The organism is Pseudomonas sp. Irchel 3F3 (assembly GCF_900187545.1).
GTDB classification, from domain to species: domain Bacteria; phylum Pseudomonadota; class Gammaproteobacteria; order Pseudomonadales; family Pseudomonadaceae; genus Aquipseudomonas; species Aquipseudomonas fortuita.
The window spans coordinates 112975-228009 of record NZ_FYDS01000004.1; the positions used below are offsets into that span (position 1 = coordinate 112975).

General features: G+C 62.7%; 107 protein-coding genes (2 of these 107 cut by a window edge). 51 read left to right on the plus strand and 56 right to left on the minus strand.

The features are described from left to right. The 3 genes in view from tatA to tatC are tightly spaced (each overlapping or abutting the next) and all read left to right on the plus strand, a layout consistent with a single transcriptional unit that may run on beyond the window. On the plus strand, positions 1-12 hold the end of the coding sequence (gene tatA / locus CKW35_RS09280) for a twin-arginine translocase TatA/TatE family subunit (protein ID WP_016485117.1). Its footprint begins 222 nt before the window's first position; 12 of the gene's 234 nt are visible here — the last part of the coding sequence; its start codon lies beyond the left edge, outside the window; it ends in the stop codon at positions 10-12. Then, positions 12-302 carry a Sec-independent protein translocase protein TatB gene (tatB, locus tag CKW35_RS09285; RefSeq protein WP_095115767.1) on the plus strand — a complete coding sequence of 97 codons (291 nt, stop codon included), beginning with the start codon at positions 12-14 and terminating at the stop codon, positions 300-302. The genes tatA and tatB overlap by 1 nt, the downstream gene beginning before the upstream one ends. After that, positions 299-1060 (plus strand): twin-arginine translocase subunit TatC, encoded by a 762-nt coding sequence (gene tatC / locus CKW35_RS09290; protein WP_070086994.1) that lies wholly within the window; start codon positions 299-301, stop codon positions 1058-1060. The genes tatB and tatC overlap by 4 nt, the downstream gene beginning before the upstream one ends. A gap of 103 nt (positions 1061-1163) precedes the next feature. Here tatC and CKW35_RS09295 read toward each other — a convergent pair whose 3' ends face one another. Both CKW35_RS09295 and purL read right to left on the minus strand, forming a co-directional pair. Further along, entirely contained in the window at positions 1164-1475 is a 312-nt protein-coding gene (locus tag CKW35_RS09295) for an NIF3 1 (RefSeq protein WP_016485114.1), read from the minus strand. A 3-nt stretch (positions 1476-1478) separates the two neighbouring features. Continuing rightward, complete coding sequence (purL, locus tag CKW35_RS09300; RefSeq protein WP_016485113.1) at positions 1479-5378, minus strand: phosphoribosylformylglycinamidine synthase; 3900 nt, start codon at positions 5376-5378, stop codon at positions 1479-1481. A 557-nt stretch (positions 5379-5935) separates the two neighbouring features. Here purL and mltF point away from each other — a divergent pair. Next, on the plus strand, positions 5936-7393 hold the full coding sequence (gene mltF, locus CKW35_RS09305; RefSeq protein ID WP_016485112.1) for a membrane-bound lytic murein transglycosylase MltF: 1458 nt from the start codon (positions 5936-5938) through the stop codon (positions 7391-7393). 107 nt (positions 7394-7500) lie between these two features. Here mltF and tadA read toward each other — a convergent pair whose 3' ends face one another. From tadA to CKW35_RS09335, 6 genes are all read right to left on the minus strand, one after another. Next, positions 7501-7980, minus strand: coding sequence for a tRNA adenosine(34) deaminase TadA (gene tadA, locus CKW35_RS09310; RefSeq protein ID WP_023047716.1), 480 nt, complete (start codon positions 7978-7980; stop codon positions 7501-7503). Next, the gene (locus CKW35_RS09315; protein ID WP_016485110.1) at positions 7980-9362 is read right to left on the minus strand and encodes a multicopper oxidase family protein; all 1383 of its coding nucleotides are present in this window, start codon (positions 9360-9362) and stop codon (positions 7980-7982) included. The genes tadA and CKW35_RS09315 overlap by 1 nt, the downstream gene beginning before the upstream one ends. A gap of 264 nt (positions 9363-9626) precedes the next feature. Then, complete coding sequence (guaA, locus tag CKW35_RS09320; protein ID WP_016485109.1) at positions 9627-11204, minus strand: glutamine-hydrolyzing GMP synthase; 1578 nt, start codon at positions 11202-11204, stop codon at positions 9627-9629. A gap of 78 nt (positions 11205-11282) precedes the next feature. Beyond that, entirely contained in the window at positions 11283-12752 is a 1470-nt protein-coding gene (gene guaB, locus CKW35_RS09325; RefSeq protein ID WP_012270723.1) for an IMP dehydrogenase, read from the minus strand. 86 nt (positions 12753-12838) lie between these two features. After that, positions 12839-13396, minus strand: a complete 558-nt coding sequence (locus CKW35_RS09330) for a hypothetical protein (RefSeq protein WP_016485108.1) — start codon at positions 13394-13396, stop codon at positions 12839-12841. Positions 13397-13443: 47 nt separating this feature from the next. Further along, a complete protein-coding gene (locus tag CKW35_RS09335; RefSeq protein WP_023047717.1) occupies positions 13444-14199 on the minus strand; it encodes a sulfite exporter TauE/SafE family protein in 756 nt (251 codons plus the stop codon). A gap of 97 nt (positions 14200-14296) precedes the next feature. Between CKW35_RS09335 and CKW35_RS09340 the strand changes: the two genes are divergently transcribed. From CKW35_RS09340 to leuA, 4 genes are all read left to right on the plus strand, one after another. After that, positions 14297-15175: a LysR family transcriptional regulator gene (locus tag CKW35_RS09340; protein ID WP_016485106.1), complete on the plus strand. Its 879-nt coding sequence runs from the start codon at positions 14297-14299 to the stop codon at positions 15173-15175. A gap of 205 nt (positions 15176-15380) precedes the next feature. Further along, positions 15381-16760, plus strand: coding sequence for an exodeoxyribonuclease VII large subunit (gene xseA / locus CKW35_RS09345; RefSeq protein WP_024717654.1), 1380 nt, complete (start codon positions 15381-15383; stop codon positions 16758-16760). 3 nt (positions 16761-16763) lie between these two features. Then, positions 16764-17591: a M23 family metallopeptidase gene (locus CKW35_RS09350; protein WP_016485104.1), complete on the plus strand. Its 828-nt coding sequence runs from the start codon at positions 16764-16766 to the stop codon at positions 17589-17591. A gap of 442 nt (positions 17592-18033) precedes the next feature. Beyond that, a complete protein-coding gene (leuA, locus tag CKW35_RS09355) occupies positions 18034-19707 on the plus strand; it encodes a 2-isopropylmalate synthase (protein WP_023048427.1) in 1674 nt (557 codons plus the stop codon). Positions 19708-19821: 114 nt separating this feature from the next. On the opposite strand, the gene CKW35_RS09360 is transcribed toward leuA, so the two are convergent. From CKW35_RS09360 to zwf, 3 genes are read right to left on the minus strand one after another with little or no spacing between them, the layout of a single operon-like run. Continuing rightward, entirely contained in the window at positions 19822-20502 is a 681-nt protein-coding gene (locus tag CKW35_RS09360; protein ID WP_095115769.1) for a bifunctional 4-hydroxy-2-oxoglutarate aldolase/2-dehydro-3-deoxy-phosphogluconate aldolase, read from the minus strand. Between the two features lie 17 nt (positions 20503-20519). After that, positions 20520-21233: a 6-phosphogluconolactonase gene (gene pgl, locus CKW35_RS09365; protein ID WP_023048429.1), complete on the minus strand. Its 714-nt coding sequence runs from the start codon at positions 21231-21233 to the stop codon at positions 20520-20522. Further along, positions 21220-22689 carry a glucose-6-phosphate dehydrogenase gene (gene zwf, locus CKW35_RS09370; protein ID WP_016485100.1) on the minus strand — a complete coding sequence of 490 codons (1470 nt, stop codon included), beginning with the start codon at positions 22687-22689 and terminating at the stop codon, positions 21220-21222. Before zwf ends, pgl begins: the two co-directional genes overlap by 14 nt. A 211-nt stretch (positions 22690-22900) precedes the next feature. Between zwf and hexR the strand changes: the two genes are divergently transcribed. After that, entirely contained in the window at positions 22901-23764 is an 864-nt protein-coding gene (hexR, locus tag CKW35_RS09375) for a DNA-binding transcriptional regulator HexR (protein ID WP_172455959.1), read from the plus strand. Here the strand turns inward: hexR and CKW35_RS09380 are convergent. The 11 genes from CKW35_RS09380 to edd all read right to left on the minus strand — a co-directional run bounded on the left by CKW35_RS09380 (position 23757) and on the right by edd (position 37146). Then, complete coding sequence (locus CKW35_RS09380) at positions 23757-24611, minus strand: D-hexose-6-phosphate mutarotase (RefSeq protein WP_016485098.1); 855 nt, start codon at positions 24609-24611, stop codon at positions 23757-23759. The two genes, hexR and CKW35_RS09380, sit on opposite strands and share 8 nt — an antisense overlap. A gap of 117 nt (positions 24612-24728) precedes the next feature. Beyond that, positions 24729-26072 carry a carbohydrate porin gene (locus CKW35_RS09385; protein WP_095115771.1) on the minus strand — a complete coding sequence of 448 codons (1344 nt, stop codon included), beginning with the start codon at positions 26070-26072 and terminating at the stop codon, positions 24729-24731. 41 nt (positions 26073-26113) lie between these two features. Then, positions 26114-27268 (minus strand): ABC transporter ATP-binding protein, encoded by a 1155-nt coding sequence (locus CKW35_RS09390; protein WP_095115777.1) that lies wholly within the window; start codon positions 27266-27268, stop codon positions 26114-26116. Between the two features lie 3 nt (positions 27269-27271). After that, complete coding sequence (locus CKW35_RS09395; RefSeq protein ID WP_016485095.1) at positions 27272-28117, minus strand: carbohydrate ABC transporter permease; 846 nt, start codon at positions 28115-28117, stop codon at positions 27272-27274. Beyond that, entirely contained in the window at positions 28110-29018 is a 909-nt protein-coding gene (locus tag CKW35_RS09400; RefSeq protein WP_095115779.1) for a carbohydrate ABC transporter permease, read from the minus strand. The genes CKW35_RS09395 and CKW35_RS09400 overlap by 8 nt, the downstream gene beginning before the upstream one ends. A 181-nt stretch (positions 29019-29199) precedes the next feature. After that, positions 29200-30486 (minus strand): ABC transporter substrate-binding protein, encoded by a 1287-nt coding sequence (locus CKW35_RS09405; protein WP_024717653.1) that lies wholly within the window; start codon positions 30484-30486, stop codon positions 29200-29202. A 104-nt stretch (positions 30487-30590) separates the two neighbouring features. Further along, positions 30591-31841, minus strand: coding sequence for an AGE family epimerase/isomerase (locus CKW35_RS09410; RefSeq protein ID WP_070086494.1), 1251 nt, complete (start codon positions 31839-31841; stop codon positions 30591-30593). Between the two features lie 229 nt (positions 31842-32070). Further along, a complete protein-coding gene (locus CKW35_RS09415) occupies positions 32071-33525 on the minus strand; it encodes an ATP-binding protein (protein WP_016485091.1) in 1455 nt (484 codons plus the stop codon). Further along, entirely contained in the window at positions 33506-34231 is a 726-nt protein-coding gene (gene gltR, locus CKW35_RS09420) for a two-component system response regulator GltR (protein WP_016485090.1), read from the minus strand. Before gltR ends, CKW35_RS09415 begins: the two co-directional genes overlap by 20 nt. A gap of 129 nt (positions 34232-34360) precedes the next feature. Next, on the minus strand, positions 34361-35323 hold the full coding sequence (locus tag CKW35_RS09425; RefSeq protein WP_060517591.1) for a glucokinase: 963 nt from the start codon (positions 35321-35323) through the stop codon (positions 34361-34363). After that, complete coding sequence (gene edd / locus CKW35_RS09430; protein ID WP_016485088.1) at positions 35320-37146, minus strand: phosphogluconate dehydratase; 1827 nt, start codon at positions 37144-37146, stop codon at positions 35320-35322. The genes CKW35_RS09425 and edd overlap by 4 nt, the downstream gene beginning before the upstream one ends. Before the next feature lie 264 nt (positions 37147-37410). Between edd and gap the strand changes: the two genes are divergently transcribed. From gap to CKW35_RS09460, 6 genes are all read left to right on the plus strand, one after another. Next, positions 37411-38412, plus strand: a complete 1002-nt coding sequence (gene gap, locus CKW35_RS09435) for a type I glyceraldehyde-3-phosphate dehydrogenase (protein WP_016485087.1) — start codon at positions 37411-37413, stop codon at positions 38410-38412. A 381-nt stretch (positions 38413-38793) separates the two neighbouring features. Further along, complete coding sequence (locus CKW35_RS09440) at positions 38794-39306, plus strand: RNA polymerase sigma factor (RefSeq protein WP_003255059.1); 513 nt, start codon at positions 38794-38796, stop codon at positions 39304-39306. A gap of 88 nt (positions 39307-39394) precedes the next feature. Beyond that, positions 39395-40357, plus strand: a complete 963-nt coding sequence (locus tag CKW35_RS09445) for a FecR domain-containing protein (RefSeq protein WP_016485086.1) — start codon at positions 39395-39397, stop codon at positions 40355-40357. Positions 40358-40483: 126 nt separating this feature from the next. Next, positions 40484-43072 carry a TonB-dependent receptor gene (locus tag CKW35_RS09450; RefSeq protein WP_024717626.1) on the plus strand — a complete coding sequence of 863 codons (2589 nt, stop codon included), beginning with the start codon at positions 40484-40486 and terminating at the stop codon, positions 43070-43072. A gap of 203 nt (positions 43073-43275) precedes the next feature. Continuing rightward, positions 43276-43869: a biliverdin-producing heme oxygenase gene (locus tag CKW35_RS09455; RefSeq protein ID WP_095115781.1), complete on the plus strand. Its 594-nt coding sequence runs from the start codon at positions 43276-43278 to the stop codon at positions 43867-43869. Positions 43870-43923: 54 nt separating this feature from the next. Further along, positions 43924-44337 (plus strand): YbaN family protein, encoded by a 414-nt coding sequence (locus tag CKW35_RS09460; protein ID WP_016485083.1) that lies wholly within the window; start codon positions 43924-43926, stop codon positions 44335-44337. On the opposite strand, the gene arcD (CKW35_RS09465) is transcribed toward CKW35_RS09460, so the two are convergent. After that, positions 44317-45744, minus strand: a complete 1428-nt coding sequence (gene arcD, locus CKW35_RS09465) for an arginine-ornithine antiporter (protein WP_016485082.1) — start codon at positions 45742-45744, stop codon at positions 44317-44319. The genes CKW35_RS09460 and arcD (CKW35_RS09465) overlap by 21 nt on opposite strands. Before the next feature lie 71 nt (positions 45745-45815). On the opposite strand from arcD (CKW35_RS09465), the gene CKW35_RS27820 reads away from it, so the two are divergent. From CKW35_RS27820 to gltS, 8 genes are all read left to right on the plus strand, one after another. Further along, the gene (locus tag CKW35_RS27820; RefSeq protein WP_134792734.1) at positions 45816-46106 is read left to right on the plus strand and encodes a hypothetical protein; all 291 of its coding nucleotides are present in this window, start codon (positions 45816-45818) and stop codon (positions 46104-46106) included. 70 nt (positions 46107-46176) lie between these two features. Further along, a complete protein-coding gene (gene arcD, locus CKW35_RS09470) occupies positions 46177-47604 on the plus strand; it encodes an arginine-ornithine antiporter (RefSeq protein WP_016485081.1) in 1428 nt (475 codons plus the stop codon). Between the two features lie 33 nt (positions 47605-47637). Beyond that, positions 47638-48900: an arginine deiminase gene (gene arcA, locus CKW35_RS09475; protein WP_016485080.1), complete on the plus strand. Its 1263-nt coding sequence runs from the start codon at positions 47638-47640 to the stop codon at positions 48898-48900. 69 nt (positions 48901-48969) lie between these two features. Continuing rightward, positions 48970-49980 carry an ornithine carbamoyltransferase gene (locus CKW35_RS09480; protein ID WP_016485079.1) on the plus strand — a complete coding sequence of 337 codons (1011 nt, stop codon included), beginning with the start codon at positions 48970-48972 and terminating at the stop codon, positions 49978-49980. Positions 49981-50083: 103 nt separating this feature from the next. Next, positions 50084-51013: a carbamate kinase gene (gene arcC / locus CKW35_RS09485; RefSeq protein WP_016485078.1), complete on the plus strand. Its 930-nt coding sequence runs from the start codon at positions 50084-50086 to the stop codon at positions 51011-51013. Positions 51014-51069: 56 nt separating this feature from the next. Continuing rightward, positions 51070-51438, plus strand: coding sequence for a DUF5064 family protein (locus CKW35_RS09490; protein WP_016485077.1), 369 nt, complete (start codon positions 51070-51072; stop codon positions 51436-51438). An 85-nt stretch (positions 51439-51523) separates the two neighbouring features. Further along, positions 51524-53032, plus strand: coding sequence for a sigma-54-dependent transcriptional regulator (locus tag CKW35_RS09495; protein ID WP_023046961.1), 1509 nt, complete (start codon positions 51524-51526; stop codon positions 53030-53032). Between the two features lie 127 nt (positions 53033-53159). After that, positions 53160-54365 carry a sodium/glutamate symporter gene (gene gltS / locus CKW35_RS09500; protein ID WP_016485075.1) on the plus strand — a complete coding sequence of 402 codons (1206 nt, stop codon included), beginning with the start codon at positions 53160-53162 and terminating at the stop codon, positions 54363-54365. A gap of 58 nt (positions 54366-54423) precedes the next feature. Here gltS and CKW35_RS09505 read toward each other — a convergent pair whose 3' ends face one another. Together CKW35_RS09505 and CKW35_RS09510 are read right to left on the minus strand one after the other, a co-directional pair. Continuing rightward, complete coding sequence (locus tag CKW35_RS09505; RefSeq protein ID WP_016485074.1) at positions 54424-54915, minus strand: RidA family protein; 492 nt, start codon at positions 54913-54915, stop codon at positions 54424-54426. 78 nt (positions 54916-54993) lie between these two features. Next, positions 54994-56385: an FAD-binding oxidoreductase gene (locus CKW35_RS09510; protein ID WP_200867648.1), complete on the minus strand. Its 1392-nt coding sequence runs from the start codon at positions 56383-56385 to the stop codon at positions 54994-54996. A 700-nt stretch (positions 56386-57085) separates the two neighbouring features. Between CKW35_RS09510 and gcvH the strand changes: the two genes are divergently transcribed. The 6 genes from gcvH to CKW35_RS09540 all read left to right on the plus strand — a co-directional run bounded on the left by gcvH (position 57086) and on the right by CKW35_RS09540 (position 64123). Then, complete coding sequence (gene gcvH / locus CKW35_RS09515) at positions 57086-57469, plus strand: glycine cleavage system protein GcvH (protein ID WP_016485072.1); 384 nt, start codon at positions 57086-57088, stop codon at positions 57467-57469. Positions 57470-57480: 11 nt separating this feature from the next. Then, entirely contained in the window at positions 57481-60336 is a 2856-nt protein-coding gene (gcvP, locus tag CKW35_RS09520) for an aminomethyl-transferring glycine dehydrogenase (protein WP_016485071.1), read from the plus strand. 108 nt (positions 60337-60444) lie between these two features. Next, positions 60445-61821 (plus strand): L-serine ammonia-lyase, encoded by a 1377-nt coding sequence (locus CKW35_RS09525; RefSeq protein WP_016485070.1) that lies wholly within the window; start codon positions 60445-60447, stop codon positions 61819-61821. 27 nt (positions 61822-61848) lie between these two features. Then, a complete protein-coding gene (gene gcvT / locus CKW35_RS09530) occupies positions 61849-62970 on the plus strand; it encodes a glycine cleavage system aminomethyltransferase GcvT (protein WP_060517597.1) in 1122 nt (373 codons plus the stop codon). A gap of 356 nt (positions 62971-63326) precedes the next feature. Next, positions 63327-63539, plus strand: a complete 213-nt coding sequence (locus CKW35_RS09535; RefSeq protein ID WP_016485068.1) for a cold-shock protein — start codon at positions 63327-63329, stop codon at positions 63537-63539. A gap of 95 nt (positions 63540-63634) precedes the next feature. Next, positions 63635-64123, plus strand: a complete 489-nt coding sequence (locus CKW35_RS09540; RefSeq protein ID WP_023046957.1) for an RDD family protein — start codon at positions 63635-63637, stop codon at positions 64121-64123. 90 nt (positions 64124-64213) lie between these two features. On the opposite strand, the gene lptG is transcribed toward CKW35_RS09540, so the two are convergent. Both lptG and lptF read right to left on the minus strand, forming a co-directional pair. Then, complete coding sequence (lptG, locus tag CKW35_RS09545) at positions 64214-65275, minus strand: LPS export ABC transporter permease LptG (protein WP_016485066.1); 1062 nt, start codon at positions 65273-65275, stop codon at positions 64214-64216. After that, complete coding sequence (lptF, locus tag CKW35_RS09550) at positions 65268-66383, minus strand: LPS export ABC transporter permease LptF (RefSeq protein WP_016485065.1); 1116 nt, start codon at positions 66381-66383, stop codon at positions 65268-65270. The genes lptG and lptF overlap by 8 nt, the downstream gene beginning before the upstream one ends. 301 nt (positions 66384-66684) lie before the next feature. On the opposite strand from lptF, the gene CKW35_RS09560 reads away from it, so the two are divergent. The 5 genes from CKW35_RS09560 to rlmF all read left to right on the plus strand — a co-directional run bounded on the left by CKW35_RS09560 (position 66685) and on the right by rlmF (position 73186). After that, positions 66685-68178 (plus strand): leucyl aminopeptidase, encoded by a 1494-nt coding sequence (locus CKW35_RS09560; RefSeq protein WP_016485063.1) that lies wholly within the window; start codon positions 66685-66687, stop codon positions 68176-68178. 50 nt (positions 68179-68228) lie between these two features. After that, on the plus strand, positions 68229-68657 hold the full coding sequence (locus CKW35_RS09565) for a DNA polymerase III subunit chi (protein WP_024717624.1): 429 nt from the start codon (positions 68229-68231) through the stop codon (positions 68655-68657). Positions 68658-68662: 5 nt separating this feature from the next. Further along, positions 68663-69028 (plus strand): hypothetical protein, encoded by a 366-nt coding sequence (locus CKW35_RS09570; protein ID WP_016485061.1) that lies wholly within the window; start codon positions 68663-68665, stop codon positions 69026-69028. Between the two features lie 185 nt (positions 69029-69213). Then, positions 69214-72060 carry a valine--tRNA ligase gene (locus CKW35_RS09575; protein WP_016485060.1) on the plus strand — a complete coding sequence of 949 codons (2847 nt, stop codon included), beginning with the start codon at positions 69214-69216 and terminating at the stop codon, positions 72058-72060. 172 nt (positions 72061-72232) lie between these two features. Beyond that, entirely contained in the window at positions 72233-73186 is a 954-nt protein-coding gene (gene rlmF, locus CKW35_RS09580) for a 23S rRNA (adenine(1618)-N(6))-methyltransferase RlmF (RefSeq protein ID WP_016485059.1), read from the plus strand. 51 nt (positions 73187-73237) lie between these two features. Here the strand turns inward: rlmF and CKW35_RS09585 are convergent, their stop codons facing one another. Further along, complete coding sequence (locus CKW35_RS09585; RefSeq protein ID WP_023046954.1) at positions 73238-73519, minus strand: HU family DNA-binding protein; 282 nt, start codon at positions 73517-73519, stop codon at positions 73238-73240. Positions 73520-73889: 370 nt separating this feature from the next. Here CKW35_RS09585 and yejK point away from each other — a divergent pair, with 370 nt between their 5' ends. After that, positions 73890-74897: a nucleoid-associated protein YejK gene (gene yejK / locus CKW35_RS09590; RefSeq protein ID WP_016485058.1), complete on the plus strand. Its 1008-nt coding sequence runs from the start codon at positions 73890-73892 to the stop codon at positions 74895-74897. On the opposite strand, the gene CKW35_RS09595 is transcribed toward yejK, so the two are convergent. Next, the gene (locus tag CKW35_RS09595) at positions 74898-75182 is read right to left on the minus strand and encodes a GIY-YIG nuclease family protein (protein WP_016485057.1); all 285 of its coding nucleotides are present in this window, start codon (positions 75180-75182) and stop codon (positions 74898-74900) included. 28 nt (positions 75183-75210) lie between these two features. Here CKW35_RS09595 and CKW35_RS09600 point away from each other — a divergent pair, with 28 nt between their 5' ends. Further along, positions 75211-76110 (plus strand): hypothetical protein, encoded by a 900-nt coding sequence (locus CKW35_RS09600; protein ID WP_143499763.1) that lies wholly within the window; start codon positions 75211-75213, stop codon positions 76108-76110. On the opposite strand, the gene CKW35_RS09605 is transcribed toward CKW35_RS09600, so the two are convergent. The 13 genes from CKW35_RS09605 to CKW35_RS09665 form a co-directional block, all read right to left on the minus strand. Next, positions 76089-76574, minus strand: coding sequence for a nuclear transport factor 2 family protein (locus CKW35_RS09605; RefSeq protein ID WP_016485055.1), 486 nt, complete (start codon positions 76572-76574; stop codon positions 76089-76091). The two genes, CKW35_RS09600 and CKW35_RS09605, sit on opposite strands and share 22 nt — an antisense overlap. Positions 76575-76731: 157 nt before the next feature. Continuing rightward, positions 76732-78012 carry an MFS transporter gene (locus CKW35_RS09610; RefSeq protein ID WP_095115783.1) on the minus strand — a complete coding sequence of 427 codons (1281 nt, stop codon included), beginning with the start codon at positions 78010-78012 and terminating at the stop codon, positions 76732-76734. 13 nt (positions 78013-78025) lie between these two features. Further along, positions 78026-78676, minus strand: coding sequence for a FadR/GntR family transcriptional regulator (locus CKW35_RS09615; RefSeq protein WP_023046951.1), 651 nt, complete (start codon positions 78674-78676; stop codon positions 78026-78028). A 257-nt stretch (positions 78677-78933) separates the two neighbouring features. Next, the gene (hisC, locus tag CKW35_RS09620; protein ID WP_095115785.1) at positions 78934-79980 is read right to left on the minus strand and encodes a histidinol-phosphate transaminase; all 1047 of its coding nucleotides are present in this window, start codon (positions 79978-79980) and stop codon (positions 78934-78936) included. 2 nt (positions 79981-79982) lie between these two features. Further along, positions 79983-81308 carry a histidinol dehydrogenase gene (hisD, locus tag CKW35_RS09625; RefSeq protein WP_095115787.1) on the minus strand — a complete coding sequence of 442 codons (1326 nt, stop codon included), beginning with the start codon at positions 81306-81308 and terminating at the stop codon, positions 79983-79985. A gap of 134 nt (positions 81309-81442) precedes the next feature. Then, a complete protein-coding gene (hisG, locus tag CKW35_RS09630) occupies positions 81443-82078 on the minus strand; it encodes an ATP phosphoribosyltransferase (protein WP_016485050.1) in 636 nt (211 codons plus the stop codon). 91 nt (positions 82079-82169) lie between these two features. Next, the gene (gene murA / locus CKW35_RS09635) at positions 82170-83435 is read right to left on the minus strand and encodes a UDP-N-acetylglucosamine 1-carboxyvinyltransferase (protein ID WP_016485049.1); all 1266 of its coding nucleotides are present in this window, start codon (positions 83433-83435) and stop codon (positions 82170-82172) included. A gap of 23 nt (positions 83436-83458) precedes the next feature. Then, positions 83459-83698, minus strand: a complete 240-nt coding sequence (locus CKW35_RS09640; protein WP_003255121.1) for a BolA family protein — start codon at positions 83696-83698, stop codon at positions 83459-83461. 117 nt (positions 83699-83815) lie between these two features. Beyond that, positions 83816-84118: a lipid asymmetry maintenance protein MlaB gene (locus CKW35_RS09645; protein ID WP_016485047.1), complete on the minus strand. Its 303-nt coding sequence runs from the start codon at positions 84116-84118 to the stop codon at positions 83816-83818. After that, positions 84115-84762, minus strand: a complete 648-nt coding sequence (locus tag CKW35_RS09650) for a phospholipid-binding protein MlaC (protein WP_016485046.1) — start codon at positions 84760-84762, stop codon at positions 84115-84117. Before CKW35_RS09650 ends, CKW35_RS09645 begins: the two co-directional genes overlap by 4 nt. A 9-nt stretch (positions 84763-84771) precedes the next feature. Continuing rightward, positions 84772-85257, minus strand: a complete 486-nt coding sequence (mlaD, locus tag CKW35_RS09655; protein WP_016485045.1) for an outer membrane lipid asymmetry maintenance protein MlaD — start codon at positions 85255-85257, stop codon at positions 84772-84774. Next, positions 85257-86054, minus strand: coding sequence for a lipid asymmetry maintenance ABC transporter permease subunit MlaE (gene mlaE / locus CKW35_RS09660; protein WP_016485044.1), 798 nt, complete (start codon positions 86052-86054; stop codon positions 85257-85259). The genes mlaD and mlaE overlap by 1 nt, the downstream gene beginning before the upstream one ends. After that, positions 86054-86863 carry an ATP-binding cassette domain-containing protein gene (locus CKW35_RS09665; protein ID WP_016485043.1) on the minus strand — a complete coding sequence of 270 codons (810 nt, stop codon included), beginning with the start codon at positions 86861-86863 and terminating at the stop codon, positions 86054-86056. The genes mlaE and CKW35_RS09665 overlap by 1 nt, the downstream gene beginning before the upstream one ends. 248 nt (positions 86864-87111) lie before the next feature. Between CKW35_RS09665 and CKW35_RS09670 the strand changes: the two genes are divergently transcribed. The 10 genes from CKW35_RS09670 to CKW35_RS09715 all read left to right on the plus strand — a co-directional run bounded on the left by CKW35_RS09670 (position 87112) and on the right by CKW35_RS09715 (position 94125). Beyond that, positions 87112-88086 carry an SIS domain-containing protein gene (locus CKW35_RS09670; protein WP_016485042.1) on the plus strand — a complete coding sequence of 325 codons (975 nt, stop codon included), beginning with the start codon at positions 87112-87114 and terminating at the stop codon, positions 88084-88086. 11 nt (positions 88087-88097) lie between these two features. Continuing rightward, the gene (locus CKW35_RS09675; protein ID WP_023046949.1) at positions 88098-88622 is read left to right on the plus strand and encodes an HAD family hydrolase; all 525 of its coding nucleotides are present in this window, start codon (positions 88098-88100) and stop codon (positions 88620-88622) included. Between the two features lie 8 nt (positions 88623-88630). Next, complete coding sequence (lptC, locus tag CKW35_RS09680) at positions 88631-89203, plus strand: LPS export ABC transporter periplasmic protein LptC (RefSeq protein WP_016485040.1); 573 nt, start codon at positions 88631-88633, stop codon at positions 89201-89203. Beyond that, positions 89190-89714, plus strand: coding sequence for a lipopolysaccharide transport periplasmic protein LptA (gene lptA, locus CKW35_RS09685; RefSeq protein ID WP_016485039.1), 525 nt, complete (start codon positions 89190-89192; stop codon positions 89712-89714). The genes lptC and lptA overlap by 14 nt, the downstream gene beginning before the upstream one ends. Next, positions 89715-90440, plus strand: coding sequence for an LPS export ABC transporter ATP-binding protein (gene lptB, locus CKW35_RS09690; RefSeq protein WP_003255132.1), 726 nt, complete (start codon positions 89715-89717; stop codon positions 90438-90440). Positions 90441-90617: 177 nt separating this feature from the next. After that, positions 90618-92111 (plus strand): RNA polymerase factor sigma-54, encoded by a 1494-nt coding sequence (locus CKW35_RS09695; RefSeq protein WP_024717623.1) that lies wholly within the window; start codon positions 90618-90620, stop codon positions 92109-92111. Between the two features lie 79 nt (positions 92112-92190). Then, positions 92191-92499, plus strand: coding sequence for a ribosome hibernation-promoting factor, HPF/YfiA family (hpf, locus tag CKW35_RS09700; RefSeq protein ID WP_016485037.1), 309 nt, complete (start codon positions 92191-92193; stop codon positions 92497-92499). A 12-nt stretch (positions 92500-92511) separates the two neighbouring features. Further along, the gene (gene ptsN / locus CKW35_RS09705) at positions 92512-92976 is read left to right on the plus strand and encodes a PTS IIA-like nitrogen regulatory protein PtsN (protein ID WP_016485036.1); all 465 of its coding nucleotides are present in this window, start codon (positions 92512-92514) and stop codon (positions 92974-92976) included. Between the two features lie 2 nt (positions 92977-92978). Then, on the plus strand, positions 92979-93833 hold the full coding sequence (gene rapZ, locus CKW35_RS09710; protein ID WP_016485035.1) for an RNase adapter RapZ: 855 nt from the start codon (positions 92979-92981) through the stop codon (positions 93831-93833). 19 nt (positions 93834-93852) lie between these two features. Then, complete coding sequence (locus CKW35_RS09715) at positions 93853-94125, plus strand: HPr family phosphocarrier protein (protein ID WP_016485034.1); 273 nt, start codon at positions 93853-93855, stop codon at positions 94123-94125. 44 nt (positions 94126-94169) lie between these two features. Here CKW35_RS09715 and CKW35_RS09720 read toward each other — a convergent pair whose 3' ends face one another. From CKW35_RS09720 to pmbA, 6 genes are all read right to left on the minus strand, one after another. Beyond that, positions 94170-95063 (minus strand): ZIP family metal transporter, encoded by an 894-nt coding sequence (locus tag CKW35_RS09720; RefSeq protein WP_016485033.1) that lies wholly within the window; start codon positions 95061-95063, stop codon positions 94170-94172. 11 nt (positions 95064-95074) lie between these two features. Continuing rightward, on the minus strand, positions 95075-95686 hold the full coding sequence (locus CKW35_RS09725; RefSeq protein ID WP_023046948.1) for a superoxide dismutase: 612 nt from the start codon (positions 95684-95686) through the stop codon (positions 95075-95077). Position 95687: 1 nt separating this feature from the next. Beyond that, complete coding sequence (locus tag CKW35_RS09730; protein WP_023046947.1) at positions 95688-96149, minus strand: hypothetical protein; 462 nt, start codon at positions 96147-96149, stop codon at positions 95688-95690. A 45-nt stretch (positions 96150-96194) separates the two neighbouring features. Next, on the minus strand, positions 96195-97571 hold the full coding sequence (locus CKW35_RS09735; RefSeq protein ID WP_024717622.1) for a lyase family protein: 1377 nt from the start codon (positions 97569-97571) through the stop codon (positions 96195-96197). Next, positions 97564-97965 (minus strand): hypothetical protein, encoded by a 402-nt coding sequence (locus tag CKW35_RS09740; protein WP_016485029.1) that lies wholly within the window; start codon positions 97963-97965, stop codon positions 97564-97566. The genes CKW35_RS09735 and CKW35_RS09740 overlap by 8 nt, the downstream gene beginning before the upstream one ends. A 126-nt stretch (positions 97966-98091) precedes the next feature. Next, a complete protein-coding gene (gene pmbA / locus CKW35_RS09745) occupies positions 98092-99438 on the minus strand; it encodes a metalloprotease PmbA (RefSeq protein ID WP_095115789.1) in 1347 nt (448 codons plus the stop codon). 109 nt (positions 99439-99547) lie between these two features. On the opposite strand from pmbA, the gene yjgA reads away from it, so the two are divergent. Continuing rightward, a complete protein-coding gene (gene yjgA, locus CKW35_RS09750; RefSeq protein WP_016485027.1) occupies positions 99548-100069 on the plus strand; it encodes a ribosome biogenesis factor YjgA in 522 nt (173 codons plus the stop codon). A gap of 124 nt (positions 100070-100193) precedes the next feature. Here the strand turns inward: yjgA and tldD are convergent, their stop codons facing one another. The 8 genes from tldD to mreB all read right to left on the minus strand — a co-directional run bounded on the left by tldD (position 100194) and on the right by mreB (position 111304). After that, a complete protein-coding gene (gene tldD, locus CKW35_RS09755) occupies positions 100194-101633 on the minus strand; it encodes a metalloprotease TldD (RefSeq protein ID WP_016485026.1) in 1440 nt (479 codons plus the stop codon). A gap of 2 nt (positions 101634-101635) precedes the next feature. After that, a complete protein-coding gene (locus CKW35_RS09760) occupies positions 101636-102487 on the minus strand; it encodes a carbon-nitrogen hydrolase family protein (RefSeq protein WP_095115791.1) in 852 nt (283 codons plus the stop codon). An 8-nt stretch (positions 102488-102495) separates the two neighbouring features. Next, positions 102496-106317: a YhdP family protein gene (locus CKW35_RS09765; protein ID WP_016485024.1), complete on the minus strand. Its 3822-nt coding sequence runs from the start codon at positions 106315-106317 to the stop codon at positions 102496-102498. Positions 106318-106399: 82 nt separating this feature from the next. Further along, a complete protein-coding gene (rng, locus tag CKW35_RS09770; RefSeq protein WP_016485023.1) occupies positions 106400-107857 on the minus strand; it encodes a ribonuclease G in 1458 nt (485 codons plus the stop codon). Between the two features lie 54 nt (positions 107858-107911). Next, the gene (locus CKW35_RS09775) at positions 107912-108523 is read right to left on the minus strand and encodes a nucleoside triphosphate pyrophosphatase (RefSeq protein ID WP_016485022.1); all 612 of its coding nucleotides are present in this window, start codon (positions 108521-108523) and stop codon (positions 107912-107914) included. Positions 108524-108556: 33 nt separating this feature from the next. Then, a complete protein-coding gene (gene mreD, locus CKW35_RS09780) occupies positions 108557-109045 on the minus strand; it encodes a rod shape-determining protein MreD (protein WP_016485021.1) in 489 nt (162 codons plus the stop codon). After that, positions 109045-110040 carry a rod shape-determining protein MreC gene (mreC, locus tag CKW35_RS09785; protein ID WP_060517615.1) on the minus strand — a complete coding sequence of 332 codons (996 nt, stop codon included), beginning with the start codon at positions 110038-110040 and terminating at the stop codon, positions 109045-109047. Before mreC ends, mreD begins: the two co-directional genes overlap by 1 nt. Positions 110041-110266: 226 nt before the next feature. After that, positions 110267-111304: a rod shape-determining protein MreB gene (gene mreB / locus CKW35_RS09790; RefSeq protein ID WP_003255163.1), complete on the minus strand. Its 1038-nt coding sequence runs from the start codon at positions 111302-111304 to the stop codon at positions 110267-110269. 205 nt (positions 111305-111509) lie between these two features. Between mreB and gatC the strand changes: the two genes are divergently transcribed. From gatC to CKW35_RS09810, 4 genes are all read left to right on the plus strand, one after another. After that, entirely contained in the window at positions 111510-111797 is a 288-nt protein-coding gene (gene gatC / locus CKW35_RS09795) for an Asp-tRNA(Asn)/Glu-tRNA(Gln) amidotransferase subunit GatC (protein ID WP_016485019.1), read from the plus strand. Between the two features lie 15 nt (positions 111798-111812). After that, complete coding sequence (gene gatA, locus CKW35_RS09800) at positions 111813-113264, plus strand: Asp-tRNA(Asn)/Glu-tRNA(Gln) amidotransferase subunit GatA (protein WP_016485018.1); 1452 nt, start codon at positions 111813-111815, stop codon at positions 113262-113264. Positions 113265-113275: 11 nt separating this feature from the next. Beyond that, on the plus strand, positions 113276-114721 hold the full coding sequence (gene gatB, locus CKW35_RS09805; RefSeq protein ID WP_095115793.1) for an Asp-tRNA(Asn)/Glu-tRNA(Gln) amidotransferase subunit GatB: 1446 nt from the start codon (positions 113276-113278) through the stop codon (positions 114719-114721). Between the two features lie 137 nt (positions 114722-114858). Further along, positions 114859-115035, plus strand: the beginning of a protein-coding gene (locus tag CKW35_RS09810; protein WP_095115795.1) for a septal ring lytic transglycosylase RlpA family protein. 198 nt of this gene lie beyond the right edge of the window; 177 of the gene's 375 nt are visible here — the first part of the coding sequence; its start codon is at positions 114859-114861; the stop codon falls past the right edge of the window.

The following is a 115035-nucleotide window of genomic DNA, read 5'->3' on the forward strand; positions in this document are numbered from 1 at the left end:
CGTCAGGCCTGATGTTCGAGGTAGGCTTCAGCGAGCTGCTGCTGGTGGGCGTCGTCGCGCTGCTGGTGCTGGGCCCGGAGCGCCTGCCGGTTGCAGCGCGCACCCTCGGGCGCGGCCTGGGTCAGGCACGCCGGGCCATGTACGCCTTGCGCACGCAGGTAGAACGCGAAATCGAGTTGCCCAACCTCGACAGCGCACCGCTGCAGCGCCTGGAACAGGAAATACGCCAGGGCATCAGCCTGAACACGGTGCCGGCCAATGATGCCACCACGCTCGCCGCCCCCAAGGAAAACGCCTCATGAGTATTGCCATGGACCCGACAGCCAGCATGCCGCTGACCGAACACCTGCGGGACCTGCGCAAACGCCTGGTGCGTTGCCTGGCACTGGTGGCCTTGGTATTCGCCGGCCTGTTCCCCTTCGCCCAGACGTTGTACACGCTCATCTCCGAACCGCTGCGGCGCTTTTTGCCGGAAGGCGCCAGCATGATCGCCACCAGCGTCACCTCGCCGTTTCTGACGCCGTTCAAGCTGACCGCAATGTGCGCACTGTTCATCGCCATGCCGCTGCTACTGCACCAGGCATGGGGCTTTCTGGCACCGGGGCTGTACCGCCGTGAGCGGCGCATTGCCCTGCCACTGCTGGTGTCGAGCATCGTGCTGTTCTATGCCGGCATGGCGTTCGCGTTCTTCCTGGTATTCCCGATGATGTTCGGTTTCTTTGCCAGCGTGACGCCGGACGGTGTGGCGATGATGACCGATATCAGCCAGTACCTGGACTTTATCCTGGCGCTGTTCCTGGCATTCGGGCTGGCGTTCGAGATACCGGTGGCAACGTTCATCGTTGTCTGGGTGGGGTTGGCGGATGTGGCCACATTGCGGCGCAGCAGGCCCTACGTGATCGTCGGGTGCTTTGTGGTGGGGATGATTTTGACGCCACCGGATGTGTTTTCGCAGACGATGTTGGCGGTGCCGATGTGGGTGCTGTTCGAGGTGGGGTTGCTGGCTTGTGCCGGGTTGAAACGGCCTGAGCCAGGCAAGGAGATTGTGGCTGAACTGTAGGGCCTGTTCGCGGGCACGCCCGCTCCCACAGGGATCGCACAATACTCGAGGGTTGTGCGATCCCTGTGGGAGCGGGCGTGCCCGCGAACAGCCGTGATGCGGTCTAGAACTCGGCGAGCCGCCAGACCTCATAGGCTGGCGTCTCGTACGGGTGGCTTTGCTTCAGCGCTGCGACAGCCTGGGCAATCAGCTCGTCAGCCACCACCAGCTCTACCTTCCACTCCTCCACCACCTCGACCTGACCGGCTTGCCCGAGGAACGGCTGGCTGCCGTCCAACGGGCGGAACTGGCCCTGGCCCAAGGTTTGCCAGGCGCAGTGGTCATAGTCGCCGATGCGCCCGCCACCAGCAGCGAACACAGCGGCCTTGACCACCTCGACATGGCTGGCGGGGACAAAGAAGGCGAGCTTGTACACGCCTTAGTTCACCCACACCCGCGCGTTGCGGAACATACGCATCAGCGCGGCATCTTCCTGCCACTCATCCGGGCGCCAGGAGTTCTGCACGGCGCGGAACACGCGCTCCGGGTGCGGCATCATGATGGTCACACGGCCGTCGCGGCTGGTCAGGCCGGTGATACCACGCGGCGAGCCGTTCGGGTTGGCCGGGTAGGCTTCGGTGACCTTGCCGTGGTTGTCGACGTAGCGCAGGGCCACACAACCGGACAGGTCGGCTTCCAGCAGTGCCGCTTCATTGGCGAACTCGGCATGGCCTTCACCGTGAGCGATGGCGATCGGCATGCGCGAACCGGCCATGCCCTGCAGGAAGATCGAGTTGGACTTCTGCACCTCGACCATGGCAACGCGAGCCTCGAACTGCTCCGAGCGGTTACGCACGAAGTGCGGCCAGTACTCGGTGCCCGGGATCAGCTCGTGCAGGTTGGACATCATCTGGCAACCGTTGCACACGCCCAGGGCGAAGCTGTCAGTACGCTCGAAGAAGGCCTGGAACGCATCACGGGCACGGGCGTTGAACAGCGCCGACTTGGCCCAGCCTTCACCGGCACCCAGCACGTCACCGTAAGAGAAGCCACCGCAGGCGACCAGGCCCTTGAAGGCCTCGAAGTCGACACGGCCCGCCAGGATGTCGCTCATGTGCACGTCGATGGCGGCAAAACCGGCACGGTCGAAGGCAGCGGCCATCTCGACCTGGCCGTTGACGCCCTGCTCACGCAGGATGGCCACTTGCGGGCGCACGCCCTTCTTGATGTACGGCGCAGCGATGTCGTCGTTGACGTCGAAGCCCAGCTTGACCGACAGGCCTGGGTTGTCTTCCTCGAGCAGCAGGTCGAATTCCTGGTCGGCGCAGTCAGCGTTGTCGCGCAGGCGCTGGATCTGGTAGCTGGTCTCGGCCCACTGACGCTGCAGCATGCGACGGTCGTCGTCGAACAGCACTTCGCCGTTCAGGCTGATGGACACTTCGGCGTTGTTGACCGGCTTGCCGATCACCGCGACGCACTCCTCGCCCAGGCCAGCCGCGCTGAACTGCGCCAGCACGTCCGGGGTGGCATCCTGGCGAACCTGGATAACCGCACCCAGCTCTTCGTTGAAGAGGATGGCCGGTACGTCTTTACGGTTGTCAGTCAGTGGGTCGAGTTGCAGGTCCAGGCCGCAGTGGCCGGCGAAGGCCATTTCCAGCACGGTGGTGATCAGGCCGCCGTCGGAGCGGTCGTGGTAGGCCAGCAGGTGGCCGTCGGCGTTCAGCCCCTGGATCACGGCAAAGAAGGCCTTGAGGTCTTCGGCGTCGTCCACGTCCGGTGCCTGGGCAGCAATCTTGCCGTAGGTCTGCGCCAGGATCGAGGCGCCCATGCGGTTCTTGCCACGGCCCAGGTCGATCAGGATCAGGTCGGTCTCGCCCTTGTCCATGCGCAGTTCAGGGGTCAGGGTCTTGCGAATGTCGGTGACCGGGGCGAAGCCGGTGATGATCAGCGACATTGGCGAGGTGACGCTCTTCTCGCCACCCTCATCGCTCCACTTGGTCTTCATCGACATCGAGTCTTTGCCGACCGGAATGGTAATGCCCAGCTCCGGGCACAGCTCCATGCCGACAGCCTTGACGGTGTCGTACAGGCGGGCATCTTCACCCGGGTGACCGGCGGCGGACATCCAGTTGGCCGACAGTTTGATGTCGGACAGTTTCTCGATGCGCGAAGCCGCCAGGTTGGTCAGGGTTTCACCGATGGCCATGCGCCCGGACGCCGGGGCATCCAGCAGCGCCAGCGGGGTGCGCTCGCCCATGGCCATGGCTTCACCGGTGTAGACGTCGAAGCTGGTGGCGGTGACGGCGCAGTCAGCGACCGGTACCTGCCACGGGCCGACCATCTGGTCGCGGGCAACCAGGCCGGTGATGGTACGGTCGCCAATGGTGATCAGGAAGCTCTTGCTGGCCACGGCCGGGTGGTTCAACACGCGCTGCACGGCGTTGTCCAGGTCCAGCTCGCTCGGGTCGAAGTCATCGCCCAGCTCGGCCTCGCGGGTAACCGAGCGGTGCATGCGCGGCGGCTTGCCCAGCAGCACGTCCAGCGGCATGTCCACAGGCGTGTTGCCGAAGTGGCTGTCGCTTACGGTCAGGTGCGGCTCTTCGGTTGCTTCACCGACCACGGCAAACGGGCAACGCTCACGCTCGCAGATGGCCTGGAAACGCTCGAAGTCGACCGCGCTGACGGCCAGCACGTAACGCTCTTGCGATTCGTTGCTCCAGATTTCGTGCGGGGCCATGCCCGGCTCGTCATTTGGCACGTTACGCAGCTCGAAGCGGCCACCACGGCCACCGTCGTTGACCAGCTCGGGGAAAGCGTTGGAGATACCGCCCGCGCCCACGTCGTGGATGAAGGCGATCGGGTTGTTGTCACCCAGCTGCCAGCAGCGGTCGATGACCTCTTGGCAACGGCGCTCCATTTCCGGGTTTTCGCGCTGTACCGAGGCAAAGTCCAGGTCAGCCGAGCTGGCACCGGTAGCCACCGACGAAGCGGCGCCGCCACCCAGGCCGATCAGCATGGCCGGGCCGCCGAGCACGATCAGCTTGGCGCCGACGGTGATCTCGCCCTTCTGCACGTGGTCTTCACGGATGTTGCCCATACCACCGGCCAGCATGATCGGCTTGTGGTAGCCGCGCACTTCTTCACCGTGCGGGGTATTGATGGCCTGCTCGAAGGTACGGAAGTAACCGGTCAGAGCCGGGCGACCGAATTCGTTGTTGAACGCGGCGCCACCCAGCGGGCCTTCGATCATGATGTCGAGGGCGTCGACGATACGCTCAGGCTTCCCGTAGGCCTGCTCCCAAGGCTGTTCGAAGCCCGGAATGCGCAGGTTGGACACGGTGAAGCCGGTCAGGCCCGCCTTGGGCTTGGCGCCGCGGCCGGTAGCACCTTCATCGCGGATTTCGCCACCGGAGCCGGTGGAGGCGCCGGAGAACGGGGCGATGGCAGTCGGGTGGTTGTGGGTTTCCACCTTCATCAGGATGTGCACAGGCTCCTGCACCGCGCCGTACTGGCGGGTTTCAGGGTTCGGGAAGAAGCGGCCGGCCACGTTACCGACGATGACCGAGGCGTTGTCCTTGTACGCAGACAGCACGCCTTCGCTGTGCATCTGGTAGGTGTTCTTGATCATGCCGAACAGGCTTTTTTCCTGAGCCTGGCCGTCGATGTCCCAACTGGCGTTGAAGATCTTGTGGCGGCAGTGCTCGGAGTTGGCCTGGGCGAACATCATCAGTTCGATGTCGTTCGGGTTGCGCTTGAGCCCCTGGAAGGCAGCGACCAGGTAGTCGATCTCGTCTTCGGCAAGGGCCAGGCCCAGGTCGATGTTGGCCTGGGCCAGGGCGTCACGGCCACCGGCCAGGATGTCCACCGAGGTCATCGGCTTGGGCTGGGCGTGGCTGAACAGGTCGGACGCCTGCTCCAGCTGGCCGAGCACGCGCTGGGTCATGCGGTCGTGCAGTTCGGCAGCAATCAACGCGGCATCAGCGTCGCTCAGGGTGCCGGCAACGTAGTAGGCGATGCCGCGCTCCAGGCGCTGGATCGACTGCAGGCCGCAGTTGTGGGCGATGTCGCTGGCCTTGCTGGCCCACGGCGAAATGGTGCCCAGGCGCGGCACGACCAGGAACAGGCGGCCAGTCGGCTCCTGTACCGGCACGCTCGGGCCGTACTTGAGCAGACGGCCCAGCACCTGCTGCTGGTCGGCGGTCAGCTCGCCATCGACATCGGCGAAGTGGGCAAATTCGGCATACAAACCAGTAACAGCGGGGACTTTCTGGCTCAGTTGCTCGAGTAATTTACCGTGGCGAAAGGCAGAAAGGGCAGGAGCGCCGCGCAGGATCAACATCGTCGGGACAGCCTCAGGAAGGGGTGTGCTTAGAGGCCGTGCATTCTAGCCTACTTCGATGGTTTTCGGCACCCGCTCTAAGCCACGGCTGCCGGGCGGCGTAACCGGACTTTCGGGTCAGAATTTGAAGTGCTCGCCTTGAGAGGTTTGTCGCGTGGAAGATCGAGCGCCGCCCGCGCGGCGCTTCGCGGGGCAAGCCCGCTCCCACATTTGTTTCGGGCCAGTTTCTCCTGCCTCCATTGGCGCGCGCACCCGGGGTGCATGACTGGAAAGTGATGCAAAGCATCAGCGCAACACGCGATATCGAATGGAGCAAACAAGGGCCCGCGCGCCAATGGTTCAGGAATGATTGGCCCGAAACAAATGTGGGAGCGGGCTTGCCCCGCGAAGCGCCGCGCGGGCGGCGCTCGATCTCACAGGCGCAACACCTCCCAAGGCCAGCACCTGGTGGCCCCAACGCAACCCTCCGCCACGCCCCACAACACATAAACCGCTACCAGACAAGCTAACCGTTGTCGAGATATGGCTGAACCGGTCCTTTGCGTATACTGCAACCTATGTTCGCCCACACTGCTTTGCGCCAGCGTTGCGCCAAATGGCTTCTCGCAACCGGACTCTTTCTGCTGCTCGGTGCCTGCGTTGAAAAACCCAGCACCCTCGAGCGCGTGAAGGAGGATGGCGTGCTGCGCGTGATCACCCGCAACAGCCCGGCCACCTACTTCCAGGATCGCAACGGCGAAACCGGTTTCGAATACGAGCTGGTCAAGCATTTCGCCGACGATCTCGGTGTGAAACTGGAGATCGAGACTGCCGACAACCTCGATGAGCTGTTCGACGACCTCGGCAAACCCTCCGGCCCGGTGCTGGCTGCAGCCGGCCTGGTCAGCAGCGAACGGCGCACCGCCCAGGCGAAATTCTCGCACCCTTATCTGGAAGTGACCCCACAGGTCATCTACCGCAACGGCCGGCCCCGCCCAACCAACGCCAAGGGCCTGGTCGGCAAGAAGATCATGGTGCTCAAAGGCAGCAGCCATGCCGACCTGCTGGCCGAGCTGAAAAAGCAGAACCCCGGCCTTGAATATGAAGAGTCGGATGCGGTGGAGGTGGTCGACCTGCTGCGCATGGTCGACGAAGGGCAGATCGACCTGACCCTGGTCGACTCCAACGAGCTGGCGATGAACCAGGTGTACTTCCCCAACGTGCGCGTGGCCTTCGACGTGGGCGACACCCGCGACCAGCGCTGGGCAGTGGCAGCGGGCGAAGACAACAGCCTGCTCAACGAGATCAACGAATTTCTCGACAAGGCACAGAAGAACGGCACCCTGCAACGCCTGAAAGACCGTTATTACGGCCATGTCGACGTATTAGGTTATGTGGGTGCCTACACCTTCGCCCAGCACCTGCAACAGCGCCTGCCCAAGTACGAAAAGCACTTCAAGAGCTACGCCAAGGTCGAGCAGGTGGACTGGCGTCTGCTGGCCGCCATCGGCTATCAGGAATCGATGTGGCAGCCGGAGGTCACCTCCAAGACCGGTGTTCGCGGCCTGATGATGCTGACCCAGCGCACCGCCCAGGCCATGGGTGTGTCCAACCGGCTGGACCCGAAACAGAGCATCCAGGGTGGTGCCAAGTATTTCATGAAGATCAAGGCCGAGCTGGACGACAGTATCCAGGAGCCGGACCGCACCTGGTTCGCCCTGGCTGCCTATAACGTCGGCAGTGGCCACCTGGAAGACGCCCGTACCCTGGCCAAGCGCGAGAAGCTCAACCCGAACAAGTGGCTGGACGTGAAGAAGATGCTGCCGCGCCTGTCGCAGAAGCAGTGGTATCGGCAGACCAAATACGGTTATGCCCGTGGCGGCGAGCCGGTGCACTTCGTGGCCAACATCCGCCGCTACTACGACATCCTTACCTGGGTGACCCAGCCGCAACTGGAAGGCCAGGTGGCCGAAGGCAACCTGCATGTGCCCGGGGTCAACAAGACCAAGCCGGCAGAACAGTCGCCGCCGATGTAGGCACCATCGCCCTCAGGCCAATAGATTTCCTGCAGGAGCAGCCTTGCGCTGCGAAGAGGCCGGTATAGCCACAAAGAATCTATTGCCATGCGGGCCTTTCTGGAACGCTAGGTCTTGGCCCGGCGGGCCTTGAAGAAATCGCTGAGGATCTGCCCACACTCCTGCGCCAGCACCCCGCCCTCCACCATCACCCGATGGTTGAGGAAGCCTTGGCCGAAGAACTGCCCCTGGCTCTGCACAATGCCTGCCTTGGGCTCCAGCGCGCCAAATACTACCCGCATCACCCGCGAATGCACGATCAGCCCTGCACACATGCTGCACGGTTCCAGGGTCACATACAGGGTGCTGCCGGGCAGCCGGTAATTACTGGCCGTTTTCGCCGCTGCGCGGATGGCCACCATCTCGGCATGCGCGCTGGGGTCGCTGTCGATGATCGGCCGGTTGAACCCCTGGCCGATCACCTGCCCATGCTGCACCAGCACCGCGCCCACCGGCACCTCGCCGAGGGCCGCGCCCTCGGCCGCCAGGGCCAGGGCCAGTTGCATGAACTCCTGATCACGGCTGCGATCGATGATCTGCGGGCGCATCAGACCACCGCAATCGCGGCCATCAGGCCGGTTTCCATGTGGTCGATGACGTGGCAGTGGAACATCCAGGTACCCGGGTTATCCGCCACCAGCGCTACCTGGGCGCGCTCGTTCTTGCCCAGCAGGTAGGTGTCGGTGAACCACGGCTCTTTGATGTCGTGACGGTTGGAGGCGATCACCTTGAAGCTCATGCCGTGCAGGTGGATCGGGTGCTGGTACTGGGTCATGTTCTTGAGCTCGAAGATGTAGCTCTTGCCCTTTTTCAACGTAGCGATGGGGCGGTCGGCGCAGGTCTTGTCGGTGATATCCCAGGCCTGGCCGTTGATCTGCCACATGCTCGACGGTTTGTCCGGGTCGGGGGTGACAGAGACGCTGGCCGCCCACTCGAAATTGAAGTTGAGCTTTTCGGCATTCTCCAGGTCCGGCTCGGCGATCGGGTTGGGCGGCAGCGCTGGCGGCCAGCCACCCACGGCGTCGTTACTGGGCACTGAACGCAGTGTACCCAGGCGCACGAAACCGTCGCGCAGGGAGATTTCTTCACCCGCTTCGGGAATACGTATGGCCAGACAGATGCGCATGCCGGGGCCGAGCCAGTACTCATCCTCCAGCGGCCGCGGGGTCACCGGGTTGCCGTCGAGCGCGTAGATTTTCGCCTCGCAGTTGCCCTTGAGGTTGAGCCGGTAGGTCCAGGTGTTGTCCAGGTTCAGCAGGCGCACCCGCACCACCTGGCCGGCCGGCAGCTCGGTGACCGAGTCGGCCTGGCCGTTGATGGTGATCAGCCGCCCAGCCGTACCGTTACGCGCCGCCTCGCGAGGGATGCTGAAAGGCAGCCAGGCACCCTGCTCGTCCACATGCCAGTTCTTCAGGCTCAACGTGCGCTCATGCTGGAACCCTGTAGGTTCGCGCTCCTCGACGATCAACGGGCCGACCAGGCCGCGGCCCAGCTCTTCGGAGCTGCTGACATGCGGGTGGTACCAGTAGCTGCCTGCGTCCGGCACGCGGAACTTGTAGTCGAAGTACTCGCCTGGCTTGACCGGCAGTTGCGACACGTAGGGCACGCCGTCCATTTCCAGCGGCAGGCGAATGCCATGCCAGTGGATGGTGGTTTCCACCGGCAGGTGGTTGATAAAGCGTACCCGCAGCCAGGTACCCTGGCGCACACGCAGCTCGGTGCCCGGTGCCGACGGGCCGAAGGCCCAGGCCTCGGTCTTGAAGCCCGGCACCAGTTCGACGTCCAGCGGCGCCGCGATCAGCTCGTAATCATGCCCGGCGTTGTCATCTTCGACCTTGCCCAGCCAGTAACGCACCGCGCCACCGGCGCCCAGGCCAACCACAACCAGGCCGGTCAGGCCTTTGAGCATTTGTCGACGGGTGAAGGACATCGGTGCGGGTACCTCGTGTTCGGCGCAATCAAGCTGCCAGCAGTGGCTGGCAATGAAGGGCGAATACGATACACCTGCAAATGCGAAAGATTAAGTGAAGTCTTGTTTTGGCTGGGCTGGCCTCTTCGCGGGTAAACCCGCTGCCACAGGGACCGCACAGTGATTGAGGCTTGTGCAGCACTTTGTGGGGCGGTTTTACCGCGAAGGGGCCGGGACAGGCGACAGATACAACAAGGGCGCCTTGCGGCGCCCTTGTGGCTCAACTTATTCCCACTCGATGGTGGCCGGCGGCTTGCTCGACACGTCGTAGGTAACGCGCGAGATACCGTCGATTTCGTTGATGATACGGCCGCTGACAGTTTCCAGCAGCTCGTATGGCAGGTGTGCCCAACGCGCGGTCATGAAGTCCACGGTTTCGACGGCACGCAGGGCCACGACCCAGGCGTAGCGACGGCCGTCGCCAACAACACCCACCGATTTGACCGGCTGGAACACCACGAATGCCTGGCTGGTCTTGTGGTACCAGTCGGCCTTGCGCAGTTCTTCGATGAAGATGTGGTCGGCGCGACGCAGGATGTCGGCGTATTCCTTCTTCACTTCACCAAGGATACGCACGCCCAGGCCCGGGCCCGGGAACGGGTGGCGATAGACCATGTCGTACGGCAGGCCCAGTTCCAGGCCAATCTTGCGCACTTCGTCCTTGAACAGCTCACGCAGCGGCTCGACCAGCTTGAGGTTCATTTCCTCCGGCAGGCCACCCACGTTGTGGTGCGACTTGATCACGTGGGCCTTGCCGCTCTTGGCGCCAGCCGACTCGATCACGTCCGGGTAGATGGTGCCTTGGGCGAGGAACTGGATGTTATCCAGCTTGCTGGCTTCGGCGTCGAAGACGTCGATGAAGGTGCGGCCGATGATCTTGCGCTTCTTCTCCGGGTCGGCTTCGCCTTCCAGGTTGTCGAGGAACTGCTTTTCAGCGTCGGCGCGGATCACCTTGACGCCCATGTTCTCTTTGAACATGGCCATCACCTGGTCGCCTTCGTGCAGGCGCAGCAGGCCGTTGTCGACGAATACGCAAGTCAGCTGGTCGCCGATGGCGCGGTGCAGCAGTGCAGCAACCACCGAGCTGTCAACGCCGCCGGACAGGCCCAGCAGGACGTTGGCCGAACCGACTTGCGCACGCACCTGGGCGATGGCGTCTTCAACGATGTTGGAGGCGGTCCACAGGGCTTCACAGCCGCAAATGTCCTGCACGAAACGGGACAGGATGCGACCGCCCTGCTTGGTGTGGGTCACTTCCGGGTGGAACTGCACGCCGTAGTAGCCGCGAGAATCGTCGAACATGCCGGCGATCGGGCAGCTCGGGGTGCTGGCCAGTACATGGAAGTTGCCGGGCATCTGGGTGACCTTGTCACCGTGGCTCATCCATACATCAAGGCCCAGCACGCCATCGGCGTCAACGTGGTCTTCGATGCCGTCGAGCAGGCGGCTCTTGCCGACCACGTCCACGCGGGCATAACCGAACTCACGCAGGTCGGAACCTTCAACCTTGCCGCCCATCTGCTCGGCCATGGTCTGCATGCCGTAGCAGATGCCCAGCACGGGTACGTTCAGGTCGAACACGGCCTGCGGCGCGCGCGGGCTGTTGGCTTCGTGGACCGACTCGGGGCCGCCGGCGAGGATGATGCCGCGCGGGTTGAATTCGCGGATCGCTTCATCGTCCATGTCGAACGGGTGCAGTTCGCAGTACACGCCGATTTCGCGCACGCGGCGGGCGATCAGCTGGGTGTACTGGGAACCGAAATCGAGGATCAGGATGCGGTGAGCGTGAATGTCGAGGGCCATGACTCAATCTCGTCAGTGGAAATCGGAAACGACGCGGGGCTGTCGTGACAGCCCCGCATGCTTGTATTGCTGGAAGCCTCAGCCTACGCGGTAGTTAGGGGCTTCTTTGGTGATCTGCACGTCATGCACGTGGGACTCGGCCATGCCGGCACCGGTGATGCGTACAAATTCCGGCTTGGTGCGCATCTCTTCGATGGTGGCGCTGCCGGTGTAGCCCATGGACGAACGCAGGCCGCCCATCAGCTGGTGGATGATCGCAGCCAGGGCGCCCTTGTAAGGCACACGGCCTTCGATCCCCTCAGGAACAAGCTTCTCGGCGCCGGCCGAGGAGTCCTGGAAGTAACGGTCCGACGAGCCTTGCGCCTGTGCCATGGCACCCAGCGAGCCCATGCCGCGGTAGGCCTTGTAGGAACGGCCCTGGAACAGTTCGACTTCGCCTGGGGCCTCTTCGGTACCGGCAAACATCGAACCCATCATCACGCAGGAAGCACCGGCAACAATGGCCTTGGACAGGTCACCGGAGAAGCGGATACCGCCGTCGGCGATCAGTGGCACGCCAGTGCCTTCCAGTGCGGCAGCAACGTTGGCGATGGCGCTGATTTGCGGCACGCCGACACCGGCAACGATACGGGTGGTGCAGATGGAGCCTGGGCCGATGCCGACCTTGACGGCGTCAGCGCCAGCTTCGGCCAGGGCCTTGGCTGCGGCGCCGGTGGCGATGTTGCCGCCGATCACCTGCACTTGCGGGTAGGTTTCCTTCACCCAGCGAACGCGGTCGATCACGCCTTTGGAGTGACCGTGTGCGGTGTCGACTACCACCACATCAACGCCAGCGGCAACCAGCGCGGCAACACGCTCGCCGGTGTCCTTGCCGGTGCCGACCGCAGCGCCAACGCGCAGGCGACCCTGGTCGTCCTTGCTGGCCAGCGGGTAAGCCTTGGCTTTTTCGATGTCCTTGACGGTCATCATGCCCTTGAGGTTGAACTTGTCGTCAACGATCAGGACCTTTTCCAGGCGGTGCTTGTGCAGCAGCTCGCGGACTTCGTTCTTGTCGGCGCCTTCGCGGACGGTGACCAGACGCTCTTTGGGGGTCATCACGTCGCGGACCTTGGCGTCCAGGCGGGTTTCGAAGCGTACGTCACGGGAGGTGACGATACCGACCAGGTCACCATTCGCCAGCACTGGAACACCGGAGATGTTGTTCAGGCGGGTCAGGTCGAACAGGTCACGCACGGTGGCGTCGGCTTCGATGGTGATCGGGTCCTTGACCACGCCAGCCTCGAACTTCTTGACCTTGCGTACTTCGCCGGCCTGCTGCTCGATGGTCATGTTCTTGTGGATGATGCCGATGCCGCCTTCCTGGGCCATGGCAATGGCCAGACGCGCTTCGGTCACGGTATCCATGGCGGCGGAAACCAGCGGAATGTTCAGCTCGATGCCACGGGTCAAACGGGTCTTGAGGCTGACTTCATTAGGCAGTACCTCGGAATAGCCAGGTACAAGGAGGATATCGTCGAAGGTCAGGGCTTCTTGGCTGATACGCAGCATCGCGGGGGCTCCCGGGCGGGAAAAATGGAAGCGCGCCATTATACTCATCCACGGCGCGCCGCTCAATGCAAAATAAGGGCCTTCGGTCAGCCTTGTGGCAGTTTTACCTGCACCACGGTCACCGGCTGGTCGAGCCAGTCGGCAAAGCTGTCGAGAAAGGCCTGGGTAAACCCGGCCTCGCCCCAGTTGTTGAAGATGAACCCCAGGTTGGAAAAGGCACATGGCTGCAGGTAAATGAAGCCATTGATGTCATCTTCAAAGCCGCACAGCGGGCAGGTGAAGTTGTCGGTCACCGCCGGCGTCCACTCCTCCAGGCTTTCGAACAGCGGCTCGCCCACCTCGCGCCGGCACTCCGGGCAACCGGCCTCTTCGAGAAACCCTTCGGTGGGGGTGTAGATGCAGCGCTTGAGCACCACCTCCATGCCGTTGACCGGCTGGTCGAAGGGCAGTTTTTCCGGATGAAGGGCCACCTTGCGCGCCCCTGCGGCCAGGGCATGGCCCATGCGGTTGCCGGTGCGGCCACAGGTGGTCAGCTGCTCTTCGACGACTTTTTCGCGCACCAGCCAGCGCACGATGGCGCGCGCGCGGGCTTCATGCACCGGGACGGTGGACAGCTTGGGAACGATGATGCTCTGGGTGTTCATGAACGGGACAAGCCTGAAAAACGCCGGTAATGGCGCAATTCTACCGCTCAGGCGCTCAGGTAGCGACCGATCAACGCCAGGCCACTGGCCAGCACCAGCCAGGTGACCAGGCGAACGAAAGCCTCACGCGACAACCGGTTGGTCAGCCGGCGCCCCACCCAGAGGCCGACGAACATGACTGGCAGCAAGCAGGCGGCGAGCAGCAGCAGGCTTTGGTCGGCATAGACACCGGCGATCAGGAACAGCGAAAGGCGCACTACGGTACTGCAACTGATCAGCGCACTCTGGGTGGCGCGAACCTGTTCCTTTACCTCCAGCCGTGCGCTCAGGTAAAGCGCATAAAGAAACCCGCCACTGCCGAACAGCGCCCCGAACAATCCGCCTGCCGTACCCATCGGCACCGCCCACAAGCCTGACAGGGTGGCCGGCCGGGCCTTCACTGCCAGCCCGTATAACGCATAGGCGGTCACGAACACGCCCATCAACAGCAGCAAAAGGTCGGATTTCAGTTGCAGCAGGAACACCACGCCCAACGTGCAGCCCAGGGCCATGAACGGTAACAGCCGCAACAACTCGCTGCGCACCACATCCCGGCGCGACGGCAGCAGGTTGCCGAACGCGGCAACGAAGTCCAGCAGCACCAGTAGCGGGATGATGCGCGACAACGGCATGAAATGGATCAATATCGGCCCGGCCACCAGCGCGGTACCGAAACCGGCAATGCCGAATACGACATAAGCAACGCCGACACCCAGCAGGATGGGTAGCCAATCGAGGCCGGAAAACGACAGTTGGGCGAGCATGGCAGCAGTTCCTGGGAAGACAGGCAAAGATTAGCCAGACACGAGCCATGCCGACTAATATGCCTTTACTGTCAAACCCATCTCAAAAAGGCATGGCATGACCTCGATCCGCCAGTTGCGTTACTTCGTTGAAATCGCCGAGTGCGGCAGTTTCAGCGCTGCCGCCGAACGGCTGTACATCGCCCAGTCGGCGCTTAGCCGGCAGATCAAGGAGCTGGAGCAGCAACTGGGCACGCCGCTGTTCGAACGCACCGCGCGCCTGCCACGCCTGACACTGGCCGGCGAAGCATTGCTTGAACGGGCGCGGCGCTTGCTGGCCGACCTTGCACAAGCCGAGCGGGTAACCCGCGACATTGGCGAGGGGTTGCAAGGCAGTCTGCGCCTGAACCATTCCAGTACCGTGCCGCTGACCGGCACGCTGCTGGCTCGCCTGGCCGACTACCTGAAAGACAACCCGGGGGTTTCGCTGGAGATTGCGCAGCAGTCTTCGGAGGCACAGCTGGAAGATATTGCTGCCGGGCGGCTGGATATCGGCCTGCTGCGGTTGCCGGTGCTGCGTCAGCACGAAGGTGTGGTGCTGCATGAACTGTTCAGCGAACCCTTGTTGCTGGCGGTCGCTGCCGGGCACCCGTTGGCCAGCGCGCCACGGGTGAAACTGGAGCAGCTGAGGGAAGAGCGCTTCATTTCCATCCCGCACCGGGACCGTGGCGGGCTGAGTTACCTGTCGGCTTCGCTGTGCATGGAGGCAGGCTTCTTCCCGCAAGCGGCGCAGGTGCTGTCGCGCAAGACCACGCAGTTGCAGCTGATTCAGGCGGGGTTCGGGGTGGCGCTGTTGCCGCAGTGCATGCGTGAGATTGCGCCGGCTTCAGTCAGCTTCGTGGCGCTGGACGGTGATTGCCAGAGCACAGTGGCACTGGCCTGTCGTCGCGATGCAGGGCAGATGGTGCGGCAGTTCGTGGCGACGATGCAGGGCTGAAGGCACCGGCTGCGATCTTGTGGGAGCGGCCTTGCGTGGCGAAAGGGCTGCGAAGCGGCCCCAGGTTTTCAGCTTCGCCGCATGAAGTGCCGGGGCCGCGTTGCGGCCCTTTCGCGACGTAAGGCCGCCTCCACAAGGATTGGGTCAAGGCTGGCAGTAGGGGCAAGACAGACAACCGGGGCCGATGTCCTTTATGATGCCTGCCATGATCAAAGACCCCTTCGAACGACTCGGCCTGGACCGTGAGGTCCTTACCGTCAGCCAACTCAACGGCCGCGCCCGCGTGCTGCTGGAAGACGTGTTCCGCAGCGTCTGGGTGGAAGGCGAAATCTCCAACCTTGCCCGCCCGGCATCCGGCCACATGTACTTCACCCTCAAGGACAGCGGCGCTCAGGTGCGTTGCGCGCTGTTCCGGCAGAACGCCACGCGGGTGCGCCAGGCGCTGCGCGACGGCCTGGCGGTGCGGGTACGCGGCAAGGTTTCGCTGTTTGAAGGGCGTGGCGACTACCAGCTGATCCTCGACACCGTCGAGCCGGCCGGCGACGGCGCACTGCGCCTGGCCTTCGAGGCGCTGAAGGAAAAGCTCAGTGCCGAGGGGCTGTTCAGCGCCGAACGCAAAAAACCGCTACCGGCCCACCCTCAACGTATCGGCATCATCAGCTCGCCTACCGGCGCCGTGATCCGCGACATCATCAGCGTGTTCGGCCGCCGCGCTCCACAAGTGGAGCTGAACCTGATTCCCACGGCGGTGCAGGGCCGTGAAGCCATCGCGCAGATCGTGCGCGCCATTCGCCTGGCCGACAGCCTTGGTTTCGACGCGCTGATACTGGCCCGCGGTGGTGGTTCGCTGGAAGACCTGTGGTGCTTCAACGAAGAAGCCGTGGCGCGTGCCGTAGCCGCCTGCGTCACCCCTATCGTCAGCGCCGTGGGCCATGAAACCGATGTGTCGATCAGCGACTTCGTTGCCGACGTACGGGCACCCACGCCGTCTGCCGCCGCGGAGTTGCTGGCCCCCGACAACAGTGGCTTGCAGCAACGGTTGGACGGCCTGCAGCGGCGCCTGCTGCTGCGCATGCAGAACCGCCTGACCCATGACCGGCTGCGCCTGGAATCACTGACCCGGCGCCTGCGCCACCCGGGCGAACGCCTGCGCCAGCAGGCCCAGCGCCTGGACGACCTGGACATGCGCCTGCGCCGCGCTTTCATGCTCAGCCTCAATCAGCGCCGCGAGCGCGTGGCACGCATGGACACGCGCCTGGCCGCGCAGCACCCGGGGCGCAACCTGAAATTGCTGAGCCAGCGCCTGGACAGCCTGGCCGAGCGCCTGCCACGGGCCATGCGCGAGGTGCTGAAAGACCGCCGCCAACGCTTCCAGGCCCAACTGCAAACCCTGCAAGTGGTGAGCCCGCTGGCCACCCTCGCCCGCGGCTACAGCATCCTGCTGGACGACCAGGGCCAGGCCATTCGCAGTGCCGAACAGACCCGCAATGGCCAGCGCCTGACCGCCCGCCTGAACGAAGGCGAACTGCAGGTGCGGGTCGAAGACAACCACCTGACCCCGGTCACCCTCTCATTACTGGACTGACACATGCCCCGCCTGCTCGCGCCCCTGCTCGCCCTCTCCCTCGTGCTGCTCGCCGGCGGCGCCCAGGCCAGCTATATCACCCGCACACTGAACAAGCCGGTGCCGGGTGGCGTGGCGGTGGTTGACCTGGGCCCCGCCACAAGCGCGCCCAGCGCCCGTTTCGACGGCAAGCCGGTGCTGGTGGTGAAGGAGCAGGACAACTGGCTGGCCATCGTCGGCATCCCGCTGACCCAGAAGCCCGGCACTGCCGTGCTGAGCCAGGACGGCCGCACCCTGCCCTTCAGCGTAGGGAGCAAGAAATACCCGGAACAGCGCATCACCCTGAAGAACACTCGCCAGGTCAACCCGAACCCGGCCGACCTCAAGCGCATCGACCGCGAGCTGGCCGAACAGATCAAGGCCTACCGCAGCTTCAGCCCGACCCTGCCAAGCAACCTGGTCCTCGACAAGCCGGTCAACGGCCCGCTGTCGAGCAAATTCGGCGTGCGCCGCTTCTTCAACGGTGAAGAGCGCAACCCGCATGCCGGGCTGGACTTTGCAGTGCCAGCGGGAACACCGATCAAGACACCGGCCAATGGCAAGGTGATCCTGGTGGGGGATTACTTCTTCAATGGCCGCACGGTGTTCGTCGACCATGGGCAGGGCTTTATCAGCATGTTCTGCCACATGTCGAAGATCGATGTGCAGGTGGGGCAATCACTGCGCCGTGGCGAGGTGGTCGGTCGCGTGGGCTCGACCGGGCGGGCAACCGGGCCGCACATGCACTGGAACGTCAGCCTGAATGATGCGCGGGTGGACCCGGCTATTTTCATCGGCGCGTTCCAACCCTGAGACCTGCGCTGCCTATGCTGGCCTCTTCGCGGGTAAACCCGCTCCCATAGGTACGACGTAGCTTTCAAATGCGGCGCGATCCCTGTTGGAGCGGGTTTACCCGCGAAGAGGCCAGCACAGGCAGCCCCCTTACCACTGGGTTGCGCCATCGAAATATACCGCGCAAAAATCACGAAACACTCAACAAATTACAGCCATAAAATCTCGCCTAATCGCTTTTTTTAAGCATTCCTCTCAATTTTTTCTGGACACTTGCCATCCCTGACCTCTCTGGTTAGGGTTGAGGGCATGAAAACCTTCAGCACCCTCATCCTGCTCCGACAACATCGCAGCCTCTGCCTGGTCAGCGCCCGACTACCAGGCTGAATCGCGTCGCCTCGCCTCTTCATCTCGTTATCGCTCGGCAGGCCCGATCTCGGCCGCACACAAAAGGATTGCTTCCATGACCATGCTCAAAGACCCTTCGAAGAAATACCGCGCCTTTCCGACCATCGACCTGCCTGACCGTACCTGGCCGTCGAAGACCATCACCGCCGCGCCGATCTGGTGCAGCTCCGACCTGCGTGATGGCAACCAGTCGCTGATCGAGCCGATGGATTCGGAGAAGAAACTGCGCTTCTGGAAGACCCTGGTGCAGGTGGGCGTGAAGGAAATCGAAGCGTCGTTCCCGTCTGCCTCGCAGACCGATTTCGACTTCGTTCGCACCCTGATCGAGGACGGCCACATCCCGGACGACACCACCATCCAGGTGCTCACCCAGGCCCGTGAAGACCTGATCGCACGCACCTTCGAATCGCTGCGCGGTGCGAAGAAGGCCATCGTTCACCTGTACAACGCCACCAGCCCGTCGTTCCGCCGCATTGTCTTCAACCAGGACAAGCAAGGCGTAAAAGACATCGCGGTGAACGCCGCCAAGCTGTTCGTCAAGTACGCTGCCCAGCAGCCGGAAACCCAGTGGACCTTCCAGTACTCGCCAGAAACCTTCAGCGCCACTGAAATGGAGTTCGCCAAGGAAGTCTGCGATGCAGTCATCGAGGTGTGGAACCCGACGCCTGAGCACAAGATCATCCTCAACCTGCCGGCCACGGTGGAAGTGTCCACGCCAAACATCTACGCCGACCAGATCGAGTGGTTCTGCCGCAATGTCAGCCGCCGCGACAGCGTGATCATCAGCCTGCACTGCCACAACGACCGTGGCACCGGTATTGCTGCCACCGAGCTGGGCCTGATGGCCGGCGCCGACCGCGCCGAAGGCTGCCTGTTCGGCAATGGCGAGCGTACCGGTAACGTCGACCTGGTGACCTTGGCCCTGAACCTCTACACCCAAGGCATCGACCCGTTGCTGGACTTCTCCGACATCGACGGCGTGCGCAAGGTGGTCGAAGAGTGCAACCAGCTGCCGGTGCACCCACGCCACCCGTACGTGGGCGACCTGGTCCATACTGCCTTCTCCGGCTCGCACCAGGATGCCATCCGCAAGGGTTTCGCCAAGCAGCAGGAAGGCGAACTGTGGGAGGTACCGTACCTGCCAATCGACCCGGCCGACATCGGCCGCAGCTACGAGGCGGTTATCCGCGTCAACAGCCAGTCGGGTAAAGGCGGCATCACCTACCTGCTCGAACAGGAATATGGCATCAGCCTGCCACGCCGCATGCAGATCGAGTTCAGCCAGGTGGTTCAGGGTGAAACCGACCGCCTCGGCCTGGAAATGACCGCCCAGCAGATCTACAGCCTGCTGCACAAGGAATACCTCCAGGCCAACGCGCCATACGCGCTGGTCAGCCACCGCCTGCAGGAAGAAAACGGCCACAGCGCCGTGGAAGTGGAAGTTGCCGGTGAAGGCGAAACCACCCTGCACTGGCGCGGCAAGGGCAACGGTGCCCTCGAAGCCCTGGTAGCCGGCCTGCCGATTGCCGTGGAGATCATGGACTACAACGAGCACGCCATTGGCGCAGGCACCAATGCCAAGGCCGCAGCCTACATTGAACTGCGCGTGGCCGGTGGCCGCCCGGTGCATGGCGTGGGCATCGATGAAAACATCACCACGGCCAGCTTCAAGGCACTGTTCAGCGCGTTGAACCGCTCGCTGAGCCAGCAGGATGCCAAGGCAGCCTGAGCACGCTTGCGAAAAGAAAAAGCCCGCTGTTGAAAGCGGGCTTTTTCCATTATTCGGGGCAAAAAAAAGGGGCGCCGACCAAGCGCCCCACAAGCCGTAAAGCACACAACAAATTCAGTTGGCGTCCAGCAGCGCCATCGCCTCGGTACTGCACGCTTCGATCCGCGCCCAATCGCCGTTCTTGATCCAGCTGCTGTCGAGCATCCAGGTACCCCCCACGCACATTACATTGGGCAAGGCCATGTAGTTACGCACGTTGGCCGGGTTCACGCCGCCGGTTGGGCAGAAGCGAATATCGCCGAACGGGCCACCAAAGGCCTTGATCGCCGCCACGCCGCCGCTGATTTCGGCCGGGAACAACTTGAACCGGCGGTAGCCCAAGGCATAGCCCATCATGATTTCGGATGGCGTACTGATGCCCGGCAGCAGCGGGATTTCACTGTCCACGCCCGCCTTCAGGATGTCCTGGGTAATGCCCGGGGTAACGACGAACTGTGCTCCGGCAGCCTCGACAGCGGCGAACATACTGCGGTCGAGCACGGTACCCGCGCCTACGCACAACTCCGGGCGCTGTTCACGCAGCACCTGAATGGCTTTGAGCCCATGCTGCGAACGCAGGGTCACTTCCAGGGTACGGATCCCACCGGCGGCCAGGGCATCGGCCAGCGGCAGGATGTCTTCCTCACGGGCGATGGTGATTACCGGCAGGATGCGCGCCTGTTCGCAAATGGCGTCGATCCGGGCGGCTTTGGCGGCCATCGAGAGCTTTGGCTGTGGGCGTTCGAGGGTGGTCATGACAGTGGATCCTTGGCTCATGGGCACCAGTAGATGTCCAGGGGGTCGTGAAGAAAAGCGCGAATCGGCATTTCAGTAAGGTCGTTGCCAGCCAGCGCGGCGCGCAGGGTAGCGAGTTTGCCCGGCCCTTGCACGGACAGCGCTGTGAAGGCGGCGCTGGCCAGCAGCGAGCGGGTCATCGACAGGCGCTGGTGCGGCACGCTCGGCGCCAGCAACGGCAGGCAGCGACGCCCGCTGGCGAGGTCCAGGCCTGCTTTCAGGTTTGGGCTGCCAGGGAACAGCGAGGCGGTATGGCCATCATCACCCATGCCCAGTACCAGCACGTCGATTGGCGGCAGTGCAAGCAGAGCCTGGTCGGCCTTGCCAGCTGCGGTATCGAGGTTGTCCGCCTGCTGGTACAGGCCGACAAAGCGGGCCTTGGCTGCCGCGCCTTTGAGCAGGTGGCGGGCCAACAGCCCGGCGTTGCTGTCAGCGTGCTCCACCGGCACCCAGCGCTCATCGGCCAGGCTGACGGTGACCTTAGCCCAGTCCAGGGTTTCACTGGCCAACTGCTCAAGGAATGGCACCGGGCTGCGGCCACCCGACAGCACCACGCAGGCCTGGCCCTTGGCAGCAATCGCTGCACGAAGGCGTTCGGCAACATCATGGGCCAGGGTGGCAGCCAACGCCTTGGCATCCGCCAGGTCGTGAACCTTCACAGTCGCTGGAAAATTCAATTCAGATATCTCCATACCACGCCCTCCCATCGCGTGTGATCAAAGCTATCGAGCTCATCGGCCCCCAGGAGCCCGCCGCGTAAGGCTTGGGCGCATCGCCTGCATTACGCCAGCCGGCAATCAACTGGTCGCACCACTTCCAGGCATATTCGATTTCGTCCTTGCGCACGAACAGGTTCTGGTTACCGCGCATCACTTCGAGCAACAGGCGTTCGTAAGCGTCCGGAATCCGCGTGCTGCGCCAGGTGTCGGAAAAATTAAGCTGCAACGGGCCACTGCGCAGTTGCATGCCTTTGTCCAGGCCCTGCTCCTTGGTCATCACCCGTAAAGAAATACCCTCGTCCGGTTGCAGGCGGATGATCAGCTTGTTGCCGACTTGCAAACGCTGTTCCGGGGCAAAGATGTAGTGGGGCGTTTCCTTGAAGTGAATGACGATCTGCGACAGCTTCTGCGGCATGCGCTTGCCGGTACGCAGGTAGAACGGCACGCCCGACCAGCGCCAGTTGCGGATGTCGGCACGCAGGGCGACGAAGGTTTCCGTGTCGCTGCTGGCGTTGGCGTTGTCTTCTTCCAGGTAACCCGGCACCGGCTTGCCCTCGCTGTAGCCGGCAATGTACTGACCACGCACCACTCGGGTGCTCAAACCCTCGCCAGTGATCGGTGCCAGGGCCTTGAGCACCTTCACCTTTTCGTCACGAATGGCATCGGCGGACAGCTCGCTCGGCGGGTCCATGGCGATCAGGCACAGTAACTGCAACAGGTGGTTCTGGATCATGTCGCGCAACTGGCCAGCCTTGTCGAAATAGCCCCAGCGGCCTTCGATACCCACCTTTTCGGCCACGGTGATCTCCACGTGGGAGATGGAATTCTGGTTCCACTGGGTTTCGAACAGGCTGTTGGCGAAGCGCAGCGCAATCAGGTTCTGTACCGTCTCCTTGCCCAGGTAGTGGTCGATGCGGTAAACCCGGTTTTCGGGGAAGAACCGTGCCACGGCATCGTTGACCCGGCGTGACGACTCCAGGTCGTGGCCGATGGGCTTTTCCAGCACCACCCGGGTACGCGGAGCCAGCCCGGCCTTGTCGAGGTTTTCGCAAATGGCCCCGTACACCGCTGCCGCCGTGGCGAAGTAAGCGATCAGCGGCAGTTCGCCCGGCAGCTGCTCGGCCAGTGCCTGGTAACCCTCGGGTTGCAGAAAGTCCAGGTGCTGGTAGCTCAACCGGGCCAGGAAACGGCCTAATGCAGCAGGCTCGATATCGGCCTCGGGCACATGCCGGCGCAAGTGGGCTTCGATGCTGTTCAGGTGCTCCTGGGCGCTGCCTGCCTCGCGGGCCAGCGCCAGCAGGCGCGTGTCGGGGTGCAGCAGGTTAGCCCGGTCGAGCTGGTAGAGCGCAGGAAACAGCTTGCGCAATGCCAGGTCACCGAGGGCGCCAAACAGGGCAAATGTGCAAGGTTCGACACTGATTGCAGCCATGATGTAGGTTCTTTCCTAAAGTTGGTCTAGGAATACCGCTTTCACATACGGTTTTCAAGGGATAATGTAGTAAAAACCACAACATTACACACAAGTATTACAGACAAGTGGTGCGCCATCCGCACCAACAGTACGATAGACGACCGTGCAAAAAGCCTGCTGCTTCGCCAGCCGGCTGTCTTCCCGACCCAAGGACACACCCATGGACCGCGTGCGAAACCTCCTGGAACAGATCCAGGGACGCCTCGACGAGCTGAACAAGGCCGAACGCAAAGTCGCCGAAGTCATCCTGCTCAACCCGCAACAAGCCACCCGTTTCAGCATTGCTGCGCTGGCACAGGCGGCCAAGGTCAGCGAACCGACCGTCAACCGCTTCTGCCGCTCGTTCGGCGTCAGCGGTTACCCCGAACTCAAGCTGCAGCTGGCGCAGAGCCTGGCCAGCGGCGCCGCTTACGTCAGCCGCGCGGTAGAGGCCGACGATGACCCGGCAGCCTACACCCAGAAAATCTTCGCCAGTGCCATCGCCTCGCTCGACGGCGCGTGCCAGCTACTGGACCCGCAGCAGGTCAGCCGTGCCGTGGACATGATGATCCAGGCCCGGCAGATCCACTTCTTCGGCCTGGGCGCCTCAGCCCCGGTGGCCCTGGATGCGCAGCACAAGTTCTTCCGCTTCAACCTGGCTGTATCGGCCCACGCCGATGTGCTGATGCAGCGCATGCTGGCCTCAGTGGCCCATACCGGCGACCTGTTCGTGATCATTTCCTACACCGGGCGCACCCGCGAACTGGTCGAAGTGGCCCGCCTGGCCCGCGAAAACGGCGCCTCGGTGCTGGGCCTGACTGCCGCCGGCTCGCCACTGGCCAATGCCTGCAGCCTGAGCCTGCACATTCCGTTGCCGGAAGACACCGACATCTACATGCCGATGACCTCACGGATCATCCAGCTGACCGTGCTCGATGTGCTGGCTACCGGCATGACCCTGCGCCGCGGCGTCGACTTCCAGCCACACCTGCGCAAGATCAAGGAAAGCCTGAACGCCAGCCGCTACCCGATCGAGGACGACGAACTCAACTGAGCCGGTGCGCCTGCAGGCGCAGGTGGGCACGCTGCCCCGGCGCCAGGCTCAGGCCCTCGCCACTGCCACTGGCGGCCTCGACGCAGACAAAACGCTGGCTTTCACGGCCAGTCACGCCCATCAACGGTCGGTTACCCGGGTGCCAGACCACGGTGTCATCGCTGTCACCGGTGTCAATGCACAGCTCGCGCTGCCAGGCCGGGTCCTGCAACTGCACCCGCGGCGTGCCCGGGTAGACCTTCTGGCAGCCACCTTTGAGCTTCAGCGCGCCATCTTCACGGCAGGCCTGACGATTCAGGCGGTCGTAACCTTCGATATCCTCCAGCCCGGACAGCGCTATCTCGGAGACGTCACTGATCCGCCAATAGGCCAGCAATGCATGGCTCAGCTGGCAAGGTTCGCTGTCCTGGTGCTCGGTACTCAGGCTCAGTTCCATACGGCTACCCAGCCTGGCGTGCAGGTCGACCTGCCAGTCGCACAGGTCCAGGCGCCACTTCAAGGTAACGCCCTCCTCGTCTTCGCGGCTGTCTACGAGCTTCCAGTCCAGCAAACGCGCCCAGCCGTGGGCTGGCCACAGGTCCTCGCTGGGGTGGCGGCCATACCACGGCCAGCACACCGGCACGCCGCCACGGATCGCCCCCACCTGCGGCCACTGCTCGGCGCACCACAGCCACGGCCGCTCACCTGCCGGTTGAAAGTGCAGCAACTGCGCGCCCTGGCGGCTGAAGACCGCCTGGCAACGGGGGTGATCGATGATCAGCACATCGCGCTGCTGGTAACGCTCCCACTCGAATGTCGGCCTTGGCCGCTGCGAGGAAAAGAAGCGATGGAGCGGATGTTCGGGCATGGTTCAGAGCTCTTGTTGTTTGAGATAGCGCTGTCTCGGCCTATCCCCGACAACCACTGCAGGCCAGTGGGTGCCGGGAACCGAAAAGGGATTGGCGTAAATTTACAACAAATGGCCTCAGAATGACGACTGAATCTTCAAGCCTGCGACCAGCGCGTTGTCCACTTCATCCACCCCGCCCGGGCTCTTGATGTACTGCAGGTTAGGCCGCACGGTCAGCCAGTTGGTGACGTGGAAGCCGTAGTAGAGCTCGGCGTTGTACTCGGTGCGTTGCAGCGGCACGAAGCCTGGGTTGTCGTAATCGTTGATACCACTCTGGGCGTTGAGCAGTTCGGCGCGTTTCTTCACGTCGTCATTCACATGAATACGCGCCACACCGAAGCCGATGTCATCCTTGGGCCGGGCGTCGAAGGCGCCTTTGTAGACCAGCCCCACCTGCTGGTAGTTGTCGACCACGTTGGTGGCCTTGTCGTGCACGGTGAAGTTGGCGAACAGGCTGAGGCCGCGGTTGACGTCGCCACCATGATCCGTGACCTGCTGCTGCGCCACTACCCACCAGCCATGCTTGCTGGAGTGCGACTTGAAGGCCCCGCCAGTCAGCGCCTGCGGGTTGCCGTTGACGTCGTCGAACACATCGTCGGCCTTGGCCGTGCTGTAGTAGTAACCCAGGCGGTACTCACCCGGCAGGCCGTTGACCTTGGGCGACCACACCGCCTCCACCGGCAGGATTGCCCCCTTGGTGCCGCTGCCGCTGAGCTTGAAGCCGTTGCCGGTTTCCAGGTTGGAGGGGTTCTGCTCGAAGGCGCCGACCTGTACGAAGAGTTCCGGGGTGATGTTGTATTTCACCCGCAGCGCCCACTGGCTGACCGGCCAGTTGTACCAGATGCCGCCCACCCAGTTGCCCACCTGAGAGCCGCAGAAGGCCAGGTTCTGGAAGTCGCAAGGGAAGCTGTTGAAGTCCTCGCCCTCGCCGAAGCGGCCGAATTTGACGTCCAGGGCACCGTCGAAATACTTCTGCTTGAACCACATCTGGGTCAGACGCCAGGTCTGTCCTCGGCCCCACACTTCCTGCACCGAGCTGAACTGCCCGGCGCGCGGGTCGCTGATACGGTCGTTGGACAGGTTGCGGCCGCTGCGCTCGGTGATCGCCAGCTTGAACTCGGCATCGTGCCAACCAAAGATCTTCTGCAGGTCCAGGTGTGCGCCAAGGGCGAACTGGTCGCTGTAGCGTGCAGTCTTGTCGTCGTTGTAGCCACCGTGCAGGTTGCCGGCTACCTCGCCGACGTAGTCGAGGGTGAAGTCGTAGCCCTTCTCCAGCAACTCGGTACGGGTGCCGCCCCAATCGCCGGTCATCCACTTCGATTCACTGGAAAAAGCCTCGGCAGCCTGCGCGCCGCTGCTGCCGACAACGGCGAGCAAAGCCAGCGAGCCCAATGTCCTGATACGTTTGCGCTGTTCCATCCCTATGCGTCCTCTTTTTTCTTATTGATGGTGTAGACGAGTCAACGGCCTTTGAAGTGAGCCACGTTGTCCTTTGCGGTTGCGTCCGTGCTGGCCAGGCGTATGCGCTCGCCACTGTCGGCGTCGAACAGCAGCACCCGGGCCGGGTCGAATTGCAGGTTGAGGGTGTCACCCACGCGGCACGCCACATCCGGCGCCAGGCGGCAGCACACCTTGGTCTGGTTGAGCGTGACGAACACCAGCAGGTCCGGCCCGGTGGGTTCGGTGACCTGCACCTCGGCGCGGATACCCGGCAGGCCGTTGCCCTCGGCGTCACCCAAGGCGATCTGCTCGGGGCGGATGCCGAGGATGAGGTCGCGGCCATCCAGCTCGCCATCGGCCACCCCCAAGGGCAGCTCACAGCGCGCCTGGCCACTGTCAAGCACGGCCCGCAGGCGCCCCTGCTGTTGCGTGAGGCGCACCGGGATGAAGTTCATCGGCGGCGAACCGATGAAGCTGCCCACAAACTGGTTGGCCGGGTCGTTGTAGATCTGCTGCGGGGTGCCGAACTGCTGGATGATGCCGTCCTTCATCACCGCCACCTTGTCACCCAGGGTCATGGCCTCGATCTGGTCATGGGTGACGTACACGGTGGTGGTCTTCAGGCGCTGGTGCATCAGTTTCATTTCGGTGCGCATCTCGACCCGCAGCTTGGCATCGAGGTTGGAGAGCGGCTCATCGAACAGGTAGATCTTCGGCCGCCGCGCCAGCGCCCGGCCCATGGCTACCCGTTGCTGCTGACCACCGGACAGCTGTGCCGGCTTGCGCGCCAGCAGGTGCTCGATCTGCAGCAGCTTGGCGACCCGCGTCACTTCTTCATCGATGGCCGCCTGCGGCATCTTGCGGATCTTCAGGCCAAATTCGATGTTCTCGCGCACGCTCATGGTCGGGTACAGCGCGTAGGACTGGAACACCATGGCGATGTCACGGTCCTTGGGGCTCATGCCACTGACGTCCTGCTCGTCGATGAGGATCGCACCGCCGGTGATCTGCTCCAGGCCGGCGATGCAGTTCATCAAGGTCGATTTGCCACAGCCAGAGGGGCCGACCAGGATCAGGAACTCGCCATCTTTGATCGACAGCTGGATGTCCTTGAGGGTGTCCGGCAGGCCGCTGCCGTAGGTCTTGTTCACATTGCGAAGTTCGAGCGTTGCCATGACTTACCCCTTTACCGCGCCGGCCGTCAGCCCGCGCACGAAATATTTGCCAGCCACCACATACACCAGCAGGGTTGGCAGGCCGGCGATCATCGCTGCAGCCATGTCGACGTTGTATTCCTTGGCCCCGGTGCTGGTATTGACCAGGTTGTTCAGGGCCACGGTGATCGGTTGCGAATCACCGCTGGAAAACACCACGCCGAACAGGAAGTCATTCCAGATCTGGGTGAACTGCCAGATCAGGCAGACCATGATGATGGGCGTGGACATCGGCAGGATGATGCGCCGGAAGATGGTGAAGAACCCGGCCCCGTCCAGGCGCGCGGCCTTGACCAGTGCATCGGGGATGCTCACGTAGAAGTTGCGGAAAAACAGCGTGGTGAAGGCCAGGCCGTAGACCACGTGCACCAGCACCAGGCCGCCGGTGGTGCTGGCCAGGCCCAGCTTGCCGAGGGTGAACGAGGCCGGCAGCAGCACGGTCTGGAATGGCAGGAAGCAGCCGAACAGCAGCAGGCCGAAGAACAACTGCGAGCCGCGAAAGCGCCACATCGACAGCACATAGCCGTTCAGCGCGCCGATGGCGGTGGAGATCAGCACCGCAGGGACGGTGATCATGATCGAGTTCCAGAAGTAACCGTTGACCGTGCCCCAGGCCTTGACCCAGCCAATGCCGGTGATCACCGCCGGCCAGCTCAGCAGGTTGCCGGTGCTGATGTCTTCCGGGGTCTTGAAGCTGGTCAGCAGCATTACCACCAGCGGCACCAGGTACAACAGCACGGCGATCCACAACACCGCGTGAATGGCGATACGGCTCAGGCTGAGCGCCGGTTTGTCGACAGGGCTATGCATGGCGTTTGCTCCGCAGCTCCGAGTACAGGTACGGCACGAGGATCGCCAGGATCGCCCCGAGCATGAGGATGGCGCTGGCCGAGCCCATGCCCATCTGGCCGCGGCTGAAGGTGAACGAGTACATGAACATTGCCGGCAGGTCGGACGAGTAACCCGGGCCGCCGGCAGTCATCGCCGCCACCAGGTCGAAGCTCTTGATGGCAATGTGCGAGAGGATCATCAGTGCACTGAAGAACACCGGGCGCAGGCTGGGCAGCACCACGGTCCAGTAGATGCGCGGCAGGCTGGCGCCATCCATCTGCGCCGCACGGATGATCGAAGGATCGACGCCACGCAGGCCGGCGAGGAACATTGCCATGATGAAGCCCGAAGCCTGCCACACTGCGGCGATCACCAGGCAATACACCACCCGGTCAGGGTCGATCAGCCAGTCCAGGCGAAAGCCCTCCCAGCCCCAGTCGCGCAACAATTTGTCCAACCCCATGCCGGGGTTGAGCAGCCACTTCCAGGCAGTGCCGGTAACGATCATCGACAGTGCCATGGGGTACAGGTAGAGGGTGCGGATGAAGCCCTCACGGCGGATGCGTTGGTCGAGCAACACCGCCAGCAGCACGCCGATGGCCAGACTGATGGCGATGAACAGGCCACCGAACAGCAGCAGGTTCTTGCTCGCCACCCACCAGCGGTCGTTGTCGAACAGCCGGGCGTACTGCGCAAGGCCTGCCCATTTGTAGGTGGGCAGAAAGGTCGAGGTGGTGAAGGACAGCACGAAGGTCCAGAGGATGTAGCCGTAGAAGCCCACCAGGACGATCAGCATGCTGGGTGCCAGCACCAGCTTGGGCAGCCAGCGCTGAAGCGCGTCCAGGGGTGAGGCCCGCAGTTGGGCGGTAGACGTGGTCATGGTTCACCTCAAAGGTACCGCACTCCCCTGTAGGAGCGGCCTTGCGTCGCGATGGGCTGCGCAGCAGCCCCAACGGACCCAAGGTCAACACCTACCTGGAAGATCGAGTGCGCAGGTTCTGGGGCTGCTGCGCAGCCCATCGCGACGCAAGGCCGCTCCTACAACGGGGATCGCGTCAGCTCTACTGGGCAGCCTTGATCGCCGCCGCCAGCTTCTTCGCTGCATCGGCCGGGTCGGCCTTGGGGTCGTTGATGTAGTTGGTCACCACATCGAAGAACGCGCCCTGCACGGCCAGCGTGGTGGCCATGTTGTGCGCCATGCTCGGCTGCAGGCCGCCATTTTTGGCGTCGGCCAGGAAGTCCTTGGCAGAGGTCTGCGCGCACGCATCGAAGCCATACTTGCCCATGTCAGCGAGCATGTCGTTGCGTACCGGAATCGAACCCTTGTTGCTGCTGAAGACCTTCTGGAAGTCCTCACCCAGCACCTTGCGGGCAATGTCCTGCTGGCCGGCAGACGTGCCGGCGTTGTTCTGCTTGAACACCACCAGCGAGTCGATGTTGTAGAGGAAGGCCTTGTCGGTGCCCGGGAAAGGCACGCACTGGTAATCCTTGCCGGCAGTTTTCTTCGCCAGGGTCCACTCGCTCTTGGCCCAGTCGCCCATGATCTGCATGCCGGCCTTGCCATTGATGACCTTGGCCGCTTCCAGGTTCCAGTCCTGGCCTTTGCCGTCCGGGTCCATGTAGGTGGCAACCTTCTTCAACTCAGTCAGCGCCTTGACCATGTCCGGGCCGGTCAGGGTAGCGCTGTCGAGGTCGACCATGGCCTTCTTGTAACCATCTGCTCCCATTACCGACAGCACAACACTTTCAAATACCGTGCTGTCCTGCCACGGCTGGCCACCATGGGCGAGCGGGATGAAGCCGGCAGCCTTGAGCTTGTCGGCAGCAGCGTAGAATTCGTCGAGGGTGGCGGGCACCTTGTCGATGCCAGCTTTCTTGAAGACTTCGGGGTTGATCCACAGCCAGTTGATGCGGTGGATGTTCACCGGCACGGCGACATAGTCACCTTCGTACTTCACGGTATCGGCGACCTTCTTGTCGAGCAATGCGTCCCACTTTTCCTCTTTGGCCACATCCTTGAGCACATCGGTGTCGAGCAAGCCGGTGGAAGCCCAATCCTGAATGTCTGGCCCTTTGATTTGCGCGACACCCGGTGGGTTGCCGGCTACGGCGCGGCTTTTGAGCACGGTCATGGCCGTGGCACCACCACCACCAGCCACGGCGCCATCCTTCCACGTAAAGCCGTCTTTCTCGACTTGGGCCTTGAGCACATCGACGGCCGCTTTTTCACCACCGGAAGTCCACCAGTGCACCACCTCGACGCTGCCTTTGGGTTCGGCAGCCAGGGCACTGAGCGGGAGCAAGGAAGCCAGGGAAATTGCGGCAGCGAGACGGAACGTGGGATTCATCAAAGCACCTTTCTTGTTGTTATGCCGTGCAAGTCGATCGCTTGCGTTGCATGAAGTCTAAACAGCGTGCCCGCCTCGTCAGGTAACGAAGCGATGCGCGAATGTCATCGTCTGGTTACATTGGCGGCGAGGTTGCTGGCCAGGCTGGATGCCAGCGGCAAGCCTGGCAGCAACAGCGCCTGGTAGGCGTGATAGAGGTCTGGCTTGCCCGGCCAGATGGTCCCGGCCGGCTGGTTGGTTGCATCGAGTTCGTGGTGCCAGCTGCCGCCATGGGTATCGATAAAGTGGCTGGCGATGAAATCCCAGCCGTTGCGGTACCACTGCTCGTAATGCGCCTCGCCGGTGCGCTGCAAGAGCGCTGCGGCGGCGGCGCAGGCCTCGGCGTGCACCCAGTGCAGGCGCGCATGCACTACGGGCTGCCCGGCCCAGTCCAGGGTGTAGACATAACCGGGCGCGCCATCGACCTTCCAGGCCTGCTGGCAGGCTGTGTCGAACAGGGCCCGAGCGCTATCCGCCAGCCACTGCGGCGCCTGCAGGCCGGCCCGGTCGAGGCTGGCCTCCAGGTGCAGCAGCAGCCGCGCCCACTCAAGGGCGTGCCCGGGCGTGGTGCCATAAGGCCGGAAGTGGTCGGCCGGATGCTCAATGTTGTAGTGCGGCAGTGGCTGCCAGAGCGCGTCGAAATGCTCGATGACCCGGTAGCCGTTGGCCGCGGCGTGGGTATGAATGATACGTTCGGCGATGCGCAGGGCGCGCTTCAGCCACAGGCTGTTGCCGGTGACGTCTGCCAAGGCCAGAAAAGCCTCGGTCGCGTGCATGTTGCTATTGGCGCCACGGTACGGCTCGGGCAGTTGCCAGGCGCGGGAGAAGGTTTCCCGCAGGGCGCCTTCTTCTTCGCTCCAGAAATGCGCTTCGATCACCTGGATTGCGTCAGCCAACAGCGCGGGGGCATCGACCGCGCCCGCCACCACTGCCGAGCTGGCGGCCAGGGCGACAAAAGCATGCAGGTAAGCCGCCTTGCCACTGTCGTCGTGGCCACCGGGGTGGGCGAACCAACCGCCGTAGCTGGCATCCTGCATGGCACCGCGCAAAGCGGCCACGCCGTGTGCGACGTAGTCCAGGCAGCCGGGCATGCCCTGCAGGTGAGCCAGGGCGAAGCAGTGGGTCATGCGAGCAGTGTTCATGGTTTCGGCGCAGGCGCCGGGCGCTAACCGCCCCTCGGCGTCCAGGTTGCCGAAGCCGTCGGGCAGTTTCGCGGCCTTGGCGAAGGCCAGCAGGCGCTGTGCTTCGGCCAGGCGCCAGGCAGCATGGGCCGGGGCGTTGAGCCAGCTGCTGGAAGGCAGGTTGGAGGTGTTCATGAGCCAGCTTGATCCTTGCCAGTCGTGTGCGAATTCTAGCCAACCGGTTTGGCCGGCAGGTCACGAAGCAGGCCAGGATTGTCACGGGGCAGTGACATCTATGTGGCCTGCAATGGCCCGATCGCCGGCAAGCCAGCTGCCACAAAGACCCTAGAACTTTCAAGGTTTACGCTGTATCTGTGGGGGCTGGCTTGCCGGCGATAGGGCTCGAACTGCCACCACCAACAACTCAGTCCTGCCCCCGCGGCAGATACAGGGTCACCCGCAACCCGCCTTCGCGCAGGTTGAGCAAGCTCACCTCGCCGCCGTGGCTGTGGGCAATGTTGCGCGCAATCCCCAATCCCAGCCCATAGCCCTGCTGCTGTCCGGCCAGCCGAAAATGCGGCTCGAACACTTGCTCAAGCTGCTGCTGCGGTACGCCCGGCCCCTGGTCGTCCACCTGCAGCACAAAACCTTCGGCACTGTCGATGATGCGCAGCCGCGCCTGCTCGCCGTACTTGATGGCGTTGTCGACCAGGTTGCCGATGCAGCGCCGCAGCGCCAGCGGCTTGCCTGGGTAAGGCGCCAGCGCCCGGCCGTCGACCGTGATGCGGCCATCACGCAGATAAGGCTCTGCCAGAATCTCCAGCACATGGTTAAGGTCGACCGGCTCGATGTTTTCGTGGATATCGGTGTCCTTCACGCACTGCAACGCCCCTTTGACCAGTAGCTCCAGCTCGTCCAGATCCTGGCTGAACTTGGCCTGCAGGCGCTCGTCCTCCAGCAGTTCGACACGCAGACGCAGGCGGGTGATCGGCGTGCGCAGGTCGTGGGAGATGGCACTGAATAGCTGGCTACGCTCGGTCAGGTAGCGGCTGATGCGCTCGCGCATGCTGTTGAATGCCCGGCTGACTTCCACCACTTCGCTCCCCCCTCCTTCAACCACCGGCGCCACATCGGCACCCAGCGACATCTCCCGGGCAGCGCGCGCCAGGCGCTTGAGCGGCCAGCTCTGCCAGTGCACCAACAACCCGATGAACAACAGCAGCAAGGCGGTGGTGAGCACGATGAAACCGATCTGCTGCCGTGGCAGGCGTTCGGCCTCAAGGCTGGTATAGGGCTCGGGCAGCAGCGAGGCAATGTACAGCCACTCGCCCTCGTCCAGGCGAATCTGCGTCACCAGCACCGGCGGGTTGAGCGGCTCCAGTGTCAATGAGTAATGCGCCCAGGAGCGTGGCAGCTCGTCGAGTTTCAGGCCGCTGTTGAAAATGCGCAGGTCGTCAGGCCCGACGAATTCGACAGAAATGTCCATTTGCGAACCCAGGCGCTCGTGCAGTACCTGCTGGAATACCTCGATCACCGCCTGCTTGCGTGCAGTGATGGGCAGCACCGGCATGTCCAGCGGCTTGACGTTGAGCGAGACGAAAAAGCGCGTGCCGCCCATGCTGCGCAACTGGTCGAGCACCATGGGCCGGTAGGCCACCGGCAACGAGCGGAAGTAACTGACACTGGCGCTCATCGAATGGGCCAGGCTGCTGGCGCTCGCACGCAGACCCTGCAGTTGGCTGGCACGCAACTGGGCCACCCAGATGATGCTCGACAAGCCTTGGGCCAAGAGCACTACCAGCAAGGTCAGCAGCAGCATGCGCCCCAGCAGTGAGCGCGGCAGCAGGCGCCAGCGCCGCTCAGGGCGCACTGCAGACATGTGCCGCCAACAGGTAGCCACTGCCGCGCACCGTGCGGATCAGCCGGGGGGGCTTGTCGGTATCGCGCAGGCGCTGACGCAGGCGGCTGACCGCCATGTCGACGATGCGGTCCAGCGGCATTGGCTCGCGGCCACGGGTGGCGTTGCCGATGGTGTCGCGGTCGAGAATCTGCTGCGGATGGTCGAGGAACAGTTTGAGCAGGGCGAAGTCGGCACCAGACAGAATCACCTCTTCACCGTCGTGATGGAACAGACGGTGACTGACCGTGTCCAGCCGCCAGTCGTCGAAGGCCAGCACCGCGCTGCCTGGCGCCGACAGGCCGAACTCGGCGCGGCGCAACAAGGCCTTGATCCGCGCTTGCAGCTCGCGAGGGCTGAACGGTTTGCCCAGGTAGTCGTCAGCGCCCAGTTCCAGGCCGATGACACGGTCGGCTTCGTCGGAGCTGGCGGTGAGCATGATAATGGGCACCCGCGCCTGGCGCGGGTGCTGGCGTACCCAGCGGCACAGGCTGAAACCGTCTTCGTCGGGCAGCATGACGTCGAGGATGACCAGGTCGCAGGGGGTGGTTTCCAGGGCGCGGCGAAAGCCCTTTCCATCGGCTTCGGCATGCACCTGGAAGCCGGAGCGGCTCAGGTAGGTTTGCAGCAGTTCGCGGATTTCCTGGTCGTCGTCGACCATCAGGATCGATTTGCCGGCAGTGCTCAAGGTGGTCCTTCCTCTTGTTAGTTACAGGTCTTGGTTGCCTGTTATTGGGGCCGCTTCGCGCCCCATCGCGGCACAAGGCCGCTCCTACAGGGACCGCGCTGTGCCGGAACTATCAGCGGCCCTTTACACTTATCTGTGGTCCAAGGCCTGCTGCAAGGCCACACCGGAGCCCAGCAAGCCGGAAAACTCTGCGGTTACCAGCCACACAGGCACGCCAGCGAAATAGCCACTCATGCAGCCCTTGTCGGCAAAACTCGCGGCAAACCCGCTACGCAGGAACAGTTCGGCAAAGCGGGGAATGACGCCGCCGACAATATAGACCCCGCCTCGCGCGCCCAGCGTGAGCACGTTGTTACCCGCCACGCGCCCAAGGAAGCGGCAGAACTGCTCGACCACCGCCAGCGCCCTTGGCTCACCGCCCAGCGCGGCTTCGGTAATCTGTGCCGGGGTCTTGTGTCGGGGTGTGTCGCCATCCAGCGCACAGATCGCCTGGTACAGCCGCACCAGGCCACCACCGCTGAGCACGGTCTCGGCACTGACATGGCCGATCTGGCCGTGGATCTGCTGATGGATGGCCGCTTCGCGCGCATTGCCCACCGGCAGGTCGACATGCCCGCCCTCCCCCGGCAAGGCCTGCCAGTGCTGTTCGCCAAGGCGCAGCAACGAGCCCACGCCCAGGCCAGTCCCTGGCCCGATCACCAACGCAGGCCGCGAAGGGTCAGCCTGACCAGGGCACACCTCGCGAAATTCCCCATCGCGCAGGCGGGTCATGCCCAGCGCCATGGCGGTAAAATCGTTGATCAGCAACAACCGGTCGACCTGCAAGGTCTTGCAAAAAGCCGTACGGCTCAAACGCCAATGGTTGTTGGTAAAGCGAAATTCATCGCCATCGACCGGCCCGGCTACCGCCAGGCATACAGCCGCCAAGCCGCCGCGGGCTATGCCCTGGCCTTCGAGGTAAGCCTCGATGGCCTGCTCCGGGCTGGTGTAGTCCGCAGTGGCAAAAACGTTGACCTCATGCAGCTGGTTGTCACGCCACAACGCAAAACGGGCATTGGTGCCGCCAATGTCGCCAACCAGCAGGTCTTTCATTTAAGGTTCTCCAGGGCCGAGGTAAAGGCACTCGCGCCCTGCTCTGCCGGGCTGAACGCCATGCGCATGAAGCCGAACAGCTCGCGCCCGCAGCCCAGGTCATTGCCCTGGGGCACCGGCGGCAGGTCGCGGCTGGCCAGTTCTTCGGCCGATACCATTACCCGCAGTGTGCCTTCGACACCATCGACCCGCACGATATCACCATCGCGCACGCGCGCCAGCGGGCCGCCATCATAAGCCTCGGGGCAAACGTGGATGGCCGCCGGGATCTTGCCCGAGGCGCCGGACATGCGCCCGTCGGTAACCAGCGCCACCTTGTAGCCTCGGTCCTGCAAAACACCGAGGAAGGGCGTGAGCTTGTGCAGTTCGGGCATGCCGTTGCAACGTGGGCCCTGGAAGCGCACCACGGCAACAAAGTCACGCTCCAGCTCACCGGCCTTGAACGCGTCGGCGAGCGACTGCTGGTCATGGAACACCAGCGCGGGGGCCTCGACCACCTGATGTTCGGGGGCGACGGCGGAAACCTTCATCACGCCACGGCCCAGGTTGCCTTCCATCACCCGCAGGCCGCCTTCAGCCGAGAATGGCCGCGCCACCGGGCGCAGGATGCTTTCGTCCAGGCTTTGTTGCGGCCCCTCGCGCCACACCAGCTTGCCATTGTCGAGGAACGGCTCTTGGGTGTAGCGGCGCAGGCCGGGGCCGGCCACGGTGTTGACGTCTTCGTGCAGCAGCCCGGCATCCAGCAGTTCGCGGATCAGGAAGGCCATGCCCCCGGCGGCCTGGAAGTGATTGATGTCGGCCTTGCCATTGGGGTAGACGTGGGACAGGGTCGGCACCACTTCGGAGAGGTCGGCCATGTCCTGCCAGGTCAGCTGGATACCTGCTGCCTGGGCAATCGCCGGGATGTGCAGGGTGTGGTTGGTCGAGCCGCCCGTGGCGTGCAGGGCAACGATGGAGTTGACCAGTGCCTTTTCGTCGACGATTTCACCCAGCGGCATGAAACTGCCGCTGGCCTTGGTCATGCGCGTCACCTGCTGCGCGGCGTGCGCTGTAAGTGCGTCGCGCAGCGGCGTGTACGGGTTGACGAACGAGGCGCCCGGCAGGTGCAGGCCCATCACCTCCATCACCAACTGGTTGGTGTTGGCGGTGCCGTAGAAGGTGCAGGTACCCGGGCTGTGATAGGAGTTCATCTCCGACTCCAGCAGCTCCTCACGGCTGGCCTTGCCTTCCGCATAGCGCTGGCGCACGTCGGCCTTCTGCTTGTTGGAAATGCCGGAAACCATCGGCCCGCCCGGCACGAAGATGGTCGGCAGGTGGCCGAAACGCAGCGCCCCCATCATCAGGCCTGGGACAATCTTGTCGCAGATGCCCAGCATCAGCGCGGCATCGAACATGTTGTGCGACAACGCGACCGCCGTGGACATGGCAATCACTTCACGGCTGGCGATGGCCAGCTCCATGCCCGGCTCACCCTGGGTCACGCCGTCGCACATGGCCGGCACGCCGCCGGCGAACTGGCCGACCGAACCGACCTCGCGCAGGGCCTGCTTGATCTGCTCCGGGAAGTGCAGATACGGCTGGTGGGCAGACAGCATGTCGTTATAAGCCGAGACGATGGCCACGTTGGCCGCGTTCATCAGGCGCAGAGTCTGCTTGTCCTCGCTGCCGCAACCGGCCACGCCATGGGCGAAGTTGGCACACTGCAGGCTGGCACGCATGGGGCCTTCACTGGCCGCGCCGCGAATCAGTTGCAGGTAGCGTTCGCGGGTGGCACGGCTGCGGTCGATCAGCCGTTGGGTGACCTCAAGGATGCGCGGATGCATGTACTGGACTCCAGGCTAATTGTAAGGGCGGTTTACCGGGCATTTCCCCTCCAAACGATTGCGGCCTAGGCTCAAGGCAAGGAGCCTGCTGCATCGGTGGAGGCACAACGCCCAACCACTCGTTGTATGTTTAAACAAAATACTGCCACTAAAAAGGCTTGTTTTCTATCAGCCAGTGAATAATCTTGTAATTCCAACAACAAAACCGTTTCAGTGAAGCTCCTTTTTGCCACAGGTTTCACTCGGACTGCCAGAGGTACTGCCATGACCCTACGCATCGCGATCAATGGATTCGGCCGCATCGGGCGCAACGTCCTGCGCGCACTGTATACCCAAGGCTACCGCCAGGACCTGCAGGTCGTCGCCATCAACGACCTGGGCGACAGCGCCATGAATGCCCACCTGCTCAAATACGACAGCGTGCATGGCACGTTCGAGGCCACAGTCGAGGCCGACCACGAAAGCCTCACGGTCAATGGTGACCGTATCGCCGTCAGTGCCATCCGCAACCCGGCCGACCTGCCCTGGAAGGCCGAAGCGATCGACGTGGTGTTCGAGTGCACAGGGCTGTTCACCGACCGTGCCAAAGCCGCTGCCCACCTGACCGCCGGGGCGGGCAAGGTGATTGTCTCGGCGCCGGCCAAAGGCGCCGATGCCACCGTGGTCTACGGGGTCAACCATGACATCCTGCGGGCCTCGCATCAGGTCATTTCCAACGCCTCCTGCACCACCAACTGCCTGGCGCCGATCGCCCAGGTGCTGCACCGCGAGTTCGGCATCGAGCAAGGCCTGATGACCACCATTCACGCCTATACCAACGACCAGGTGCTGACCGACATGTACCACAGCGACCCGTACCGGGCGCGGTCGGCCACGCAGTCGATGATCCCCAGCAAGACCGGCGCCGCCGAAGCCGTGGGCCTTGTGCTGCCGGAGCTGGCGGGCAAGCTGACCGGCATGGCAGTGCGGGTACCGGTGATCAACGTGTCGCTGGTGGACCTCACCGTCAACCTCAAGCGCGAGGCGACGGCCGAGCAGGTCAACCAGCTGTTCCTTGAAGCCAGCCGGCATTCCAAGGTATTGGGGTACAACGCGTTGCCATTGGTTTCCTGCGATTTCAACCACAACCCGCTGTCGTCGATTTTCGATGCCAACCATACCCGGGCCAACGGGCGCATGCTCAAGGTGCTGGCGTGGTATGACAACGAGTGGGCGTTCAGCAACCGCATGCTGGATAACTGCCTGGCGTTGTGCCAGGCCCGTTGAGCCGGACACAGCATCTTCATCGCTTATGAGATCGAGCGCCGCCCGCGCGGCGCTTCGCGGGACAAGCCCGCTCCCACATTTGTTTCGGGCCAATCAATCCTGATCCATGGCGCGCGGTCCCTTGTTTGTCCCCTTCGATGTCGCGTCGTGCACCAAGGGGTACGCGCGCTAATTGCACAGGCATGACTGGCCCGAAACAAATGTGGGAGCGGGCTTGTCCCGCGAAGCGCCGCGCGGGCGGCGCTCGATCTCAAAAGCACAGGGTATCCATCGCCATACACACGTCACTCACAATCTTTACCATTTCCTAACACATCCACACTTGACCAACGGCACGGATGATAAGCATTATCATTAACCTTTCGTCGGCCAGGTCCCCCTGTGAGTCAGTCCCGGTTCAACTCCGTCTTCCTCGTCCAGCGCCTTACCCTGTTGCGCACCTTGCAGCGCATGGTCGGCAACCCCAGCACGGCCGAAGACCTGCTGCAGGAAACCTACCTGCGGGTGTCGCGCGCCTTGGGCGAACGGCCCATCGAGCACATCGAGCCGTTCGTGTTCCAGACCGCGCGCAACCTGGCACTGGACCACTTGCGCGCACGCCGGGTACAGGCGCGCATGCTGGTCGACGACGTGCCCGACGAAGTGCTGCACAGCGTGGCCGCCCCCGCCACCAGCAGCGAGGATGCCGCCCATGCCGAGCAGCTGCTCAAGCACCTGAGCGTCAGCCTCAACCAGCTGAGTGAACGCCAGCAGCGCATTTTCATCCTCAGCCGCCTGCACGGCGCCACCTACCTGGAAATTGCCGAACAACTCAGTGTTTCGCCCAGTACGGTGCAAAAGGAACTGAAACTGATCATGGCGATCTGCATGGGTGTTGCCGAACGCCTCAAGTAAGCTGACCGCCGGCGAACGGCGACGCAAAGCCCTTGCCACACCCCGTCTTAGCCTTGATCATTCGCAAAAAACCATTCAAGGATTTACCGTGACCGACAGCCCTGCCCCTCGCCCGTCACCTGCCGGGCCTAGTGCCCGTGCGCGTGCCATGGACGAGGCGCTGGACTGGCTGGTGCGCCTGCAATGCGCCAATACCGAGGACACCCTGGCTTTTGAAGCCTGGCTGAGCGCTGCGCCGGAAAACGCCGAGGCCTATGTCGAAGCAGAGGCGCTGTGGAACGGTATGCCGTTGCACCAGGCAGCCACGCAGATGCACCAGCAGCAACGCCGCTCATGGCGCGGGCGCCTGCGCAGCCACTGGAAACCCCTGGCCACCGCAGCAGTGCTGCTGGTCGGGCTGTTCACCGTCGGCAACCTGCCCACACGCTTGCAGGCCGACCACCTGACCGTGGTGGGCGAGCGCCAGCGCCTGCAACTGGAAGACGGCGCAAAAGTCCTGCTCAACACCAACTCGGCATTTGCCAGCGACCACCGTGACGGCCGCCAGATCGCCCGCCTGCTGCAGGGTGAGGCCTACTTCCAGATACCCGACGGCGCACAGCTGCCACTTGAGGTAGAGGCCGGGCCGTTGCGCGCACAGGTGCGCGATACCGACTTTGCCGTGCGCTACCTCGACGGCGAGGCCCAGGTACGGGTACAACGCGGCGATGTCGACCTGCAAGGGGCACGCGACCAACGCATTCGCCTGAGTGCCGGGGATAGCATCAGCGTCGGCCCCCAAGGCTTCGGCCAGCGCCAACGCGCCGACTTGCAAAAGGACCTGGCCTGGGTCGACGGCCGCCTGGTGTTCGAGAACTGCCCGCTCAGCCAGGTACTGGCTGAAGTGCGTCGCTACTACCCAGGCTGGATCATCAACCGCAATGCGCAGCTGGAAGACGTTGCAGTCACCGGCAACTACCGCCTTGACCAGCCGTTGGAAACCCTGCGCGCACTGGCCCACATCACCTCGGCACAGCTGCATGAGTACCCTGCGCTGGTGATTCTGAACTGACCCCGAAATTATTTTTACGCGATCGCCCTGCCCCGCCCGTCTCGTTATAGCCAATGCAACTGATTCTTGTTTGAAAACGAGAACAGCAATCACCTATAACAGTCCGCGCATCAGGGAGCGCTTTCGATGTCCACTGGTCCTACCCGCTCGTACACCCTTCCCCGCCGAACCGGGCAACTGTCCCTGTTGACCCTGGCCCTGCTCGCCAGCGGTGCCTGCAGCCTGCCGGTGCTGGCCGCCGAACCGGCCCGCGCCAGTAGCCCGCGTATGGGTGATTACCGCTTCAGCATCGGCCAGCAACCGCTGGTATCGGCAATCAATGCCTTCAGTCAGGTCACCGGCTGGCAGGTCGGTTTCAGCGCCGAGCTGGCTGACGGCGTGGCTTCGCCGGGCGTGCAAGGCTCGCTGCCAGCAGATGCCGCCCTCAAGCGCCTGCTGCAGGGTACCGGGCTGGGTTTTCGCAAGATCAGCAACGGCAACGTGATCCTCGAACGTCAGACCGGCGGCAACGTGATCGCCCTGCAACAGGTGACCGTCAGCGCCACACGTAGCGCCCAGGACGTCAGCCAGGTGCCGAGCACTGTCAGCGTACAGACCCGCGAGCAACTGGACCGGCAGAACGTCAACAGCATCCAGGACCTGGTGCGCTACGAGCCGGGTGTGTCGGTGGCCGGTACCGGCCAGCGCAGCGGCCTGAACGGCTACAACATCCGTGGTATCGACGGCGAGCGGATCCTCACCCAGGTCGACGGTGTGTCGATCCCGGACAGCTTCTTCTACGGCCCCTACGCACAGACCCAACGCAACTACGTCGACCCGGAAATCGTCAAGCGTGTGGAAATCCTCCGCGGTCCGGCCTCGGTGCTGTACGGCAGCAACGCCATCGGCGGCGCTGTGAGCTACTTCACCCTCGACCCCGACGACATCATCAAGCCCGGGAAGGACGTGGGTGCACGGTTGAAGACCGGCTACAGCTCGGCCGACGAAAGCTGGCTCACCTCCGCCACCGTCGCCGGCCGCGAGGGTGATTTCGATGGCCTGCTGCACCTGAGCCAGCGCAACGGCCACGAGACCGAAACCCATGGCGGCCACAGCGGTGCCGGCCTGTCGCGCACCGAAGCCAACCCGATGGACGTGCGCACCACCAACGTGCTGGCCAAGCTTGGCTGGAACTACGACGACGACGCCCGCCTGGGCTTCACCTACGAGCGCTACAAGGATGACCGCGACCAGAACATCCTTAGCGCGGTGGGCGGGCCGTTCATTCCGGGCTTTGGTGGCATGGGCTATTACAAGGCGCGCAGTGGCAACGACACCATTACCCGCGAGCGCTATGGCATCAACCATGAGTTCGGCCTGGATTCGCTGGTCGCTGACCACGTCAAGTGGAGCCTCAACTACCAGATCGCCAAGACCGACCAGCACACCGAAGAAGTCTACGCACCGCCTGGCCGCCAGGTACTGCGCACGCGTGACACAACCTACAAAGACCGCCAGTGGGTATTCGATGCCCAGCTGGACAAGGCCTTCAGCATCGGCGCCACCGACCACCTGCTGACCTATGGCACCACCATCAAGCACGAGAAAATCACTGGCTCGCGCAGCGGCACGGGCACCTGCCTGGCCGTGGGCTCCGGTTGCTCCGCCGCCGGCGCCGAACGCCCGGCAGACGGCCAGGTTCTGGTCAGTGACTTCCCGGACCCGACCGTGAACACCTACAGCCTGTTCGTGCAGGACGAGATCCGCTGGAATAACTGGACCTTCATGCCCGGCGCGCGCTACGACTACACGCGCATGGAACCCAAGTTCACCGACGAATTCTTGCGTGGCCTGGAGTCCACCGGCACAGCGCCCACCTCCCAGGACGACTCGGACAAGAAGTGGCACCGCGTCTCGCCCAAGTTCGGCCTGACCTACGCCTTCAACGACAACTACACCTGGTATGGTCAGTATGCCGAAGGCTTCCGCACCCCGACCGCCAAGTCCATGTACGGGAAGTTCGTGAACCTTGAGGAAGGTTATCGCGTAGAAGGCAACCCAGGCCTGGAACCGGAAAAGAGCAAGAGCTACGAAACCGGCCTGCGTGGCAACTTCGACGCGGGTAACTTCGACGTGGCGGTGTTCTACAACAAGTACCGCGACTTCATCGACGAAGATGCGGTGCAAAGCGCCAACCTGGAACAAACCTTCCAGGCCAACAACATCAAGCACGCCACCATCAAGGGTGCCGAGGTCAAGGGCCGCCTGAACCTCGACCGCTTCGGCGCGCCACAAGGCCTGTATACCCAGGGTTCGATTGCCTACACCTATGGCCGTAACGATGACACCGGTGAACCGCTGAACACCGTCAACCCACTGAAGGGCGTGTTTGGCCTCGGTTACGAGCAGCAAAACTACGGTGGCCTGCTGAGCTGGACACTGGTCAAGCGCAAGACCCGCGTCGACGACTCCAGCTTCTACTCGCCAGATGGTGCGAGCTCGAAGTTCCGCACCCCGGGCTACGGTGTGCTGGACCTGACCGGCTACTACAAGGTCACCGACGACGTGACCATCAACGCCGGCCTGTACAACCTCACCGACAAGAAGTACTGGCAGTGGGATTCGGTGCGCAGCTACGACGGCCAGGGTGAAGCGGCTGTGACCCAGCCAGCCAACATCGACCGCCTGACCATGCCGGGGCGCAACTTCGGTATCAATGTGGTTTGGGATATCTGATCCCTTACGCCTGTACCGGCCCCTTCGCGGGCGCGCCCGCTCCCACAGAAACATCATAGGTCCACGGCCTGCGTTGAACCTGTGGGAGCGGGCGCGCCCGCGAAGAGGCCGGTACAGACAACACTACAACCCAGTTTTTTTACTGTCCCGCCGCCGCTGTTTCGTCTTGTATCTAAACGCCCCTCTTTCCAAGGACTGCCCCCATGACCGAACGCCCAGCCCTGCGCTCCCAGCGCCTGAACCAGATCACCCACGCCCCGCACGCAGAGCTGGATGCCCTGGTCAAATCCCACGCGCCTTTCGACAGCCGCGAAAGCTTCGCCCGCTTCGTCGTTGCCCAGTACCTGTTCCAGTCCGAGCTGCAAGCCCTGTACAACGATCCGCAGCTGATCGCCATCGTTCCCGATCTGGCCGAGCGCTGCCGTGCCGAGCAGGCACGCCTGGACCTCGCAGACCTGGACACCGAAGTGCCAGCCGCCGTGCCGGGCGCCCTGGTCAACCCGAGCCTGGGCGAGGCAATGGGCTGGATCTTCGTCTCTGAAGGCTCCAAACTGGGCGCTGCGTTTCTGATCAAGCGTGCCGTGGCCCTGGAACTGTCTGACAGCTTTGGTGCCCGCCACCTGGATGAGCCGGCCGGTGGCCGTGCCGAGGGCTGGAAACAGTTCACTCGCATCCTCGATAGCCTTGAGCTGTCGGCTGAGGAGGAAGCCGCTGCCGAGCGCGGTGCAGTGGCCGCCTTCGAGCGGTTCACCGAGCTGCTCAAACATGCCTATGCTGCGGATACCGCGCTGGTCTGATACGCCGAATCCGGCCACCCTACCGGTGGCCAAACCGCTTTTTGCAGTGAGACCATGACCCGACCTGCCCGCTCGAAGATCGCCCGCCTGTTGTACGGAATCCTGGCCTACGTGAGCCTGGGGGTGGGCTTGGTCGCGATCGTCATTCCCGGCTTGCCGACCACCGAATTCATCCTGCTGGCCGCCTGGGCGGCGACCCGCAGTTCGCCGCGCCTTTCTGCCTGGCTGGAGAACCACCGGCTGTTCGGGCCAATCCTTTACAACTGGCGCAATGGCAAGGTGATCCAGCGCCGTGCCAAGGTCAGCGCCACCATCAGCATGCTGCTGTGTGCGGGGCTGATGCTGACGTTTCTGCAACACCACTGGCCGGTGTTTCTGGCAATCGGCGGCATGACCCTGGGCAACCTGTGGATCTGGTCACGCCCGGAGCACGCCTGCCCCGCCCCGTCACAAGCTCAGCAACCCTGAATACAGGGCATAGGCCGCAAGCCCTGCGCCCGCCAGCACTGCGGCGAAAATCAGCTTTTCCCAAGTGGTGAACAAGGCCTGGCCCTGCTCATGCTTGGCCCTGGCAAACAGGATCACGCCGGGGGCATACAGCAGCGCCGACAGCAGCAGGTACTTGAGCCCGCCGGCATACAACAGCCACACGGCATACAGCAAGGCAACCAGCGCTACCAGCAAGTCCTTGCGCCGCAACCCCGGCTGCCCGGTATAGGTTTCTGCCCGTACCGCCAGCAGCAAGGCATACGCCGCCGACCACAGGTAGGGTACCAGGATCATCGACGAGGCCAGGTAGATCAGGCTGGTGTAGGTACCGGCAGAGAACAGCGTAATCAGCAGGAAGCCCTGGATCATGCAGTTGGTCAGCCACAGGGCGTTAGCGGGCACATGGTTGGCGTTTTCCTTGGCCAGAAAGCGCGGCATGGTCTTGTCCCGTGCCGTGGCGAACAGGATCTCGGCACACAGCAGCGCCCACGACAGCAACGCACCCAGCAGCGAAACCGCCAGCCCGAGGCTGATCAGCAAGGCACCCCAAGGGCCGACGATGTGCTCCAGCACCGAGGCCAGCGACGGGTTCTGCAACCCGGCCAGTTCCGGCTGGGTCATCACCCCCAGCGACAGCACGTTGACCAGCACCAGCAGCGCCAGCACACCGAGAAACCCGATGACGGTGGCCTTGCCCACATCCGAGCGACGCGCGGCGCGGCCGGAGTACACACTGGCGCCTTCGATGCCGATGAACACGAATACGGTCACCAGCATCATGTTGCGCACCTGCTCCAGCACGCCGCCGAACTGCGGGTTGCTCATGCCCCAGATGTCACGGGTGAAGATATCGGCACGAAAGGCGAACGCCGCAATCACCACGAACATCAGCAGCGGCACCACCTTGGCCACGGTGGTCACCTGGTTGATGAACGCGGCCTCCTTGATGCCGCGCAGCACCAGAAAATGCACCGACCACAGCAGCAGCGAGGCACAGCCGATGGCGACCGGCGTATTGCCTTCACCGAATACCGGAAAGTAGAAGCCCAGGGTGCTGAACAGCAGTACGAAATAGCCGACATTGCCCAGCCAGGCGCTGATCCAGTAGCCCCAGGCCGAAGAGAAGCCCATGTAGTCGCCGAAACCCGCCTTGGCATAGGCATACACCCCGGAGTCCAGTTCCGGCTTGCGGTTGGCCAGGGTCTGGAACACAAACGCCAGGGCCAGCATGCCAACGGCGGTGATGCACCAGCCGATCAGCACCGCCCCGACATCGGCACGCGCTGCCATATTCTGCGGCAGCGAGAAGATCCCGCCACCGATCATCGAGCCGACCACCAGCGCGATCAGCGCGCCCAGGCGCAGCTTCTGTCCCGGTTCGCTCATGCATCCCCCATTTTTCGCGCTGTCATACCATTGAAACAGCCTCGCCGGCCATATATGAGTGGTTACTTATAATGGAACAGGCCAATCAAGCTATAGCACTCATAACTGCATTGTCTATGTACGTGGCATTAAAAACCAGCAGTTGCAAGGCCGCGGGGAAAGTTCCTGATAAAACTCAAAATGCTTGTGAAAAATTTGCGAAACCCACAAAACCGGCTAGTTTCAAGCATCGCAGGCTGAGCAGAGCGATTGCTCTAGAAAGACATGGAGGTGCCAGCGCGCAAGGCTTGCAGCTTAAGCTGTCGGCACTCTCCAGGAGCACCCGTGAAGGAAATTTCCTACTTCACGGCGCCTTAAACTGACACAAGTCAGCAAACGGCAACGGCGTCAGATTTATGCTGACGTCAACTTTCTCCTGGCAGGAGTTGTTAAATGTCTGATTCATCTGGAAAACTGAAGCTCGGCGCGTTAGTTGCACTTGTCGTCGGCTCCATGATTGGCGGCGGGATCTTTTCGCTGCCGCAGAACATGGCCGCCAGCGCAGGGGTTGGTGCCGTACTGATTGGCTGGGGCATCACCGCGGTCGGCATGCTGACCCTGGCGTTTGTGTTCCAGACCCTGGCCAACCGCAAGCCTGACCTGGATGGCGGGGTGTATGCCTACGCCAAGGCCGGTTTCGGTGACTACATGGGCTTCTCTTCGGCCTGGGGGTACTGGATCAGTGCCTGGCTGGGTAACGTCGGCTACTTTGTGCTGTTGTTCAGCACCTTGGGCTACTTCTTCCCGATCTTCGGTGAAGGCAACACGCCGGCCGCCATCATTGGCGCATCGATCCTGTTGTGGGCGGTGCACTTCCTGGTGCTGCGCGGCATCAAGGAGGCGGCGTTCATCAACCTGGTCACCACCGTGGCCAAAGTCGTACCGCTGGTGCTGTTCGCCCTGATCTGCCTGTTCGCCTTCAGGCTCGACATCTTCACCGCTGACATCTGGGCCGTAGGCACACCGGAGCTTGGCAGCGTGATGAACCAGGTGCGCAACATGATGCTGGTCACCGTGTGGGTGTTCATCGGCATCGAGGGCGCGAGCATCTTCTCGTCCCGGGCGGAAAAACGCTCTGACGTGGGCAAGGCCACGGTCATCGGCTTTGTCACCGTGCTGCTGTTCCTGGTGCTGGTGAACGTGCTGTCGCTGGGCATCATGACCCAACCGGAACTGGCCAAGCTGCAGAACCCGTCGATGGCTGCCGTACTGGAGCATGTGGTCGGCCACTGGGGCGCGGTGCTGATCAGCGTCGGCCTGATCATCTCGCTGTTGGGGGCGCTGCTGTCGTGGGTACTGCTGTGTGCCGAGATCATGTTCGCCGCCGCCAAGGACCACACCATGCCGGAGTTCCTGCGCCGCGAAAACGCCAACCAGGTCCCGGCCAACGCCCTGTGGCTGACCAATGCCATGGTGCAGATCTTCCTGGTAATCACGCTGTTCTCCAACAGCACCTACCTGTCGCTGATCTACCTCGCCACCTCGATGATCCTGGTGCCCTACCTGTGGTCGGCAGCCTATGCGTTCCTGCTGGCACTGCGCAGCGAAACCTACGAGCAGGCCCTGGCCGAACGCAAGAAAGACCTGATCATCGGCGGCATCGCCCTGCTGTACGCCATCTGGCTGCTGTACGCCGGCGGCGTGAAATACCTGCTGCTCTCGGCCCTGCTCTACGCACCTGGGGCGATCTTGTTCGCCAAAGCCAAGCGTGAAGTTGGCCAACCCATCTTCACCAACGTGGAAAAACTGATCTTCGCAGCCGTGGTCATCGGCGCCCTGGTGGCAGCTTATGGCCTGTACGACGGCTTCCTGACCCTTTGACCCACGTCTTCGTTCAATTGGAGGAATGAAACCATGTCCGCTGAAAAACAGAAGTACGGTGTCCACTCCGAAGCCGGCAAACTGCGCAAAGTGATGGTTTGCTCGCCGGGCCTGGCGCACAAGCGCCTGACGCCGAGCAACTGTGACGAGCTGCTGTTCGACGATGTGATCTGGGTCGACCAGGCCAAGCGTGACCATTTCGACTTCGTCACCAAAATGCGCGAGCGCGGCGTGGATGTGCTGGAAATGCACAACCTGCTGACCGACATCGTGCAGCAACCCGAAGCCCTCAAGTGGATCCTTGACCGCAAGATTACCTCTGACACCGTGGGTGTCGGCCTGACCAACGAGGTGCGCAGCTGGCTCGAAGGGCTGGAGCCACGCCACCTGGCGGAGTTCCTGATTGGCGGCGTGGCGGGCCAGGACCTTCCAGTCAGCGAAGGCGCCGAAGTGATCAAGATGTACAACAAGTACCTGGGCCACTCCAGCTTCATTCTGCCGCCGCTGCCCAACACTCAGTTCACCCGTGACACCACCTGCTGGATCTATGGTGGCGTGACGCTCAACCCGATGTACTGGCCTGCGCGACGTCAGGAAACCCTGCTGACCACCGCCATCTACAAGTTCCACAAGGAATTCACCGGCGCCGACTTCCAGGTGTGGTACGGCGACCCGGACAAGGATCACGGTAACGCCACCCTCGAGGGCGGCGACGTGATGCCGGTCGGCAAGGGCATCGTGCTGATCGGCATGGGTGAGCGCACTTCGCGCCATGCCATCGGCCAACTGGCTCAGAACCTGTTCGAGAAGGGCGCGGCCGAGAAAATCATCGTCGCTGGCCTGCCGAAGTCCCGCGCGGCGATGCACCTGGACACCGTGTTCAGCTTCTGCGACCGCGACCTGGTAACGGTATTCCCGGAGGTGGTGAAAGAGATCAAGCCATTCATCATCACCCCAGATTCCAGCAAGCCCTATGGCATGAACATCGCGCCGCAGGATGCCTCGTTCCTCGAGGTGGTATCCGAGCAGTTGCTGGGCAAGAAAGACAAGCTGCGGGTGGTCGAGACTGGCGGCAACAGCTTTGCCGCCGAGCGCGAACAATGGGATGACGGCAACAACGTGGTGGCCCTCGAGCCGGGCGTGGTCATCGGCTACGACCGCAACACCTACACCAACACCCTGCTGCGCAAGGCCGGTATCGAGGTCATCACCATCAGCGCCGGCGAACTGGGCCGGGGCCGGGGCGGCGGCCACTGCATGACCTGCCCGATTGTGCGTGACCCGATCGATTACTAACGACCATTGCACCCGGCCGCGCCCACAAAGCGCCGGCCGGGACACTACCGGACTCAAGGAGAAGCAATCATGGCGTTCAACATTCACAACCGCAACCTGCTCAGCCTGGAACACCACACCACCCGCGAGCTGCGCTACCTGCTGGACCTGTCCCGCGACCTCAAGCGTGCAAAGTACACCGGTACCGAGCAGCAGCACCTGAAGGGCAACAACATTGCGCTGATCTTCGAAAAAACCTCCACCCGTACCCGCTGCGCCTTCGAAGTCGCTGCCTACGACCAAGGTGCCAACGTCACCTATATCGACCCCAACTCTTCGCAGATCGGCCACAAGGAGAGCATGAAAGACACCGCTCGCGTGCTTGGGCGCATGTATGACGCGATCGAGTACCGGGGTTTCAAGCAGGAAATCGTCGAAGAGCTGGCCAAGTTCGCTGGTGTGCCGGTATTCAACGGCCTGACTGACGAATACCACCCGACCCAGATGATTGCCGACGTGCTGACCATGCGCGAGCACAGCGACAAGCCGCTGCACGACATCAGCTACGCCTATCTGGGCGACGCCCGCAACAACATGGGCAACTCGCTGCTGCTGATTGGCGCCAAGCTCGGCATGGATGTGCGCATCGCCGCGCCCAAGGCACTGTGGCCGCATGACGACCTGGTCGAGCGCTGCAAGAAGTACGCTGAGGAAAGCGGCGCCCGCATCACCCTCACCGAAGACCCGAAAGCGGCGGTCAAGGGTGTGGACTTTGTTCATACCGACGTGTGGGTTTCGATGGGCGAGCCGATCGAAGCCTGGGGTGAGCGCATCAAGCAGCTCAAGCCTTACCAGGTGAATGCCGAGTTGATGAAGTCCACCGGCAACCCGCGGACCAAGTTCATGCACTGCCTGCCGGCGTTCCATAACTCCGACACCAAGGTCGGCAAGCAGATTGCCGAACAGTACCCGGACTTGGCCAACGGCATCGAAGTGACTGACGACGTGTTCGAGTCGCCGGCCTGCATCGCCTTCGAGCAGGCGGAAAACCGCATGCACACCATCAAGGCGATTCTGGTTTCGACCCTGGCTGACCTCTGACAATCGCCCCGCGCCTGGGGGCAGGCTTCGCCGGTGATCGCCGGCAAGCCAGCTCCCACAAAGGATCGAGGTGCTCACCCCATCTGCGTAAAGGACATTCCCCATGCGTATCGTTGTTGCATTGGGCGGCAACGCCCTGCTGCGTCGCGGCGAGCCCATGACCGCTGACAACCAGCGCGCCAATATCCGCACCGCCACCGAACAGATCGCCAAGATCCACCCTGGCAACGAACTGGTCATTGCCCACGGCAACGGCCCGCAAGTCGGCCTGCTGTCGCTTCAGGCCCTGTCCTACAAGCCTGACGAGGCCTACCCGCTGGACGTGCTGGGTGCCGAAACCGAAGGCATGATCGGCTACATGATCGAACAGGAACTGGGCAACCTGCTGGATTTCGAGGTGCCATTCGCCACCCTGCTGACCCAGGTGGAAGTGGACGCCAACGACCCCGCCTTCAAGGACCCGACCAAGTTCATTGGCCCGGTCTACAGCAAGGAAGAGGCCGAGCGCCTGGCCAAAGAGAAAGGCTGGGTGGTCAAGGCCGATGGCGACAAGTACCGCCGTGTGGTGGCCAGCCCGAAACCCAAGCGCATCTTTGAAATCCGCCCGATCAAGTGGCTGCTGGAAAAGAGCAGCATCGTGATTTGCGCAGGCGGTGGCGGCATCCCCACCATGTACGATGAAAACCGCAAGCTCAAGGGCATTGAAGCGGTGATCGACAAAGACCTGTGCTCTGCACTGCTGGCCGAGCAATTGGAAGCCGACCTTCTGATTATCGCCACCGACGTCGACGCGGCCTACATTGACTGGGGCAAGCCCACGCAAAAAGCCATTGCCCAGGCCCATCCGGACGAACTCGAGCGCCTTGGCTTCGCCGCAGGCTCCATGGGGCCAAAAGTGCAAGCTGCCAGTGACTTTGCCCGCAACACCGGCAAGGTGGCAGTGATCAGTTCGCTGGAAAACATTGAAGACATTGTCAAAGGTACTGCTGGCACACGGGTCTCCACCGAGAAGCCTGGGATCAGCTACCGTTGAATGCAGTTGGCGGGTGCCTGGCGCCCGCCGTTTTCGACCTTCCAAAGGAGCTAGCCATGGCCCATTATGAACCTGGTCATGTACATATCGAGCGCTCTGCGCTGAACAGTGCCGACCACAGCTATGACCTGAACATCGACTACGAGGCAGCGTCGGACCCCAAGGAAGGCAGAGGCATTCAGTTCCGCATGCATGGCAGCATCGAAGGCAAGCCGGTGGAAGAAAAGTTCTTCCTCGCCAAGGACCAGGTATTGCCCAGCTTCCTCATGCTGCTGACCCGCAAGGCTCAGTCATATCTCGCGCCGCCGAAAAAATTCGAGACACTGAGTTCGCCGCACAAGCTCTATGACGATATGTTCGCGGACATTCGCGAAAAGCTTGACGTGAAATCGGGCGACCCCATCAAGCCTGAACATCTGGAGTGATTTCGCGTACTTGGGGCTGCTGCGCAGCCCCGGCGATGTTAAGGCATACTACCGCCCTCCCCGGCCACCACCTTGCCCCTCCCCAATGCGCATCCATGTCAGCTTCATCGACCGCGTCGGCATCACCCAGGAAGTCCTCGCCCTGCTCGGTGCCCGCAACCTCAACCTGGACGCGGTGGAGATGGTCCCGCCGAACGTTTACATCGATGCTCCCACCCTCAGCCCTGCCGTGCTCGAAGAACTGCATGACGCACTGTTCGAGGTGCAGGGCGTGCAATCGGTGGACGTGGTCGACATCCTCCCCGGCCAGCGCCGCCACCTGCAGCTCGACGCCCTGCTGGCGGCGATGAGCGACCCGGTACTGGCCGTGGACAGCGCAGGCCTGGTGCTGCTGGCCAACCCGGCGCTGATCGCCCTGTGCGGCCGCGAATCCGCCGGGCGTTCGGTGGGCGAACTGTTTGGCGACCCCGCGCTGCTGCAGGCGCTGCTGGACAACAACTTCCACCTGCCCATGCGCGAAATGCAGCTCAACGGCCAAAGCCTGCTGCTGGACGCCATGCCGATCACCAACGCAGGTGGCCTGCTCACGCTCTACCCGCCCACGCGCATGGGCGAGCGCCTGTCGGCCCTGCACCACGACCATGCCGAAGGCTTCGATGCCCTGCTCGGCGAGTCGCCCGCCATCCGCACGCTCAAGGCCCGCGCCCTGCGCGTGGCGGCGCTCGATGCACCGCTGCTGGTGCACGGCGAAACCGGCACTGGCAAAGAGCTGGTCGCCCGCGCCTGCCACGCCATCAGCAGCCGCCACGCCGCCCCGTTCCTCGCCCTGAACTGCGCCGCACTGCCCGAGAGCCTGGCCGAGAGCGAGCTGTTTGGTTATGCACCCGGTGCCTTCACCGGCGCGCAACGCGGTGGCAAGCCCGGGCTGATGGAACTGGCCAACCAGGGCACGGTGTTCCTCGATGAAATTGGCGAAATGTCACCCTACCTGCAGGCCAAGCTGCTGCGTTTTCTCAGCGATGGCAGCTTCCGCCGGGTGGGCGGCGACCGCGAAGTGAAGGTGGATGTGCGCATCATCAGTGCCACCCACCGCGACCTGGAGCGCATGGTCGCCGAAGGCAGCTTCCGCGAAGACCTGTTCTACCGCCTCAACGTGCTCAACCTGCAGGTACCGCCACTGCGTGACAGGGGCCAGGACATCCTGATGCTGGCGCACTTCTTCATGCAGCAGGCCTGCACGCAGATCCAGCGCCCAGCCTGCCGGCTGACCCCGGCCACCCATTCGGCACTGCTGGCCAACCCGTGGCCGGGCAATGTGCGTCAACTGCAAAACGTAATCTTCCGCGCTGCGGCCATCTGCGAGGGCAACCTGGTGGATATCGGCGACCTGGACATCGCCGGCACCTCGGTGGCAAGAGGGCAGGACGGTGAAGTGGCCAGCCTGGAACAGGCCGTGGGTGATTTCGAGCGCGAACTGTTACAGCGCCTGTATGCCAGTTACCCGTCGACGCGTCAGCTGGCCGGGCGCTTGCAAACTTCGCATACCGCTATTGCCCAGCGGCTGCGTAAATATGGAATACCCGGAAAACTTTGATACGCGTCGTCAAAGCCGACAGCTCATTCAGAATTTTCCTAGCCGCTTGGCCGCAATTGACTGGCGTGCTCGCCGTAGAATGATGACATCGTTATTTCGCATGTCACCTTGAACGAAGAGTACCCTGATGTTTGAACTCGATTTTTACGGGACACTTGTAGCCGCCTCCCTGGTATTGCTACTGGGGCGCGGGCTGGTCGCACGCATTGGTTTCCTGCGCGCTTACAATATCCCGGAACCTGTTGCAGGCGGATTGGTAGTGGCCTTGGCGCTCTTGGCATTGCGCAGTTTCGATGTACAGGTCCAGTTTGATACCTCATTGCAGACACCGTTGATGCTGGCGTTCTTCGCCACCATCGGCCTGAGTGCAGACTTCGCCAGCCTGAAGAAGGGCGGCCGTGTGGTCGCTGTGTTCCTGCTGGTGGTGACTGGCTTGCTGCTGGTGCAGAACGCCATGGGCATAGGCCTGGCAACGGCATTGGGGCTCGACCCATTGCTGGGCCTGCTGGCTGGTTCGATCACCCTGTCCGGGGGTCACGGCACGGGCGCCGCCTGGGGCGCCACGTTCACTGAAAAGTTTGGGGTGGCTTCGGCTTCCGAACTGGCGATGGCCTCTGCCACCTTCGGCCTGGTACTGGGCGGCTTGATTGGTGGCCCGGTTGCCAGGTTGCTGATCAAGCGGGTAAAGACGCAGGGGGTGGAAGAAGAAGTTCCACATCTGCCAAAAGGCTTTGAACAGCCGAATAAAGAGCGTCTGATCACCTCTTTTTCATTTATCGAAACGCTGGCACTGATTGCCGTCAGTTTGCTGGCCGGTACATTACTGAATGGAGTATTGAGAGGCACGGCATTCGAACTGCCGACATTCGTTTGTGTACTCTTCGTGGGCGTACTGCTGCGCAACGGGCTTTCGGCATTCGGCTTTTATCGTGTGTTCGAACGAGAAGTTTCGGTGCTGGGCAATGTCAGTCTGTCCCTGTTCCTGGCCATTGCCTTGATGTCGCTCAAGTTGTGGGACCTGGCGGCACTGGCCTTACCGTTCTTTGCGTTGCTGGCCGCGCAAACGCTGGTCATGGCACTGTTTGCGATCTTCGTGACATTCCGGGTGATGGGCCGCAACTATGATGCGGCAGTGCTGGCGGCCGGGCACTGTGGCTTCGGCCTGGGTGCAACGCCGACGGCCATTGCCAACATGCAAGCAGTGACCCAGCGCTATGGCGCCTCGCACATCGCCTTCCTGGTAGTGCCGATGGTGGGCGCGTTCTTCATCGACATCATCAATGTCATCGTGATCAAGCTGTACTTGGCATTGCCCTTGTTTATCGCGGGGTAACTCAGCCAACCCTGTTGCTGGCCGTCCTGGGCGTTGGCCCAGGACGAAGCACATCCGCTCAGGGACGAACCGCTGTAACTTCGATCTCAACGCGCCAGGCCGGGTGTGCCAGGCCCGCAATCTGGAACGCGGAACGCGCGGGCAGAACCGGCTGTTTGGCGGCAGGCCCGAAGAACTGGGTATAGCCGGCCATGAAACCGTCAAAATCCATTTTGCCGCCGTTCTCTGGCCCACCCACCAGGAACACTTGCATCTTCACCACATCCGTGAGGCCAAGACCCAGTTCTTTCAGTTGCTGCTGAATGTTTTCAAGCACATTGATGGTTTGTGCCTTGGTGTCACCGTGGGCTTCCAGTGACTCCTTGGGTGCATCGGGATGGATAACCGACGGGACCGAACCACTCAGGTAGATGACCGTCTTGCCCGCGGGGACTTCTACAGCTGACGAGATCGGGAAACTGCCTGCGCCATGGCGCACGATATCTTGTGCATGGGCGCTGCCGATACCGGCCAATGCCAGTGCAACCACGGTGTTCAAAGCGACTTTCATGGTGTTCTCCTGAAAAGTACCAAGCATGTGCACGCATGGATGATGCGCACACGGGTCATTCCATTGCGCCAGGTGCGCTTAGAATCGATACAGGCTGAAGGGTTTCGGGTCCAGCACGGGCGCCTTGCCAAGCAGCAAATCGGCCGACAGCTCGGACGACACCGGGCTCTCCGTCATTCCCCAGCCGGTTGCGGTGTTGAGGACCAGCCCCGGGTACTCGTTGACCTGCGAAATGATGGGGTTCTCATCCGGAGCAATGGCCATCGCACCGCTCCACTGATCGATCAGCTTCGCATCACTGAAGGCAGGGAACTCGACCTTGAGTTTTTCCAGAGATGCATTCAGCTCCGGAAGGTCCGGGGCCGCCGTCATCAGCCGGTTTTTCTCGAAAGGCGAAACTTCGTCCAGCCTCCAGTGGGTTGGCTGAATGAACGAATCAATGAGCTGCTTGTTGAGCGAGATGTGCACCGGGAAGTCCGGGATGGCCAGCAGAGGCAGGTACTTGTAGCCGTACATGAACGACTCTTTCACTACCGGGGCAACCACGACGCGTGGCGAAGTGGCGTAGGTACCGTCGGCCTGCTCACGGAAGTAGATATTCCCCGGCAATGCAACGTTGCCGCCGGGTGCACGGGGGGCCGCACTGATGATTTGCTGGGACTGGTAAGCGGGCAAGGTCGGCACATCGACCCCCAGGTTCTGCATGAACAGCCTGGACCAAGCCCCACCCGCCACGATCACCCGCGAAGTCCGGATGGCGCCCTTCTCGGTCACCACATCAGAGATGGCTCCCGCCTGGGTCTCCAGCCCTCTTGCGGCGCAGTGGGTGTAGATACGCACGCCCATTTTCTTGGCGTACTCCGCCATGACAAACGATGCGCGCTCGGCATCGAGGCTACCGGAATCTTCTTCGAAACCCGCGACCTTCCAGTTTGACGATGCTCCACGCAGGCGCTGTTCAAGTTCATTGCCCTGGATGATTCGCGTGTTGAACGGTATATCCGCTGCCACTTCACGGCCTTTGCTATCGATCCACTGCCTGACGCCTTCCAGGTCCTCTTCATCGAACGGCACTTCCACCCGACCTTGCGTGCGATAGCTGGTATCTGCACCCACTTTGGCATTCATTTCACGCCAACGTTGCTTGGCAAGATGGTGCAACTGGAAAGTTGCGTCCGGCATCTTGTAGGTCATCACCTGACCATAAAACCTGCACGACTGCTCGCCGGCAATTTCACCTTTTTCAACGACAACTACGGAAAGGCCACGTTCGACCAGGTTGATCGCCGTCATGAGCCCAAGAATGCCCGCGCCAACGACGACTACATCCGCCTGCTTGGGCAGCTCTCCCTCAGTGCCCCCTACAAAACCAAACCGTGGTTTGCCGGGGATCAGCCTGCCTTCGCGCGTCAGCAGGGGGGTCAGAATCCCCGCGCCCCCCGCAACAGCCAAGACGCCACCGCCGATCAAAAACTTACGCCTCGTCATTCCCATGACACTTTCCTTTCCTGGTATCCGGTGTTGGTTGCATCAGCCCAGACGGCGAGACACCTGGTTGCCCGACAGCCTTCCTGACCCACTTTGCGGGCCAGGCAGTCAGGCTGAGCATTAACATTCAAGGGGGGCGATTCTGGTGATGCACCCGTGCCGGTTAAATCGCAGCGGGCAAATAATTAGTTCAGCGATTTGCAAACTAATATGCAGGAGACATAAATAGTTGAGATCGCGACACCGCATCTTTACCTGATCAACTTGACTTCGCAACACGCATCAGGATTAGTTTAGTTGGTGCAATAACCTCATTAAAAAGCCGGTTATTTGAAACTTATTAATTCCGCCGCTTGGGTCAAACTTGTGTTCCTAGAATTGATATGCGGTGGTTCCAGCGACAGCCCGTGAAACCATGGGTGTATCGATTTAAATACACCGTATCGAAATCAGTACAACCCCGTTAGAAAGCGGCTGCGCAAGGGTTTGATCCCCAAACGCTTTTTTATGCTTCGCCATCTGTAGCGTTCTCGTTCCACAAGAACCTCAAGGCGAACGCAAAAAACCAATAACTTGTTGTTTTATATATATTTTTTGTGATTGGCCGCGTTTTTGCTAAGGGAATACCAACCCAAGAGCGCGGACCCACCGCGCCCAACGCCCTGCTTCCCGAGGATTCCCCATGAGCGAGTTGCGTTTCACTGAAGATCACGAATGGCTGCGCGTCGAAGCCGATGGCAGCGTCACCGTGGGTATCACCGCCTACGCGCAGAACGCCCTTGGCGATGTGGTGTTCGTGCAACTGCCAGAGTTGCAGCAGTATGAAAAAGGCAGCGAAGCGTCCACCGTCGAATCGGTCAAGGCCGCCAGCGGCGTGTATATGCCCCTGGCCGGTGAAGTGGTCGAGGTCAACGGCCAGCTCGAAAGCAGCCCTGAACTGGTCAACGAAGACCCGATGGGCGAAGGCTGGTTCTTCCGCTTCAACCCGGCCGACAGGAGCGAAGTCACCGCCCTGCTCGACCAGGACGCCTACGACCGCCTTATCAAAGCCAACGACGACGCCTGAGGAGTTCCGCAATGACCATCAACCTCGGTACCGCCAACGAATTCATTGCCCGTCACATCGGCCCGCGCGCCGCTGACGAGCAGGCCATGCTCGCCGCCCTTGGCTTCGACTCGCTGGACGCCATGACCGCCGCAGTCATCCCCGACAGCATCAAGGGCACCAGCGTGCTTGGCTCGCACGATGGCCAGAGCGAAGCCGACGCGCTCGCTGCGCTCAAGGCCATCGCCGGCAAGAACCAGCTGTTCAAAAGCTACATCGGCCAGGGCTACTACAACACCCACACCCCAGCGCCGATCCTGCGCAACCTGCTGGAAAACCCTGCCTGGTACACTGCCTACACCCCGTACCAGCCAGAAATCTCCCAAGGCCGCCTGGAAGCGCTGCTGAACTTCCAGACCCTGATCAGCGACCTGACCGGCCTGCCGATCGCCAACGCCTCCCTGCTCGACGAAGCCACTGCTGCGGCCGAGGCCATGACGTTCTGCAAGCGCCTGTCGAAGAACAAGGCCAGCCACGCCTTCTTCGCCTCCGTGCACTGCCACCCGCAAACCCTCGACGTGCTGCGCACCCGTGCCGAGCCGCTGGGTATCGAGGTGGTGGTCGGTGACGAGCGCGAGCTGGGGGATGTCAGCGCCTTCTTCGGCGCCCTGCTGCAATACCCGGCCAGCAACGGTGAAGTGTTCGACTACCGTGAAGTGGTACAGCGCTTCCACGCCGCCAATGCCCTGGTCGCCGTCGCGGCCGACCTGCTGGCCCTGACCCTGCTGACCCCACCGGGCGAGTTCGACGCCGACGTGGCCATCGGCAGCGCCCAGCGTTTTGGCGTACCACTGGGCTTCGGTGGCCCGCACGCGGCCTACTTCGCCACCCGTGACGCGTTCAAGCGCGACATGCCGGGCCGCCTGGTCGGCGTGTCGATCGACCGCTTCGGCAAAACTGCCCTGCGCCTGGCCATGCAGACCCGCGAGCAGCACATCCGTCGCGAAAAGGCCACCAGCAACATCTGCACCGCCCAGGTGCTGCTGGCCAACATCGCCAGCATGTTCGCCGTTTACCACGGCCCGGCCGGCCTCAAGCGCATTGCCGAGCGTACCCATGCGCTGACCGCGATTCTGGCCGCCGGCCTGAAGGCGCTGGGCGTATCGGTGGTGGGCGGCAGCGCCTTCGACACCCTGACCCTGGCCACCGGCAGTACCACTGCCAGCCTGCATGACAAGGCACGCGCCCAGGGCATCAACCTGCGCCAGGTAGACGCCGCACATGTCGGCCTGTCGCTGGACGAAACCAGCACCCAGGCTGACGTCGAGTCGCTGTGGCAGCTGTTGGGTGGCGAGCAGGCACAGCCTGACTTCAGCGCACTGGCAGCCAGCACCGGCTCCCTGCTGCCGGCTGCCCTGCTGCGCCAGTCGGCCATTCTCGAACACCCGGTATTCAACCGCTATCACAGCGAAACCGAGCTGATGCGCTACCTGCGCCGCCTGGCCGACAAGGACCTGGCACTGGACCGCAGCATGATCCCGCTGGGCTCATGCACCATGAAGCTGAACGCCGCCAGCGAAATGATCCCGGTCACCTGGGCCGAGTTCGGCAACCTGCACCCGTTCGCCCCGGCCGCACAGAGCCAGGGCTACCTGCAGATGACCACCGAGCTGGAAGCCATGCTCTGCGCCGCCACCGGCTATGACGCCGTGTCGCTGCAGCCCAACGCCGGCTCCCAGGGCGAATATGCAGGCCTGCTGGCTATCCGCGCCTACCACCGCAGCCGTGGCGAAGCGCACCGCGACATCTGCCTGATCCCGTCGTCGGCCCACGGCACCAACCCGGCCACCGCACACATGGCTGGCATGCGCGTCGTCGTTACCGCCTGTGACGCCCGCGGCAACGTCGATGTCGAGGACCTGCGCGCCAAGGCCATCGAGCACCGCGAGCGCCTGGCCGCGATCATGATCACCTACCCGTCGACCCACGGTGTGTTCGAAGAAGCGATCGGCGAAATCTGCGCGATCATTCACGATAACGGTGGCCAGGTGTACATCGACGGCGCCAACATGAACGCCATGGTCGGCCTGTGCGCCCCGGGCAAGTTCGGCGGCGATGTGTCCCACCTGAACCTGCACAAGACCTTCTGCATCCCGCACGGTGGTGGCGGCCCGGGCGTTGGCCCGATTGGCGTCAAGTCGCACCTGGCGCCGTTCCTGCCTGGCCACGCGCAGCTGGAAAACACCCAAGGTGCGGTGTGCGCCGCACCGTTCGGCAGCGCCAGCATCCTGCCGATCACGTGGATGTACATCCGCATGATGGGCGGTGCCGGCCTCAAGCGTGCTTCGCAGATGGCCATTCTGAACGCCAACTACATCGCCCGCCGCCTGGAAGAGCACTATCCTGTTCTGTATACCGGTGGCAATGGCCTGGTGGCCCACGAATGCATCCTCGACCTGCGCCCGCTGAAGGACACCAGCGGCATCAGCGTCGACGACGTGGCCAAGCGCCTGATCGACTTCGGCTTCCACGCCCCGACCATGTCCTTCCCGGTGGCCGGCACGCTGATGATCGAACCGACCGAAAGCGAGTCCAAGGAAGAACTGGACCGCTTCTGCGACGCGATGATCCAGATCCGTGAAGAAATCCGTGCGGTCGAGAGCGGTACCGTGGACAAGGACGACAACCCGCTGAAGAACGCTCCGCACACTGCGGCCGAACTGGTTGGCGAATGGGCCCACGGCTACAGCCGCGAACAAGCGGTTTACCCGCTGCCAAGCCTTGTGGAAAGCAAGTACTGGCCGCCGGTTGGCCGGGTCGACAACGTGTTCGGCGACCGCAACCTGGTGTGCGCCTGCCCGTCGATCGAGAGCTATCAGGACGCCTGATTGCGCTCAGGCCCGCTACCTGACTTGAGGTGGACCTCTGTGGGAGCGGGCGCGCCCGCCCCCACAGGCTTCACCGTCCGCCTAATATCCCTGGCTGGAGGAACCACCATGTCACTGAGCGTCTTCGACCTGTTCAAGATCGGCATCGGCCCCTCCAGCTCCCACACGGTCGGCCCGATGCGCGCCGCCGCACGGTTCGCCGAAGGGCTGCGCCGTGATGACCTGCTCACCCGCACCGCCAGCGTCAAGGCCGAGCTGTATGGCTCGCTGGGCGCAACCGGCAAGGGCCACGGCAGCGACAAGGCGGTCTTGCTCGGCCTCGAAGGCGAGCACCCGGACACCGTCGACACCGAATCCATCCCCGCGCGCCTGCAAGTGATCCGCGACAGCGGCCGCCTGCGTGTGCTCGGCGAACACGACATTGCCTTTAACGAGAAACAACACCTGGCAATGATCCGCAAGCCACTGGACTACCACCCCAACGGCATGATCTTCCGCGCCTTCGACGACGCCGGCCTGCAAATCCGCAGCCGCGAATACTACTCGGTGGGCGGTGGTTTCGTGGTCGACGAGGATGCCGCCGGCCACGACCGCATCGTCGAGGACAGCACCGTGCTGCCCTACCCGTTCAAAACCGCCAAGGAACTGCTTGGCCACTGCACCACGCAGAACCTGTCGGTAAGCCAGGTGATGCTGGCCAATGAGGCCGCCTGGCGCCCGGAGGCAGAAACCCGCGCCGGGCTGCTGCGTATCTGGCAAGTGATGCAGGATTGTGTCGATGCCGGCTGCCAGCATGAGGGCATTCTGCCAGGCGGGCTCAAGGTCAAGCGGCGGGCCCCAGCCCTGTACCGCCAGCTGAGCCGTCACCCGGAGGCCAGCCTGCGCGATGCGCTGTCGGTGCTCGACTGGGTCAACCTCTATGCCCTGGCGGTGAACGAGGAAAATGCCAATGGCGGGCGTGTGGTTACCGCGCCCACCAATGGCGCGGCGGGCATCGTCCCGGCGGTGCTGCACTACTACATGCGCTTCGTGCCGGGCGCCAGCGAAGACGGGGTGGTGCGTTTTCTGCTCACCGCCGCAGCCATCGGCATCCTGTACAAGGAGAATGCCTCTATCTCCGGCGCCGAAGTGGGCTGCCAGGGCGAGGTCGGCGTGGCGTGCTCCATGGCGGCGGGGGCACTGTGCGAAGTGATGGGGGGCAGCGTGCAACAGGTGGAGAACGCTGCCGAAATCGGCATGGAACACAACCTGGGCCTGACCTGCGACCCGATCGGCGGCTTGGTTCAGGTGCCCTGCATCGAGCGCAATGCCATGGGCTCGGTGAAGGCGATCAACGCCGTGCGCATGGCCTTGCGCGGCGACGGGCAGCACTTCGTGTCGCTCGACAAGGTCATCCGCACCATGCGCCAGACCGGCGCCGATATGAAAAGCAAATACAAGGAGACCGCCCGCGGCGGTCTTGCCGTCAACATCATCGAATGTTGACCCCACAATAAAACCAAGGAGTCACCGATGTCCGAAACACTGCTCAAGACCCCACTGCACGCCCTGCACCTGGAACTGGGTGCGCGCATGGTGCCGTTCGCCGGCTACGACATGCCGGTGCAGTACCCGCTGGGCGTGCTCAAGGAGCATTTGCACACCCGCGAGCAGGCCGGCCTGTTCGATGTCTCGCACATGGGCCAGATCATCCTGCGCGGTGCCGATGCCGCCAAGGCCCTGGAAAGCCTGGTGCCGGTGGATATCATCGACCTGCCGGTGGGCATGCAGCGCTATGCCATGTTCACCAATGAACAAGGCGGCATCCTTGACGACCTGATGGTTGCCAACCTGGGCGACGATACCCTGTTCCTGGTGGTCAACGCAGCCTGCAAGGACCAGGACCTGGCCCACCTGCAAACACACATCGGGAGCCGTTGCGAGGTGCAGCCGCTGTTCGACCAACGTGCCCTGCTCGCCCTGCAAGGGCCGGCCGCGGTCAAGGTGCTGGAGCGCATGGCCCCGGAAGTGGCCGGCATGACCTTCATGCAGTTCCGGCCGGTAAAACTGCTGGGTGAAGACTGCTTCGTCAGCCGCTCAGGCTACACCGGCGAAGACGGCTACGAAATTTCGGTACCGGTCCATGCCGCCGACGCCTTGGCCCGCAGCCTGCTGGCCGAGCCCGAAGTACAGCCCATTGGCCTGGGCGCGCGGGACTCGCTGCGCCTGGAAGCCGGCCTGTGCCTGTATGGCCATGACATGAATACCGAAACGACCCCGATCGAAGCCAGCCTGCTGTGGGCGATTTCCAAGGTGCGCCGTGCCGACGGTGCACGTGCTGCCGGCTTCCCCGGCGCCGAAGCGATCTTTGCCCACCAGCGCGACGGTGTGGCGCGCAAACGTGTTGGCCTGTTGCCCCAGGAGCGCACGCCGGTACGTGAAGGCGCCGATATTGTCGATGCCAACGATAAACCGGTGGGCAAAGTGTGCAGCGGTGGCTTCGGGCCGACACTCGGCGCACCGGTTGCAATGGGTTATGTCGATAATGAACATGCTGCACTCGATACCGCACTGTTTGCCGTAGTGCGTGGCAAGAAGGTTGCCCTGAAGGTCAGCAAAATGCCTTTCGTGGCGCAACGTTACTACCGTGGCTGAAACGGCTTTGTGAAGGTTGCGGTCAGGTTCGAGATATTCGATTTCGAACCTGCCCAATAACTTTTGAACATGGCGCCAGGCCAGGCGCCATGCCGTTTCCGACAATTCGGTCGGTTATCGGCAAGCGGTCGATTTCCCCTGCGGGCAAGGGCTTGTTTTTCGCTCGGGAGTTGGCGTAGAGTCACTGCACTGTGTTTGCATGGGTCGCAACAGTTCGTGACCTGGGCCAGTAGCCGCAATCTGCTACAACCCGTTCGACGTCTCTTACTTTCCTGCAACCCAGCCCAGTAATCTTTTGCTTACAAACAATGCAGAAGAAACTGTCATCAAAAATTAGTTTCATAGGAAATAAGACAATGGCTGAGCGTCAGAGCGGTACCGTCAAGTGGTTCAATGACGAAAAAGGTTACGGCTTCATCACCCCAGAGACCGGTCCGGATCTGTTCGTGCACTTCCGCGCAATCCAAGGTAACGGCTTCAAGAGCCTGAAAGAAGGCCAGAAAGTGACCTTCATTGCTGTGCAAGGCCAAAAGGGCATGCAGGCTGACGAAGTCCAGGCAGAAGGCTGAAACTTCTATAAAAGAGCCCCTGCGTTGACGCGCAGGGGCTTTTTTTTGCTTGCAATTCCATAGAATGAGCCTTTTCCATTCGGAGCTGCCCAGCGATGCCCAAGCCCCACCTTCTCCCACAGGGTGACTTCCCCGCCGCTGGCTTTGGCCGACGACTGGCCGCGATGTTCTACGACTTCCTGCTGTGTACTGCACTGCTGATCGTGACCGCCGGTGCCTACAAGCTGATCCAGATGGCGATCATTGGCGAAGCGCGCATGCGTGAGCTGACCGAGGCCGGTGCACTGGATGGCGACCCGCTACTGTCGACGGTACTGCTGTTCGCCTTGTTCGGCTTCTTTGCCAAGTTCTGGACCCATGGCGGGCAGACGCTGGGCATGCAGGTGTGGGGCGTGCGCGTGCAGAATGCCGATGGCTCAGCCATCAGCCTGTGGCAGGCATTGTTGCGCTTCGTGGTATCCATTGCCTCATGGCTGTGCCTGGGGCTGGGTTTTTTCTGGGTGTTGATCGACAAGCGAAAGCGTGGCTGGCATGACATCTATTCGGAAAGCCAGCTGGTGCGGGTACCGAAGCAAAAGAGATGACTTGAGCGTTGTGTTGCCTGCTCCGGCCATAGGGCCATCAGCCACAAAAAAGCCGACCCTGAGGTCGGCTTTTTCATGCAGCTCAGGCCATCAACCCGCCCGACGCAACAGCCAGACACCGGCCAAGGCACAGATCCCCGCCGGGATCACCACCGCCAGCAGCGGCGGGAAGCCGAACACCTGGCTAGAAGGCCCCAGCAGGTCCTGGGCAATACGGAACACGAAACCCACCAGCACACCGGTGAACACACGCTGGCCCAGGGTGACCGAACGCAGCGGGCCGAAGATGAACGAGATCGCCATCAGCACCAGCGCCGCGGTAACCATCGGCTGCAGCACCTTGGTCCAGAACGCCAACCAGTAACGGGCATTGTTCAGGCCTTGGTCGGACAGGTAGTGGATGTAATCCCACAACCCGGTAATGGACAGCGACTCCGGCGCCAGGATCACGGTATTGAGCAGTTCTGGCGTGAGCGAAACGTCCCAGCGCTCCTGCGGCGCGCCGACCACTTCGGTGTGGTCGCCACGGAAGTAGGTGGTACGCACGTCGGCGAGCAGCCAGTGGTCGTTCTGGTACTGCGCGCGGCGGGCGAAGCTTGAGGTGACGATCTTGCGCTCGCTGTCGAAGCGGTAACGGGTCACACCCAGCAGCAGGCCGTTGGGCTGTACGGAGTTGATGTGCACATACTCTTCACCCTGGCGGTGCCACATGCCGCGCTTGGAGCTCTGCGCCTCACCACCGCCCTGGGCCAGGGAACGGTCGGCCTGAGCCTTGTTCTCGGTCACCGGTGCCACGTATTCGCCGATCAGCAGCCCTACCAGCATCAGCACCAGCATCGGCTTCATCACCGCCCAGACGATGCGGCCGATAGACACCCCGGCCGCACGCATGATGGTCAGTTCGCTGCTGCTGGCCAGGCTGCCCAGGCCGATCAGGCAGCCGATCAAGGCCGCCATCGGCAGCATGTCATAGAGCCGCCGGGGTGCTGTCAGCAGGACGAAGTTGCCGGCCTCCATCAACGTGTAGGTATCACTCAGGTCGCCCATCTCGTCGATGAAGGCGAACAGCGAGGCCAGGCCGAGGATGATGCCCAGCACGGCCAGGATGGCCAGCAGCACGCTCTGGCCGATGTAGCGGTCCAGCTTACCCATGGGCCACCTCCGCACGACGGGCGGCACGCTTGAGGCGCAGCGGTTCCCAGTACAACAGGCCAAGGCCGATCAACAGGAACAGGCCGTGGACCCACCACATGCCCAGGCCAATCGGCAATTTGCCCTTCTCGAGGGCGCCACGTACGGAAATCAGCATTGTCAGGTAAGCCATGTACAAAAGAATTGCCGGCAGCAGCTTGAGGAAGCGGCCCTGACGGGGGTTGACCCGGGACAGAGGCACCGCCAGCAAGGTAACGACGAATACCAGGATCGGCAGCGACAACCGCCACTGCAGCTCGGCGCGCTCTCGCAGGCCCTCCTTGCCGATCAGCTCGGAAGTGGGAATGGCTTCGCGCTCGGTCACTTCTTCGGCCACTTCCGGTTTGGGCAGCTGCACGCCATAGGTGTCGTACTTGATCGCACGGTAATCGGCCTGACCAGGATTGCCGTCATAGCGGTAGCCGTTTTCCAGCACCAGGTAGCGGTTACCGTCGGCCTGGATCTCCTGGTGACCTTTTTCAGCGACCAGTACCGACGGGGCACGGTCCTTGGTCTTGTCCTGGTTGAAGCGCTTCTCGGAGATGAACACCCCGGACAGGTTGACGCGGTCGTCCGACAGCTGCTCGGTGTAGGTCACCCGCGAACCGTCACGCAGGGTCTGGAAGCGGCCCGGCACCAAGGTGTCGAACTCGGTCAGCGTGTCCTGCTGGGCAATGATCTGCTGCACCTGGGCAACGCCCAACGGCGCAAGGCTCAGGCTCAGCCAGGCCACCAGCAGGGCAACCAGGGCCGCCGGCGCCATGGTCAGCCCCAACAGGCGCTGCTGGCTCATACCGGTTGCAGACAGCACGGTCATCTCGCTTTCCAGGTACAGCCGCCCGTAAGCCAGCAAAATGCCGAGGAACAGCCCCAGAGGCAGGATCAGTTGCAGGAAACCCGGCAGCCGGAAGCCCATGATCAGGAACAGCACGCCCGGATCGAGCACGCCCTGAGCGGCCTGGGCCAGATATTTGATGAAGCGCCCACTCATGATGATCACCAGCAGCACTGCGCTGACGGCGCTCAAGGTCACCAGGACCTCGCGGGACAGATAACGAAAGACGATCAAACCAGACACTCCTGGGTTGTCAGGGCGGACTGCCATGCAATGGCGCCAAACAATGACTTAGTACAGCCAAGACCAATGCCGGTTCGCCAAAGGCGAACCTCCATGTAAAGTGCGCGCATTATCCTGTGATTGACCGCGCCTGTCACTTGGCCGCGCATGAAGGCGCATATCGGGGTTGTCAGCACGCTTGCCGCAGGCTCAAACTGGCAGCTTTTCCGCTGGCGCGCGACTACGCGGCCAAGCCCGTCCTGAGCGCTGGAACACACAGCGCCACTTGTATCGATCATTCGGGGACCCTGACATGGAACTGGTTGTAAAAAGCGTAGCTGCTGCATCCGTAAAAACTGCCACCCTGGTCATTCCGGTAGGTGAAAACCGCAAGCTTGGCGCCGTTGCCAAGGCGGTCGACCTAGCCAGCGAAGGTGCCATCAGCGCTGTGCTCAAACGCGGCGACCTGGTGGGCAAGCCAGGCCAGACCCTGCTGCTGCAGAACCTGCAGGGCCTGAAAGCTGAGCGCGTGCTGCTGGTGGGCAGTGGCAAGGACGAAGCCCTGGGTGACCGCACCTGGCGCAAACTGGTCGCCAGCGTGGCCGGCGTGCTCAAGGGCCTGAATGGCGCCGATGCCGTGCTGGCCCTGGACGATGTCGCAGTCAACAACCGCGATGCCCACTACGGCAAATACCGCCTGCTGGCAGAAACCCTGCTCGACGGCGAGTACGTGTTCGACCGCTTCAAGAGCCAGAAGGTCGAGCCACGCGCCCTGAAAAAAGTCACCCTGCTGGCCGACAAGGCCGGCCAGGCGGAAGTCGAGCGTGCCGTCAAGCACGCCAGCGCCATTGCCACCGGCATGGCCTTCACCCGCGACCTGGGCAACCTGCCGCCTAACCTGTGCCACCCAAGTTTCCTCGCCGAACAGGCCAAGGACCTGGGCAAGGCGCACAAGGCGCTGAAGGTCGAGGTACTGGACGAAAAGAAGATCAAGGACCTGGGCATGGGCGCGTTCTACGCCGTGGGCCAGGGCAGCGACCAGCCACCGCGCCTGATCGTGCTCAACTACCAGGGCGGCAAGAAGGCTGACAAGCCGTTCGTGCTGGTGGGCAAGGGCATCACCTTCGATACCGGCGGCATCAGCCTCAAGCCAGGCGCCGGCATGGACGAAATGAAGTACGACATGTGCGGCGCTGCCAGCGTGCTCGGCACCCTGCGTGCAGTGCTTGAACTGCAACTGCCAGTCAACCTGGTATGCCTGCTGGCCTGCGCCGAGAACATGCCAAGCGGCGGCGCCACCCGCCCGGGTGACATCGTCACCACCATGAGCGGCCAGACCGTGGAAATTCTCAACACCGACGCCGAAGGCCGCCTGGTGCTGTGCGACACCCTGACCTACGCCGAGCGCTTCAAGCCGCAGGCGGTGATCGACATCGCCACCCTGACCGGCGCCTGCATCGTCGCCCTGGGCAGCCACACCACCGGCCTGATGGGCAACAACGACGACCTGGTCGGCCAGTTGCTCGACGCTGGCAAGCGCGCCGACGACCGTGCCTGGCAATTGCCGCTGTTCGACGAATACCAGGAGCAGCTGGACAGCCCGTTCGCCGACATGGGCAACATCGGCGGGCCGAAGGCCGGGACCATCACCGCAGGCTGCTTCCTGTCGCGCTTCGCCAAGGCCTACAACTGGGCGCACATGGACATCGCCGGTACCGCCTGGATCAGTGGTGGCAAGGACAAGGGCGCCACAGGCCGCCCGGTGCCCCTGCTGACCCAGTACCTGCTGGACCGCGCTGGCGCCTGATGCCGTGAGGCCGGTGGTGTCTAGCGCACCATCGGCCGGCGATGACCACCATGAGCAAAGTCGACTTCTACATCTTGCCCACCGACTCGCTGTCGGCGCGGCTCGATTTCGCCTGCAAACTGTGCGAAAAGGCCTGGCGCCTCGGTCACCGGGTCTATCTGCATTGCCAGGATGCCGAGCAGCGCAACGAGCTGGACCTGCGTTTGTGGCGCTTCAAGGGTGAGGCCTTCGTGCCCCACGACCTGGCCGAGCTGCATGCCGATGCCGGCGTGGCCCTTGGCCTGGATGACAGCGCGGGCGATCACCGCGACCTGCTGATCAACCTGGGGGCCGGCGTGCCGGGCTTCGTCGGCCAGTTCGAGCGCGTGGCCGAAATCGTGGTGGAAGAGCCTGGCATCCGCCAATCCGCCCGTGAACGATTCCGTTTCTACCGCGAACAGGGCTATGCTCTGCAAGACCACCGCTTACAGCGACTTTGACGACGATGGACAAGCCCTCCCCTTTGCCCGACTCCGCCCATCTGCTCGATGACCTCGAGTCGATCCGCCAGCTGCTTGGCGATGCCGACCTGCAACCGCCGCTGCTGACCGAGACGGTGGAGCAGATCCCGTTGCTGCTGGAAGAACCTGCCGGTCACCCTGCACCTGATAGCAAACCGATCGCTGTCGAGCCCGAGGAAGACCCGCAGACCCGCCGGCAGGACACCCTGCTGCACCTGGAAAGCGAGCTGCGCGCAGCGGCGCAGATGATCATGCAGGACGTGATCAACGACTTCACCCCGCATATCGAAAACGAGATCAAGCGCCGGCTGGATGCGCGGATCGAGCGCTTGATCAAGCGAACCGAGTGATATTCCGGGGCCGCTTTGCGGCCCATTCGCGGCACAAGGCCGCTTCTGCAGGCACCGCGATCCCTGTAGGAGCGGCCTTGCGCCGCGAATGGGCTGCAAAGCAGCCCCAGCGGCTGTCGCCTCAACACCCCAGCTTGGTTATACTTCCCGGCTTTCCCGAATAAATGCACAGGGTCCCGCCGCGCATGGATAAGACCTACCAGCCGCACGCCATCGAAACTTCCTGGTACAACACCTGGGAGTCCGAGAACTATTTCGCCCCACAAGGTGCAGGCGAGTCCTACACCATCATGATCCCGCCGCCGAACGTGACCGGCAGCCTGCACATGGGCCACGGGTTCAACAACGCGATCATGGATGCCCTGATCCGTTTCCGCCGTATGCAAGGCCGCGACACCCTCTGGCAGCCAGGTACCGACCACGCCGGTATCGCCACCCAGATGCTGGTCGAGCGCCAGCTCGAAGCCAAGGGCCAGAACCGGCATGACCTGGGCCGCGAAAAGTTCCTGGAAAAGGTCTGGGAATGGAAGGACCAGTCCGGCGGCAACATCAGCCGCCAGATCCGCCGCCTGGGCTCGTCGGTAGACTGGAGCCGCGAGCGCTTCACCATGGACGACGGCCTGTCCGAAGCGGTCAAGGAAGCTTTCGTGCGCCTGCATGAAGACGGCCTGATCTACCGCGGCAAGCGCCTGGTCAACTGGGACACCAAGCTGCACACGGCCATCTCCGACCTCGAAGTGGAAAACCACGACGAAAAAGGCCACCTGTGGAACCTGCGCTACCCGCTCGCCGACGGCGCCAAGACCGCCGAAGGCCTGGACTACCTGGTCGTCGCCACCACCCGTCCGGAAACCCTGCTGGGTGACGCAGCCGTTGCGGTCAACCCGAACGACGAACGCTACCAGGCACTGATCGGCAAGTTCGTCGAACTGCCGCTGGTCGGCCGCCGCATCCCGATCATCGCCGACGACTACTGCGACCCCGAGTTCGGTACCGGCTGCGTGAAGATCACCCCGGCTCACGACTTCAACGACTATGAAGTCGGCAAGCGCCACAACCTGCCACTGCTGAACATCTTCGACAAGAACGCCTTCGTGCTGGCCAGTGCCCAGGCGTTCAACCTCGACGGCAGCGTCAACGAGCAGGTCGACACCCGCCTGCCGGCCCAGTACGCCAACCTCGACCGCTTCGTCGCGCGCAAGCAGATCGTTGCCGACCTGGACGCCCAGGGCCTGCTGGTGAGCATTGACGACCACGCCCTGAAAGTACCGAAAGGTGACCGTTCGGGCACTGTCATCGAGCCGTGGCTGACCGACCAGTGGTACGTTTCCACCAAGCCGCTGGCAGAACCTGCCATCGCTGCCGTGGAAGATGGCCGCATCCAGTTCGTGCCCAAGCAGTACGAGAACATGTACTTCTCCTGGATGCGTGACATCCAGGACTGGTGCATCAGCCGCCAGCTGTGGTGGGGCCACCGCATCCCGGCGTGGTACGACGAGGCCGGCCAGGTCTACGTTGGCCGCGACGAAGCCGAAGTGCGTGCCAAGCACAACCTGGGCGCCGACGTGGCCCTGCGCCAGGACGACGACGTACTCGACACCTGGTTCAGCTCGGGCCTGTGGACCTTCTCCACCCTGGGCTGGCCGGAACAGACCGAGTTCCTCAAGAAGTTCCACTCCACCGATGTGCTGGTAACCGGCTTCGACATCATCTTCTTCTGGGTTGCGCGCATGATCATGCTGACCATGCACCTGATCAAGAACGAAGATGGCACCCCGCAGGTACCGTTCAAGACCGTGTATGTGCACGGCCTGGTACGCGACGGCCAGGGCCAGAAGATGTCCAAGTCCAAGGGCAACGTCCTCGACCCGCTGGACATCGTCGACGGCATTACCCTCGACGCCCTGCTGGAAAAACGCACCAGCGGCATGATGCAGCCCAAGCTGGCCGAGAAAATCGCCAAGCAGACCAAGGCCGAGTTCCCCGAGGGTATCGCCAGCTACGGCACCGACGCCCTGCGCTTCACCTTCTGCTCGCTGGCCTCCACTGGCCGCGACATCAAGTTCGACATGGGCCGCGTCGAAGGCTACCGCAACTTCTGCAACAAGATCTGGAACGCCGCCCGCTATGTGCTGGACAAGGGCGAGGACTGCGGCCAGAACGGCGAAGCCTACGAGCTGTCGCTGGCTGACCGCTGGATCATCTCGCAGCTGCAGCGCACCGAAGCCGAAGTGACCCGCCAGCTGGAGCAGTTCCGCTTCGACCTGGCCAGCCAGGCGCTGTACGAGTTCATCTGGAACCAGTACTGCGATTGGTACCTGGAACTGTCCAAGCCGGTACTGTGGGACGAAAACGCCCCGGTCGAGCGCGCCCGTGGCACCCGCCGCACTTTGGTGCGCGTACTGGAAGTGGCGCTGCGCCTGGCGCACCCGTTCATGCCTTTCATTACCGAAGAAATCTGGCAGCGTATCGCGCCGCTGGCCGGTATCGAAGGCAAGACCATCATGCTGCAGCCTTGGCCAGTGGCCAATGAAGCCCGTATCGACGCGGCTGCCGAAGGCGACATCGAGTGGCTGAAGGAGCTGATGGTCGGCCTGCGCAATATCCGCGCCGAAATGAACATCGGCCCAGGCAAGCCACTGCCGCTGTTCCTGAAGAACGCCAACGCCGACGACCAGCGCCGCCTGCAGGAAAACGAAGCGCTGCTGAAGAAACTGGCCAAGGTCGAGTCGTTCACCGTCCTGGGGGATGCTGATGAGGCGCCGTTGTCGGCCACTGCCTTGGTCGGTGACCTGCAAGTGCTGGTGCCTATGGCTGGCCTGATCGACAAGGATGCCGAGCTGGCGCGCCTGAACAAGGAAATCCAGCGTCTGCAAGGCGAAGTGCAACGCGTGGGCGGCAAGCTCTCCAACGCCGCCTTCGTCGACAAGGCACCGCCTGCGGTGATCGAGAAGGAACGCGCCAAGCTGGCCGAGTCCGAACAGGCCCTCGCCAACTTCACCGAGCAGCATGCGCGGATTGCTGCGCTGTAACTTGACAATGCTGACCTGACCCGCGAGGGCTTTGCCCTCGTTCGCGGCACAAGGCCGCTCCTACAGGGACGGCGCCGGTTTGAAGGGCGCCGCTATCCTGTGGGAGCGGCCTTGTGCCGCGAATGGGCCCACAGCGGCCCTCTGGCCAGCACCTGCAGCACCGGACCCGAGCATGACCCAAAACAAACCCACCTTGCACCCGCGCAACCGCCACCAGGGACGTTACGACTTCCCCAGCCTGATCAAGGCCCACCCTGACCTGGCCCGTTTCACCATTACCAACCCACACGGCAAACCCAGCATCGACTTCGCCAACCCCGAAGCCGTGCGGGTGTTCAACCGTGCCCTGCTCAAGGCCCAGTACGGCATTCAGCACTGGGACATCCCCGCCGACTACCTGTGCCCGCCCATTCCCGGCCGCGCCGACTACATCCACGTGGCCGCCGACCTGTTGGCCGACGACAATGCGGGTGAAATCCCCAAGGGCGCCAAGGTGCGTGCGCTGGATATCGGCGTTGGCGCCAACTGCATCTACCCGCTGCTGGGCTACAGCGACTACCGCTGGCGCTTCCTCGGCTCGGACATCGACCCCGTGGCCCTGGCCTCGGCCAAAGCCATTGTCCAGGCCAATGGCCTGGGCAAGGCCATCACCCTGCGCCAGCAGGCCAACCGCGCGCATATTCTCAGCGGCTTGCTGCAGGACGACGACCGCTTCGACCTGACCCTGTGCAACCCGCCCTTCCATGCCTCGCGCGAGGAAGCCACCCGTGGCAGCCAACGCAAGTGGAAGAACCTGGGCAAGCAGGACCCCAAGCGCAAGCTGCCGGTGCTGAACTTCGGCGGCCAGAACAATGAACTGTGGTGTGAAGGCGGTGAAATCCGCTTTGTCAGCCAACTGGTTGGCGAAAGCGTGCAATACGCCGAGCAGGTGTTGTGGTTCACCAGCCTGGTATCCAAAGCCAGCAACCTGCCGGGTATCGAGGCTGCGCTCAGCAAAGCAGGCGCCAAAGCCGTGCGCATCCATGACATGGGCCAGGGCCAGAAGCAGAGCCGCATGGTCGCCTGGAGCTTCCAGGACGACGCCGCGCGCAAGGCCTGGCACGCCCGGCGTAAAACCCAGGCATGAAAAAACCGCGCCTGGGCAAGCCAGGCGCGGTTTTTGTCAACGCTTCAACAATTACTTGTTGATGGCATCGGTCAGCACTTTGGCTGGAACGAACTTGACGACTTTCTTGGCAGCGATTTCGATGGCAGCGCCAGTCGAAGGGTTGCGGCCGGTACGGGCAGGACGCTCGGAGACTTTCAGCTTGCCGATGCCTGGCAGAGTGATTTCAGCGCCGTTTTCCAGCTGGTCGGCAACGATCTGGCCCAGTTGCTCCAGAGCGTTCTTGGCGGTGGTTTTTGGCGCGGCGATCGATTCGGCGATGTCGGCAATCAGTTGGTCTTTGGTCAATGCCATGGTGGTGTTCCTTCCCTATCAAATTCGATGGTTATGCAGCGAACTACGACGTTATCGGGCCAGCCCCTTACAGTGGAGGGCCGCGCCAATTGCGTATGTAGATACATAAATCGGCGTTTGGTTCGACACGACGACAGCACGCTGCCAGCACTGCGCCACACGAGGGGCGCAAGACCGCGCAAAACTACCACAGGAATGGATAAATATCCGCTGCGCACTTCGATTTAATGCAGGTTTTTCGGGGGTTTTAGCCTAAAACGCAGAAAACTGAACAAAAAACGAACAACCGACATATCTGCCAACATACGGCCACTGCATCACCTTGTGTCTAGGGTAAACTTGCCAACTTTTGCAGCTCGCCGAGAATCCCATGCCAATCCGTCATTGCATCGTTCACCTGATCGACAAAAAGCCCGATGGCAGCCCTGCTGTACTGCATGCCCGCGACGCCGAGCTGGCCGCATCCGATGCCATCGAAAACCTGCTGGCAGACCTCAACGACAGTTACAACGCCAAGCAAGGCAAGGCCTGGGGTTTTTTCCACGGTGAGTCTGGGGCCTACCCGCTCAGTGGCTGGCTGAAGCAGTACCTCGATGAGGAAAAGGACTTCACCGCCTTCAGCCGCGTGGCGGTGGAACACCTGCAAAAGCTGATGGAAGAGTCCAACCTGTCCACCGGCGGGCACACCCTGTTTGCCCATTACCAGCAAGGCATGACCGAGTACCTGGCGATTGCCCTGCTGCACCACAGCGAAGGCGTGGCAGTGAACGCCGAGCTTGATGTAACGCCTTCGCGCCACCTCGACCTTGGCCAGCTGCACCTGGCAGCGCGCATCAACCTGTCGGAATGGCAGAACAACAAGAGTTCCAAACAGTACATTTCGTTCATCAAGGGCAAGAACGGCAAAAAGGTCTCGGACTATTTCCGCGACTTCATCGGCTGCCAGGAAGGCGTCGACGGCCCAGGCGAAACCCGCACCCTGCTCAAGGCTTTCAGTGACTTCGTCGAGAGCGAAGACCTGCCGGAAGCGTCTGCCCGCGAAAAGACCCAGACCCTGGTCGATTACGCCACCACCCAGACCAAGCTGGGCGAGCCGGTCACGCTGGAAGAGCTGTCCAGCCTGATCGACGAGGACCGGCCCAAGGCGTTTTACGACCATATCCGCAACAAGGATTACGGCCTGTCTCCGGAAATCCCCGCAGACAAACGCACCCTCAACCAGTTCCGTCGCTTCACTGGCCGGGCCGAAGGCCTGTCGATCAGCTTCGAGGCGCACCTGCTGGGGGACAAGGTTGAATATGACGAAGAGGCTGGTACCTTGGTCATCAAGGGCCTGCCAACGCAGCTGGTCGATCAGCTCAAGCGCCGCAAGGACTGATCAGCTGCCTGCATAGGAGGCGACCAGCGCCTCCTTGGCCGACTTGCGCAGCCGCTTCACCAGGCGCTCCTGGCGCAATGCCTCGCCTTTGTTCGGCCACTGCTCCACATACACCAGCGCCTGCGCGGGGCTGGTCTTGAAATACCGCGCGCCCTGCCCTTTCTGATGCGCCACGAAACGCCGCTGCGGGTCGTCACTGATGCCGCAGTAGAGCGAACCATTGGCGGCACGCACAAGGTAGACATACCAGGGTTTCGCTACCGGTTGCGGCAATTCTTCACTCACGACGCCAGCTCTTTCGATGATTAATTTGGTGAGCCCAACGCTTGAGGGCTACATCATGTTCCGCACACTACCGCAAATACTGCTCGGCGCAACGCTGTCGACCATCGCCGTTACCGCCAACGCCTCGATCGGCGCAAAGGTCGCCCAAAAAATGCAGGCCAACTACGACGCGACCCCGCCACAATGCGAGGGCGAAGCCGTACCCGCCCATGCCTGTTCCGGGGTGCTGCTAAGGTCGACCCGGCCCTCGCCCGCGTATCACACCTGGCACCACAGCCCCAACTCCAAGGCCAAAGGTGCGGTGTCGTTTTCCTACCTGCGCGCAGATATTCCGGTGACCCGCCTGGCAGAAGATGGCCGCAGCGGTTTCACCCTGCACCCCATGCTGCAAAGGCCCAAAGGCACCCTGCGCTATGAAATGCTCTGCGCCATGCCCAGCGACGGCGATACCTGGGAACGCGGCTCCCGCGGCTGCGGCGACAACCGCCAGACGGCGGATGTCGAAACCGTCTGCCATGAGCAAGGCATCCTGACGGCCGAGGACTGGATCGCGCAGTTCAGAAAAACCGGTGACTACAAACAGCAATGTGCCTTCGACATCCAGCGCGCCCGGGTGCCGGAGCGGGCCGAGGCTTTCCACCAAAGCCTGCGGGTCAAGCAATTGTTCGCCGCTGAAATGCCATTCCCGTGGAACGAGGTGATGATCGGCGCGTGGGACGAAGCACGCTCCGGCAGCTTGCCCATCCAATCGTTCTTCTACATCGACGGCCCATACGGCGCGCTTGAGCAGGCTCAGGCGGACCAACGCGACTGGCACCAGACCCACGGCAGCTTCATTCCCGTCATCCGCATACAACTGCCGAAGTCACTGCAGGACGGTGCCAGGTTCAGCTACCACGACGGCGATCAGGCTGTAGCGCTGCCCTGACTGTGCTGGTAAGCGCGCAGGCCCTTGAAGGCCTGCTGGCGCACCTTGTTCTTGAGCATGGGTGACCACCCCAGCAACATACCCGGCACACCCAACGCCTGCCGCGACCAGCGCCACAAGTCGAAGGTATCGTCATGCTGGCAGATCAACCCGTCGCGAATCACAAACCGTGCCTGGATGTCGTTGACCACAACACGGCCGGTCTGGCTGAACAGGTAGGTCGCCACCCAGTGCGCGCCGCCACTGCGCTCGTCGGCGCGCACACTGTCGAATGCCAGGGTGAAGTTTTTGGCCCGGGTAGTGAGCATCCGCCACATGTCGCCCACATCCCTGCCGCGCAGAGTGCCGAAAACCGGGTCGCTGAAAACGATATCGTCGCTGTAACAGGCCACCATGGCCTCGGCGTCCAGGCGCTGGAAAGCCTGGTAGAAGCGGGTGATCAGGTCGCGGTTGGCGTCGCTCATGGGGCAGGTCCGTCCAGGGCTCGAAAACAGCACCATAATCTGCCCCGCAGGCTTATGCCAGTGCCGGCCCCACAGGGATCACGCTGCCCGCAAAATGTGTGCAATGCCAGCGGGAGCGGCTTTACCCGCGATAGCGCCGGCAGTGCCAGCACATGCCTCAAACTTTCTCGCAGGTCACCTGCACATGCAAAGCACGCCCGGCACCCAGCCCGAATACGATGGCGCCAATGCCCAGCACGGCAAAAATCCAGCCCAGTGCCGCCCAGCCCCCGGTGATGTCGTGCACCAGGCCCACCGCAAACGGCCCCATCGACGCCAGGGTGTAACCTACTCCCTGGGCCATGCTCGACAGGTTCGCCGCCACATGGGCATCTTTCGAGCGCAGTACGATCAAGGTCAGCGCCAGGGCAAAGGTGCCACCTTGCCCCAGGCCCAGCACCACGGCCCATCCCCACAACCCGGACAACGGTGCATACAGGCAACCGAACAGGCCGGCCAGGGTGATGAGCATGACCAGCACGATGGCCAGCCGCTGGTCCTTGCCACGGGTGGCCAGCCAGGGCGCACTGAGCGAACTGACCAGTTGCACGATCACCGACCCCGACAACACCAGGCCTGCGTCGGTCGGGCTCAGGCCGCGGCCGATGAGGATCGACGGCAACCAACCGAACACGATGTACGCCAGCGATGACTGCAGACCCACGTACAGGGTTACCTGCCAGGCCAGCGGGTCACGCCACAGGCCACGCACGCGATAGGCCACCTTGTGCAGGCCATGCCCCCGTCGCGCCTGCGGCAGCCACACCAACATGGCCAGCAACGCCGGCAACGCCCAGAAGCCCAGCCCCATTGCCCAGCCACCCTCAAAATGCTGGGCCAAAGGCACCGTCGCCCCCGCCGCCATCGCCGCACCCAGGCACAACGCCATGGTGTAGACGCCAGTCAGCGTGCCAGCATGTTGCGGGAAGTCGCGTTTGACGATACCTGGCAACAAGACGCCGATGATGCCGATGCTGGCCCCCGCCATCAGGCTGCCGAGAAACACCCCGACAGCCCCAAAGGCGCTTCGTACCACGATGCCTAGCGCCAGGGTGACGAGAATGCCGAGGATCACCCGCTCGCTGCCAAAGCGCCGCGCGAGCACCGGTGCCAGCGGGGCAAACAAGCCAAGGCAAAGTACCGGCAAGGTGGTCAGCAAGCCGGCCTGCGAGGCATTAAGCCCGAGGCCCTCGGACACCTGCCCCAGCACCGGCGCCATGCTCGACAGCGCCGGGCGCAGGTTCAATGCAACCAGCACCAGGCCAAGCAGCAACAGCCAAGGCCGCCGCAACACCACAGGTTGCTGCTGAACCTGCTCATCGTCAGCTTCGGCATCGATCAAAAGCTCATCGAGGTCGCGCTCGTTGCGCGGGGTGTTATGGGTTATGGATTCAGCCATGGCCTTCTCGGAGTCAGGATTCGATGAGGGTACGGCTCAGGCGCTTGGCCCGCTCCGCATCACGTTGTTCGATGGCGTCGAGGATCTGCCCATGCAGATCGAACGTGGATTGGCAACGGGGCACGGTTGCCATGTTGTGCTTCAGAGCAGCCGCCACCACCCCGGCAAAGTACCGGTACAGCTCGCTTAACGCCGGGTTGTGCGCGGCATCGACCAGCCGCTGGTGAAATACCAGGTCGCACGCTACATATTCATCGACATCCCCGTGAAAGTGCCCGGCACTGCCGGCCAAGGCATCACGCAGCGCTTGCAGGTCAGTATCCGTTCGGCGCAGCGCCGCCAGGCCAACGGCTTCAGCCTCAAGGATATGGCGGGTTTCCCGGGCCTGCTCCGGGGTGCAGCGCGACATTGCCTGCACCGCCTGCAAGGGGTCATGCGCCGTGCGCAAGTAGCTACCGTCGCCCTGACGAATTTCCACCAGGCCACTGAAAGCCAGCACGCGCATCGCCTCGCGCACGGTGTTGCGGCTTATGCCCAGCTGATGGGCCAGCTCCGGCTCAGTCGGCAAGCGCTGCCCGACCTGCCAATCGCCCATCACGATACGCTCGCGCATGCGCTCCACGGCCAGCTCCACGAGAGAGCGCTTGGTCAACTCGGTACCCATCTCACTCAACCAATCATCCGATGAATCGACAGAGCTTAGTGGATATCGGGCAGCCGGGCAAACCACCAGGTATTTGAACCCAGGCGTTCGAGGTCGAAGAGAGCAGCCGTTAGGCTGTGGGCATGCCCTGCGAATAGGGGGCGCGGTGCCTGGCACCGGCTTCGCCGGTGTTCGCGGGGCAAGCCCGCTCCCACAGGGCGACTGCTAAATCAGGCAGTTAGCAGCTGTTCTGTGGAAGCGCAGGGCCATCCATCACGTCAGTTCAACGCATCGAGCAGCGCCTGGTTCATGTCTGGCGTGCCGATGGTAATGCGCAGGAACTGGGCAATGCGCGGCTGCTTGAAGTGGCGCACGATCACACCTTGCTCGCGCAGGCGTGCAGCCAGTTCGCCGGCATCTTGGTGCGGGTGGCGGGCAAAGATGAAGTTGGCGGCCGAAGGCAGTACCTCGAAACCCTTGGCCTCAAGCTGCCTGACCAAGACCTCGCGGCTCTCGATCACCTTGTGGCAGGTTTCCTCGAAATACTCGCGGTCTTCGAATGCCACCGCCGCGCCAACGATCGCAGCACGGTCCAAGGGATAGGAGTTGAAGCTGTTCTTGATCCGCTCCAGCGCCTCGATCAGGTCCGGATGCCCTACCGCCAGCCCCACCCGCAAGCCAGCCAACGAGCGCGACTTCGACAACGTCTGGGTAACCAGCAGATTGTCGTAGCGGTCCACCAGGCTGATGGCCGTCTCGCCACCGAAATCGATGTAGGCCTCATCGACCACCACCACCGAGTCACGGTTGGCCTGCAGCAACTGTTCCACCGCCTGCAGCGGCATCAGGCAGCCAGTCGGCGCATTGGGGTTGGGGAAGATGATGCCGGCATTTGGCTTGTTGTAGTCCTCGATGCGGATCTGGAACTGCTCATCCAGCGCCACCTGCTCGAAGGCAATACCGTACAGGCCGCAATAGACCGGGTAGAAGCTGTAGCTGATGTCCGGGAACAACAGCGGCGCATCGTGCTGGAACAGGCCGTGGAAGATGTGCGCCAGCACCTCGTCCGAGCCGTTGCCGACAAACACTTGCGCCGGGGTTACGCCGTAGTACTCGGCGACCGCCTGCTTCAGCCGGTCACCGTTCGGGTCCGGGTACAAGCGCAGGTTGTCGTTAAGCTCGCCACGCATGGCCTCCAGCGCCTTGGGTGACGGGCCGTAGGGGTTTTCGTTGGTGTTCAGCTTGACCAGACGGGCCAGCTTGGGTTGCTCGCCCGGCACATAAGGCACCAGGTCCTTGACGAAGGGGCTCCAGAATCGACTCATGCTCAGTTCCCCTTCTCTTGGGTCAGGATACGGTATTCGGCGCTGCGGGCGTGGGCGGTCAGCGACTCGCCACGGGCCAGGACCGAAGCCGTGTGGCCCAGCTCGGACGCGCCCTGCTCGGAGCAGAAAATGATCGACGAACGCTTCTGGAAGTCATACACCCCCAACGGCGACGAGAACCGCGCGGTGCCGGAGGTAGGCAGCACGTGGTTGGGCCCGGCGCAGTAATCGCCCAGCGCTTCGCTGGTGTGACGGCCCATGAAGATTGCGCCAGCGTGGCGAATGTGCGGCAACCAGGCTTGCGGGTCGGCCACCGACAGTTCCAGGTGCTCCGGGGCAATGCGGTTGGCCACGTCCATGGCCTGTTGCATGTCACGCACCTGGATCAGTGCACCACGGCCATTGATCGACTTCTCGATGATGTCGGCACGTTCCATGGTCGGCAGCAGCTTGCTGATGCTGGCCGCAACACGGTCGAGGAATGCGGCATCCGGGCTGACCAGGATGGCCTGGGCGTCTTCATCGTGCTCGGCCTGGGAGAAGAGGTCCATGGCGATCCAGTCCGGGTCGGTCTGGCCGTCGCATACCACGAGGATTTCCGACGGGCCGGCGATCATGTCGATGCCTACCTGGCCGAATACGTGGCGTTTGGCGGTGGCTACGTAGATGTTGCCCGGGCCGACGATCTTGTCCACCTGCGGCACGCTTTCGGTGCCGTAGGCCAGTGCAGCAACCGCCTGGGCACCACCGACGGTGAATACGCGGTCCACACCGGCGATGCAGGCGGCAGCCAGCACCAGTTCGTTGACCTCGCCACGCGGGGTCGGCACTACCATTACCACTTCGGCCACGCCGGCAACCTTGGCCGGAATGGCGTTCATCAGCACCGACGAAGGGTACGACGCCTTGCCGCCCGGCACATACAGGCCTGCACGGTCCAGCGGGGTGACCTTCTGACCCAGCACGGTGCCGTCGGCCTCGGTGTACTGCCAGGAGTCCTGCTTCTGCCGTTCGTGGTACATGCGCACGCGGTTGGCGGCCTTTTCCAAGGCTTCGCGCTGGACCGGGGTAATGCGGGTCAGGGCCAGCTCCAGGCGCTCGCGACCGAGGATCAGGTCATCGATGCTGTTGGCCGAAACGCCGTCGAAACGCTGGGTGAACTCTACCAGTGCCGCATCGCCGCGCTCGCGCACGCCCTTGATGATGTCGAGCACGCGCTGGTTGACCGCGTCATCGGACACACTCTCCCAGCTCAGCAGATGATCCAGATGTCGGACGAAATCCGGATCAGCAGCGTTGAGACGGGCAATTGCAGTGGACACGGTCATGGCGAGGGCCTCGATTATTAGCGAATGCTCAGGCACCCTAGGCTACCAGTCCATCCGCGCGGGCACCCGAGAAAAGTGGCTATGACGCGGATAGACGGGCGCGACGGCGAAAGCCGCGCGCAGTCGGTAGAGAGTCAGCCGCGGTGTCGCGATTCGACTGCTTGACGCAGCGTGTCGATCAGGCTCTGGATACGGGCGTGCTGCATTTTCATGGAAGCCTTGTTGACCACCAGGCGCGAGCTGATCGTGGCGATCAGGTCCTGGGGCTCCAGGCCGTTGGCACGCAGAGTGTTGCCAGTGTCGACCACGTCGATGATCTTGTCGGCGAGGTTGATCAGCGGTGCCAGTTCCATCGAACCGTACAATTTGATGATATCGACCTGACGGCCCTGTTCGGCGTAGTAGCGTTTGGCTACGTTGACGAACTTGGTGGCCACGCGCAGGCGGCCCTTGGGCTCGGGTGCGCCGACCACGCCGGCAGTCATCAGCTTGCACTGGGCAATCTGCAGGTCCAGGGGTTCGTACATACCCTGGCCGCCGTACTCCATCAGCACGTCCTTGCCGGCCACACCCAGGTCGGCGGCACCATGCTCGACATAGGTCGGCACATCGGTCGCACGCACGATCAGCAGGCGCACATCGTCCTGCGTGGTGGGGATGATCAGTTTGCGGCTCTTGTCCGGGTTCTCGGTCGGCACAATACCGGCCTCGGCCAGCAACGGCAGGGTGTCGTCGAGAATACGGCCTTTGGAAAGCGCGATGGTCAACATTGGAACGTCGGTCCTTAAGCGGCTGCTGCCGGCCAGGTCATCGACCTGGCCGCATTCAATTCGAAAGGTGCATCCTTGCACCTGCGGGCTATTAGCCCGGTACGCGGCGGATTTTCGCGCCGAGCATCTGCAGTTTCTCTTCGATGCACTCGTAACCACGGTCGATGTGGTAGATGCGGTCGATCAGGGTATCGCCTTCGGCAACCAGCGCCGACAGCACCAGGCTGGCGGACGCACGCAGATCGGTGGCCATGACCGGGGCACCTTTGAGCGACTTGACGCCAGTGACGATGGCAGTGTTGCCCTCGACCTGGATCTGCGCGCCCATGCGGTGCATTTCGTAAACGTGCATGAAGCGGTTTTCGAAGATGGTTTCGATCACCGCGCCGGTGCCTTCGGCAATGGCGTTGAGCGAAATGAACTGCGCCTGCATGTCGGTCGGGAACGCCGGGTACGGGGCGGTACGCAGGTTGACGGCCTTTGGCCGCTTGCCATGCATGTCCAGCTCGATCCAGTCTTCGCCGGTGTTGATGTCGGCACCGGCTTCCTTGAGTTTTTCCAGTACGGCTTCAAGGATGGTCGGGTCGGTGTCCTTGACCTTGACGCGGCCACCGGTCACGGCAGCAGCGACCAGATAGGTACCGGTCTCGATGCGGTCCGGCATGACGCGGTAGCTGGCCGAGTGCAGGCGCTCGACGCCATCGATGGTAATGGTGTCGGTACCGGCGCCCTGGACATTGCCGCCCATGGCATTGATGAAGTTGGCCAGGTCGACCACTTCAGGCTCGCGCGCGGCGTTCTGCAACACGCTGCGGCCCTTGGCCAGGGCAGCGGCCATCATGATGTTCTCGGTACCGGTGACGCTGACGGTGTCGAAGAAGAAGTGCGCACCGCGCAGGCCACCCTCAGGCGCCTTGGCCTTGATGTAGCCACCTTCCACTTCGATCTTCGCGCCCATGGCCTCGAGGCCGCGGATGTGCAGGTCGACCGGGCGCGAACCAATGGCGCAACCGCCAGGCAGGGCCACTTCGGCTTCGCCGAAACGGGCAACCATCGGGCCCAGTACCAGGATCGAGGCGCGCATGGTCTTGACCAGCTCGTAAGGCGCAACCAGGGTCTTGATGGTGCGTGGGTCGATCTCCACCGACAGCTTCTCGTCGATCACAGGCTCGATGCCCATGCGGCCGAACAGCTCGATCATGGTGGTGATGTCGTGCAGGTGTGGCAGGTTGCCCACGGTGACCGGGCCATCGGCCAGCAGGGTCGCCGCCAGAATCGGCAAGGCTGCGTTCTTCGCGCCCGAAATGCGGATCTCGCCGTCAAGGCGAGCGCCGCCAGTAATAATCAGTTTGTCCATTGGAGTCTCGCCGCCAAGTTGGCTCAGGTGCGCTCAGCCCAGGCTGCGCTGCTGAAAAATTTCATGGTTACCGCATGGATGCTGCCATTGGCGATCCATGGGTTCAGGTGAGCATAGATCGCCTGCTGGCGTTTGACCGGGCTCAGGCCAGCCAACTCGTCGCTGATCACGTTCAACTGGAAGTTGCAGCCTTCGCCTTCAACTTCGACCCGGGAACCCGGCAATTTCTCTTCAAGGAAGCTTTTAACTTCTACGGCCTGCATGCTCAACCTCAATCGGCGCCCGATGCGCACGGGTCGGCCATCATACAAAAAAGCCCCCCGCCTGCGAAGCCCAACGAGGGCTTCGCTGACCGAGGGGCCATCATCCGTGCCGGGCCATCAGGTTGCCAGCACTTCATCAAGGTCATAGACCTCGGCAATTTCCCGCATGTCGTCAGGCATGCCGCGGACCTCGCAGGCCTTGCCGGTGGCTTGGCCATCGCGAATGAACGCAAGCAACAGCGACAGGCCAACGCTCGACGACTTTTCGACAGCCGAGCAATCCAGCACCAGGTGCGGCTCGCGGGAGGCGTCGATCAGCGACTTGCCCTGCTTGCGCAAGGCGGGGCCGGTACGGTAGTCCAGCACGCCGGCCAGGCGCATAACGCCTGGCTCAGCCATGCTTACGCCGGCCTCACTCATTTCACTTCCTTGTCAGGCGAGCTGTCTGCTGCCTGCTTGGCCTTGGCCACTTCACCCGCCCAGCCGTCGATGGTCTTGTCCAGGTTGTTGCCATTGCGCTGCATGGCATCGGCAAACTGGTCACGGAACAGCTTGCCAATGTTGATGCCGTTGACGATGACGTTACGCACCTTCCACTCACCACCGATGTTTTCCAGGGTGTACTGCACCGGGTAAACGGCACCGTTGTTACCGGTGACCTTCATGCCTACGCTGGCGCGCTTGCCGTCATCGGCTTTGGCCGGGTCGACGACGATGCCCTGGTTGTTGTATTCGAGCAGCGCATTGCCATAGAACTGCATCAGGCTGCGCTTGAAGTTTTCCTGGAAGCGCTGCATCTGCTCAGGTGTGGCCTTGCGCGAGTACTTGACGGTCATGATGCTGCGGGAAATACCGTCAGCGTCCACCACCGGGCCCAGGATGCGGTTGAGCGCATCGTAGAAGGCGCTGGGGTTGGACTTGTACTGCTCCTTGTTGGCCTTGAGGTCACCCAGCAGTTCATTGGTCGTGCCCTGAACCACCTCGTGAGGCGACTGCGCCGCCAGGGTCAGCAGAGGGAAGGCCGCCAGCAGGACCAGCAGGCCACGTCGCAGGATCGAAATCATGGATACTCCTTAATTAGCCGGTTGCGCTTCTTTCGGTTCCTTGCCAACGGAGTTGAGCAGGAACTTGCCAATCAGATCTTCCAGCACCAAGGCCGACTGGGTGTCGTGGATGGTCGCGCCATCCTTGAGCACCTGATCTTCGCCGCCCACGCTGATGCCAATGTACTTCTCGCCAAGCAGACCGGCAGTCAGGATCGAGGCCGTGGAGTCGGTCGGCAGGTTGTCCACCGACTTGTCCAGCTGCAACGTCACCCGACCGGTGTAGGAATCCCGGTCCAGATCGATGGCGGTGACCTTGCCGATGGTCACACCGGCCATGGTCACTTTAGCTCTGACCGTCAAACCGGCGATATTGTCGAAGTAGGCATAAACTTTATAGGTATCGCTGCTCGGGCTGGCCGACAGCCCGCTGACACGCAGGGCCAGCAGCAGCAGCGCCAGGATCCCGGCCAGGAGGAACAGGCCGACACCGATTTCCAGGGTGCGGTTTTGCATCAGAAATCTCCAAACATCAAGGCGGTCAGAATAAAGTCCAGACCCAGCACTGCCAACGAGGCATAGACCACGGTCTTGGTGGTGGCACGGCTGATCCCTTCTGAGGTGGGCTCGCAGTCGTACCCCTGGAATACGGCAATCCAGGTTGTGACGAAGGCGAACACCAGGCTTTTGATCAGCCCGTTAAGCACGTCGTCAGTGAAAGAAACACTGTTCTGCATGTTGGCCCAGAACGAGCCTTCGTAGACGCCCAGCCAGTCCACGGCCACCCACGAGCCACCCCAGATGCCGACCACGCTGAAGATCAGCGCCAGCAACGGCAGCGAGATGAAACCGGCCCACAGGCGCGGCGCGACGATGTACTTGAGCGGGTCGACGCCGATCATTTCCAGGCTCGACAGCTGCTCGGTCGACTTCATGTTGCCGATTTCGGCGGTCAGCGCGGACCCTGCACGGCCGGCGAACAGCAACGCCGTTACCACCGGGCCGAGCTCACGCAGCAGGGTCAGGGCGACCATCTGCCCCACTGCCTGCTCCGAGCCGTACCTGGCCAGGATGCTGTAGCCCTGCAGCGCCAGCACCATGCCGATAAACACCCCGGACACGACAACGATCGCCAGCGACAACACGCCCACCGAGTACAGCTGCCTGGTCAGCAGCTGGAAGCCGCCGCCGATACCGCCACGGCCAACCAGCGCATGGAACAGGAACAGGCAGGAACGCCCGAGCACGGCCAGCACATCGATTGCCGAACGGCCCAGCAGGCGAACACGTTCGAGTAAGGATTTTCTGCGCATCAACGCGCTCCCAGCAGGTCGGCGCGGTAGTCAGGCGCAGGAAAGTGGAAGGGTACCGGGCCGTCCGGGTCGCCCTTCATGAACTGGCGAATGCGAGGGTTGTCCGAGCCCATCAGCTCGTCGGGCGTCCCCTGCCCCAGCACCTGGCCGTCGCCTACCACGTAGAGGTAGTCGGCGATGCTGGCGGTTTCCGCCAGGTCGTGGGAAACGACGATGCTGGTAATGCCCAGGGCATCGTTGAGCAAGCGGATCAGGCGCACCAGTACGCCCATGGCGATCGGGTCCTGGCCGACGAACGGCTCGTCGTACATAAGGATCTGCGGGTCCAGGGCAATTGCCCGCGCCAGCGCCACACGGCGCTTCATGCCACCGGACAATTCGTCAGGCATCAGGTCGATGGCACCCCGCAGGCCCACGGCCTGCAGCTTCATCAGCACGATGTCGCGGATCATTTCGTCCGACAGCTGGGTGTGCACGCGCAGCGGGAACGCGACGTTCTCGAACACATCGAGGTCGGTGAACAGCGCGCCACTCTGAAACAGCACACCCATCTGTTTGCGGGCGTCGAACAGGTCGCTGCGCGACAGCGTCGGCAGGTTCTGGCCGGCAACCCATACCTCACCGCTGGAGGGGCGCAATTGCGCACCCATCAGGCGGAGCAACGTGGTCTTGCCGCAACCCGATGGCCCCATGATGCCGGTGACCTTGCCGCGCGGGATGCGAATGTCGACGTTGCTGAAAATGCTGCGCGAACCACGTTTGAAGGTAACCCCCTTCAACTCGACCGCGTAGGCGCTATCCACACTCATCTAGACTCCTTGCTAGTGCAGCCTCGTCCTAATGGACGCCGGCCTCCATCAGGAAGGCACAAGCGCCCCTGGCAGGCCGAATAGCGGCGAACTATAGCACCGCTGACAGTGCCGCCCCAAGGCCGGACAAGCAGTCGTTCAGCCCCGTGACAGGCTTTGATGACATTCGCTACAGCAATCGAAGGGGTGAGGGTTTTCGTCATTGCGCGTATAATCGCGACCTTTTCATCAGGCATTGCTTTCTCGACATGAGCCAATCCAGCGAGCTGATTCAATCCGCCCAACGCACCCTGCGCCTGGAACTCGAGGCCGTAGAGGCCCTGCTGGCGCGCATCGACGACAATTTCGTCAAAGCCTGCGAGCTGATCCTGGCCAGCAAGGGCCGGGTGGTCGTGGTCGGCATGGGCAAGTCCGGGCATATCGGCAACAAGATCGCCGCCACCCTGGCCAGCACCGGGACCCCGGCGTTTTTCGTGCACCCGGCCGAAGCCAGCCATGGCGACATGGGCATGATTACCCGCGATGATGTCATCCTTGCGCTTTCCAATTCCGGCAGCACTGCCGAAATCGTCACCCTGCTGCCGTTGATCAAGCGCCTGGGCATCAAGCTGGTCAGCCTGACCGGCAACCCGGACTCGCCCCTGGCCCAGGCCGCCGAGGTCAACCTCGACGCCCGCGTCGCGCAAGAGGCCTGCCCGCTTAACCTCGCACCCACATCCTCCACCACGGCATCGCTGGTGCTGGGCGACTGCCTGGCCATCGCCCTGCTCGAAGCCCGCGGTTTCACCGCTGAAGACTTTGCCTTCTCGCACCCGGGCGGTGCACTGGGCCGTCGCCTGCTGCTCAAGGTCGAGAACGTGATGCACAGCGGCGACGAGCTGCCCCAGGTAGCCCGCGGCACCCTGCTCAAGGATGCGCTGCTTGAAATGTCCCGCAAAGGCCTGGGCATGACCGTGATCGTCGAAGCCGACGGCACGCTGGCCGGGATCTTCACCGACGGCGACCTGCGCCGCAGCCTGGACCGCAACATCGACGTACACACCACCCTGGTCGACCAGGTCATGACCGTGCACGGCAAAACGGCCCGCGCCGACATGCTCGCTGCCGAAGCCCTGAAGATCATGGAAGACCACAAGATCAGCGCACTGGTGGTGGTGGACCGCGAGGGCCGCCCGACCGGCGCCCTGAACATGCACGACCTGCTGCGCGCCGGTGTAATGTAAGGAGCGATGGAATGAACCAGGACCTCATGCAACGCGGCAAAGCCATCAAGCTGGCAGTGTTCGACGTAGACGGCGTGCTCACCGACGGGCGCCTGTACTTCCTCGAAGATGGCAGCGAGTTCAAGACCTTCAATACCCTCGACGGCCAGGGCATCAAGATGCTCATGGCCTCGGGTGTGACCACCGCGATCATCAGCGGGCGCAAAACCCCTGTGGTCGAGCGCCGGGCAAAAAACCTCGGCATCCCGCACCTGTACCAGGGCCGCGAGGACAAATTGGTCGTGCTTGACGGCCTGCTCGCCGAACTGGGCCTAAGCTATGATCAAGTGGCCTACCTGGGCGATGACCTGCCCGACCTGCCGGTCATTCGCCGGGTGGCATTGGGCATGGCCGTGGCCAGCGCCGCCCCGTTTGTTCGCCAGCACGCTCACGGCGTGACCCAGGCACGCGGCGGCGAAGGCGCAGCCCGTGAATTCTGCGAACTGATCATGCAGGCCCAGGGTACCCTGGACGCTGCCAACGCCAACTACCTGTAAGGCTGCCCATGTTCAGCAAGAAAGCCCGCAATATTGCGCTGCTAGCAGTGATCGCCGCCCTGCTGGCGGCGGTCGGCTACTGGAATGTCAGCCCGGAAAGCTTCCTCGACAAGCCGGTGGCCCAGGTCGACGAAAGCGCCATCGACTACTATGCGATCAACGCGCACAGTGTGCAATTTCTGCCCGACGGCAAGCTGCAGTACGAAATGACCGCCGACAAGGTCGAGCACATGAAGACCAGCGAAATCACCTTGGTGACCACGCCGGACCTGCACCTGTACCGCGGCACCCAATACCCGTGGCACGTGCAAAGCACCCGCGCCGAGGTCAACCCGGACGGCACCGAGGTCGAGCTGATCGACAAGGTACGAATTGCACGCATCGACGAAAAACAGCGTGAAACCATCATTACCAGTTCACGCATGACCGTGTTCCCGCAGAAGCAATATGCGCAGACCGAGCAAGCCGTTAGAATCGACGGCGCCGGTGGCACGACTACGGGCAAAGGAATGAAAGCGTATTTGAAAGAAAGCAGGATGGACCTGCTCTCTAACGTAAGAGGACAGTATGAGGCTCGTTAAAACCCTCCCCCTTTTGCTCAGCCTGAGCGCAGCACTGGGAAGCGCGAGCGCCTTCGCACTGCCGAATGACCGTGATCAGCCGATCCGCATCCAGGCCGACCAGGCCCATCTGGATGACAAGCAAGGCGTGGCCACCTATACCGGTGACGTGATCATCACCCAAGGTTCGATGATGATCAAAGGCAACACCGTGACCATGACCCGCGCCGCCAACGGCGACATCGATGTGGTCACCTCGGTCGGCAACCTGGCCTACTTCGAGCAACAACAGAGCGCTGCCAAGCCAGACAAGATGAAAGGCTGGGCAGTGACAATCCAGTACCAGGCGCAGAAAGACACCGTGATCCTCACCGACCGCGCCAAGGTCGAAAACGAGGGCAACACGACCGAAGGCGAGAAGATCGTCTACAACACCAAGTCCCAGGTGGCGACCGCCGGTCGTGGTGGCAACGTGACCCAGCCACGTCAGCGCATCGACATGGTGATCCAGCCCAAGAAGAAGGCCGAGTAAATGGCAACCCTCAAAGCCCAGCATCTGGCCAAGAGCTACAAGGGGCGGCAGGTCGTACGTGATGTCAGTCTGTCGATCGACAGTGGCCAGATCGTCGGCCTGCTCGGCCCCAACGGCGCCGGCAAGACCACCTGCTTCTACATGATTGTCGGGCTGGTCCAGGCCGAGCAGGGGCGCGTGCTCATCGACAACCTCGATGTCAGCCACCAGCCCATGCACGGCCGCGCCCGTGCCGGCATCGGCTACTTGCCGCAGGAAGCCTCGATCTTCCGTAAACTGTCGGTGGCCGACAACATCATGGCCATTCTCGAGACCCGCAAGGACCTCGACCGCGACGGCCGCCGCAAAGAGCTGGAAAGCCTGCTGCAGGAGTTCCACATCAGCCACATTCGCGACAACCTCGGCATGAGCCTTTCCGGTGGTGAACGCCGCCGCGTCGAGATTGCCCGCGCCCTGGCAACCGCACCCAAGTTCATCCTGCTGGACGAACCCTTCGCCGGTGTCGACCCGATCTCGGTTGGTGACATCAAGCAGATCATCCACCACCTCAAGGCCAAGGGCATCGGTGTGCTGATTACCGACCACAACGTGCGCGAGACGCTGGATATCTGCGAGACCGCCTATATCGTCAATGATGGCCGGCTGATCGCTGAAGGCGATGCCGAGACCATCCTGGCCAACGACCTGGTCAAAGAGGTTTACCTGGGCCACGAGTTCCGGCTCTGACCCAGGGGAAGCGCCTGGAGCACTGGCACATAGCCGTGAAACCGCGGGTAAAGTTGTTACAGCGCTCTAGGCAAACGCTACAATTTAAGGCATAAAACTTGCTTGATCTGGCGCCCCGGCGCCCTCGTGTAGTGGATGGCGCATGCGCGCCGGCGAACAAGGTATTAAGCCCCAGCCATGAAACCATCGCTCGTCCTAAAAATGGGCCAGCAACTGACGATGACACCGCAGTTGCAACAGGCCATCCGTCTGCTCCAGCTTTCCACCCTGGACCTCCAACAGGAAATCCAGGAAGCGCTGGAGTCGAACCCGATGCTCGAACGTCAGGAAGACGGCGAGGACTTCGACAACAGCGACCCGATGGCGGACAACGCCGAGAACAAGCCGGCAGCCGAAGCCCAGGACAACAGCTTTCAGGAAAGCACCGTCAGTGCCGACAACCTGGAAGATGGCGAGTGGGGCGAGCGGATCCCCAACGAGCTTCCGGTCGATACCGCCTGGGAAGACATCTACCAGACCAGCGCCAGCAGCCTGCCGAGCAACGATGACGATGAGTGGGACTTCACCACCCGCACATCGGCCGGCGAAAGCCTGCAAAGCCACCTGCTGTGGCAACTGAACCTGGCGCCGATGTCCGACACCGACCGCCTGATCGCCGTTACCCTCATCGACAGCATCAACGGCCAGGGCTACCTGGAAGACACCCTTGAGGAAATCTGCGCCGGTTTCGACCCGGAGCTGGATATCGAGCTGGACGAGGTCGAAGCGGTGCTGCACCGTATCCAGCAGTTCGAACCGGCCGGCGTCGGCGCCCGTAACCTGGGTGAATGCCTGCTGCTGCAACTGCGCCAGCTGCCTGCCAACACTCCGTGGATGACCGAAGCCAAGCGCTTGGTCACCGATTTCATCGACCTGCTCGGCAGCCGCGACTACAGCCAGCTGATGCGGCGCATGAAAATCAAGGAAGACGAGCTGCGCCAGGTCATCGAGCTGGTACAAAGCCTCAACCCGCGCCCTGGCTCACAGATCGAGTCCAGCGAACCCGAGTACGTGGTGCCCGACGTCATCGTGCGCAAAGACAGCGACCGCTGGCTGGTGGAGCTGAACCAGGAAGCCATCCCGCGCCTGCGGGTCAACCCGCAATACGCAGGCTTCGTGCGCCGCGCCGACACCAGTGCCGACAACACCTTCATGCGCAACCAGTTGCAGGAAGCGCGCTGGTTCATCAAGAGCCTGCAAAGCCGCAACGAAACCCTGATGAAGGTTGCCACGCAGATCGTCGAGCACCAGCGCGGTTTCCTCGACCATGGTGATGAAGCAATGAAGCCGCTGGTGCTGCATGACATCGCCGAAGCGGTGGGGATGCATGAGTCGACCATCTCTCGGGTTACCACGCAAAAATACATGCACACCCCGCGTGGCATCTACGAACTGAAATACTTTTTCTCCAGCCACGTCAGCACCTCCGAAGGCGGAGAATGCTCGTCTACAGCGATCCGCGCGATCATCAAAAAACTGGTTGCAGCGGAAAATCAGAAAAAGCCATTGAGTGACAGCAAGATCGCTGGTTTACTGGAGGCACAAGGCATCCAGGTAGCCCGTCGCACCGTCGCCAAGTACCGCGAGTCGCTCGGCATAGCACCGTCGAGCGAACGCAAGCGACTGATGTAGCCCCTGAGATGCGCCACAGCGTTTGTGGGGCAGGTGCAAGACCTGCCTCTTTATGCACGGGCAATAAAGGAGAAGCTGTATGCAAGTCAATATCAGTGGACAGCATGTAGAAGTCACCCAGCCACTGCGCGATTATGTGCTTGAAAAGCTCGCCCGCGTGGAAAGTCACTTCGACAAGATCACCAACGTGCAGGTCATCATGAAAGTCGAGAAGCTGCAGCAGAAGGTCGAAGCGACCCTGCAGATTCCTGGCGGTGAAGTGGTTGCCAATGCCGAAGACCAAGACATGTATGCAGCCATCGACGCCTTGGCCGACAAGCTCGACCGCCAACTGAAAAAACACAAGGAAAAACAGCAAAGCCTGCTGCAAGGTGCAGCTGCCCGCTGATCCCCCTCATCCATGATCCGACTTGAAACCATCCTGACCCCCGGCCGTTCCCTCGTGAACGTGCCGGGCGGCAGTAAAAAGCGCGCCTTGGAAACGGTTGCGAACCTCATCGCCGATCAAGTGCCAGAACTGGAGATGCAAGACGTCTTCGAAAAACTGGTCGCCCGCGAAAAACTCGGCTCGACCGGTTTCGGCAATGGCATCGCCATCCCTCACTGCCGGCTTGAAGGTTGCTCCGCACCGGTCAGTGCCCTGCTGCACCTGGACGCCCCAATCGAATACGACGCCATCGATGGCGCGCCCGTGGACCTGCTGTTCGTCTTGCTGGTGCCTGAAGCCGCTACCGATGCCCACCTGGAACTGCTGCGCCAGATTGCCAGCATGCTTGATCGCAAGGAAGTTCGTGATCGCTTGCGTAGCGCCAGCAGTAACGAGGCCCTCTTCCAGGTAGTCCTGGACGAACAGAACGAGCACTGAACATGCGCTTGATCATTGTCAGCGGCCGGTCCGGCTCCGGCAAGAGTACCGCCCTCGATGTCCTGGAAGACAATGGTTTCTACTGCATTGACAACCTGCCCGCCGCGCTCTTGCCGGAGCTGGCGGAAGAGGCGCTGATCAACACCGAACTGCTGCAACCGAAGGTTGCAGTGTCGATCGACGCACGTAACCTGCCCAGCCACCTGACGCGCTTCCCCGAATTGCTCGAAGAAGCCCGCGCGCGCAATATCCAGTGTGATGTGCTGTTCCTGGATGCCGACGAAGGCATGCTGCTCAAGCGCTTTTCGGAAACCCGCCGACGCCACCCATTGACCAATGCCAACCGCTCGCTGGCCGAGGCGATCCGCGTCGAGAGCGAGCTTTTGGGGCCGATCGCCGACCTGGCTGACCTGAAGATCGACACCACCAACCTGAACCTGTATCAACTGCGTGATTCGATCAAGCTGCGCCTGCTCAACCAGCCCGAGCCTGGCACCGCGTTCCTGGTCGAATCGTTCGGTTTCAAGCGGGGCATGCCGGTCGATGCGGACCTGGTGTTCGATGTGCGCTGCCTGCCCAATCCTTACTGGAAGCCTGAACTGCGCGAACACTCCGGCCTCGAGCAACCGGTCATCGACTACCTGGGCGCACAGCCAGATGTCGAAGACATGTTCAGCGACATTTCCAGCTACCTGCTCAAGTGGCTCCCCCGCTTCGCCGCCAGCAACCGCGCCTACGTTACCATTGCCATCGGCTGCACCGGCGGCCACCACCGTTCGGTGTACATAACCGAGCGCCTTGGCCAGTTGCTGCAGCAATCCCTGAAAAACGTCCAGGTCCGCCACCGCGACCTCTAGCCCAAGGATCCGCCCCACGATGCCCGCCCGCGAAATCACCATTATCAACAAGCTGGGCCTGCATGCCCGGGCGGCAGCCAAGTTCGTCGGCGTGGCTGGCCGTTATCCCTGCCAGGTGCGCGTTGGGCGCGCGCCGGACACGCTAGTGGACGGCAAGAGCATCATGGCGGTGATGATGCTGGCAGCCGGCAAAGGCACCCAGGTGCACCTGCATACCGAAGGCGAGCAGGACAACGAGGCGATGAATGCGTTGGTCGAGCTGATCAACAACTTCTTCGACGAAGGCGAATAGAAGCCTGCACGGTCCTGCTGGGAACGCGTAAACCTGATCATGAATCAGGACAGCGCGGTGTCCATCACCATCATCAGGCAAAACCCGATGCACAGCCCCAGGCTGGCCAGACGATGATGGCCGTTACTGCGCGATTCCGGGATGATCTCCTGGGTCACCACCAGCAGCATCGCCCCTGCCGCGCAGGCCAGGCCCAGCGGCAACAGCAGTTCGGCGATGTTCACCAACCAGGCACAGATCACTGCGGCCAGCGGCTCGACCAAGCCTGACGCAGCGCCAATCAGAAAAGCGTTGAAACGCGACATGCCCGCGCCGGCCAACACCAGCGCAATCACCAGTCCCTCGGGCACATCCTGCAACGCAATGCCCATGGCCAGGCTGTCGGCGTCGGCCATGCCCCCACCTGCCGACACACCGATGGCCATGCCTTCGGGGATGTTGTGCGCAACGATGGCAATGACAAACAGCCAGATACGCGCAGCAATCACCGGCTGGTTGCCAGTGCCGACCAGTGCTTCTGGCGAGGCGCCAGACACCTTGAGGTCAACCAGAAACAGGCACAGCGCACCGAACAACAAGCCAAAGCTGATCAGGCCACCGGCGGCCCATGGGCTGAAACCTACGGACCGGGCCGCGTCCAGGCCCGGAATGATCAGGGAAAATGCGGTGGCTGCCAGCATCACGCCTGCGCCGAAGCCCAGCAGCGTGTCGGCCAGCGCCACCGGCATGTTGCGAATGACCAGTACCGGTACCGCCCCCAGCGCCGTCCCCAGTGCGCATAATGCGCCGCCCTCCAGGGCGCGCAACATGCGTGGCTCCAGGTCCAGCCAGGCAAGGCCGCGCGCGACCAGCAGCGCGGTGCCGGTCAGCAACAGCAAAGTCCCAAGCGCCAGACGAAACAGGCGCACACTGCTGACAGACATCACTTCAGAGCGCATACCGGTCCGACTCACTTCAGGGCTTCAACATAACGACGTTCCACTTCCGCCCAGTCAATGACGTTGTAGAAAGCACCGATGTATTCCGGACGACGGTTCTGATACTTCAGGTAATAGGCATGCTCCCACACGTCCAGACCAAGAACTGGCGTATTGCCGTGCATCAGCGGGCTGTCCTGGTTACCGCTGCTTTCCACCACCAGGGTTTTCTGCGGCGTCACGCTGAGCCACGCCCAGCCACTGCCGAAACGGGTCAGCGCCGCTTTGGTGAAGGCGTCCTTGAAGGCGTCGAAACCGCCCAGTTGCGACGAGATGGCCTGCGCCAGCTGGCCCTGCGGCTCGCCGCCCCCCTGCGGTGACATTACGGTCCAGAACAGGCTGTGGTTGGCGTGGCCGCCGCCATGGTTGGTCACCGCACCCCGCAGGTTTTCCGGCAGTTGCTTGACCGCACCGACCAGCTTTTCCACGGGCCACTCGGCCCACTCGGTGCCTTCGATGGCGGCATTGAGGCCATTGACGTAGGTCTGATGGTGCTTGCTGTGGTGGATCTCCATGGTCTGGGCGTCGATGTGCGGCTCCAGTGCATCGTAGGCGTAAGGCAAAGCAGGCAAGGTATGGGGCATGTCAGTGAATTCCGTAGGCATGGGTTCTGGGCGCCACGTCCGGCCGGGCAGCGATCTCGCTGCCCCCGGCATTGTGGCGGTGGAGCAGGCGCTCGGTACGTGGGTACTGACCGTACTCGGCGATGAAGCTCAGCAGTTCGGTATAGGTTCTCCCACTGTGGCGCAGGGCCGCGTCACGCAGAGCCTGGGGCAAACGCGCCTCCTGGCTGGCCTGCAGCAGCCGCTGGTGGGCGGCGCACAGGTAGTCGGCGCTTTCGTGCGGCTGATTCAGGCGCAGGTGCAGGTCAGCCAGGTTGTGGTGGGCGATGACCAACGCGGCCACCGCTTCGTCAACGTCATGCCAGCGCTCGAACAGCACCTGTGCCAGCGCCAGTGCCTGCAGGTAATGTTCCCGGGCGTCTACCAGCTCGCCTTGGTCGAACAGGCGGTTGGCTGTTTCGGTCGTGCGTTTCCAGTGCTGCATGGCATTGCTACTCCGCGCTGATGGCGCTAAGGCGGTGACGCAGGGTCAGATACCGCCGGCAGTGAGCTTTTCCGGGTCCAGCAGCGCTTGCAGCTGGTCACGCGAAAGATCGGTGTGCGCCAGCGCCACCTCGATGATCGGGCGGCCCTGCTTGTAGGCGGTCTTGGCGATTTCGGCGGCCTTGAGGTAACCAATGATCGGGTTCAGCGCAGTGACCAGGATCGGGTTGCGCGCCAGGGCTTCCTTGAGCTTGTCCTCGTTGACCTTGAAGCTGGCGATGGCCTTGTCGGCCAGCAAGCGGCTGACGTTGGCCATCAGCTCGATGCTCTCCAACAGGTTGCGGGCGATCACCGGCAGCATCACGTTCAGCTCGAAATTGCCGGACTGGCCAGCAACCGCGATGGTCGCGTCGTTACCGATCACCTGGGCAGCAACCATGGCAGTGGCCTCCGGGATCACCGGGTTGACCTTACCAGGCATGATCGAAGAGCCCGGCTGCAAGCCTTGCAGCTCGATTTCGCCCAGGCCGGCCAGTGGGCCGGAGTTCATCCAGCGCAGGTCGTTGGCGATCTTCATCAGTGCCACGGCCGTGGTCTTGAGCTGGCCAGACAGCGCCACGGCGGTGTCCTGCGAGCCGATCAGGGCGAACAGGTTCTGCCCCGGGGTAAACTCGACCTGGGTCAGCCCGCTGAGCTGCCGGGCAAAGCCGGCAGCGAACTGAGGGTGGGCATTGATGCCGGTACCCACGGCGGTACCGCCCTGGGCCAGCGCCTGCAGGCTTGGCAGGGTGGCTTCGATGTGCCCCTTGGCACCGTTGATCTGCGCCGCCCAGCCGTCCAGCACTTGGCTCATGCGTACCGGCATGGCGTCCATCAAGTGGGTGCGACCCGTTTTCACATACTGATGCACTTGCGCCGACTTGGTCTCGATCACCTGTACCAGGTGGCTCAGCGCCGGCAGCAGTTGCTCGTGCAAGGCCAGTGCAGCACTGACATGAATGGTGGTGGGGATGATGTCGTTGCTGCTCTGGCCACAGTTGACGTGGTCGTTGGCGTTGACAGCGTCACCCAGCACGCGGCTGGCCAAGGTGGCAATCACCTCGTTGGCGTTCATGTTCGAGCTTGTGCCAGAGCCGGTCTGGAACACATCCACCGGGAAGTGCTGGATGAAGTCCTCCGCCAAGAGTTGCTCGACAGCCTTGACGATGGCCTGGCCCTGCGCCGCAGACAGTTGTTCCAGCTCGACGTTGGCCTTGGCGGCGGCAGCCTTGGCCAGCAACAGGGCACGAATGAACTGGGCCGGCATGCGCAGGCCACTGACCGGGAAGTTGTCGACCGCGCGCTGGGTCTGTGCACCGTACAAGGCCTTGGCCGGCACCTGCAGTTCACCCATGCTGTCACGCTCGATACGGGTATCACTCATCATCAAATCCTTGCATCAATTCATCGGGAGAAAGGGAGGGCAGCAGACGGCAATTGGCCAACTGCAGGGCGTAGGGCTGCCAGCGCTGGTTTTCTTCGTGGCGATCGAGGTTGCGCAACACCAGCAGGGGGCGCCAGGCCTGATCCAGGCACAGGCAACGCCAGTGCCAGGGCAGCATGCGGTCGCAGGCGGTATCCAGCAGCAGGCGGAAAGAGGTCAATGCCACCGTCCATGGCGAGGTCTCGGTGCAGCACACCAGATAGCGGCCTTCGGCCAGGTAATGCTCGATCAGGCGCGGCTCGTCGGGCTCGAGCGCACAGCGAATGCGCCGGCTGAGCCAGCGCCAGTTTTCCAGGTAGGGGAGTTCGCGCAGGACGGGTTTCATGAACATCATCGCCGGGTTACTGGATAATGATATTCATTATTAAGTGATAAATAGAATCACTTCAAGGGAAAGGTGATGAAAAAAAACCCGGCGCAGGGGCCGGGTTTTCAGTGACATTGAAATTTCTGCTAAAGATCAGCTACCCGCAACAGTCATCCGCTCAATCAATACCGAGCCCGTATGGATATTGCTACGGGTTTCAAGATCGCTACCAATCGCGACAATCTGCTGGAACATATCCTTCATATTGCCGGCAATGGTCACTTCCTGTACAGCGTGCTGAATCTCGCCATTTTCGACCCAGAAGCCTGCCGCACCACGGGAGTAATCACCCGTCACCATGTTAAGGCCATGCCCCATCAATTCGGTCACCAGCAGCCCGCGGCCCATACGGCGGATCAGTGCGGCCTGGTCTTCGACACCGTGAGTGACGAACAGATTGTGCACACCACCGGAGTTGGCTGTGCTTGGCAAGCCCAGCTTACGCCCGGAATAGGTACCCAGCAGGTAAGACACCAGCTCGCCCTTGTCGACGAACGGCTTGGCATAGGTCGCCAGGCCATCACCGTCAAACGCCGCGCTGCCCAGTGCCCGTGGAATGTGAGGGCGCTCGTCGAGGGTCAGCCAGGTGGGGAACAGGCGTTGACCAATGGTGCCTTCAAGGAACGACGACTTGCGGTAGAGATTGCCGCCGGAAATGGCCGAGAGGAAGCTGCCGAACAGGCCACCCGCCAGTTCGGCGGAAAACAGCACCGGTACTTCGCAAGTCGGTACCGGACGCGCGCCCAAGCGGCTGGCTGCGCGCTGGGCCGCGCGTACGCCGATGCTGCGCGGGTCGGCCAGCAGGTTGCCCTGGCGGTTCACGTCGTACCAGTAGTCACGCTGCATCTGGCCGTCGCCTTCAGCGATCATCACACAGCTCAGGCTGTGCCGGGTCGAAGCATAACTGCCAATGAAGCCATGGCTGTTGCCATACACGCGGCAGCCCTGGTGGGTATTGAGTGTGGTGCCGTCGGCGTTGAGGATGCGCGGGTCCTCATCGAACGCCGCCGCTTCGCAGGCCAGGGCCATCTCGATGGCCCTTTCGGGCTCGATAGCCCAGTCGTGATAGAGGTCCAGGTCCGGGATTTCACGGGCCATCAGCGCCGCGTCGGCCAGGCCGGAGCAATCGTCCTCGGACGTATGTTTGGCAATGGCCAAGGCTGCCGCAACGGTCTCACGGATCGCCTCCGGGCCACTGGCCGAGGTGCTGGCCGAGCCTTTGCGCTGGCCAACATAAAGGGTGATACCAAAGCCCTGGTCGCGGTTGAACTCAACTGTTTCAACCTCGCGCTGGCGTACTGTGGTGGACAGGCCCTGCTCCAGCGATACCGCCACTTCGCAGGCGCTGGCCCCCTGGCGGCGCGCCTCGGCAATGATTGCCTCGACCTGCTCCTGCAATGCTGGCAGGTCTTTCGGACCTACGCTCTGGACTGCACTCATGGTTCTCTCCACTCAAATTCTGCGTACGGCTTGGGGTCATTCTACGACCGGGCCGGACAAGCGGCCCCCGACTGGTTATCATGGCGGCGATTTCTAGCGGACTGCCACCATGGTTGATTCAAACAACGACGCCTTCGACGGCGAAAAAAGCAAAACCCAGATCAAGCGCGAACTGCATGAGCTGGTCGAACTCGGCGAGCGCCTTACCACGCTCAAAGCCGATACCCTGGCCCGCCTGCCGTTGACCGACGAGCTGCGCAAGGCCCTGGCCGAGGCCAGCAAGCACACCGCTCATGGCGCCCGCAAACGCCATATGTCGTTTGTCGGCAAGCTGATGCGCGTGCAGGACCTGGATGCCATCCACGCCTTGCTTGAGCAGATGGACAGCTCGACCCGCCAGTACAACGAGCGCTTCCACGGCCTGGAGCGCTGGCGCGACCGGTTGATCGACGGCAACGACGAAGACCTTGAGCGCTTCGTCAACGAGTACCCCGACACCGACCGCCAGCAGCTGCGCTCGCTGGTGCGCCATGCCCAGCACGAGAAGGCCCGCAACAAGCCGCCTGCCGCCGCACGCAAGGTGTTCAAGTACATCCGCGACCTCGACGAGCTGCAACGCGGCTTGCGCTGACGGATTGCTCTGGGGCCCTGTGGGAGCTGGCTTGCCCCGCGAACACCGGCAAAGCCGGTGTCAGCCACCATTATGTGGCCTTCTTCGCGGGGCAAGCCCGCTCCCACAAAAGCCCCCGAAGCTATCAAGCCCCGGTCCCACCCACGGTAATCGCATCCAGCTTCAAGGTAGGCTGCCCTACCCCGACCGGCACCGACTGCCCGTCCTTGCCGCACGTCCCTACTCCGCTGTCCAGCGCCAGGTCGTTACCGACCATCGACACCCGGCTCATCGCCTCCGGCCCATTGCCGATCAGGGTCGCGCCCTTCACCGGGGCGGTAATCTTGCCGTCTTCGATCAGGTAGGCCTCACTGGTCGAAAACACGAACTTGCCACTGGTGATGTCCACCTGACCACCACCCAGGCTGGCGCAGTAGATACCTTTTTTCACCGACGCGATGATTTCCTGAGGGTCGCTTTGCCCTGCTCGCATGTAGGTGTTGGTCATGCGCGGCATCGGCAGGTGCGCGTAGGATTCACGGCGGCCGTTGCCGGTGACCGCCATACCCATCAGGCGTGCGTTGAGCTTGTCCTGCATGTAACCCTTGAGCACACCGTTCTCGATCAGCGTGGTGCATTCGGTCGGGGTGCCCTCATCATCTACGCTCAGCGAGCCACGGCGGCCTTCGAGCGTGCCATCGTCAACGATGGTGCACAGGCTCGATGCCACTTTCTCGCCAATGCGGCCGCTGAACGCCGAACTGCCCTTGCGGTTGAAGTCACCTTCCAGGCCATGGCCCACCGCCTCGTGCAGCAACACGCCCGACCAGCCCGAACCCAGCACCACCGGCAAGGTGCCGGCAGGTGCCGGGATCGCCTCCAGGTTCACCAGCGCCTGGCGCAATGCCTCGCGGGCATAGCCCATCACCCGTTCCTCGGTGAAGAAGCGGTAGTCGGTACGCCCGCCACCGCCCTGCCCGCCGCGCTCGCGGCGGCCGTTCTGCTCGACGATGACGCTGACGTTGAAGCGCACCAACGGGCGCACGTCGGCGGCCAGGCTGCCATCGGCCGCAGCGATCAGGATGCGCTCCCAGACCCCGGCCATGCTTACGCTGACCTGCTGGATGCGCGGGTCCAGGGCGCGGGTGGCAGCATCGACACGCTTGAGCAGCTCAACCTTCTCGGCACGGCTCAGTACATCCAGCGGATTGTCTGCGCCATACAGGGCGGTCACTTCCTGGCTGCGGAAGGCCTGGACCGTGCCGTTCTGCCCGGCCCGGGAAATGGAACGGGCGGCGCGTGCAGCCGAGGTCAACGCCTCGAGGTTGATCGCATTGCTATAGGCGAAGCCGGTCTTTTCACCGGACTGGGCACGTACGCCCACGCCCTGGTCCAGGTTGAAGCTGCCCTCTTTGACGATGCCGTCTTCCAGTGCCCAGGTTTCCGAGATCTGACCCTGGAAATACAGGTCGGCGGCGTCGATGCCGGGGCCGGCCAACTCACCCAGCACGCTCTGCAGGCTGTCCAGGGTCAAGCCGCCTGGGGCCAGGAGCTGCTCGCTGACGGTGGATAACATCTGGCTCATAGTCACTCCGAGGTATGCGCAGGTCGCAACGCGCCCTGCGAGAAAAAGCGCCGGTGCGTTACCACCGGCATGCGCGCCCGGATGGACGCTTGTTCATCAATGTTGCGCTCGGCAAGCAGCACCGCTTCGCCTTGCGCCTGCTCTACGACGATGCGCCCCCAAGGGTCGACGATCGCCGCATGGCCATGGGTTTCCCGTGGGCCTGGGTGGGTGCCGCCCTGTGCAGCAGCCAGCAGGTAACACTGGGTTTCGATCGCGCGGGCGCGTATCAGCACTTCCCAATGTGCCGCGCCTGTAACGGCAGTAAAAGCCGCTGGTGCAGTGATCAGTTCGGCGCCGGCGGCGCGCAGTGCGCTGTACAGCTCGGGGAATCGCAAGTCGTAGCATACGCTCAGCCCCAACCGCCCAACCGGCGTGTCCGCCACGACCACCTGGGTGCCATGGGCGTAGTCATCCGACTCACGGTACCGACCGCGGTTGTCGACAACGTCCACGTCGAACAGGTGCAGCTTGTCATACCGTGCCGCCACCTCGCCGTGCTCGTCGATCAGCAGCGAGCAGGCATGAGCCTTGGCCTCGGGCTGGCCGACCGGCGGCAAGGGCAAAGTACCGGCGACAATCCATAACTTGAGGTCGCAGGCGGTGCGTTTCAACCATGGCAGGATCGGCCCTTCACCCAATGCTTCGGCGCGGCCGATGGCAGCGGCGTCCTTGCGGCCCATGGCGGCGAAGTTTTCCGGCAGCACCGCCAGCCGTGCGCCGCCAAAGGCGGCCTGCTCCAACAGAACACCGGCACGCTGCAGGTTGGCCAGCACATCATCCTGGCTGACCATCTGGATTACCGCTGCCTTCATGGGCACTCCTAGCGGGATTTCTCGAAAGGTTTCACAAATGTGATTCTAGGCTCTTTCCACGGCCCTTCTACACGGTAGTGCACGCTGGCAAAGCGCGAGACACGGTCACCGATCAACCGGTCGACCAGGAACAGCGCGCCGCCCACGGCCGGCGCGCCGATAATCAGTGCCGCCAGCGGCAGGTTGTTGGTGACCGGCAAGCTCACCTGCAGGTTGGCATCGACCCGGTCGCGTACCATGTCCAGCGTGCCCTCCAGTTCGAAGTTGCTCGACGGGCCAGTCACACTGATCGGCTCGCGGGTCACATAGACACCATCACTGGCCACCAGCAGGCCTTTGACCCGGTCATAGGCCAGGCCCTTTTCGAACAAGTCGGAGAAGTCCAGGCGCAGACGCCGGCCGATGGAGTTGAAGTTGAGCAGGCCGAACACGCGCAGTGCCTGTGCGCCGCCCTCGACTTCAACGAACTGGCCGGTGCGCAGTGCCGCGTCCATGCTGCCAGAGAACCGCTTCAGGCCCACCGCAGCAGGCGACCCGGGCCAGCGGCCGTCCACATCCAGGCGGAAGTCACGGCTGGTCACGGTAGGGGCGAAGCCCCAGGCTTTGAGCACATCCCCCAGGTTCTTGCCGTCCAGGCGCCCTTTGTACCAACTGCTGGTACGGCCTTGCGCGCCCTCCCAGCCACCACCACCGTCGATGCGCAGCCCTTTGAAGTCAAGGTCGATGTCGCTGGCGGTCACGCCGCGCGTTGTCGGTCGCAATTTGATCGCCGCGCTGCCGAACAGGTCGTCGCCGCGGTAGAGCTTGTCGATGCTCAGGTCCAGCGCCGGCACCTTGCGCGGGTCGAACGAGGCCAAGGGGTCCGGGCCGTCTTCGGCCTCAGCCTGGGCAGGGTCGGCAGCGGGCAGACGCAGCGTCTGCATGCGCACGACCATGGGCGCACCCTTGGCATCCGGCACCCGAGCGTTGCCAATCACTTCCCTGCTGTCGAGGCGCAGGTCCCAGGCCGCACCGCCACGGGCCATGCGTACCACGGCCTGGTTCAGGTCCATGCCGAAGGCCTTCAGCTGACCAATGCTCAAGTCGACACTTTGCAGGTTCTGTCGCGCGCTCCCCCCCGGGTCGTCGCCAGCAAGACGGGCCGCCTGTTCCTGCCAGGGTGCCAGGTCCAGCGACTCCAGGCGACCGCGCACGCGCAAGCCCTGGCCAGCGGGCAGCTGGGCGTCACCGGTGCCAAGCAACAACTCACCACGGCCCTGGGCCAGCTTGTCGGCCGGTGCGGCGTAGGCAAAGCGTGCAAGGTCGGTGTACGCCGCATCGAAACGCCGCTCCTGGCCCTGCAGGCTCATACTGAACCGGCTGTCGCGAGAGTCTGCAGCAGCTTTGCCGAAGGGTACCGGCAGGTCGATGGCCAAGCCCTTGAGGGTGGAGTTGACGCTCAGCCGGTTATCCCGGCTACCCAGGCTGAGCTGCAACTGGTAAGGGATGTCGCCGGATGCTGGCAAGGGCTGCTTGAACTGCAGCCAGTCGGTCAGTGCCTTCAGCGATACCTGGCCATTGGCGTCGATGCGCGTCTGCATCTGCCCCGGCTGGCCTTCGGCGGTAATTTGCGCCGTCACCGGCTTGCCGAACGCCTGCAGGCTGATGCCTTTGCCACTCAGACCCTTGTCAAAATCGAAGCTGAAGTCACCCTTCAAGCGGCTCAATTCCAGGCTCGGCGGGGCCACTTTCAGGCGCGCATCGCGGGTGGCGAAGTCCACCTGGACCTTCGGCCGCTCTCCGTGGGCCAGCGGGATGTCGAGCTTGAGCTTGCCCTGCAACGGCCCTTCGCCCTCCCAGCCGGCGAAGATCTCGCCCGTGCCGATCGGCGCTTCCTTGAGTATTTTCAGGCCATCGCCCAGGCTGCCGTCGAAGTCGCCATCCAGGTAAAGACGGCTGTGCTGGTCACCCTCGACATGCGGAATATCGACGCTGACATCACTCACCTTGGTGTCGAGCAACACGCCACGCTGAGCCTTGATGCGCACCCCGCTGTCTTCGATGAACACATCGCCATCGACGTGCTGCACCTGCGGCCAGCCAGGCTGGAAGTCCAAGGCTGCGTCTCGCACCTTGAAAAACAGGCTGATGCTGCGAGCCTCTGGCGCGGCGCCGTGGTTCAGCGAGCCCTGGTACTGGAAGTAGCCTTCATCCACCGTGCCTTTGACGATGGCGCTGCGCAGCCATTCGTCGAGGGCCGGGCTTAGCACTTCAGGCAGGTACTTGGCGGTGTAGCGGCCATCGCCCTCGGTCAGGCCGACACGCAGGTCCATGTAGTCCTCGCGGCCTTCTTCGAACAACAGGCGAATAAGGAAGTCACCGGCAATCTTGCCCTCCTCGCCCAGTACCTTGAGGTAAGGCGCAACGAGGGTAAAGCCTTCCTTGTCCAGCGCCCAGGTCAGGCGCGCATTGGCTTGCTGGTAGTGCCACGGTTTGGCGAAGATCGGGTACAGGTGCAGCATGAACGCATCGGTATCCAGGCGCAGTTCACCATGCCCCAGGTCGCCGCTGATGCTGCCACTGACGTTACCGGCCGCCGGGGCACCGTGGTATGCATTGAAACCGATCTTCTCCAGGTTGGCGTCGAACAGAAGGCGTTGGTCACCCTCGGCCTTGGGCCGGGCCTCCAGCCGTACATTGCGCAACGCGCCGGTTACCTTCAGGCCATCGACCACGGCCATGACATTGTCAGGCAGCGGTGCCAGCGCGTCGATCAGCGGGGTCAAGGGCGTAAGGTGGAGCCGGTCGGCCTGCAGCTTCCAGCTTTCATCGGCAGCGTTCTCGCCAGGGCGCTGCTGCAACTGCAGGTGCGACTCCCAACGGGTCTTGCCGATGTCCATGGCCAGGGAGTCGACAACTACATCAAAGCCTTGAGCCTGACGCTGGAACCAGGCGCCCAAGGCCAGGTTGTTCAGTGTCGCGGCCTTGCGCCCGGCATAACCGCCCTGCAGCTCTGGTGCGTTGAGCCGCACCACTGCCTGCTGCAATTGCCCTTTGCGCCAGTCGACCCAGAACTCGCCGCCCGCTCGCAGCGTGTCGGCATGCCACTGCCCCAGCAGCCGCGGGGGCAACCATCGCGCCCAGTCACTCTGCGGGAGGCTCAGGTAAGCATTTACCTGCCCGTCACGCCAGGCCTCGGCCGACATACGGCTACGCAGGTTCAGCGCCAAGGGCTGGCCATCGGGCAGGGTTGCACGCAGGTTCACAACCTGGCGCGAAGCACCTGCCTGCAGCCCGGCGCTCACATACGTCAGGGTAAGCGGGTCACGCTGCCACGGGTGCAAAGTGACCTGGCTGTCGAACACATCAATGCGGCCCAACTGGCGAAGGCGCTGCAGCAGTTCGGCGGGATCAAGTGGCGCATCGTCCTTCTTCGGCAAGCCTTCAAGGTGCCAGGCACCCTGCTCGTTCTCGCGCAGGATCAGTTGCAGGCCGCCCAGCTGTATTCGCGCCAAACGCACTTCGCGGGCAGTGAGGCTGGCCCAGACATCGGGAACCACCTTTACCTCGTCCAGGCGCAGCGCCGTTGCACCTTCACCCAGTTGCAGGTCACGTACCCGCAACACCGGCGCCAGGCCGCTCCAGCGCCCTTCCAGGGCACCGACATGCACCGGCAGGCCCAATGCCTCTTCGGCTTTGCGCTCCACATCAGCACGGTACTCGGCCACCAGCGGCACCAACTCGCGGCCGAGGCTGACATACAGCGCCACCAATACCGCCAGCAGGGCGCAAAAGCCCAGCCCCCAGCGGGTCAAGGCGACAAGAACGCGGGTCAGACGTCCCATGGCCATGGCCCTCCAAGTCGTTTATCCATGATGGCCGGTAGTGGCGATTTTGCCAGCCCGGCCATCCAGCGGCGCGTTCGAGAAGACCTCAGAGCAGCACCACGTCGTATTGTTCCTGCGAATACATCGACTCGACCTGGAAGCGAATGGTTCGACCGATAAAGGCTTCCAGTTCTGCCACGTTGCCGGACTCCTCATCCAGCAGGCGGTCGACCACCTTCTGGTTGGCCAGCACGCGGTAGCCCTCGGCCTGATAGGCACGGGCCTCGCGCAGGATCTCGCGGAAAATTTCGTAACAGATGGTCTCGGGGGTTTTCAGCTTGCCACGGCCCTGGCAGGCCAGGCACGGCTCGCACAACACCTGCTCCAGGCTTTCACGGGTGCGCTTGCGGGTCATCTGCACCAGGCCCAGTTCGGTGATGCCGATGATGTTGGTCTTTGCGTGGTCCCGTTCCAGCTGCTTTTCCAGTGTGCGCAGCACCTGGCGCTGGTGTTCTTCATCTTCCATGTCGATGAAGTCGATGATGATGATGCCGCCGATATTGCGCAGGCGCAGTTGCCGGGCGATGGCGGTGGCAGCCTCCAGGTTGGTCTTGAAGATGGTCTCTTCAAGGTTGCGATGGCCAACGAATGCACCGGTGTTCACGTCAATGGTGGTCATCGCTTCGGCCGGGTCGACTACCAGATAGCCGCCGGACTTGAGCGGGACCTTGCGCTCCAGCGCGCGCTGGATTTCATCTTCGACACCATACAAGTCAAAGATGGGCCGTTCACCAGGGTAGTGTTCAAGGCGGTCGGCGATCTCCGGCATCAGTTCGCCGACAAACTGCGTGGTCTTCTGGAAGGTTTCACGCGAGTCGATGCGGATCTTCTCGATCTTCGGGTTGACCAGGTCACGCAGGGTACGCAGGGCGAGGCCAAGGTCCTCGTAGATGACCATGGGGGCGCCGCAGGTCTTGATCTGCGAGCCAATCTGCTCCCACAGGCGACGCAGGTACCGGATGTCCTGCAAGATCTCTTCGGCACGCGCGCCTTCGGCGGCGGTGCGCAGGATGAAGCCGCCGGCATCCTTGATGTTTTCGCTTTCCATACAGTTGCTGACCACCTGCTTCAGGCGGTCCCGCTCGGCTTCGTCTTCGATCTTAAGCGAAATGCCGACATGACTGCTGCGCGGCATGTACACCAGGTAGCGCGAAGGGATCGACAGCTGGGTGGTCAGGCGCGCACCTTTGGTACCGATCGGGTCCTTGGTCACCTGCACCACAAGGGCCTGCCCTTCATGCACCAGTGCAGTGATGGTCTCGACTGCCGAGCCTTCACGCTGGGAGATCTCCGAGGCATGGATGAACGCGGCACGCTCCAGGCCGATGTCGACGAAGGCCGCCTGCATGCCCGGCAGCACACGCACCACCTTGCCCTTGTAGATATTGCCGACGATGCCACGGCGCTGGGTGCGCTCGACGTGCACTTCCTGCAGTACCCCGTTTTCCACCACCGCCACGCGTGACTCCATCGGGGTGATGTTGATCAGGATCTCTTCACTCATGGCCGGCTCTCGTCAAAGGTCTTTTGTAATGATGGATGGCGTACGCCGTGCTGGCTACCGCGGGTTTGTTACCTCTGGCGTATGCACGGGCGATTGCCAACAGGCGATACCAAACGTGCCAAGCAACTCGGCCGTCTCACTGAGGGGCAGGCCTACCACGGCCGAATAACTGCCGCCAAGGCCGGTGACGAACACTGCGCCCAGGCCCTGGATGGCGTAGCCACCTGCCTTGTCCACAGGCTCACCGCTGGCCCAGTAGCGTTGCGCTTCATCGGCGCTGATGGCCCGGAAGCGCACCTTGCTGGTGACGCACAGGCTTTGCGTAAGCAGCCCATTGCTGAGGGCAACCGCAGTCAATACCTGGTGCTCGCGGCCCGACAGGTCGGCCAGCATGGCCAGGGCCTCTTCGCGGTTTTCCGGCTTGCCCAGAATACGCCCGTCGAGCACTACGGCAGTGTCTGCCCCCAGCACCACTGCCGGGCCCTCGACACGGGCCAGACCGGCAGCAGCCTTGGCCCGGGCCAGGCGCTCAACGTAGGCCGGGGCATTTTCACCGGGCAGCGGGGTTTCATCGATGGGCGCACTGACGACAGTGAAGGGCACACCGATCTGGGTCAGCAATTCGCGACGGCGGGGCGAGCCAGAGGCCAGGTATAGCGGGTTCATGCAGACATCTCCCTGTCAGTTGCGGCGTCGCCGTCAGTTGATATGCAAGCGTCGGCGCAGGTCGCGCAGGGCGAAACTGATCCATGGCCAGAGCAAGGCACTGATTACCGCGGACCAGACCAGCGCCAGGGTCGGCAGGCGGTTGCCGGTCAGCGCGCTGAGCCACAACTGGATGAGTTGGGCAATGCCGAATATGACCAGGATCACCAGGCTCTGCTGCCACATGGGGAACATGCGCAGGCGCTGCTGCAGGGACAGCACCAGGAAGGTGATGAGGGTGAGGATCAATGCGTTCTGCCCCAGCAGAGTACCGTATAACACGTCCTCGGCCAGGCCCAGCACGAATGCCGTGGTCATACCGACCTTGCCCGGCACCGCCAGGGTCCAGAACGACACCAGCAAAGCCAGCCACATGGGGCGGAACACTTCCATGAACTGCGGCATGGGCGAGACGCTGAGCAGCAGGCCGATGGCGAAAGTCAGCCAGATGACCCAGCCGTTGTTGCGGCGTGAAGCAGCCATCATTGTCTCCGGGTGTTAGCGGGTGCGGCAGGCGCTGCGGCAGGCGTGGCAGGGGTAGCTGCCGGGGCTGCTGGCTGGGCGGCCGGCGCTGCGGGTATGGCTGGCGCCACAGGCGTATTGCTGGCCGGTGTGCCCTGCTCACCTGTGCTGGCCGGTTGGCCGAGGGCCGAGGTGCCCTTGCGGTCCGCCTCTTCCTGGGCGATGGCGGCGTCGGTAGCGCGCTGCTCCGGGGTACGCCGGTCACTGAATACCAGCAGCATGTAGCGGCTGCGGTTGAGCGCGGCAGTGGGGATGGCGCGCACGATGGCGAAAGGCTGCCCGGAATCGTGGATCACCTCGTTGACCGTCGCCACCGGGTAGCCGGCCGGGAACCGTTGGCCCATGCCGGAGCTGACCAACAGGTCGCCTTCCTTCACGTCGGCGGTATCGGCCACATGGCGCAGTTCAAGGCGCTCCGGGTTACCGGTGCCACTGGCGATGGCACGCAGGCCGTTGCGGTTGACCTGCACCGGGATGCTATGGGTGGTATCGGTCAGCAGCAGCACCCGCGACGTGTAGGGCATCAGCTCGACTACCTGGCCCATCAGGCCGCGCGCATCGAGTACCGGCTGGCCAAGGAACACACCGTCACGCTCGCCCTTGTTGATCAGTATGCGGTGGGTGAACGGGTTGGGGTCGACACCGATCAGCTCGGCCACTTCGACTTTTTCGTTGACCAGCGCCGAAGAGTTCAGCAATTCACGCAGGCGCACGTTCTGCTCGGTCAGGGCTGCCAGCTTCTGCAGGCGCCCCTGCAACAGCAGCGCTTCGGTCTTGAGCTTTTCGTTTTCGGCAATCAACTCGGTGCGGCTGCCGAACTGGCCGGCCACGCCTTGCCACGCACGTTGCGGCAGGTCGGTGATCCAGTACGACTCCATCAGCACCAGCCCCATCTGGCTGCGCACGGGCTTGAGCACGTCAAAGCGCGCGTCGACAACCATCAACGCGACCGACATTACCACCAGAACGAGCAGGCGAACGCCCAGCGAAGGGCCCTTGGAGAAAAGCGGTTTAATGGGCCGTTCCTCGTGGACGACTCAGGAGGTCATTGGACATGGGACAACGCACCAGCCTGGTTGCGGGTTGACGGATACGGCGCCCTTAACGGGCGCCAGCCCAGCACATACAGGTAGCACTGTGCGTAGTACCTGTAAACCGGGCGCTCGTGAACAGCGAGTGGGATCACTCGCTGGAGAGCAGGTCCATCGCGTGCTTGTCCATCATCTCCAGGGCGCGACCGCCGCCACGGGCGACACAGGTCAGCGGGTCCTCGGCGACGATTACCGGCAGGCCGGTTTCCTGGGCCAGCAGTTTGTCGAGGTCGCGCAGCAGCGCACCACCACCGGTCAGCACCAGGCCACGTTCGGCGATGTCCGAAGCCAGTTCGGGCGGCGATTGCTCCAGGGCGCTCTTCACGGCCTGGACGATGGTCGCCAGCGATTCCTGCAACGCTTCGAGCACTTCGTTGGAGTTAAGGGTGAAGGCACGCGGTACGCCCTCGGCCAGGTTGCGGCCACGCACATCGACTTCGCGTACTTCGCCGCCCGGGTAGGCGGTACCGATTTCCTGCTTGATGCGCTCGGCAGTGGACTCGCCGATCAGGCTGCCGTAGTTGCGGCGCACGTAGGTGACGATGGCCTCGTCAAAGCGGTCGCCGCCAACGCGGACGGATTCGGCATAGACCACGCCGTTCAGGGAGATCAGCGCGATTTCAGTGGTACCACCACCGATATCGACGACCATCGAACCGCGGGCCTCTTCAACCGGCAAGCCAGCACCGATGGCAGCAGCCATCGGTTCTTCGATCAGGAACACTTCACGGGCACCGGCACCCAGGGCCGACTCGCGAATGGCGCGGCGCTCTACCTGGGTCGACTTGCACGGTACGCAGATCAGCACGCGCGGGCTTGGCTGCAGGAAGCTGTTCTCGTGAACCTTGTTGATAAAATACTGCAACATTTTTTCGCAAACGCTGAAGTCGGCGATGACGCCGTCCTTCATCGGACGAATGGCAGCAATGTTGCCAGGCGTACGGCCCAGCATGCGTTTGGCTTCGGTACCGACGGCGACGACGCTTTTCTGATTGCCATGGGTACGGATGGCAACAACCGAGGGCTCATTCAGGACGATACCGCGCTCACGCACGTAAATAAGGGTGTTGGCAGTACCCAGGTCGATGGAAAGATCGCTGGAAAACATGCCACGCAGTTTCTTGAACATGGGAAAGTGACCCTGGGGAAAGCGTGGGTAAAAAAGTGCGGCAAACTCTAACAATGGCAGGGATTTTGGGCAAGGAGCCAATATGTTAAATTGGCTGTTTTTCCGAGCACGCCAGCCGATGATCGCGGCCGTTGGACCGCCAGAAAGCTGACATGTTCCTCACCGCGGACCCAAATTCCGTTCTTTGTTTCCCTTGGAGATCCTCATGGCGCTTGAACGCTGCGACGTGGAAAAGATCGCCCATCTGGCCCGTCTGGGGCTGAATGATGGCGAACTGCCACGCATTACCGAAGCCCTGAACAGCATCCTCGGGCTGGTCGACCAGATGCAAGCGGTCGATACCACTGGCATCGAGCCCCTGGCCCACCCGCTGGAAGCCAGCCAGCGCCTGCGCCCCGACCAGGTCACCGAAAGCAACCAGCGCGATGCCTACCAGGCTATCGCGCCCTCGACCGAAAGCGGTCTGTACCTGGTTCCCAAAGTCATCGAGTAAGGGATAGAGCCTGCCATGCATCAATTGACCCTGGCCGAGATCGCCCGCGGACTCGCCGACAAGTCGTTTTCCTCCGAAGAGCTGACTGGCGCCCTGTTGGCGCGCGTCAAGCAACTCGACCCGCAGATCAACAGCTTCATCAGCGTCACCGAAGACCTGGCCCTGGGCCAGGCGCGTGCCGCCGACGCCCGTCGCGCCGCAGGCGAAACCGGCGCGCTGCTGGGTGCGCCCATCGCCCACAAGGACCTGTTCTGCACCAACGGCGTACGCACCAGTTGCGGCTCGAAGATGCTCGACAACTTCAAGGCACCCTACGACGCCACCGTGGTCGCCAAGCTGGCTGAAGCCGGCATGGTCACCCTGGGCAAAACCAACATGGACGAGTTCGCCATGGGTTCGGCCAACGAATCCAGCCACTACGGCGCGGTGAAAAACCCATGGAACCTCGAACACGTCCCGGGCGGTTCGTCGGGCGGTTCGGCCGCTGCCGTGGCCGCGCGCCTGCTGCCAGCCACCACCGGCACTGACACCGGCGGTTCGATCCGCCAGCCGGCAGCACTGACCAACCTCACCGGCCTCAAGCCGACGTACGGTCGTGTGTCGCGCTGGGGCATGATCGCCTACGCCTCCAGCCTCGACCAGGGCGGCCCGCTGGCCCGCACCGCCGAAGACTGCGCCCTGCTGCTGCAAGGCATGGCCGGTTTCGACGCCAAGGATTCCACCAGCATCGAAGAGCCGGTGCCGGACTACAGCGCCAACCTGAACGCTTCGCTGCAGGGCCTGCGCATCGGCCTGCCAAAAGAGTACTTCGGGGCCGGCCTCGATCCACGTATCGCCGAGCTGGTCCAGGCCAGCGTCAAAGAGCTGGAAAAGCTCGGCGCGGTGGTCAAGGAAATCAGCCTGCCGAACATGCAGCACGCCATCCCGGCCTACTACGTGATCGCCCCGGCGGAGGCCTCATCCAACCTGTCGCGCTTCGACGGCGTGCGCTTCGGTTACCGCTGCGAAGCGCCGAAAGACCTCACCGACCTGTACAAGCGGTCCCGTGGCGAAGGCTTCGGCATTGAAGTGCAGCGCCGCATCATGGTCGGCACCTACGCCCTGTCGGCCGGCTACTACGACGCCTACTACGTGAAGGCGCAGCAGATCCGCCGCCTGATCAAGAACGACTTCATGGCCGCTTTCAACGATGTCGACCTGATCCTCGGCCCGACCACGCCAAACCCGGCCTGGAAGCTTGGCGCCAAGAGCAGCGACCCGGTCGCCGCCTACCTCGAAGACGTCTACACCATCACCGCCAACCTGGCGGGCCTGCCGGGCCTGTCGATGCCGGCTGGCTTCGTCGACGGCCTGCCGGTCGGCGTGCAGCTGCTGGCGCCGTATTTCCAGGAAGGCCGCCTGCTCAACGTCGCGCACCGCTACCAGCAAGTGACCGACTGGCACACCCGTGCCCCCAACGGCTTCTGAGGAGTTCACACATGCAATGGGAAGTTGTGATCGGGCTTGAAATCCACACTCAGCTCGCCACCCAGTCGAAGATCTTCTCCGGCAGCGCCACCACCTTCGGCTCCGAGCCGAACACCCAGGCCAGCCTGGTAGACCTGGGCATGCCCGGCGTACTGCCGGTGCTGAACCAGGAAGCCGTGCGCATGGCGTGCATGTTCGGCCTGGCCATCGATGCCGAAATCGGCGAGCGCAACGTGTTCGCGCGCAAGAACTACTTCTACCCGGACTTGCCCAAGGGATACCAGATCAGCCAGATGGACCTGCCGATCGTCGGCAAGGGCCACCTGGATATCGCCCTGGAAGACGGCACCATCAAGCGTATCGGGGTCACCCGCGCGCACCTGGAAGAAGACGCCGGCAAAAGCCTGCACGAAGACTTCAGCGGCTCCACCGGCATCGACCTTAACCGTGCCGGGACCCCGCTGCTGGAAATCGTCTCCGAGCCTGACATGCGCAGCGCCAAGGAAGCCGTGGCCTACGTCAAGGCGATCCACGCACTGGTGCGCTACCTGGGCATCTGCGACGGCAACATGGCCGAAGGCTCGCTGCGCTGCGACTGCAACGTGTCGATTCGTCCGAAGGGTCAAGCCGAGTTCGGCACCCGCTGCGAGATCAAGAACGTCAACTCGTTCCGCTTCATCGAGCGCGCGATCAACAGCGAAATCCAGCGCCAGATCGACCTGATCGAAGACGGCGGCAAGGTGGTGCAGGAAACTCGCCTGTACGACCCGAACAAAGATGAAACCCGCTCCATGCGCAGCAAGGAGGAAGCCAACGACTACCGTTACTTCCCCGACCCGGACCTGCTGCCGGTAGTGATCGAGGACAGCTTCCTCGAAACCATCCGCGCCGGCCTGCCGGAGCTGCCGCCGCAGAAGGTCGAACGCTTCCAGCGCCAGTATGGCCTGTCGGCCTACGACGCCAACGTGCTGGCTTCGAGCCGCGAACAGGCGGACTACTTCGAGGAAGTGGTAAAAATCGGTGGCGACGCCAAGCTGGCGGCCAACTGGGTCATGGTCGAGCTGGGCAGCCTGCTCAACAAGCTGGGCATCGAGATCGACCAGGCACCGGTCAGCGCCGCGCACCTGGGTGGCATGCTGCTGCGCATCCGCGACAACACCATCAGCGGCAAAATCGCCAAGACCGTATTCGAGGCGATGGCTGCCGGTGAGGGCGATGCCGACAGCATCATCGAAAGCAAAGGCCTGAAGCAGGTGACCGACACCGGTGCCATCGACAAGATGCTGGACGAGATGCTGGCGGCCAACGCCGAGCAGGTCGAACAGTACCGTGCGGCCGACGAGGCCAAGCGTGGCAAGATGTTCGGCTTCTTTGTCGGCCAGGCGATGAAAGCCTCCAAAGGCAAGGCCAACCCGGGGCAGGTGAACCAATTGCTCAAGGCCAAGCTCGAAGGCTGACCTGAATAGGCTGCGAGGGCGCTGCCCTCGTTCGCGGGCTTGCCCGCTCCCACAGGTACTGCACCGCTCTCACAGGCGGTGATGTGCCTGTGGGAGCGGGCGCTGCCCGCGAATGGCCGCACTGGAGCACATCTGACTTGCTGAAAAGACTTTGGGGCACCCTCGCCCTCTTCTCCCTGCTGGCCGGGTGCGCCAGCCATGACATCGACCCGCGTGGTTACGACCAGACGGGCACCGCTTCCTATTACGGGTCGCGCCACCACGGCAAACGCACCGCCAGTGGCGAGCCGTTCAACCAGCACGGTTTTACCGCC

Bases quoted from the DNA above. Each gene is read 5' to 3' on its own strand.
- murA (WP_016485049.1), bottom strand. From the start codon at position 83,435: ATGGACAAACTGATTATTACTGGCGGCGCTCGCCTTGACGGCGAGATC.
- zwf (WP_016485100.1), bottom strand. From the start codon at position 22,689: ATGGCTGCAATCAGTGTCGAACCTTGCACATTTGCCCTGTTTGGCGCC.
- lptB (WP_003255132.1), top strand. From the start codon at position 89,715: ATGGCAACCCTCAAAGCCCAGCATCTGGCCAAGAGCTACAAGGGGCGG.
- gatB (WP_095115793.1), top strand. From the start codon at position 113,276: ATGCAATGGGAAGTTGTGATCGGGCTTGAAATCCACACTCAGCTCGCC.
- CKW35_RS09720 (WP_016485033.1), bottom strand. From the start codon at position 95,063: ATGCGCTCTGAAGTGATGTCTGTCAGCAGTGTGCGCCTGTTTCGTCTG.
- CKW35_RS09410 (WP_070086494.1), bottom strand. From the start codon at position 31,841: ATGAACACCTCCAACCTGCCTTCCAGCAGCTGGCTCAACGCCCCGGCC.
- CKW35_RS09540 (WP_023046957.1), top strand. From the start codon at position 63,635: ATGCCCAAGCCCCACCTTCTCCCACAGGGTGACTTCCCCGCCGCTGGC.
- CKW35_RS09765 (WP_016485024.1), bottom strand. From the start codon at position 106,317: ATGGCCATGGGACGTCTGACCCGCGTTCTTGTCGCCTTGACCCGCTGG.
- hisD (WP_095115787.1), bottom strand. From the start codon at position 81,308: ATGACCGTGTCCACTGCAATTGCCCGTCTCAACGCTGCTGATCCGGAT.
- CKW35_RS09340 (WP_016485106.1), top strand. From the start codon at position 14,297: ATGACCTCGATCCGCCAGTTGCGTTACTTCGTTGAAATCGCCGAGTGC.
- tldD (WP_016485026.1), bottom strand. From the start codon at position 101,633: ATGAGCCAGATGTTATCCACCGTCAGCGAGCAGCTCCTGGCCCCAGGC.
- CKW35_RS09480 (WP_016485079.1), top strand. From the start codon at position 48,970: ATGGCGTTCAACATTCACAACCGCAACCTGCTCAGCCTGGAACACCAC.
- CKW35_RS09565 (WP_024717624.1), top strand. From the start codon at position 68,229: ATGAGCAAAGTCGACTTCTACATCTTGCCCACCGACTCGCTGTCGGCG.
- CKW35_RS09400 (WP_095115779.1), bottom strand. From the start codon at position 29,018: ATGACCACGTCTACCGCCCAACTGCGGGCCTCACCCCTGGACGCGCTT.
- xseA (WP_024717654.1), top strand. From the start codon at position 15,381: ATGATCAAAGACCCCTTCGAACGACTCGGCCTGGACCGTGAGGTCCTT.
- hisC (WP_095115785.1), bottom strand. From the start codon at position 79,980: ATGAGTCGATTCTGGAGCCCCTTCGTCAAGGACCTGGTGCCTTATGTG.
- CKW35_RS09405 (WP_024717653.1), bottom strand. From the start codon at position 30,486: ATGAATCCCACGTTCCGTCTCGCTGCCGCAATTTCCCTGGCTTCCTTG.
- CKW35_RS09715 (WP_016485034.1), top strand. From the start codon at position 93,853: ATGCCCGCCCGCGAAATCACCATTATCAACAAGCTGGGCCTGCATGCC.
- CKW35_RS09640 (WP_003255121.1), bottom strand. From the start codon at position 83,698: ATGCAGGCCGTAGAAGTTAAAAGCTTCCTTGAAGAGAAATTGCCGGGT.
- arcC (WP_016485078.1), top strand. From the start codon at position 50,084: ATGCGTATCGTTGTTGCATTGGGCGGCAACGCCCTGCTGCGTCGCGGC.
- edd (WP_016485088.1), bottom strand. From the start codon at position 37,146: ATGCATCCGCGCATCCTTGAGGTCACCCAACGGCTGATCGACCGCAGC.
- hisG (WP_016485050.1), bottom strand. From the start codon at position 82,078: ATGTTGACCATCGCGCTTTCCAAAGGCCGTATTCTCGACGACACCCTG.
- CKW35_RS09670 (WP_016485042.1), top strand. From the start codon at position 87,112: ATGAGCCAATCCAGCGAGCTGATTCAATCCGCCCAACGCACCCTGCGC.
- rng (WP_016485023.1), bottom strand. From the start codon at position 107,857: ATGAGTGAAGAGATCCTGATCAACATCACCCCGATGGAGTCACGCGTG.
- CKW35_RS09725 (WP_023046948.1), bottom strand. From the start codon at position 95,686: ATGCCCCATACCTTGCCTGCTTTGCCTTACGCCTACGATGCACTGGAG.
- pmbA (WP_095115789.1), bottom strand. From the start codon at position 99,438: ATGAGTGCAGTCCAGAGCGTAGGTCCGAAAGACCTGCCAGCATTGCAG.
- mreB (WP_003255163.1), bottom strand. From the start codon at position 111,304: ATGTTCAAGAAACTGCGTGGCATGTTTTCCAGCGATCTTTCCATCGAC.
- gcvP (WP_016485071.1), top strand. From the start codon at position 57,481: ATGACCATCAACCTCGGTACCGCCAACGAATTCATTGCCCGTCACATC.
- CKW35_RS09740 (WP_016485029.1), bottom strand. From the start codon at position 97,965: ATGATGTTCATGAAACCCGTCCTGCGCGAACTCCCCTACCTGGAAAAC.
- guaA (WP_016485109.1), bottom strand. From the start codon at position 11,204: ATGGCCCTCGACATTCACGCTCACCGCATCCTGATCCTCGATTTCGGT.
- CKW35_RS09585 (WP_023046954.1), bottom strand. From the start codon at position 73,519: ATGGCATTGACCAAAGACCAACTGATTGCCGACATCGCCGAATCGATC.
- gcvH (WP_016485072.1), top strand. From the start codon at position 57,086: ATGAGCGAGTTGCGTTTCACTGAAGATCACGAATGGCTGCGCGTCGAA.
- leuA (WP_023048427.1), top strand. From the start codon at position 18,034: ATGACCATGCTCAAAGACCCTTCGAAGAAATACCGCGCCTTTCCGACC.
- CKW35_RS09395 (WP_016485095.1), bottom strand. From the start codon at position 28,117: ATGCATAGCCCTGTCGACAAACCGGCGCTCAGCCTGAGCCGTATCGCC.
- mlaE (WP_016485044.1), bottom strand. From the start codon at position 86,054: ATGCGCAGAAAATCCTTACTCGAACGTGTTCGCCTGCTGGGCCGTTCG.
- yejK (WP_016485058.1), top strand. From the start codon at position 73,890: ATGCCAATCCGTCATTGCATCGTTCACCTGATCGACAAAAAGCCCGAT.
- CKW35_RS09330 (WP_016485108.1), bottom strand. From the start codon at position 13,396: ATGAACACCCAGAGCATCATCGTTCCCAAGCTGTCCACCGTCCCGGTG.
- CKW35_RS09570 (WP_016485061.1), top strand. From the start codon at position 68,663: ATGGACAAGCCCTCCCCTTTGCCCGACTCCGCCCATCTGCTCGATGAC.
- CKW35_RS09695 (WP_024717623.1), top strand. From the start codon at position 90,618: ATGAAACCATCGCTCGTCCTAAAAATGGGCCAGCAACTGACGATGACA.
- gcvT (WP_060517597.1), top strand. From the start codon at position 61,849: ATGTCCGAAACACTGCTCAAGACCCCACTGCACGCCCTGCACCTGGAA.
- mlaD (WP_016485045.1), bottom strand. From the start codon at position 85,257: ATGCAAAACCGCACCCTGGAAATCGGTGTCGGCCTGTTCCTCCTGGCC.
- CKW35_RS09605 (WP_016485055.1), bottom strand. From the start codon at position 76,574: ATGAGCGACGCCAACCGCGACCTGATCACCCGCTTCTACCAGGCTTTC.
- CKW35_RS09385 (WP_095115771.1), bottom strand. From the start codon at position 26,072: ATGGAACAGCGCAAACGTATCAGGACATTGGGCTCGCTGGCTTTGCTC.
- CKW35_RS09390 (WP_095115777.1), bottom strand. From the start codon at position 27,268: ATGGCAACGCTCGAACTTCGCAATGTGAACAAGACCTACGGCAGCGGC.
- CKW35_RS09735 (WP_024717622.1), bottom strand. From the start codon at position 97,571: ATGAGTGATACCCGTATCGAGCGTGACAGCATGGGTGAACTGCAGGTG.
- CKW35_RS09335 (WP_023047717.1), bottom strand. From the start codon at position 14,199: ATGCTCGCCCAACTGTCGTTTTCCGGCCTCGATTGGCTACCCATCCTG.
- yjgA (WP_016485027.1), top strand. From the start codon at position 99,548: ATGGTTGATTCAAACAACGACGCCTTCGACGGCGAAAAAAGCAAAACC.
- CKW35_RS09380 (WP_016485098.1), bottom strand. From the start codon at position 24,611: ATGCCCGAACATCCGCTCCATCGCTTCTTTTCCTCGCAGCGGCCAAGG.
- CKW35_RS09560 (WP_016485063.1), top strand. From the start codon at position 66,685: ATGGAACTGGTTGTAAAAAGCGTAGCTGCTGCATCCGTAAAAACTGCC.
- gatC (WP_016485019.1), top strand. From the start codon at position 111,510: ATGGCGCTTGAACGCTGCGACGTGGAAAAGATCGCCCATCTGGCCCGT.
- mltF (WP_016485112.1), top strand. From the start codon at position 5,936: ATGTTCGCCCACACTGCTTTGCGCCAGCGTTGCGCCAAATGGCTTCTC.
- CKW35_RS09645 (WP_016485047.1), bottom strand. From the start codon at position 84,118: ATGAGTGAGGCCGGCGTAAGCATGGCTGAGCCAGGCGTTATGCGCCTG.
- CKW35_RS27820 (WP_134792734.1), top strand. From the start codon at position 45,816: ATGGAACAGGCCAATCAAGCTATAGCACTCATAACTGCATTGTCTATG.
- lptA (WP_016485039.1), top strand. From the start codon at position 89,190: ATGAGGCTCGTTAAAACCCTCCCCCTTTTGCTCAGCCTGAGCGCAGCA.
- CKW35_RS09415 (WP_016485091.1), bottom strand. From the start codon at position 33,525: ATGTCTGCAGTGCGCCCTGAGCGGCGCTGGCGCCTGCTGCCGCGCTCA.
- CKW35_RS09650 (WP_016485046.1), bottom strand. From the start codon at position 84,762: ATGATTTCGATCCTGCGACGTGGCCTGCTGGTCCTGCTGGCGGCCTTC.
- CKW35_RS09495 (WP_023046961.1), top strand. From the start codon at position 51,524: ATGCGCATCCATGTCAGCTTCATCGACCGCGTCGGCATCACCCAGGAA.
- CKW35_RS09460 (WP_016485083.1), top strand. From the start codon at position 43,924: ATGACCCGACCTGCCCGCTCGAAGATCGCCCGCCTGTTGTACGGAATC.
- CKW35_RS09535 (WP_016485068.1), top strand. From the start codon at position 63,327: ATGGCTGAGCGTCAGAGCGGTACCGTCAAGTGGTTCAATGACGAAAAA.
- gatA (WP_016485018.1), top strand. From the start codon at position 111,813: ATGCATCAATTGACCCTGGCCGAGATCGCCCGCGGACTCGCCGACAAG.
- CKW35_RS09665 (WP_016485043.1), bottom strand. From the start codon at position 86,863: ATGAGTGTGGATAGCGCCTACGCGGTCGAGTTGAAGGGGGTTACCTTC.
- CKW35_RS09525 (WP_016485070.1), top strand. From the start codon at position 60,445: ATGTCACTGAGCGTCTTCGACCTGTTCAAGATCGGCATCGGCCCCTCC.
- mreC (WP_060517615.1), bottom strand. From the start codon at position 110,040: ATGTCGGTCGCGTTGATGGTTGTCGACGCGCGCTTTGACGTGCTCAAG.
- CKW35_RS09775 (WP_016485022.1), bottom strand. From the start codon at position 108,523: ATGAACCCGCTATACCTGGCCTCTGGCTCGCCCCGCCGTCGCGAATTG.
- lptC (WP_016485040.1), top strand. From the start codon at position 88,631: ATGTTCAGCAAGAAAGCCCGCAATATTGCGCTGCTAGCAGTGATCGCC.
- pgl (WP_023048429.1), bottom strand. From the start codon at position 21,233: ATGGAGATATCTGAATTGAATTTTCCAGCGACTGTGAAGGTTCACGAC.
- CKW35_RS09505 (WP_016485074.1), bottom strand. From the start codon at position 54,915: ATGAAAGTCGCTTTGAACACCGTGGTTGCACTGGCATTGGCCGGTATC.
- CKW35_RS09675 (WP_023046949.1), top strand. From the start codon at position 88,098: ATGAACCAGGACCTCATGCAACGCGGCAAAGCCATCAAGCTGGCAGTG.
- arcD (WP_016485081.1), top strand. From the start codon at position 46,177: ATGTCTGATTCATCTGGAAAACTGAAGCTCGGCGCGTTAGTTGCACTT.
- tadA (WP_023047716.1), bottom strand. From the start codon at position 7,980: ATGCGCCCGCAGATCATCGATCGCAGCCGTGATCAGGAGTTCATGCAA.
- guaB (WP_012270723.1), bottom strand. From the start codon at position 12,752: ATGCTGCGTATCAGCCAAGAAGCCCTGACCTTCGACGATATCCTCCTT.
- CKW35_RS09760 (WP_095115791.1), bottom strand. From the start codon at position 102,487: ATGAAGGCAGCGGTAATCCAGATGGTCAGCCAGGATGATGTGCTGGCC.
- CKW35_RS09350 (WP_016485104.1), top strand. From the start codon at position 16,764: ATGCCCCGCCTGCTCGCGCCCCTGCTCGCCCTCTCCCTCGTGCTGCTC.
- CKW35_RS09615 (WP_023046951.1), bottom strand. From the start codon at position 78,676: ATGGGTACCGAGTTGACCAAGCGCTCTCTCGTGGAGCTGGCCGTGGAG.
- ptsN (WP_016485036.1), top strand. From the start codon at position 92,512: ATGATCCGACTTGAAACCATCCTGACCCCCGGCCGTTCCCTCGTGAAC.
- rapZ (WP_016485035.1), top strand. From the start codon at position 92,979: ATGCGCTTGATCATTGTCAGCGGCCGGTCCGGCTCCGGCAAGAGTACC.
- rlmF (WP_016485059.1), top strand. From the start codon at position 72,233: ATGACCCAAAACAAACCCACCTTGCACCCGCGCAACCGCCACCAGGGA.
- hpf (WP_016485037.1), top strand. From the start codon at position 92,191: ATGCAAGTCAATATCAGTGGACAGCATGTAGAAGTCACCCAGCCACTG.
- gltS (WP_016485075.1), top strand. From the start codon at position 53,160: ATGTTTGAACTCGATTTTTACGGGACACTTGTAGCCGCCTCCCTGGTA.
- lptG (WP_016485066.1), bottom strand. From the start codon at position 65,275: ATGGGTAAGCTGGACCGCTACATCGGCCAGAGCGTGCTGCTGGCCATC.
- gap (WP_016485087.1), top strand. From the start codon at position 37,411: ATGACCCTACGCATCGCGATCAATGGATTCGGCCGCATCGGGCGCAAC.
- CKW35_RS09575 (WP_016485060.1), top strand. From the start codon at position 69,214: ATGGATAAGACCTACCAGCCGCACGCCATCGAAACTTCCTGGTACAAC.
- tatC (WP_070086994.1), top strand. From the start codon at position 299: ATGAGTATTGCCATGGACCCGACAGCCAGCATGCCGCTGACCGAACAC.
- CKW35_RS09490 (WP_016485077.1), top strand. From the start codon at position 51,070: ATGGCCCATTATGAACCTGGTCATGTACATATCGAGCGCTCTGCGCTG.
- CKW35_RS09730 (WP_023046947.1), bottom strand. From the start codon at position 96,149: ATGCAGCACTGGAAACGCACGACCGAAACAGCCAACCGCCTGTTCGAC.
- CKW35_RS09610 (WP_095115783.1), bottom strand. From the start codon at position 78,012: ATGGCTGAATCCATAACCCATAACACCCCGCGCAACGAGCGCGACCTC.
- arcD (WP_016485082.1), bottom strand. From the start codon at position 45,744: ATGAGCGAACCGGGACAGAAGCTGCGCCTGGGCGCGCTGATCGCGCTG.
- CKW35_RS09450 (WP_024717626.1), top strand. From the start codon at position 40,484: ATGTCCACTGGTCCTACCCGCTCGTACACCCTTCCCCGCCGAACCGGG.
- CKW35_RS09360 (WP_095115769.1), bottom strand. From the start codon at position 20,502: ATGACCACCCTCGAACGCCCACAGCCAAAGCTCTCGATGGCCGCCAAA.
- CKW35_RS09425 (WP_060517591.1), bottom strand. From the start codon at position 35,323: ATGAAAGACCTGCTGGTTGGCGACATTGGCGGCACCAATGCCCGTTTT.
- purL (WP_016485113.1), bottom strand. From the start codon at position 5,378: ATGTTGATCCTGCGCGGCGCTCCTGCCCTTTCTGCCTTTCGCCACGGT.
- CKW35_RS09315 (WP_016485110.1), bottom strand. From the start codon at position 9,362: ATGTCCTTCACCCGTCGACAAATGCTCAAAGGCCTGACCGGCCTGGTT.
- mreD (WP_016485021.1), bottom strand. From the start codon at position 109,045: ATGGCTGCTTCACGCCGCAACAACGGCTGGGTCATCTGGCTGACTTTC.
- tatB (WP_095115767.1), top strand. From the start codon at position 12: ATGTTCGAGGTAGGCTTCAGCGAGCTGCTGCTGGTGGGCGTCGTCGCG.
- arcA (WP_016485080.1), top strand. From the start codon at position 47,638: ATGTCCGCTGAAAAACAGAAGTACGGTGTCCACTCCGAAGCCGGCAAA.
- CKW35_RS09455 (WP_095115781.1), top strand. From the start codon at position 43,276: ATGACCGAACGCCCAGCCCTGCGCTCCCAGCGCCTGAACCAGATCACC.